The following is a 113572-nucleotide window of genomic DNA, read 5'->3' on the forward strand; positions in this document are numbered from 1 at the left end:
TCTGCTGCAACGTCGCACCGATATCCGCCGTCACCGTCGTCGTCATCGACTGCACCGACACCGGCGCGTCCCCGCCCACCGCCACCGACCCGACCCGCAGTCGCCGCGACCGGCGGCGCGGCGCCACCGGCCGGGGCGGCATCGCGGGAAGCCCCAGATCGATCCCCGCTGAGGTCATCACGTCACCCGCGGCTTCCGGAGGCCGTCTCGCGGGCCGCGCGCAGCGACTCCTTGAGGGAGCCCATCGTGGCCAGTACGGCGGTCGGCTCATAGCCGCAGTGGGCCATGCAGTTGTCGCAGCGCGGATCCTTGCCGCGGCCGTACTTCTCCCAGTCGGTCTCCTCGATGAGCTGACGGTAGGTGGGAACGTATCCGTCGGCCATCAGATAGCAGGGGCGCTGCCAGCCGAAGAGCGAATAGTTGGGAATGCCCCACGCGGTGCAGGGGAAATCCGCCTTGCCCTCCAGGAAGTCCAGGAAGAGCGGGCTGTGGTTGAAGCGCCAGCGCCGCCGGTTGCCGCCCGCGAAGGCCTTCTTGAACAGCTCCCGGGTCTGCTCGACGCCGAGGAAGTGTTCCTGGTCGGGCGCCTTCTCATAGGCGTAGGCGGGCGAGATCATCATCTCGTCCACCTTGAGCTCGTCGTTGAGGAAGTTGAGCACCTCGACGACGGTCTGCGGGGTGTCGGTATTGAAGAAGGTGGAATTGGTGGTCACCCGGAAGCCGCGCCGCTGCGCCTCCTTGATGGCCTCGACCGCCTCGTCGAACACCCCCTCCTTGGCGACCGACTCGTCGTGCCGCTCGCGCAGCCCGTCGATGTGCACCGCGAACGCGAAATAGGGGGAAGGCTTGAACTTGTGAATCTTCTTGCGCAGCAGCAGGGCATTGGTGCACAGGAAGACGTATTTCCGGCGCTCCACCAGCTGCCGTACGATTTCGTCGATCTGCGGGTGCATCAGGGGCTCACCGCCCGCGATGGACACCATCGGCGCACCGGACTCCAGCACCGCGCCCACCGCCTGGGCGACCGGCATCCGCTGCTTGAGCACGCCGGCGGGGTGCTGGATCTTTCCGCATCCCTCGCACTTCAGGTTGCAGGCGTACAACGGCTCGAGCTCGACAATCAGCGGAAACTTGTCACGACGCTTGATCACTTTCTGGTCGAAGAGATACGTCGCGACCCGGATGGTCTGTCGGAGCGGCATGGCCATCTAGCTCACCTCCTGGGAGCAGCGAAGAACGGTGCCAGGCAAAGAAAGCAGGAAGGATGGTGCGTAGTACGCGGAATGCAGATATTCCACCGCGCAGTGTTCCGATGCGGACAAGCTCATGTTCAGGAGCGTCCACGATCACTCGTACGGCCGCAACCGGGCGTGCCCCGGCCGCCACGGCGCCGCGGAGCGTCGCGGCGGACTCCATGTCCACCGCGATCGCGCCCGTGGCGTGCAGCCGGGCGCGCTCGGCGCCCCGTACGACATGGCCGGAGCCGACGAGCGGGCCCGTGTGGACGGTGCTGCGCCCGGGTCCGGCCCGCGCCAGACGGGTGAGCGCGCCGGCGAGGACCGCGGTGCCGGCGCACGGCGTGCGGCCCACGCCGTCCCGGGTCTCCTCGGCCACCACCAGGTCGCCCGGGTGCATCCCTGGGGCCAGGCCGGCGCAGAAGCCGGTGGCGATGACGGCGGCGCGGGCCGCGCCCCCGCCGTGCGCACCGCCCCCGGCGAGCGCGCGCGTCACCGCGCGCTCGGCGGCCTGCGGCCCCATGCCGGTGCGCAACACGGTCACCGGCCCGGCGGCCTCGCCGAAGTCGCCGCCGCGCAGGGCGAACCGCTCGATGCCGAGCGCACAGGCGATCAGCAGCGGCGCAGGGCCCTCGCCCTGGCCTGGGGAAGGGGCTGGGGCCGGGCCGGGGGCCATCAGGACCTCCGCGGTCGCGCCACGGCGGGCTCGCCGTTGACGTACCGTCCCAGCGCGGTGACCGGGAAGACCTGCCGGTACAGGTGGTAGTTGATGGAGAAGTCCCAGGGGAAGCCGGTGCCGGTGAAGTACGGCTCGTCCCAGGACCCGTCGTCTCCTTGCGTCTCGGCCAGCCAGGTGATCCCGCGCTCGACCGCCTTGTTCTCCCGCTCCCCCGCCGCCAGCAGGGCCATCAGCGCCCATGCGGTCTGCGAGGCGGTGGAGGCGCCCCGTCCCGCCCACTGCCGGTCGGGGTAGGAGCGCTGGTCCTCGCCCCAGCCGCCGTCCTCGTTCTGGACGCTCTCCAGCCAGCGGACGGCACGGCGGATCGCCGGGTGGGAGCCGGGGACCCTGGCGGCCACCAGCGCCGGGACGACGGAGCCGGTGCCGTAGACGTAGTTCGTCCCCCAGCGGCCGAACCAGGATCCGTCGGCCTCCTGCTCGGCCAGCAGCCAGGCCACACCGCGCCGGGCGGCCGGGTCCTGGGCCCTGCCCTCGAAGGCGAGCATTTCCACGACATGCGCGGTGACATCGGCCGACGGCGGGTCGATGACCTCCCCGAAGTCGCAGAACGGCAGCCGGTTGGGCAGCCGGCTGGTGTTGTCGACGTCGAAGGCGCCCCATGCGCCGTCACCGGACTGCATGCCGAGCGTCCAGCGCGTCCCGCGCCGCACCGCCGCCTCGACCCGCTCGGGGTCGGGGTGGCGCACCCGGCGCAGCGCCAGGATGACCTCGGCGGTGTCGTCGATGTCGGGGTAGTTGTCGTTGTGGAATTCGAACGCCCAGCCGCCGGAGGGCAGACCGGGGCGCCGCACCGACCAGTCGCCGGGCCGGGTGATCTGCTCGTCGAGCATCCAGTCCGCGGCCTTGATCAGCGCGGGGTGGTCCGGGGCCAGGCCGGCGTCGACGAGCGCGATGGTGGCCAGACAGGTGTCCCAGACCGGTGACTGGCAGGCCTCCACCATCCGGCTGCCGTCCTCGCGCCACACCGCGAAGCGGTCCAGGGAGTCAAGACCGGCGCGCATCACGGGGTGGTCGAGGTCGTAGCCGAGGAGGCGCAGGGCGATCAGCGAGTACACGGCGGGCGGCTGGATGCCGCCCCAGCAGCCGTCGTTCTCCTGCCGCTCGACGATCCAGCGCGCACAGGATCTCAGCGCGGCCCGGCGCAGCGGCCGGACCGCGACCTTGTGGTACGCGTGCAGCGCCCGGTCCAGGCGCTGGAAGACGCCGTCCCAGGAGGCGAGGGGGGCGGGTGCGGTGGGCGGGTTGGGCCGCCGGGGGTCGGTGTGGAGCTCGTCGAGGGCGAAGGGCGCGGGCCGTACGGGGCGCTTGGCCGAGACGACGGTGAGCGGCACGATGGTCTGCCGTGCCCAGCAGCCGAAGTCGTAGATGTTGAGCGGCAGCCACTTCGGAAAGTAGATGATCTCCGGCGGCAGCTCGGGCAGGTCCTCCCACTTCCACCAGCCGAAGAGCGCCAGCCAGATGCGGGTGAACACCCGGCTCTTCGCGATGCCGCCCCGCTCGCGCACCCAGGCGGAGGCGGCGGCCATGTGGGGGGCGTCGGGCAGGTCTCCGGCCAGTCGCAGGCCGACGTACGCCTCGATGGTGGTGGAGAGCTCCGGGGGGCCGCCGTGGAAGGTGGCCCAGGTGCCGTCCTCGCGCTGCTGGGAGCGGAGGTGGCGGGCGGCGGCTTCGAGCGTGGCCGGGTCCTGGATGCCGAGGAACTGGCGGAGCATCAGGTCTTCGGCGTCCATGGTGACGTTGGTCTCCAGGTCGCCCTTCCACCAGCCCTGTTCGTCCTGGCGGTCCAGCAGATGGCGGGTGGCCCGCGCCATCGCCTCCCGGGCAAGCGTCAAGGTCGCGGGTTCGACGGGCTCGGGCGGGTGGACGGTTGTCGCTGTCATGGCTTCCCCTTGCAGTGTGAGATCTCTGCCGTCGTGGGGCTTCCGTCGGCCGGCACCCCGGCTGGGTGCCGGCCGGCGACTGCGAGCTATATGCGGTCGATAGCGATCATCTCTCTCGTACGACGACGAAATCGGCGAGCGCGATGAGCTGCGCCCGGACCCGATCCTCCATCTCCACCTGGTCGAGCGCCGCGACAGCGGTGGCGTGCTGCCGACGGGCCTCCTGCGAGGTCCAGTCGCGGCCGCCGGCCTGCTCGATCAAGGCAGCGCGGGCGGCGAACTCCTCCTCGTCGAAGTCGGCGAACTCGGCCTCGGTCTTCTTCGCGTCGGCCGCGAGCAGCCGGGCGAGGCGCTCGGAGGCCTCGCCGCCCGCGTCGAGGGCGGCCACCACCGGCAGCGACTTCTTGCGCTGGCGCAGATCGCTCCAGGTCTGCTTGCCCGTGGCGTCGGGGTCGCCCCAGATGCCGAGCAGATCGTCGACGGCCTGGAAGGCGAGCCCGAGGTGGTAGCCGTACCGCTCCAGGGTGTCGGCGGTGCGGTCGTCGGCGCCGCCGAGGACCGCGCCGATGGAGGCGGCGCAGGCCAGCAGCGCGCCGGTCTTGTTGCCCTCCATCTCCAGGCACTCCGCGACGGTGACCCGCTCGCGGTGCTCATAGCTGATGTCCTGGGCCTGGCCGTCGATGAGCTTGCGGGTGGCGGAGGTGAGCCGGCGGGTGGCGCGCCCGGCCTCCACCGTGCCCAGTTCGAGCAGTATCTCGCCGGCCAGGGCGAACAGCGCGTCGCCGACGAGGATGGCCTGCGCCGGTCCGTGCACCTTCCAGACGGTGTCGCGGTGGCGGCGCTGCTCGTCGCCGTCCATCAGGTCGTCGTGCAGCAGGGAGAAGTTGTGCACCAGCTCCACCGCGACCGCGCCGGGCACCCCCACCTCGGGGGCCCGGCCCGCCACCTCGGCGGACAGCAGCGCGAGGGCGGGGCGGACGGCCTTGCCGCCGTCCCCCTCGGCCGGACGGCCCTCGGCGTCGATCCAGCCGAAGTGGTAGGCGGCCACGGTGTCCATGGGAGGAGCCAGCCGGTCCACGGCGGCGCGCAGCACCGGCGTGGCAAGCATGCGTCCGCGCGTCAGCAGCGCGATCACGCCTGCGGTGTCGACTGCTGGGATCGCCGGGGTCACGGTCTCTCCTTGGTTCTGGGTGGTGGTGCTCATGCCGCCTCCTTGGGGGTCCCCCGGCCGGAGGCGGGGGGCGGGTCGCGATGCGGGCGGCCTAGGTCGGACAGGGCCGTACGGGCGGCGGACAGCCCGCTGCGCACAGCGCCCTCCATGGTCGCGGGCCAGCCGGTGGCGGTCCACGCCCCGGCCAGGTACAGGCCGGGGGCGTTCGTGGGGGCGTCGGGGCGCAGCCGCCCGACGCCGGGGGTGGGGGCGAAGGTCGCGGTGCGCTCCCGGGTGACGAAGAAGTCGCGCACCGCGGCGCCGCGGGCGGCGGGCAGCAGCCGCTCCAGCTCGGGCAGATAGCGGGCGCGCAGCTCGGCGGCCGGGAGCTCGATCTCCTGGTGCGCGGCGGACTGGGACAGCGCCAGGTACTGGCTGTCCGCCACGCCGGGGAGCCTGGCCAGGCCCGAGGCGTCGGTGCGGTCGAAGACCCATTGGACGGGGGTGCCGATCGCGGCGAAGAAGGGGCGGCGCATGACTTTGCGATCGTAAACCACGTGGATGTTGAGGATCGGCGCGGTGCCGATGCGCAGCAGCCGGTCCGGGGCGTCCAGGGCGCCCTCGGGGAGCAGGGCATGTGCCTCGCGCTGCGGTACGGCCAGCACCACCGCGTCCGCCTCCAGCGGCGCGCCTCCTGCCGTGTGCACGCTCCAGCGGCCCTGGGCGGTACGGGTGACGGCGGTCACCTTGGCGCGCAGCTCGCAGGCCACGCCGGCGGTGTCCAGGGCCGCGCGGGCCAGGGTGTCGTGCAGCTCGCCGAGGGGGGAGCGGGCCCAGCCGATGTCGGCCGCGCCGGGGTGGGAGAGCAGCCCGGTCTTGAAGACCATGGCGGCCAGGCCGAGGGAGGCGTCGCGGGCGGTGGCGTTGAGCGTGGCGACCCCGACCAGGTCCCACAGCGCCTCCACGGCGCGCGGCGACTGTCCGTGGCGGCGCAGCCAGTCGGCGAAGTCCACCCCGTCCAGGGCCGGGTCGGCGGGGTCGAGCCGGCCCAGGGCGAGCGCGGCGCGCCCCACCTGGGCGCGCTCGGCCAGCGAGAGGTGCGGGTAGGTGGCGAGGCTCGCGGCCAGGTGCAGCGGTACGGGCAGGGCGGCGCGGCGCAGCCGGCCGAGCCGCCGCCCCGGGCGCCCGTCGGCGTCCAGGACGGGCACGTCGAGCCTGCCCTGCAGCGGGGCGAGCCGGGAGCCGCCGATCCGGTCGAGAAACCACCGGTAGGCGGTGCAGCAGCGCAGATACACATGCTGGCCGTTGTCGACGGTCAGCTCGCCGACGGGGGACGGGCGGCGGAAGGAGAAGGCGAGCCCGCCCAGTCGCGGGCGCCCCTCCAGCACCGTCACCCGCAGCCCGGCGTCGGCGAGCGCCAGCGCCGCCGTGGTGCCCGCGAGCCCGCCGCCGACGACGGCCACCGACCCCCGCGACCCGCCGCCGCCCGCGCCCGGACCGCCCACCCTCTTCCGCGACGGAGCGGCCGCCCCGAGGGGGCGGCCTGCCGTCTCCGCGCCCCGCGGGCCGGGGTCGGCCTGGGGGCGGGGTCGGGGGCCGGGGCCGGGGCGGGGACCGCGTGGGTGCGGGTCCGCCGGGAGGGTCATGACCGTCCCCCGGCGGTACGGCGGGCGGCGGCCCTGGCGTCGAGCCCGGCCAGGCCGCGGACGGCGACGTACACCTTCTCGCGGCCGGGGAGCGAGACCCGGCCGCGCAGGACGGCCTCCGGATCGCGGGCGATGCGCTCCAGGAGTCTGCGGTAGATGCCGGCCATGGCGGCCACGCAGGCGCCGCTGCGCCGGTCCAGCATCGGCAGCAGCTTGTAGCCCTCGGCGAACAGGGCCCTGGCCCGCCGGACCTCGAACTGCACCAGTCCGGTGAAGTCCGCGTCCTGCGGGGCGATCGAGGTGTGGATGCTCGTCGGGCAGCCGAACTTGGCGAGGTCGTCGGCGGGCAGATAGGTACGGCCGCCGGAGGCGTCCTCGCGGATGTCCCGGAGGATGTTGGTGAGCTGCAGGGCCAGGCCGAGCGTATCGGCGTACTCGGGGGCGCGCTCGATCTCGCGCGCGCTCGTCCCGGGGGCGCGCACGGTCCCGAAGACACCGAGGGAGAGCCGCCCGATGGCGCCCGCCACACAGCGGCAGTAGGCCCTGAGCTCGTCCCAGGTCTCATAGGTCTGGCCGGCCACGTCCATCAGCACGCCGTCGATCAGCTCGTCGAGCCCGCCCAGCGGGATCGGGAAACGGCGCGCGGCATGGGCGAGCGCCACGGCGACCGGGTCGGTGTCGTCCTCCTCGATCTCGCCGTTCCTGATGCGGTCGAGCACGACGCGGGTCTCGGCGAGCCGCGCCCGCTTGGCGTCGGCGTCCAGCCGCCCGTCCCCGATGTCGTCGACACGGCGCGAGAAGGCGTAGAGCGCCGACATCGCCCGGCGCTTCTCGGTGGGCAGCAGCCTGATGCCGTACGCGAAGTTACGGGCCTGCTGCCCGGTCACGGCCTCGCAGTACCGGTACGCCGCGAGCACTGGTGCGGACGCGTGCGGAGCTCCGGTCACGGTCCGGCTCACCCCTCTCTTCGCAGTGTCGCCCCCACCTCGCGCAGCAGGCTGAGCTTGGTGGGTCTGGGCGGTCCAGGCAGTACGTCGTATCCCGCGGCCGCGACCGCCCTCAGAGCGGCCCGTCCCCCTGCCACGAACCCGGCGAGCAACCACTTGAGCCTGCCGTGGACGCTACCCACGAGGGGGGCCCCTTCATTCAGCAGGGTTTCGGCACGGGCCGCCTCATGAGCGATCAGGGCGCGCACCGGGGCGCCGGCCGTGGGGGCGGCGAGATCGGCCTCGGTCACCCCGCAGCTCTTCATGTCCTCGGCGGGCAGATAGACGCGGTCGCGGCGGAGGTCCTCGGCGACGTCCTGCAGATGTTCGACGATCTGGAGCGCGGTGCAGATCGCGTCGGAGCGGCGGACCCGCTCGGGGCTGGTGGCGCCGGTCACGCCCAGCACCAGGCGGCCCACGGGGTTGGCGGACAGCTCGCAGTAGCCGAGCAGGTCCTCGTAGGTTTCGTACCGGCGCACCCGCTGGTCCTGCCGGTTCGCCTCGATCAGGCCGAGGAAGGGCTCGGGCGGCAGCCGGTGGCGGCGGACCGTGGGGCGCAGCGCGCGCAGCAGCGGATGGCGGGGGGCCGGGGAGACGCCGCCCGTACCGGACACACCTCCCGCGCCACCCGGCTCGTCGAAGACGCGCCGCAGGTCCTTCTCGAACGCGTCGAGCATCGCGAGCGGATCGCCGGCCCGGTCGCGGTCGAGGCCCAGCAGCTCCGCGTCATGGCCGCCGGGGGGAAGGTCGCCGTCGCCGATGTCGTCGACCAGGCGGGCGTAGCCGTAGATCGCCATGAGATCGGCCCGCCAGGCGCGGGGAAGGAAGAAGGGGGCGACGGGGAAGTTCTCGTGCGCGGCCTTGTCGAGTACGGCACGGGCGGCCTCGTGCCCGTCGAGGGGACCGCTGGACGTGCTATGGGACCCGCTGCGCTCGTCCTCCACGGTCACCGTGGACAGCCAGGCGTACGGGCAAGGACCAGGTCTCCGCCCGGGCCCGGGTGACCGGACCCTGTGGGAGAGCTGGAGATGGGCCGGGTAGCCAATGCCGTCACATCCCCCGTTCTACACCGGTTGCCAGGTTCGACACGATGCGGACACGCCGCGCCCGCCGCGTCAAGGGCGCTCGACACCGCACCCCACTCACAGGGGACAGCTGCACACATACGGCGTGCCCGGATGGGCACCGGTACAGCTTACGCCTCCCGGTGTACAAAGGCGCCGCGATGTACCCCGAGGCGGCCCTGGGTGATCTTCTAGGTGATCCCTCAGGGATCCCCGGGCCCCCTGGGACCCCTTAGGTCCCCTGGGCCGTGTCCTCCTCGTAGAACTCCTCGATGTCCAGCATCAGACAGAGGTTGCGCAGCTCGAACTCGAAGAAGGACTTCCCCTCCTGCAGGGCGAACGACATATGGCCGAGGGCCTCCATGGAGATCACCCCGTACAGCCGCACCCAGCAGCGGAGCATCACGGCGAGCGCGGCCGGGGGCATCTCGACGCCCTGGTCCTCGCTGAGCTCGACAAGCGCCCGCACGAGGCCGGGGTCGAGCTCCTCCTCCTTGGGGGCGGGGAAGCCGCGCACCCGCCACAGGTCCGAGATCAGGTCGGAGAACACCGAGCCGAAGACCCAGCCCATGTTCCGGTCGGGCTTGGTCTCCTCCCGGCCCAGGCCGGGGGCCCAGGGGCCGAGTATCAGCCCGAACTCATGGGGGTGCTTGATGGCCCAGACGCGCAGCGCTCTCGCCCCGCCGATCAGCCCGCGGCCGGGCTCCGACTCGGGGAGCCGCCCGATCACCCCGCGCATATAACGGGCCATCTCGGCGAAGATGTCCACGCGCAGCTGGAGGATCAGGGCGTCACGGCTGCTGAAATAGCGGTAGACGGCGGGCGCGGTCATGCCCATCTCACGGGCGATGGCCCGGATCGTCACGTTCTCCGGGCCCTCCTGAACCAGGAGCGTCCGGGCGACATCCTTGATCTCGCGGATGGTCGCGATGCGCAGCCGCTCGCGCCGTGAGTACGGTGCGACGTGCGCTTCCCCTGGCGACACGCGTCCCCCTCCCTGATACTCCGCCGCTCGACAAGAAACCCGGCGTTCAGGCACACGATACAGCGCCTCCGTTTAGTGAACGCCGCCCGCGTCAGTTCCCCGCGTTCACTGGCGAGAAAGGAACACCTCTCCGTCCACCACGTGGACCGCGTAGGCCTCCACGGGGTCCACCGCGGGCATCTCAAGCGCCTCGCCCGTGCGGAGGCAGAAGCTGCTGAAGTGCCAGGGGCAGACCACCGTCTCCCCCTCCAACTCGCCCTCCGACAAGGGAGCTTCCTCATGCGAGCAGCGGTCGCGCAGGGCGCGGACCGTACCCCCGACGTTCGCCAGGAGGACGCTGACGCCCTCCACTTCCACCGTCGTCATCTCGCCAGGCTGCACATCCGCCAGGCGCGCGACACGGATCCCGCCCCGCTCGTTCACGGTCTCGCTCATCGTGTGGCTCCTCTCCGTGGTGTTCGTCCGTCGCGTCGCCGTGGCGACGAAGGGAGGGCATGTTAGCCCCACTCGACAGATAGCGGAATGTCAGCTTCGGATACACCGGACGCATATTCGAAACGAAATCCCCGCCGCGACCGGATCTGCCTATAGGACGCCACGCCGGGGCGCGTACCCCGGCGCATCCACCGTAGACTGGCTACCCGCCAGTCAACATATCCACAGCCCCCCGGAGACGGTTGACAGGCACAGTCGGCGCCGCTCTATAGTAAACACTCGTAGCTGAGGTGAATTTGAGTTTTGGTCACCTCACGGCGGACCGGCGAAATAGGTGCCGATCGAACCTATTTCTATCGGGAGCCAATAAAGAAAGTTCACGGGGGGATACGTGTACGCACGGTCATTGAACGATCTGGTGGACGGCTGTCTTGCCGGGGATCAGGACTGCTGGAACCAGATCGTGGAGCGGTATGCGCCGCTGATCTGGGCGATCGCCCGCTCACACCGGCTGAGCCCGGCCGACTGCGGCGATGTGAGCCAGGCGACCTGGCTGCGCGTCGTTCAGCACCTGGACAAGCTCCGGTCGCCGGAGCGGCTGGCGCAGTGGATTTCCACCTCGGCTCGCCGGGAGAGCCTGAAGCACCTGGAGAAGTCGGGGCGCAGCGTTCCGGTCGGCGGCACCGAGGCGTTCGACCGTCCGGAGGTGACCGGGGAGCTGCCGGAGGACGTGACCCTGGCCCGCGAGCGCGATGACGAGGTCCTGACGGCGTTCTGCGCGCTGTCGCCCAAGTGCCAGGCGCTTTTGGGGCTGCTGGTGACCGACCCGCCCATGTCGTACGACCAGATCAGCGAGACGCTCGGCATGCCGCGGGGCTCGCTGGGCCCGGTGCGCGCCCGCTGCCTGGCCCATTTGAAAAAGCTGCTACAGGATCAGGGTCGCGTCCACAAGAGCGACACCGTGCTCGCCTCCCGTATCCGGGCGGCCGGTCTGCGGGCGTTCGCCGTGAGCCGGCGGTCTATGCAGGAGAAGCATGGGCCGTCCGGTTCTCGTGGGCCTGGTCCTTCCGGTCCACCGCCACGTCTTCCGAATCCCCGTCGGCATCACGAAGGCGAGACGCGTTTTCTCTGAAGAGTGATTGTGCGTTTTCCAGCACACTCTTGGGCACCGGACCGAGAGCATCGGACAGGCGATCCAGCAATTCCGCTTGCTCGTGATCCATGGCTCCGGCTCCTTCTCCCCCACCGGCGGGCGCGTCCTAAAGCCGCGCCCGTCGGTCACCGATAGATTCAGAGGTTCAATCTACAACAGGGGGTTCGGGTTCACCATTGTCCGTCAGGGCTTTTATGGCCCGGTCGAGTTGGCGTGCGTCACGCGTGGCGTACTGCGGAATCTCCGGCCGGGTCGCCCGGGCGAAGCCGGTGAGCACTTTTCCCGGTCCGACTTCGACAAAGGCCGTGGCACCGTCCGCCGCCAGCCGCTCCAGGGTCTCCGTCCAGCGGACCGAACCGGCGAGCTGGCGGCGCAGCCCGTCCACGGCCCCGTCCGCGCCTGACACATATCCGGCGGTCACATTGGCCACGACCGGAATGCGCGGCTCGTGGAAGGTGACCGCCTCCAGATCAGCCCGGAAGGCGGCCTCCACATCGCGCATCAGACTGCAGTGGAAGGGCGCGCCCACATCGAGGATCACCACCTTCTGTGCCCCGGCCTCCTTCGCCGCGGCCGCCGTGGCCCGGACGGCGGCCGCCGTACCGGAGATCACCAGCTGTCCGGGGTCGTTGTAGTTGGCCACCTCGACCACCCCGCCCTCCTCGGCCCCCACCGAGGCGCACAGCTTCTCCACGGCCGGGGCACCGAGCCCGATCACCGCCGCCATCGCGCCCGGCGTCCGTTCGTTGACCGCGGCCATGAGCTCGCCGCGCCGCCGGACCAGGCGCAGTGCGTCGCGCCAGTCGAGCACGCCCGCGCACACCAGCGCCGTGTACTCCCCCAGGCTGTGCCCGGCGACAAGCGCGGGCTCGACACCGCGTGAGCGCAGCACCTCCAGGGTGACAAGGCTGGTCAGAAAGACGGCGGGCTGGGTGACACGGGTGTCCCGCAGCTCCTCCGGCGGACCCTCCCAGCACAGCCGGGAGAGCGGGAATCCCAGCAGCTCATCCGCCGGCCGGTAGTAGCGGTCCAGCAGCTCCGGATGGCGCGCGACAAGGTCGTGTCCCATGCCGACGCGCTGGGAACCCTGGCCGGGAAAGAGAAAGGCGATCGCGCTCATGAGAACTCCTCATGTGATGGGCGAGGTATGACGCCGAGGCAAAGAGGCGGGGGCCGTGCGCGGTGTCCCGCACGGCCCCCGCGCTCTGTCAAGGAATGGTGAGAAAGCGCCCCTGATGAAAGGCGAGCGGGGGAATGTCCAGGAATTCCGGCCCCGCGTCGAGAGCGAACACCTCGGCGATGAAAAGGGTGTGGTCCCCCGCGGCGACCGTCTCCCTGACCCGGCATTCGAGATGCGCGAGCGTGCCGGCGAGGACCGGCGCGCCGCTTGCGCCCAGATGGTGCGGTATGCCGGCGAACGCCTCATGGCCCGACGGACGGCCGGAGGCCGCGAAGCGGGCGCCGAGCTCCGCCTGACCCCGGCTGAGGATGTTCACGGTGAACGCTCCGGCCGTCGCGACCACCGCGCCGGTACGGGAGCCGGCCCGCAGACAGATCATGATCAGCGGTGGGTCGAGGGACAGCGAGGCGAACGAGTTGACGGTGGTGCCGTGCGGACCGTCCTCGGCCCGCGCCGTCACGATCGTGACACCAGTGAGGAACTGGCCCATGACATGCCGGAATTGCTGCTGGGTGACGGATCGCAGTCGTGGCGAAGCCGAGGTGGTGGCCGATGCGGTCTCCATGGGTGTCACGCCCCCCTGTGTCGTCGGCTTGCGGGCTCAGGCCGGGGCCTCGGCTGTCCAGTCCACGACCGCGCCCGCGTAGATCCACTTGGTGCTCTCCACGCCGACCAGCATGATCCGGTCCCCGGGCTTGACCCTGCCCTTGCGCCATGCGTCGTCCAGGAAGAGCGGAACCGCGGCGCAGCCGACCGCCCCCATGGTGGAGAGGCTGTCGACGATCTTGCCGTCGAGGGCCTTCCACTCGGTGGTGTCCAGGCCCGCCTCCAGCAGCGAGTCGAGCATCCAGCCGACATTGCCCTCCGGCACCAGGCACAGATCGACCGTGTCCACGGCCAGACCGGCGCGGGCCAGCGTGGCGCTGATCGCCTCGGTCACCATCACGGGGGTGAAGTCGCCCGCGCCCACCACATCGACCTTCAGATCGACCAGCCGCTTGGCCTTCAGCTGCTCATGGATCGGGGCGTGGGTGCCGCCCCCGACCGAGTGGATGCCGGGCTTGCGCCCACCGCCGATGCACGCGGAGGCAGCGCCGCGCAGCCCGCCGGGCCCTTCCTGCGCCCGCAGCACCATGGCCCCCGCCCCGTCGCCGAACATGTACAGCGGCATGCGGTCGCGCATCCGGATGGCTTCGGGGTCCTTGCCGAGGAAGATCGGAGCGAGCACCGGTGAGATCGCCTCGCTGCCGATGACCAGCGCGGTGGTGTGCACCCCGGCGGCCAGGTACATCCGCGCGATGTCCAGGGCCTGCACCACACCCGCGCCGCCGGAGCGGATCTCCAAGGTCGCGCAGCGCTCCAGTCCCAGACGGTCCTGGACGAAGTTGACCAGCGGAGGCAGCGGGTAGTCCGGGGTGCCGGTGGCCAGGATGATCAGGTCGATCTCGGCGGGCTCGACCCCGGCCGAGTCCAGGGCCCGCACGGCGGCCTTGTAGGCCATGTCCGAGTTGTTCTCCCGGTGTTCGCCGGTCGCGGGGTCGATCATCCAGTAACGGCGCTCGATGGACAGGCCCTGGAGGACGTCTTCGGGCAGTGGGCCGGCGAGCCGGGCGATCTCACTGGTGGGTATGGGATCGCCCGGCTGGTAGCCGCCGGTTCCGACGATGTGGATCGCGGTCACCGTGGTCCCCTCACGCGGCCGCGGTGGCGGCGGAGGCCTCGACCTGGGCGACCACCAGATCGACCAGGTTGTCCACCGTGAACAGGCCCATGACCTGGGTGGCCTGGAGCCGACCGGACAGCTCGGCCACATCGATCTGCGGCATCACCCGCTTGAGCTGGGCCAGCCCGCGCTCGGTGATGATCTCGTTCTCGTCGCCGAACTCGTCGTCCGGGATGCCGCCCTGGACATACTCGGCGAGCTGAGCGGCCTGGATCTTGACGCCGATCGAGCGCTCCAGGCGGAAGAGGATGTCGAGCAGGTCGATCGACTCCGCCCCGAGCTCATCCAGCAGGGTGGCCTCGGGAACGACCTCCTCCGGCTCGGCGCCCACCGCCTCGACAACGGCCTTCTGGACGGCTTCGCTGATCTGGGTACGGTCCATGTCAGGGTCTCTCCTGTGTCAGTGACGATTGAGTGCTGTGACGGTTGAGGGCTGTGACGGTTGAGGGCCGTGACGGTTGAGGGCCATCGGCCGGCGCGGGGGATACGAGGCGGCCGGGCGCCGCTTCAACGGGGCGCCCCCGCTCTCACACCCCTACAGATCCGCCGCGGGCCGGCCTGGATACACCCGGCCGGGAAGCGGCCTAGTTGGGGCGTCCGAGGCCCAGCGCGGTCATCGCCCCGCCGTCCACGGTGACCAGCGAGCCGGTCATATAGCTCGACTCGGGGCCGGCCAGAAAGCACACCACGTCGGCGATCTCCTCGACCGATCCGAACCTGCGCTGCGGTATCTGCCGGCGGATCCCCTTGCCGGAGGCTCCCTCGGTGAGCCCCGCCACCAGCTCGGTGGGCGAGAAGCCGGGCAGCACGGCGTTCACCCGGATGCCGAAGCGGGCCGATTCCATGGCGCAGCAGCGGGTGAAGGCGTTGACCGCGCCCTTGGACGCCGCGTAGTTGGACTCCCCCACCCAGCCGCGCTCCCCCATCACCGAGGACACATTGACGATGACGCCCTCGCCCTTGGCCATGAAGTGCGGCAGAACCGCCTGGGTGCAGTTGAAGACGCCGCCGAAGTTGATCCGCATGACGTCCAGCCAGTCGCCGGGCGCCATGTTGTAGATGAGGGCGTCCTTGGCCACGCCGGCGTTGTTCACCAGCATGTGCAGATCGCCCAGTTCCTCGGTGACCCGGCCTACCACCGCCGCGGCCTCGGTGTGGTCGGACACATCGCCGCGGATCGCCAGGGCGGTGCCGCCGGCCTCCTCGATGGAGCGGACCACGTCCTTGGCCTCACCCTCGGAGGAGCGGTAGTTGATGGCGACCGAGGCCCCTTCCGCCGCCAGGCGGCGGCAGATCGCCGCGCCGATGCCGCGGGAACCGCCCGTCACCAGGGCGACCTGTCCTGAGAGCTTCACTGGCTCACTCCTTCGTCGTTGTCCGGGCCGGCAGGGCCACCGGTCCCGTGCGGGTCGCCCGGCGCGACCACCAGGGAGACATGACTGCCGCCGAGCGAGGAGCTGTTGACCACCGCGGGGGCTGCGGGCCGGGTGTCCCCCGACCACAGGGACAGCGCCAGGCACAGCGCGCCGCCGACCCCCATCGGCTCGCCCAGCACGGACTTGGGCGCATGGCTCGGCGGTGCGGTGTCGCCGCCGAACACCCGCTCCACGGCGGCGCTCTCAGCCCGGTCGGCGGCGGTCAGCCCAGCGGCCGACAGCCACACCCCGCCCACGTCCCGTGGGGTGAGACCGGCGTCGGCGAGCGCACGGCGCATGGCGAGCTCCACCCCGCGGCCGCGTGGGTCCCACAGCCGGGCCCGGCTGGCGTCGGAGGCCATGCCGTGGCCCAGGACCTCGCCGAGGACCGTGGCGCCGCGCGCCCGGGCCGCCGAGAGCCGCTCCATGACCAGGGCCACGCTGCCCTCGGCGAGGGTGAAACGGCCGTCGGCCGGTGCGCCGGGCGGGCGGGTGGAGGCCGCGCCGGTGGCCGTGTAGGCGCGGGCGACCTGCTCGGTGAGCGTGTCGGTGACGGTGCACACCAGCGCGTCCGCGTGTCCGGTGGCCAGCAGGTCCGCGGTGTACGCGACGGCGGCCGCGCCGGTGGCGTGGCCGACCGACAGGGTGGAGGTGGGGCCGCGCAGCCCGAGGTGGGTGGCCACCTGTCCGGCCGCCTGGTTGTAGACCGTGTTGGGGAAGACGCTCGGGTCGGCGGCCGCGGCGCCCTCCTCAAGCAGCGGAAGGACGAACTTCTCCATGGCCTCCATGGGGCCCGTGCCGGTGCCGAAGACCACCCCGACGCTGTCGTCGGAGGACAGCCCTGAGTCGGCCAGTGCCTTGGCGGTGGCCACGATGGAGAGCACCGCGAGCCGGTCCATCCGGCGGCGCTGGCGCCGGGTCAGGTACGGGGCGATCTCCTCGTCGCCCAGCGCCACTCGGCCGAGCCGCACTCCGCCTTCCAGGTGGCCGGTCTCCTGTCCGGCCCGCAGCGCCCGGCGCGCCGCCTGGATTCCGTCGCCGGCCGGCCCGAGCACCGACACGCCGGTGACCACCACTCGGTCCCAGTCGGGGACGGGCGGGGTGTGGGTGCCGGGGCGGGTGAGCACCAGGGCGGCGTTGGCCCCGGCGAAGGCGAAGTTGTTGGACAGCGCCGCGTCGGTGCGAAGCGCTCGCGCCGCACCGGGCACATAGTCGAGCGGGCACTCCGGGGCCGCCCGGGTGTATCCGGCGGTGGGCGGGGCCAGCTGCTCGTCCAGTGCGTGCGCGGTGACGATGGCCTCCACCGCCCCCGCCGCGCCGAGCAGATGCCCGATGACGGACTTGGTGCTGCTGACCGGGGTGTGCGCGGCGCTCTCGCCGAGCGCCCGGGCGATGGCGGCGGACTCCGCCGGGTCGTTCTTGGGCGTGCCGGTGCCATGGCCGTTGACATAGCCAATGTCCTCGGGCGCGACACCGGAGCGGCGCAGCGCCGAGCCGATCGCCCGGGCCGCTCCGGCGCCCTCCGGGTGTGGCGCGGTGACGTGATAGCCGTCGGCGGACAGGCCGTAGCCGGCCACTTCGGCCAGCGGGCGCAGTCCGTGCGCCGCGGCGAACTCGGTGGACACCAGCAGCACCATGCCGCTGCCCTCGCCCAGCGAGAGGCCCTGCCGGTCGGCCGAGTACGGCGCGGCGGGCTCGGGCGACAGCGACTCCAGGGCGTTGAACCCGGCGAAGACGACATCCGAGAAGGCGTCGGTGCCCCCCGTCAGCACCGCGTCCGCCCGGCCCGCTCGCACCAGGTCCGCGCCGAGCCCGATGGCGTTCGCCCCGGAGGCGCAGGCGGTGTTGACCGCGAGCACCGGGCCGCGCAGTCCGTAGGCCGCGGCCACCGACTCGGCGAGCGCCTGAGGCGTGGCCAGCAGCGGCAGCCCGGGGTCGGGGTCCGCGCCCCGGCGCGCCGCGTCCAGCCAGGCCCGTGCGGAGAGCAGCCCGGCGTTGCAGGTGCCCAGCACCAGCCCGAACCGGGTCGGCGCCACCGTCCCCTCGGGCAGCTCCGCCAGGACGGCAAGCGCCTCCTCGGCGGCGGCCAGGGCCAGGTCGAGCGCCCGCTCGCGGTGGCCCTTGGGCCTGCGATAGCCGCGCGGCGCGGTCCGCGCCCCCTCGACCTCGCCACCCAGCTTGGTGGCGAGCCCCCGCATGTCGATGTGCTGGACGGGCCGGATGGCGACCCGGCCGGCCCGCGCGCCCTCCCACAGGGCTGCCGCTCCCGCTCCCTGGGAGGTCAGCGCCCCGGTGCCCACCACGGCCACCGTGGTGACGCTCCTCGTCGCAGGTCCCCGTTCGTTCCGCCTGGCCACCGGCACCTCTCCTTCGTCTGCTGTGCGGCCGATGTCTGCTGCGCGGCCGACGCGGTCGTCGGCGCGGCTTCTCACCGGTCCTCCAGGGCGGTGAGTGCCAGGGCGACCTGCTGTCCTTCCAGGCCGCGCGCCAGCGCCAGCGCATGGCGCACCGGCAGTTCCCGGGCCTGCCCGGGGACCCAGTCCAGCCCCTGGCAGGCCGGGTCGGGCCGGTCGAGATTGAGCGTCGGGGGCACCGCGCCCCCGTCGATGGCCAGCGCGCACACGGCGGCGTTCAGCGCGCCGGCGGCGGCGACCAGATGGCCGGTCGCGGGTTTGACGCTGCTGGCCACGGGCCGGCGGTCCGGCGCGGTGAACGTCCGGCGCAGGGCGCGCGCCTCGCTGGCGTCGCCCAGCCGGGTGGCACAGCCGTGTGTGGCGATGTAGTCCACGTCCTCGGGCGGCGTCCGCGCCTCCTCCAGTGCGTGGTGCATCGCCGCGGCGAGCGGCGCGCCGTCCTCGGCGGGGGCGAGCAGCCGGGCGCTGTCCAGCGTGGAGCCGAAGCCGCGGATCTCGGCGTAGAGGTGGGCGCCGCGGCGGCGTGCCGCCTCGAGCTCTTCCAGCACCAGGAAGGCCGCTCCCTCGCCGAGCACGGAGCCCGACCGGTCCGCGTCATACGGCCGGAAGGCCTGGGCGCCGAGGTCGTTGCGGGTGCTGAGCACTCCCAGGCCGTCCATCTTGGAGGTCACCCACCAGGAGGCCGCGTCGTCGCAGCCGCCGGCGAGCGCCACCTGTGACTCGCCGCGCCGGATGGACCGGTAGGCGCGTCCGATCGCGGTGGCGCCAGCGTCCGCCGTCCCGTGGAAGTAGGCGTTCGGCCCCTTGAGGCCGTAGGCCGCCGAGAGGTGGTAGAGCGCGGCGGACTGGAGCCCTTCCACGTAGTACAGCGGGTAGAAGGCGGATGAGGCCCGCTCGCCCAGCAGGGCGAGGTCGGCGCGGCCGTCGGACCTGCGGGCGGCCAGGCTGCCGGTCAGCAGGTGCTCGGGGTTGGAGATTTCCTTGTTGCCGCCGACGAAGGCGGCGGCCCGCTCGGGGTCGTACTCGGCGAAGTCCAGGCCCGCGTCGTGGACGGCGAGGGCCGCGCCGGCGATGGCGAGCCGGTCGTTGCGGGTCGTGGTGCGCAGGGCGCGCCGGTGGGCGTAGTCGGTGGGCTGGAAGTCCTCGATCTCCGCGGCCAGCCGGGTGCGGAAGGAGGCCGGGTCGAAGCCCCGGATGGGCGCGATCGCGGTCCGTCCCTCCAGCAGCCCCCGCCAGGTCTCCCGGTGCCCCTTGCCGAGCGCGGTGAGCAGCCCGACGCCGGTGATCACAACGCGCTTCACGCCGGTGTCCCCTCGCTCGCGGGCGGGGCGTCCTGCGGGGTGCGCCGCGCCATGCGCAGGACGCGCACGGTGGTGACCGGGCGGCCGGCCACCCGCACGGTGCCGGTGCACAGCGCGGTCTCCCCGGTGACCTCGGCGATGTCGACGGTGGTCTCCATCCGGTCGCCGGGGGTGACGTAGTGGCGGAAGCGGATCCGCCGCGCCTCCGCGAGCCCCCATCGCTCCGGTCCCTCGCCGGCCGCCCCGAGCGCCACGGAGGCGACCTGGGCGAGCGTGTCGAGGATCAGCACTCCGGGCAGCACGGGAAACCGTGGGAAGTGGGTGTCGAGGACGGAAAGAGTGTGCGGGACGTTGGTGAAAGCCGTGGCCCGCAGCCCCGGGAACACCTCGACGATCTCGTCGAGCGCGGTCATGCGGCTGTCCTGCCTTCCTGTTCGGACCGTGTGCCGCCGTCGGGCCGCACGTCGCCCGGGCCGAGGACGAAGGACGCGTTGGTGCCGCCGAAGGCGAAGGCGTTCACCTGCGCGGCCCGCACCGGGCGGCGGCGTGCCACGTTCGGCACATAGTCGAGGTCGAGCTTGGGGTCGGGGTGGTCGAGGTTGACCGTGGGCGGCACCACGCCCTCGCGCAGCGCGCCGAGCGCGGCGATGAGGTTCACCCCCGCCGCGGCCGAGGTGAGGTGTCCGGTCATGGACTTGGGCGAGCTGACCGACAGCTCCCGGGCGTGCGAGCCGAACACCTTCTTGATGGCGGTGGTCTCGCTGATGTCGTTCCCGGGTGTGCCTGTGCCGTGGGCGGCCACATAGTCGACGGCGGACGGGTCGAGGCGCGATTCGGTGAGCGCGTCCTGCATGGCTCCGATGGCTCCGCCGCCGTCGGGCGGGGAGTCGGTGATGCGGTAGGCGTTGAGCGTGGAGCCATAGCCGAGGAGCTCGGCGTGGATCCGGGCGCCGCGCGCCCGGGCGCTCTCCCAGTCCTCCAGCACGGCGATGACGGCGCCCTCGCCCAGGACGAAGCCGGAGCGCTGGGCGTCGAAGGGGCGGGAGGCTCGCCGCGGGTCGTGGTTCCACCGGTCGGTCACGGCGCCCAGGAGGGAGAACCCCACCACGTCCATCCAGGTGGTCAGCGCGTCGAAGCCGCCGGCGAGCATCATCGCGCACTCGCCTTCCTGGATCCGGCGGAAGGCCTCACCGATGGCGTGGGCCGACCCGGCGCATGCGGTGCTCACGCTGATCAGCGGCCCCTGGCAGCCGCCGGCGCGGGCGACGGCCACCGCGCCCACGTTCTGATCGCGGAGCAGGACATCGCCGGGCGCCTGGCGGTAGAACTCCCGCTGCCCGGTGGACTCCAGCAGGTGGGACATGTCCACCAGCTCCTGCAGCTCGGGCCGGCCGACCGTGCCGCCGAGGGCCGCGCCGCGCCGGTAGGGATCGGTGTCCTGCCAGCCGTCTCCGGCGTCGCACAGCGCCTCGCGGGCCGCGGCGAGCGCGAACAGGGCGGCCCGGGACAGATGCCTGCGCTCGCGCGGGTCGGGCAGCGCCCGCTCCGGCACGAACCCCTTGACCTGACCGGCGATCCGGACCGGGAAGGTGCTCGCGTCGAAGGTCTCCAGGCGGCTCACGCCGCTGCGCCCGGCGGCGAGGGCGGACCAGGTGGCGGTCGCGTCCAGCCCGACGGGGGTGACCGCGCCGATGCCGGTGATCGCCACGCGCCTCATGCGGCGGCCTCCTTCAGCGCGCCACCGGTGATCCGGGCGCCGCGCGTCAGCCGGTCGTACATCCTCCGTACGTCCCGCGGATCCTCCAGGTCCTCGGTGGGGATGAGGGCGCACATGATGGCGTCGGCGCTCAGCACGGTGCGGCCGCCGGCCGTGACCGTGCCGCTGAGCACGGCGGTGTCGTCCCCGAACGACTCCACCCGGCCGGACATGACCAGGACGTCTCCGGGGCGCACCGCCCCCTGGAAGGAGACGGAGTCGGCGGACAGCAGCGCGGCCCGGCGGCGCAGCCCGGTGGACCCCATGATCAGCCAGGTCCCTGCCTGGCACAGGGCCTCCAGGACGAGGGGGGCCGGCATCTCGGGGCCACGCCCCTCGTCGCGCCAGAACTCCTCCTGGCGGGCGGTCAGCTTGCGGGCGGTGATCGCGCGATGGGGATCGAGGGTGTCGATGCGGTCGATCAGATGGAAGCGCATGGTGATCCTTCGTCAGTGGCCGGTCCGGCGCGTGGCCGGTGGGTCGGCGGCCGGCGGGAGCAGGAGAACCGCCTGCGCCAGCGCGTAGTCACCGGTGTGGGTCAGGGAGATCTCGGCCGACCAGCTGCCGGGCGCCCCGGCGGCCTCCGCGGCGGTGCCGTGCAGCCGCAGCCTGGGCCGGCCCAGGGGCTCGTTGACCACCTCGACATCGGTCCACCGCATGCGGGGGCCGAGGCCGGTGCCCAGCGCCTTCAAGGCGGCCTCCTTGGCGGCGAACCTGGCCGCCAGGCGGGCGTACCGATTGCGCTTGCCCGCGCAGTAGCGGATCTCCCTGGCGGTGAAGAGCTCCGTCTCGGCCGCGGGATTGTCCTCCAGCAGCGACCGGACGCGGGCGACCTCGACCAGGTCGACGCCGACGGCGACGCGCGGCCGCGCGGCCTCTGGCGTCCTGTGTTCCTCCACGAGCCCCGCTCCCCCTCCGCAGGCCGTGGCGGCCGTGTGCCGCCTTCCACCCCCACAGATCCGCGGGCGGGCGCGGGGGATACACCGCGACGGGGAAGAAACCCGCGGAAGAGGGACGGCCGAAGCGGGGCGAAGGGGAAGAGGCGGAGGAGGGCGCGGGACCGCTCAGGCGGTGGCGCTCCCGGGGGTGTGCCCGCCGTGGCCGACCGCCCGGTCCTCGAGGCGGAGCGTGTCGGTGACCATGCGCCCCAGCCGCTCGGCCAGGCCGTCCGGGCGGCGGCGCTGCAGATAGAGCGTGGCGAAGACGGGGCCGGCGAGCAGCGCGTGGACGAGGTCGACGTCCGGGGGCGCGCCGAGTTCGCCGCGGGCCACCGCCCGGTCCATCAGCTCGGCGACGACCGCCCGCTGGCTGGTGACAAAGCTCGCGTGGAAGCGGTCGGCGAGCCCGGAGGGGGCTCCCAGGTCGGCGAGCAGGCCGAGGACGGCCGAGGAGGCCGCCGGGTTGCCGAGCGTGGCGACGATGTCCTCGACCAGACAGGTGAGGTCACCGCGGAGGCTGCCGGTGTCGGGCGGTGGTGCCAGGTCGGAGCGGTGCACCGCGGCGGCGAACACCATCTCCTGTTTGGTGGTGTAGCGGCGGTAGATGGCCGCCTTTCCGATGCCGGCGTGATCGGCGACCGCGTCCACCGTCAGACCGGCGTATCCGTGGCGCGCCAGCAGTGCGCGGGTCGCGGCCAGGATCGCCTCGTCCACCCGTGTATCCCTCGGTCTTCCCATGGGGTCATGTTATGGTACCGGTAGTTCCGAAACTAATAGTTTCGAAAGGGGGGGCCGCCATGAGGACGCTCTGGGCGGGACGAAGCCTGGTCGCTCTGGGCATCGGGCACCTGGTGGGAATGGGGGCGCAGAACACGGGACACATGGACGACTGGTTCCGCGGGGACCTGTGGGGTCTGCCGCGCGAGCAGTTCGCCCACCCCAGCGGGGCCAACGGAGCGTTCTGGATCGTGCTCGCCAGCTTCGCCGTGCCACTGCTGCTGCTCGGCGTCCTGGTCTGCCATCTGGCCCGGCTCGATGTCGTGGTGCCGCAGTCCATCGGCTGGGGGCTGGCCGCCTGGAGCGTGGTGGGCGCCGCCATCCTGGAGCCGACCCCGCTGCTGCTGGGGCTGGTCCCCGCCGTGCTGCTGATCCGGGAGGCCCGCCGGGCCCCTGCCGCCTCGGCCGACGGGGCCGAGGTCGAGGAGAGGCCCGAGCGGGCGGCGCGGCTGTGAGGCCAGGGCAGGGGTGAGGCGGACCCGAGGCGTGTACGACCCGGCCGGGCCGGGCATGACGGAAGGTCATGCCCGGCCCGGCGGTGTTGTCAGGAACCGGCGGCCGCCGGCACATCGGGCTCCTTCGCCGCCGAAGGGGCCTTCGCCATGCGGCCCTGGCCCGTCCTCCCCGGCGCCTCGCTGAGCCCGAACCTGCGGTGCACCCGGCGCAGCGCGCCCGGGGCCCACCAGTTGGCCGAGCCCGCGAGCCGCATGAAGGCGGGCAGCAGCAGACCGCGGACGACCAGGGTGTCCACCACGAGGGCGACCGTCAGGCCGAGGCCGAGCATCTTCTGGAAGGTGATCTGCGCGGTGAACAGGCTCACCACCATCACCACGCCCAGCAGCAGCGCCGCCGCCGTCACCAGCCGGCCGGTCAGCTCCAGGCCGCGGGCAACGGCCGCGGTGTTGTCCCCGGTGCGCTCGTACTCCTCCTTGATGCGGGAGAGCATGAACACCTCGTAGTCCATCGAGAGCCCGAACATCAGGCAGAACATCAGAATGGGGGTGAGAGTGATCAAGGACCCGGTCACCGTCGCGTCCAGCGCCCCCGCCAGATGCCCCTCCTGGAAGATCCACACCATGGCGCCGAAGGTCGCGCTCAGACTCAGCGCGTTCAGGACCAGTGCCTTCAGCGGCAGCAGCAGACTGCCGGTGAACAAGAAGAGCAGCAGGAACGTGGAGAGCGTCATGAACCCCAGCACCATGGGCATCCGGTCGCCGAGCGCGTCCTTGGTGTCGACCAGTGCGGGGCCGCTGCCCGCCACCCTCACCGGCCAGGGGGAGTCGGCGCCGCGGATGTCGTGGACCAGCCGCTCACCGGCGGCGGAGAACGGCTCGACGGCCGGGGAGACCCGCAGATAGGTGGCGGACTTCGCGGCCAGCGCGGCGGTGCCGGGTCCGGCCGGGGCCACCCGCGCGCCGTGCGCGAACACACCGGCGGCCGAGGACACCGACTCCACGCCGTCGAGCTTCGAGATCCGCTCCGCGTACGCCCCGATCGCCGCGGTCTGCCGCTTCGGGTCCCCGATCCCGGTGGCCACGACCGCGATCACATCGGCCTCCCGGGAGCCGAAGTCCGCGCGGATGACATCCCCCACCTGGCGGCTCTGCGCCGTCTTCGGCAGCTGACGGTCGTCCGGCAGGCTGTATTCGGCGCCCAGGAACGGAAGTCCGAGGAACAGCAGGGCCGCGGTCGCCACCACGGCGACCGGCGCGGCGAAACGCATCACGAAGGTGGCCAGCCGATGCCACAGGCCGTGCTCCAGTTCGGCCCGCGGCCGGGGCGGGCGGCCGAGCAGACGCCGCACACCCTTCCTCAGGTCCAGGCTGTCGATCTTCGCGCCGAACAGGGCGAGCAGCATCGGCATCACGATGATGGCCGCCAGCGCGGCGAACAGCATCACACCGATACCCGCCACGGCGATCGAGCGCAGGAACAGCAGCGGGAAGAGCGCGAGGGCGGCCATGGAGAGCATGACCGTGACGGCGGAGAACACCACGGTGCGCCCGGCCGTGCGCACCGCGGCCACGATCGCCGCCGACCGCACCTCGTTGTCCGTCAGATCGCCGCCACGGTCCCTGATCTCCTCCCGGTACCGGGTCACGATGAACAGGCTGTAGTCGATGGCGATGCCCAGGCCGATGATGGTCGTCACGTTCAGCGCGAAGACCGACACATCGGTGAACAGCGTGATGGCCCGGAGCATGAGCAGCGTGCCGAGCAGCAGCGGAAGGACCATCAGCAGGGGCAGCAGCGCCGAGACGAGACTGCCGAACACCAGCAGCAGGATGACGAAGAGCACCGGAAAGGCGATGGCCTCCATCCTCTGGAGGTCCTTTTGGACCGTGTGGTCGGTGTCGAAGCCCATGGCGGTGCTGCCGCCGAGCTTCACCTCCAGCGCCCCCTGTCGGCCGGCGAACTCCTTGCGCAGCCCCTCGACACGGTCCGCGGCGGCGTTCTCCCCGCCGCCGATGTGCCCGATGACCATCGCGTACCGGGAGTCCTCGCTGCGCAGCCGCTGGTCTCTGCCCTGGCTCCAGTAGGAGGCTACCTGGGAGATCCCGGGCTCGGCCGCCAGCCGCCGGGTCAGGGCGGCACCGTCCTCGGCGGCCGGGTCCGCGTCGACCGAGCCTGGCGCCCGGACCAGCAGCACCAGATTGGAGTCCTTCACCCCGAAGTGCTCGTCCAAGGCCTGCTTCGCCAGGCTGGACTCCGACTTCGGGTCCTCGAACCCGCCGTTGACGAGCTTGCCGACGACGGGCCCGCCCAACGGGCCGGCGATCAGCATGAAGCCGAGGACCGCGATGAGGAACGCCCTGGGGCGCCGGACGATGGCCCGGGCCAAGCGATCGAGCATGGACTTTCTCCTTACCGAGTCTTCGTCAGTGCGTAGTCGTGGATGTCGGCCCAGATGAGCACGGGGCGCGGCATCGCTCCCCCGGCCCGCGGGCGCCTCGGCATCACCCGGCGGCGGGAGGCGTACGGGACGCCGTCGGCCTCCCGGTACTCGCTGGTGAGATGGCAGGCGTGCGCCCAACCGCGGCCGAAGACCTCGGCGGTGTACTCGTGCTCGGTGACCAGGCCGGTGGCCGGGTCGAGCCGGAAGCGCTGCTGCGGGCAGTGGGTGGCCAGGTGCTCGGGGAAGCGCGCCAGGAGGGCATCGGGGCCGTCGGCGCGCCAGCTCATGTCCTCGCGGCGCAGCAGGGCGGGAAAGGCGAGGTAGTTCCACAGGGCGTAGCCCAGAAAGTACATCATGTCCAACGAGTCCCAGCGCAGCAGGCGGCGACCGCCGGGGAACGGGGCGCGGGCGTCCATGCGCCGCGCGATCACCGCCCCGTCCCGCTCCAGCCGCACCTCGTGGCCTTCCAGCACCCCGTCGAGGGGGCCGTCGAAGCCGTGGAACCGGATGCGCTGCCTCGCCACCTCCGCGGTGACGCGCATCCGGTCGAACGTCCCGGCGCGGCCGCGCTTCCAGCGGAAGAGCAGGCCGCCGCAGGAGAGCTCCGCTTCGATCCGCTCGGCGGACGCCCAGCGGCCCGCCCCGCCGTACGCCGCGAGGGTGCGGCCGAGGACCGCCGCGTCGGCGGTCTCATGGGCGCCGGTCATGCCCTCGCCCCCTCGCGTGTGGCGGCGATCCGGCGCGGGGCGGTGGCCAGTGTCGCGGCGAGCCGGGCGAACCACAGGAGATAGCCGGCGGAGCCGGACCCGGGCCGGGGCACCACTCCGAAGCCCAGCATCAGCCCCAGGGCGTCGATCTCCTGCCAGCTCTCCACGATCCTGCCGTCCTCGATGCGGCAGATCACGATCTGCCCGAGGGAGAACGGCCGGCCGGTGGGCGGCAGTCCGCGGTAAGGGCCCAGATGGGTGCCGGTCATCCGGACCCGGCAGGCGACCCGGTCGCCCACCGGGATCAGGTCCTCGATGGTCGCCTCGGCATCGGGGAAGCCGGTCAGGATCCCGCGGATGAAGCGCTCGTAGCCCTTCGGGCCGCGCAGCGGCTCGGGCTCGGCGTGGGGCGGGGAGTGGCCACGGTAGTTCTCGTGGAAGATCTCCTGACAGATGTGCACGGCCTGTTCGTTGACGCACTCCGCGATCCAGCGCCGCAGCGGCAGGGCATTGGCCTCGAGCAGATCGGCGGAGGCCGGGGCAGCGCCCGACAGGGCGCCGCGGAAGGCGGGGGTGTGCCGGCGGTCGGTCCCCCGCCATGGCCACGGCTGGTCCTGCGGCACGCGGTGGTGGGCCCGGTGGTGCGCCGCCGCGATGGCCCAGCCCAGCGCGCGCAGGGCGCTCGTGGTGCCCAGCGGCGGCGCGGCGCCCAGGGCGATCAGGGTGCCGAGCGCGTCCATCTGCTGCCAGATCTCGGCGATCCGGCCGCCTGGCCCGTCCTCGACGCGGAAGATCAGCGTCTGTGAGAACTCCACCTCGCGCCCGGTGGCGGGGACGCCCAGCCAGGGCCCTCGGTGGGTCCCCCGGTGGGTGAGCCGGGCCACGACGCGGTCACCGGCGCCGAAGAAGTCCTCGACGTCGGTACGCAGGTCGGGGAACGCTCGGTGGAACAACACGAGATGGTCCCTGACTCCGGCCGCGCCGCGACCGTCCGGGCCGAGCCAGGGCGGATTGTGCAGCCGGGCGCCCCGGGCCACCAGCCGGTCGGCCAGCGCGTGCTGCCGGGCGCCCCCGCACTCATGGAGATAGGCCCATACGGTCTCCAGACCCGCCCCCAGGGCGGGTTCGGTGGCGAGTGTCATCGCGCTCCCCCTCCGTGCACCGGGCAACCCGCGGTGGCCGCGACGGCTTCGGGGTCCGCGACCGCAAGGGCACGGGGCGCGGCGGGCGGCGCCTTCTCGCGCAGCGCGACGGTGGCGATCACGCCCTGCTCCTGTCCCAGGGTGATGCCGGGGCGTGGGATCACGGGGTGGCCGGGCGCGAGCCGGATCCGTACCCGCTGCGCCATCATGGCCAGCACCAGCCTCATCTCCTGCAGCCCGAAGACGTCCCCGATGCATTTGCGGGGACCGCCGGAGAACGGCCACCAGGCATAGCGGTGCGGCCCCTGCTCGCCCAGCGGGATCCAGCGATCGGGGTCGAAGCCCTCGGGATTGGGCCAGAAGTCCGGGTGCCGATGGGTCACAAAGGAGGAGAGCAGCACCATCGAGCCCTTGGGGATGTCATAGCCGAGCACGGTGTCGTCCTCCAGCGGGGTGCGCGAGATGAGCGACACCGGGGGGTAGAGCCGCAGCGACTCACGCACCACCCGGTCGACATAGGGCAGCCGCGGCAGATCCTCGACTCCGGGGAGGCGGCCGCCCAGCACCTCGTCCACCTCGGCCTCCAGCCGCGCGGCGACCTCGGGGTGGCGGGAGAGCAGATACAGCGCCCAGGTCAGCCCGGAGGCGACGGTCTCATGGCCGCCGAACATGAAGGTCATGACCTCGTTGCGAACCTGCTCGACGGTCATGCCCGAGCCGTCGTCCTCGGTGGCGGTCATCAACGCCTCGAGCAGATCGTCGGGGTGCGGCCCCCGGTCGGCCCGCCGGTCCTCGATGACGCGGTAGATGATCCGGTCGAGCTGCTTCCTGGCCCTGGCGAACCTCAGATTGGCGGGGGTGGGCACGCCCTCGGGCAGGCTGACGAACTTCCCGAACTTCTTGTACGCCTCGCCGATGGCCACTTCGACGGCGTGTGCCATGACCTCGGAGTCCTGCCGCCAGTTCGCGCCGAACAGGGCGCCGCCCAGGACGCTCAGCGCCAGCCGGGTCATGTCGAGGGTGACATCCACCTCCCGGTGCGCCCGCGCCGCGGCCTCCCAGCGGTCCAGCAGCTCGGCGGTGGCCTCGGTCATCCCGGTGGCGAAGCTGGTGATCAGACGGCGGTGGAAGGCGGGCTGGCAGAGCCTGCGCTGGCGCTTCCACAGCTCGCCCTCGCTGCAGATGAGGCCGTCGCCCACCAGGGCCCGCCAGCGGTCGCTGACGAAGGGCGTCTTGGGGAAGTTGCGGTGCTTGTCCTGCAGGATCTCCTTGATCCCGTCGGGGTGGCCGACGAAGAACACCGGGAAGAGCGGGCCGATGCCCTCGAACCGCACGACATCGCCGTACTCCCGGCGCCCCCGCTGCAGGGCCCGCAGGATGTCGGACTGAAAGGCCCGTGCGCTGCCGAGGACCGGCTCGCCCTTGGGGCCTGGCGCTTGACGGGTCATCGGGATCCCTCCTCAACGGGCCGGAGCCACATCCACATGGGGTCCCGGGGGCGCAGGGAGATCGCCGGCTCCGGGAAGACCCGCTGGCCCTCCACCAGGTCCAGCCGGAACCGCTGCGCGACCATGGCGACCACCAGGGGCATCTGCAGCATCGCGAACGAGTCGCCGATGCACTTGCGCGGTCCCGCGCCGAACGGGAGGTACGCCATCCGGTGGCGGCCCTCGCTGTTCCCGGGGGTGAACCGCCCGGGTTCGAAGCCCTCCGGGTTGTCCCAGAACTCGGGGTGACGGTGGGTCACATAGGGGCAGACCACGACCCAGCGCCCGGCGGGCACGTGATAGCCACCGATTTCGTCGTCCCGCGCGGCACAGCGCATATAGACGAAGATCGGCGGATACAGGCGCATGGCCTCCTGGAGCACCATGGTCGTGTAGGTGAGCTTCGGCAGGTCGTCCACCGTCGGGACGCGCCCGGCCAGTGTCCGGTCCACCTCGTCCTGGACCCGGCGCCTGCTCTCGGGGTTGAGCGAGAGCAGATACCAGGTCCAGGTGAGGGCGGTGGAGACCGTCTCATGGCCGGCCACGAAGAAACCGCTCACCTCGTCCCTGATCTGCTCGTCGGTGAACGCCTCGCCCGAGCCGGGGTCCTTGGCGTCGATGAGCATGCTGACCAGGTCGTCCTCGCCGCCCTCCCGGCGACGCGCGACGATCATCGGATAGAGCACCGAATTGATCGTCCCGAGCGCCTCCCGGAAGCGCCCCCGGGCCCTGGACGGGATCCCCAGCGGGTCAACGGGGGAGGTCATCCGGCGGTGGGTGAAGCTCAGCGCTCCCTGGACGGCCGGCTCGATCCTGGCGATGGCGTCGGTGAGATCCGCCTTGAACAGCGCCCTGGCCAGGTTGGCCAGGCTCAGATGCATCATCTCCGACTTGATGTCCAGCGGCCGGCCCTGGCCGCGGCGCCGCTCCCAGTCGTCCAGCATCTCGGAGGTGGTGCGGGTGAAGGTCTCCCCGAAGCGGCGGAGGATGTCGCGGTGGAAAGCCGGCTGGGTGAGCCGCCGGGAGCGGAGCCAGGAGCCGCCCTCGGCGGCCACCAGCCCGTCCCCGACGATCGTGCTCAGACAGCCCTGCACCTTGCGCGGCCGCGGATAGTGCTTGTGGTGGTCGCGCAGCACATGCTGGACATGGTCCGGGTGGGCCAGCAGAGTGATCCTCAGCGGGCCGCGGAAGTTGACGATGTCGCCGTGGTGCCGGAACGCGTGCATGAAGGCCGACACATTGTCCCGCTGGATCTCACGGATGCTGCCGAGCACGGGGTGGCCCCGGGGGCCGGGCGGCACGAATACGGTGGTCATGGGGGGCTGCCTTTCACCTGTCCAGCGCCAACTGCGGCACGTCGTCGGGTTTGAAGGTGGGCACGTCCAGACCGGTGCCGAGGTGGCCGAGCACCTCACGGGCCGTGTTCATACCGGAGAGGACCACCCGGAAGGACGCCGGGCCCTCCTCGGTCCAGTGGCCGGAGAGAAACAGTCCGGGCACCGGCGTCTGGTGGGCGAGCCGCTTCCCTCCGATCTGGTGGGGGCTCAGCGCCCAGCCGTAGGTGGCGCCCTCGTGATTGCGCGTATAGCGTTCGATGGTCACGGGCGTGCCCGCCTGCAGGAACGTCAGATGGTCCCGCAGGCCGGGGATCACGGGCTCGAACTCGGCGAGCAGGGAGTCCGCGAACTGGTCCTTGTGCTGCTGCCACGGCTTGTCGCCGGGCAGCCGGTACGGCGCCACCGCGGTGCCGATCAGCAGATGCTCGCCCGGCGGAGCGAGCTCGGGATCGAGCATCGTCATCACGGACAGCGACATCCCGCCCGGACGGCCGCCCATCAGATCCCGCCAGGTCTCCTCGTGGTCCCAGTGGTTGTACTTGAAGGTCTCGTGCGCGACGCCGAGGGCGGGCACGTCCTGTGTGGTCGCCGCGTACACGACGCAGGCGGACATCGAGGGCCGGAGCCGCCGCAGCCGCCTGGCGTAGGGCGCGGGCAGATGCTCGGCGCCGACCAGGTGCTCGAACGTCTGGCGGGCGTCCGCGTTCGAGATGACCACCGGGGCGGTGCACACGTCCCCCTCCGCCGTGCGCACCCCCACCACCCGGCCGTCCCGCACCAGGATCCGCTCGACGGGGGTGCCGGTGAGGACCTGGCCCCCGTGCCGCTCGACCGCGGTGACAAAGGCGTCCACCAGATTCTGGAAGCTGCCCTTGCAGTAGTACGGGCCGTCGATGAGCACCCCGATGAACTGGGCGTAGGCGAAGAACGACAGCTGCGAGGGCGGTGCCCCCATATACGGCCACAGGGCCGAGCACATGGCCTTCAGCCGCGGGTCGCGCAGATACTCGTCCATGACCTGCGCGAGCGTCGCCGTCCGGTACTTCATCAGCGTCGGCAGCAGCTCTTCCAGCTGCCCGAGCGCCGACGGGTCGGTCACCCGCATCGGCGCCTGCGCCGTCTCCCAGAACATCTGGCGGCGCAGCTGGAAGAAGGCGCGGATGCCCTCCGCCTCGTCCGGGAAGAGCCGGATATGAGCCTCCATGAACTCCTCCAGGCCCGTGGGTGCGAAGACGCTCATCCCCGGGAACTCCGCCTGGTAGAGATGGTCGATGACCGTCAGCTCGCACCGGTCCTGGACGCCCAGCCACTCCAGCAGCCCGAGCACCATCTCGCCCTCGGCCAGCACCCGGATCGCCGAGTCGAAGGTCCTCCCGTCCCGGGTGAAGGCGTGTGCGAGCCCGCCCACCCCTTCGCCCTGCTCACAGACGAGGACCTTCAGCCCCGAACGCGCCAGGACGGCCGCGGCCGAGACGCCTCCGAGGCCACTGCCGACGACGATGGCGTCCCACTCGGCGCTTTTGATGTCGGGCCTGCTGGTGACGGGCTGGCTCATCTGACCCTTCCTCCGCTCGCTGTCCGCACTGCCCAACAGATCCGGCTCCGCGCCACGCGGATACATCCTTTGCGCGTGTATCCATGGGCGGCAGGCCGGGATCTGTAAGAGGAGGAAAGCTGTGTCCCGCGCCGGTTCAGGAATCCGCGCGCGTCCAGGAAGGGAGCCGATCGTATGGGAGACCAGCGCGAACACGACCGCGAGCGGGACAAGGGGAGCGCCGCCGCGGCGGCCGCCGTCTACTCCCGGCCCCTGCTCGCCGTGTACGACACGCTCATCCTGGGCGGGGTGTGCCGCGCCGTGTGGCGCTGCCCGCCCGAGGAGATGCTCGCCCTCTACGACCGGCATGTCTCCGACCGCCATCTGGACATCGGTCCGGGCACCGGCTACTTCCTCGACCGGTGCCGCTTCCCCACCCGCCTGCCGCAGATCACCCTGGTCGACCTCAACCCGACGGTGCTGGCGAGAGCACAGCGCCGGATCGCGCGCTACGGCCCCATGGCGCTGCGCCGCGATGTGCTGCGCCCGATGGAGCTGGAGGGGCGGCGGTTCACCTCAGCCGCGTTGAACTTCGTCCTGCACTGCCTGCCCTCGGGGGCGCCGGCGAAGTTCGCCGTCTTCGACCATCTGCTGCCCCATCTCGAGCCGGGGGCCCCGGTGTTCGGCAGCACCGTACTGGCCCGCGGAGTGCGCCATACCGCGGTCTCCCGGCTCCACCAGCGCGAGTGTGTCAGGCGCGGGGTGCTCAACAACTCCGAGGACTCGCTGGAGCTGCTGGACGACGCGCTCGGGTCCCGGTTCGGCCGCCATCACATCCGGGTGCGCGGCGCCGTCGCGCTCTTCGACGCCACAGCATGAGCGCCCGCGGCATGAGCGCCCACCGAATGAGCCCACCGCGTCAACCGGCAGACGCCGCAGGCCCTGCCGGACGGGTGTCCGGCAGGGCCTGCTGATGCGCGGAAGTCGGCTACTTGCCGGTCTCCTTCTCGTACGCCTTGATGACCTCGTCGGTCGGGCCGTCCATCAGCAGCTCGCCCTTCTCCAGCCACAGCACCCGGTCACAGGTGTCCCGGATCGACTTGTTGTTGTGGCTGACCAGGAAGACCGTGCCGGCGTCCTTGCGCAGCTCGCGGATGCGGGCCTCCGAGCGCTTCTGGAACTTGCGGTCGCCGGTGGCCAGCGCCTCGTCGATCATCAGCACATCGTGGTCCTTGGCGGCGGCGATCGAGAACCGCAGGCGGGCCGCCATACCGGAGGAGTAGGTGCGCATCGGCAGCGTGATGAAGTCGCCCTTCTCGTTGATGCCCGAGAAGTCGACGATGCCCTGGTAGCGCTCGCGGATCTGTTCCCGCGACATTCCCATGGCCAGTCCGCCGAGGATGACGTTCCGCTCGCCGGTCAGGTCGTTCATCAGCGCCGCGTTGACCCCGAGCAGCGACGGCTGGCCGTCGGTGTAGACCTTGCCGCGCTCGGTGGGCAGCAGCCCCGCGACGGCCTTGAGCAGCGTCGACTTGCCGGAGCCGTTGGAGCCGATCAGGCCGATCGACTCGCCGCGGTAGGCCACGAAGGTGACCCCGCGCACGGCGTGCACCTCGCGCATGCCCGGGGCGTTCTTGCGGCGGAGGATGCGGCTGAGGGCCGCGGTGGCGCTGCCGCGGCCACGGGGGCCGCCGTTGACGCGGTAGACGATGTGCACATCGTCGGCGATGACGGTCGGGATGCGGCCCGCGGCCGGGGCCGCCTGAGCGGCCTGGGGCGCCTGGGAGGTCTCCTGATCAAGGGTTTGCTCAGCCACGGCCGTACTGCTCCTCTGCCTTCCAGAAGTACACGAAGCCGCCGGCGCCGAAGACCACCGCCCAGCCCAGGGCCAGCGCCCACACATGCGGAGGCAGGTACCCCTGACCGTAGTCGTCGATCAGCGCGTACCGCATCAGGTCCATGTAGACGGCGGCCGGGTTCCCCAGCATGACGTCGGCGATCCAGCCGCTCGCCCCGGCCCGCGAGAGCGTGGGAGCCAGCGGGTACATCACACCGGACGCGTACATCCACGTCCGCAGGATGAACGGCAGCAGCTGCGCCAGGTCCGGGGTCTTGGCCCCGAGCCGGGCCATGATCAGCGAGAGACCGGTGTTGAAGACGAACTGCAGTGCGAGCACCGGGAGGATCAGCAGCCAGGCCAGGGCCGGGTAGTGCCCGAAGCCCACCAGCACGACGACCAGCACGATCATCGAGAACAGCAGCTGCTGGAGCTGCTGGAGCGAGAAGGAGATGGGAAGCGAGGCGCGCGGGAAGTGCAGGGCCCGCACCAGGCCCAGGTTCCCGGAGATCGCGCGCACACCCGACATCGCGGAGTTCTGAGTGAACGTGAAGACGAAGACACCCGTCACCAGGAACGGGATGTACATGTCGTGGTCCATGCCCCTGTTGCTCTTCAGGAGCAGGCCGAAGATGAAGAAGTAGACCGCCGCGTTCAGCAGCGGCGTCGCCACCTGCCACAGCTGGCCGAGCTTGGCCTGGCTGTACTGGGCGGTGAGCTTGGCCTGCGAAAAAGCCAGAATGAAATGGCGCCTGCCCCACATCTGCTTGATGTACTCGACAAGGCCCACCCGGGCGCCGCTCACCGACAGCCCGTATTTCGCCGCCAGCTCTGCCGGGGCCAGGCCGTCATCCGGCGACGGCGGGGCGCTGGCGACCGCACTGTTGTGCGTAGTCTCGCTCACAGTTGACACTTTCGTCCTCATCAGGGGTGCGCTGACGGGGGCCGCGCCCCGGGTCGCGCCCGATGCTCTCAGATACGAGCTTGTCAGATGACAGGCGGTCGGCCCAGTCGGGTCAGGCGCCATACCGTACGCCACTTCATGGGGCGGCGTGCACCACACGGTGTCTTCCAGCCTTCCCGGAACCCGCCCAACCAGGCACGGAGGGCGGCTTTCGAGGGTCGCCTGGCCAAGGTGAGCAGCAGCCAGACGCCGAGATAGACGGGGATGAGCGGGATCGGGAGATTGCGCCGCGCCAGCCAGACCCGGTTGCGGGCGACCATGCGGTGGTAGACGGCGTGCCTGCTCGGCGCGGTGGCCGGGTGGTGCAGCACCATGTCCGACCGGTAATCGATCATCCAGCCCGCGTTCAGGGCGCGCCAGGCGAGGTCGGTCTCCTCATGGGCGTAGAAGAAATCGTCCGGCAACCCGCCGACCTGCGCGAAGACCTTCGTACGGACCGCGTTGGCACCGCCGAGGAAGGTGGTCACCCGCGAGGACCGCATGGGGTCGGAGGCGCGCAGCCGGGGCACATGGCGGCGCTGTGTGGTGCCGGTCTCGGGATCGGCGATACGGAAGGAGATGATGCCGAGCTCGGGGTCGGCGGCGAAGGCCTGGCGGCACAGCTCGGCGGTGTTCGTATGGGGCAGCAGACCGTCGTCGTCGAGGAAGAGCAGCACGTCGACGTCGGTGCCGCCGGGGCCGAACGCCTCGATGCCGACGTTGCGCCCCGCCGGGATGCCCACGTTCTCCGGGAGCTCGACGGTGCGCACCCCGTCCGGGAGCTCGGGCAGCGGTGAGCCGTTGCCCACGACGACCACCTCGATCCGGTCGCCGTCCTGTTTGGCGACCGAGTCGAGCAGCGCGCGCAGCTCGTCGGGGCGGTTGCCCATCGTCAGGACGACCGCGCCGACCGTGAGTGTGTCCGTCATCACTTCAGCCTGCTCGACGCGAGGATGGACACCAGGTGAAGAAGAGTTTGCAGAAGGGCGATGCCGGCGAGTACGGCGACGCCGAGCCGGGAGAAGAACAGGTCGCCCCGGATCGAGTCCACCACCGCGAGGACCAGGATCAGCAGGGACGCCTCGATCCCGAGCACCAGCCGGTGGAACTTGAGCGCCGCGGCGGCCCTGCGGGCCATCGCCATGCCGGAGGAGCGCGGCTCGGACGCCGCCTCCTTGACCGGCGGCAGCCCGCCCTGGTGGCGGGCGACGCCGACGAGGTCCGTCTCGGCCTTGATCAGGATCGCGCCGAGGGCGGCCAGGGTGCCGAGGAAGGCCCACAGCCAGTCGATCCGCCCGCTGCCCCACAGATCGGCGGCGCGCAGGCCGAAGCCGACGAGGACCGCGGCGTCGGTCAGATAGGCGCCGACGCGGTCCAGATAGACCCCGCCGAGGGAGAACTGCTGCCGCCAGCGCGCGATCTCGCCGTCCACGCAGTCGAGCAGCAGGTAGAGCTGGACCATCAGCACACCGAGCACGGCGCCCGGGATCCCCGGCACCAGCAGGGCCGGGGCCGCGAGCACGCCGCAGACGGTCATCAGGTATGTGAGCTGGTTGGGCGTGACCCTGGTGTTGACCAGATGGCGGTCGACCCGCAGGGAGACCTCGCGCATGTAGAGGCGTCCCATCCAGTGCTCACCGCTCCGCCGGTCCTTCACCCCCGCGGGGTGGACGACCGGGCGGAGTTCAGCCACCGATGGTTTGACTGACTGCTTTGGCATAGTCGGCGTATGCGTCCCTGATCGCGTCGGAGGAGAGGTCAAGGTGCTCGAGGATCGTGTAGCGCCCGGGGCGGGTCTGCGGCGCGTACTCCACCGCCTTGACGAACTCGTCCTCACTGAATCCGATTTCGTTCGGCAGGACGGGCAGGCCGTGCCGCCGCAGTACGTCGACCATCAGCGCGGACTCCTCATGCGCGCCCCGCAGGTGCATCGCGAAGGCGGCGCCGAGGCCGACCTGCTCGCCGTGGAGCGCGGAGCGCTTGGGGAAGAGCAGGTCGAAGGCGTGGCTGATCTCATGGCAGGCGCCGGAGGACGGCCGGGTGTGACCGGCGATCGACATGGCGATACCGGACAGCACCAGGCCCTCGGACAGCACGGTGAGGAAGTCGTCGTCGCCGCAGCCGCCGGGGTGCCGGAGCACCGACTCGCCCGCCGTACGGGCCATGGCAGCCGCGAGGCCGTCGATCGGCTCGCCGGTCTCGCGGTGCGACAGCTCCCAGTCCGCGATCGCGGAGATGTTGGAGACGGCGTCGCCGATGCCGGAGCGGACGAAGCGCACCGGGGCGTCGCGGATCACATCGAGGTCGATGACCAGCGCGATCGGGGTCGGTACCCCGTATGAGCCACGGCCGGCGTCGTTGTCCAGGATCGACACCGGCGAGCAGATGCCGTCGTGCGAGAGGTTGGTCGCGACGGCGACCATCGGCAGCCCGATGCGCGCGGCGGCGTACTTGGCGGCGTCGATGATCTTCCCGCCGCCCAGGCCGACGACCGCGTCGTAGTGCCCGGACTTCATGGCGTCGGCCAGCTGGACGGCGCCGTCGATGGTGCCGTCGGCCAGCTCGAACCAGTCGGCGCCCGGCAGCACCGGGGACAGCCGGTCGCGCAGTACGGCGCCGGAGCCCCCGCTGATCGCGACCGCCAGCTTGCCGGAGGGCGAAATGCGCTGGTCGGCCAGCAGGCCCGCCAAGTCGTCCAGGGCCCCGGCGTTGATGTCGACGGAGACGGGAGACGGGATGAGGCGGGTCAGTACTGGCATGCGATCTCACGGCCCTTCGCCAGGTCGTCGTGGTTGTCGATCTCGACCCACTTGACGTCGCCGATCGGGGCCACGTCGACCTTGAAGCCGCGGTTCACCAGCTCCTGGTAGCCGTCCTCGTAGTACAGGTCGGGGTCGCGCTCGAAGGTGGTCTTCAGCGCGTCCGCCAGTTCGGCGGCGGCCTCGCCCTCGATGAGGGTGACGCCGATGTACTCGCCGGTGGCCTCGGACGGGTCCATGAGCTTGGTGATCTTCTGGACGCCCTTCTCGGGGTCCACGATGACCTTCATCTCCTCGTCGGCCAGCTTCTTGACCGTGTCCAGGGCGAGGATGATCTTCTGACCGTTGCCCCGGGCGGCGAGCAGGGTCTTCTCGACGGAGACCGGGTGCACGGTGTCGCCGTTGGCGAGGATCACAGTGTGCTGGATCGCGTCACGGGCGCACCACAGGGAGTAGGCGTTGTTCCACTCCTCGGCCTTGTCGTTGTCGATGAGGGTGAGCTTGAGGCCGTACTTCGCCTCCAGCGCCTCCTTGCGCTCGTACACGGCCTCCTTGCGGTAACCGACCACGATCGCGACCTCGGTCAGGCCCACCTCCGCGAAGTTGCCGAGGGTCAGGTCGAGGACGGTCGTATCGCCATCGACAGGCACCAGGGCCTTGGGGAGGGTGTCGGTGTAAGGGCGCAGACGCCGTCCGGCGCCGGCCGCCAGCACGAGGCCGATCATGCGGGTTCTCCTGTTTCGTCGTGTACAGCGGGTGCTCCGGAGGACACCCAGAAGCGGATGCTCTCGCTGAGCACAGCCAGCGCGAGAACCGCCGTGAGAGCGGTCAGCGCGATGGTGAAGCCTTGGTTCTGCTCGTACAGCAGGGCGGCGGCGACGGTGACCGCCAGGGTCCGCCCCTCGTGCCCGCCGATCGCCCGCACCAGCCAGTGCGGGGGCGCGCCGGTGCCGCCACGGATGCGGTACACCGTGTCGTAGTGATGGTAGGCGACCGCCGACACCAGCCCGAAAGCGGCGGGCAAGGCCCCGTTCACCCCCGAGTCAGCTGCCAGGACCAGAATGGTGCCGTATTCCGCGGCGCGGAAGACCGGCGGCACAAGCCAGTCGAGCGGACCCTTCAGCGGCCGGGCCACGGCCAGTCCCGAGGTGAGCGCGTAGCCCGCGGCCGCGGCGACCGCCCAGGGGCTGCCGAAGGGCGTGAGCGCCGCCACAGCGACCACGACGGCCGCCCCGAGCAGGGCGAGAGCGGGGGCGGCGAACGCCGGGAGCCGGCGCGCCACACCGCGGAGGGCCGCGGCGAAGCCCTGGGCCGGCGGGCCCGAGTCGGCGAGGTCCGCGAGGGCGAGCGCCGCGCGGTCGGTGCGCCGCGCCTTGCGCGTCAGCGACCGCAGCACCCGGCCGGCGGTGGTGTAGCAGGCGGCCAGCGCGCAGCCGATGAGCAGTACGGAGAAGGTGAGACGGGGCGTGGTGCACGCGGTGAGCACCGCGATCAGCGCCCAGCGCTCGCCGATCGGCAGCACGATCATCCGGCGCAGCCAGACCGTCCAGCCGACGCCGTCCAGGCGGTTGGAGAGGGCGGCGGTGGGGCTGGTGTTGCCGGTGGCGCCAGGATCCCCGACGTTTGCCTCATTGAAGGAGAAGTCGACGACGTGGCGGCAGGTCTGCAGCACCATGGCGCCGAGCGCGAGCGCCCAGACATCATCCCCCCCGCCGCGCGCGGCGCCCAGTGCGAGCCCCGCGTAGTACGCGTACTCCTTGGCCCGGTCGAACGTCGCGTCCAGCCAGGCGCCGAGCGTGGAGTACTGGAGGGAGTAGCGGGCGAGCTGGCCGTCGGTGCAGTCCAGGACGAAGGAGCCGATCAGCAGCAGCCCGGCCGCGATGAACCCGGGGCGGGTGCCGGTGGCCGCGCAGCCCGCCGCGATGAGGGCGGTCAGCAGGGAGGCGGTGGTGACCTGGTTGGGCGTGAGCCCGCGACGGGCGCACCAGCGGGCGATGTAGCGCGAGTAGGGGCTGATGAAGAAGGTGGTGAAGAAGCCGTCCCGCGCCTTGACGGCGCTGCGCAGCCGCACCTGCTCGTCGTCCACCGCCCGGGTGCGGGCCAGCGCCTCCGCGCGCCCCGCCGCGTTCGTGGGTACGTCGGCGACGAGCACCCCCAGCTCGGGCCGGTGCACGGCGACGTCGCCCGCGCCCAGGGCGTCGGCGAGGGCGTCGGGCAGCACGGCCGCGCCGTCCGGGGCCGGCGGGTGGATCTCCGCCCCGGGGGCCGCGGTGGCGCCCGCCACGGCGAGGGCGCCGCGCTCGGGCGCCGCCGCCCCGGGGGCGTACGCCTTCAGCGCGCGGATGAGCGCCGCGCGGGCCTCCGGCTGGGCGGTGAGGGCGCCGCGGACCGCGGCGGCCGGGAAGCGCGGATCGGTCAGGGCCAGGCGCAGAGCGTGGAGGTGGCCGACGAAGCGCGGGTCGACCAGGGCCACCCGCTCACGCGCCGGGGTGTCCGCGAGCTCCCTCGCGACCCCGGCGGCGTCGGCTGCCGTGCGCACGTCGAACCCCAGCGCCCGCAGGTCGTCCTCGAGGGACGAGCCCGCGACCGGGGGACCGGTGAGAATGGCGGTCGACAGACGAACTCACTCCTTGGCAGCTGGCGCGGTGGCCGCGCCGGACAGGGACCGGCCCAGGGCCGCCGTCCGGACAGCGGGCGTCGCACGCCCCGGGCCCCGCGAGGGGCGGGCGGCACGTCGGCAGAGGCTATCGGATAGAAGGAAGCGTCCGTTCACCGCACATTCATCACCCGATCGGGGGAACGACGGCTTCCGCTGCCGCGATCATCATGGTGGATGGCGGCGCTCCGGGACAAACGGCGGCCGCCCCGGCTGTGGATAAAGTGCGGTCATGACATGGCTGATCACAGGTGGTGCCGGATATATCGGGGCGCATGTCGTGCGGGTCATGGCGGAGGCCGGGGAGCGGGTCGCCGTGCTCGACGATCTGTCCAGCGGTGACGCCGAGCGGCTGCCGCAGGCCGTCCCTCTGGTACGGGGCTCCACGCTCGACCGTGAGCTGCTGGACCGCACCTTCGCCGACCTCGGCGTGCGGGGGGTGGTGCACCTGGCGGCGAAGAAGCAGGTCGGGGAGTCCGTCGAGCAGCCGTTGCGCTACTACCGCGAGAATGTGCACGGCCTGACGGTGCTGCTGGAGGCGGTGGTCGCGGCCGGGATCGGCAGCTTCCTCTTCTCCTCCTCCGCCGCCGTCTACGGGATGCCGGATGTGGAACTCGTCACCGAGGACACCCCCACTCGGCCGATCAACCCGTACGGAGAGACCAAGCTGGCCGGAGAGTGGCTGGTCAGAGCCACGGGCGCGGCCCATTCGATCTCCACGGCCAATCTGCGCTACTTCAATGTGGCGGGCGCCGCCCGCCCCGAGCTGGCCGACACCGGCGTGTTCAACATCATCCCGATGATGTTCGAGCGGATCACCGCGGGCGAGGCGCCCCGGATCTTCGGCGACGACTATCCGACGCCGGACGGCTCCTGTATCCGCGACTACATCCATGTCGAGGACCTGGCCTCCGCCCACCTCGCCGCGGCCCGCCGGCTGGCGGAGCGGCCGGGAGGGGGCGATCTGACGGTCAACATCGGCACCGGCCAGGGCGTCTCGGTGCGCGAGATGGCGCAGCTGATCGGCGAGGTCACCGGCCGCCCGGAGCTCACCCCGGTGGTCGAGGCGCGCCGCGCGGGCGACCCGGCCCGGGTCGTCGGCGCGACCGAGCTGATCGCCAAGGAGCTGGGCTGGAGTGCCCGGCACGGGGTGGAGGCGATGGTGCGCTCGGCCTGGGAGGGCTGGTGTCTGCACCACCCCGAGGCCGCCCGGCGGTAGGAGGGAGCGGCACGGCGGGCCCCGCTGCCCGACAGTAAGGGGCGCGGGATCTGCCGGCACGGGACACCGCGGGCCCCGCTGCCGGACGGCCTTCGGCCCGGCGCGGCTGACCGCGCCTGGGGGCGCCGCCGTAGTTCACTGGGCCGTAAGGCATGGCGCGCCCGGGCAGTGGCGGCGCGCGGGAGGAGGCCGTACATGGGCGCGGGCCATGACCACGGCGGCGGACTCGGCACTGCGGGCGCCGCGCACCAGTGGCGGCTGCGCGCCGCCCTCGGCATCACGCTCACCGTGACGGCCGTGGAGGTGGCCGGCGGGGTGCTCGCCGGTTCGCTCGCGCTGCTCGCCGACGCCGGCCACATGGTCACCGACGCCCTCGGGCTGGCCATGGCGCTGCTGGCGATCCACTTCGCGAACCGCCCGCCGAGCCCACGCCGCACCTACGGCTACGCACGGGCCGAGATCCTGGCCGCGCTGGCGAACTGCCTGCTGCTGCTCGGCGTCGGCGGCTACATCCTGTACGAGGCGGTGGCGCGGTTCATCACCCCGACCACCAGCCACGGCGGGCTGACGATCCTGTTCGGCGCCATCGGCCTGGCCGCGAACGCGGTGTCGCTGGCGGTACTCATGGGCGGACAGCGGGAGAGCCTCAACGTCCGCGGGGCGTTCCTGGAGGTGCTGGCGGACGCGCTGGGCTCGGTCGCGGTCCTCGTGTCGGCGGGGATCATCGTGACCACCGGCTGGCAGGCGGCCGATCCGATCGCCTCCCTGCTGATCGGCCTCATGATCGTGCCGCGGACGTTCCGGCTGCTGCGGGAGACGCTGAACGTGCTGCTCGAGGCGGCGCCGCGGGACGTGGACATGGATCAGGTACGGGCCCACATCCTCGCCCTCCCCGGCGTCGAGGGGCTGCATGATCTGCATGTATGGACCATCACCTCGGGCATGCCGGTACTCTCCGCACACGTGGTGGTCAGCAGACGGGCCCTGGACGCGGTCGGCCATGAACGGATGCTGCACGACCTGCAGGGCTGTCTGGGGGAGCACTTCGACGTGGGCCACTGCACATTCCAGCTGGAGCCAGGCGGACATGCTGAGCACGAAGCCAAACTTTGCCACTGACACACGGCACGGGTGCGGCAGACTTGAAGGTTCCGAGACGGACGATGAGGATGGCCATGCCAATGACACCTGCCAACGGCCGCACCACCACCGACTCCGCCAGGCCCACCGCGCCGGGCGCGCCGGCCGGCTCCACGGAGCCGATCATGCTGGAGCTGGTCGACGAGGACGGCAGGACCATCGGCACCGCGGAGAAGCTCTCCGCCCATCTCGCCCCCGGCCGGCTGCACCGGGCCTTCTCCGTCTTCCTCTTCGACGACAGAGGCCGGCTGCTGCTCCAGCGCAGGGCCCTGGGCAAGTACCACTCCCCCGGCGTCTGGTCGAACACCTGCTGCGGCCACCCCTACCCCGGCGAGCCGCCGTTCGTGGCCGCGGCCCGGCGTACGGGTGAGGAGCTGGGGGTGGCGCCCGCGCTGCTGCGCGAGGCCGGTACGGTGCGCTACAACCACCCGGATCCGGTGTCGGGCCTGGTGGAGCAGGAGTACAACCACCTGTTCGCGGGGCTGGTGCGGACCGCACCGTACCCCGATCCGCAGGAGATCGACGAGACCGCCTTCGTCACCCCCGAGGAGCTGGCCCGGCTGCTGGAGCGGAACCCCTTCTCGGCCTGGTTCATGACCGTGCTGGACGCGGCCCGGCCGGTGATCCGGGAGGTCACCGGAGCGGCGGCGGGCTGGTAGCGGAGGGCCCTTCCGGCGGATGTCGCGGCGCCGCGCGGACCCGTCAGAAGGGCCCTCGCCCGGCCCGGGCGGCCGCCAGCGGCAGCGCGGCCCAGACCACCTTGCCGCCGCTCGCCGTGTGCTGGACGTCGTAGACCCCGCCCTCCTCCTCGGTGATCGTCTGAACCAGTAACAGCCCGCGCCCGCCGGTCCGGCCCTGGTCGGCCATCAGCGCCTTGGGCCGGTAGGGGTGGTTGTCCTCGACCGCGACCCGCACCCAGTCCGGGCCGATGGACACCTCCACGGCGATCTCCGGGGAGAGCAGCGCCGCGTGCCGTACGGCATTGGTGACCAGTTCGGAGACGATCAGCAGGAGGTTCTGTACGAGGTCGTCGGGGGCGGGCACCCGCTGATGGGCCAGCAGGTCCCGCACCGCATGCCGGGCCTGTGGGACCGAGGTGTCGAGGGCGGGGGCGGTGAAGCGCCAGACGCCCTCGTAGGCGACCGGCCCGCGGGGCGGGGCCGCTCCCCGTTCAGGAGGGACGCTCCCGACGATCTCCATGTCCGATCCCCACCCATCGCCACAGCTCGACCCCGTCGTCATCGAGTGTGGGAATGTGTTGGTACGGACCGGCTAACTGAGCACAAGTCGCCGTCTATCGACGGCTTTTGACCGCGTGCGTATGCCAGAGTCACTCGCTCGACTGTTCCTGCCCGGCTTGCTTCCGTCGATGCCGACAGTCGCTTGAGCGGGCCGGATACCATCCGCGACATGGAGCCCTGCCTGCTGCATGACGTCACCGACGGCATAGCGACCGTCGTGATCCACAACCCCGCCAAGCACAACGCGCTGACCCCCGGCATGTGGCACGCGCTGCCCCCGCTGCTGGAGCGACTGGCCGCGGACCCGGCCGTACGGGCGCTGGTGCTCACCGGAGAGGGGGACACCTTCAGCACGGGCGCGGACATCGGCTCGCTGGGCCCGACGTACGAGGAGACGACGGCGCTGGCGCTGCCCGCCGAGGAGGCCCTGGCCGGCTTCCCCAAGCCGACGCTCGCCGCGGTGCGCGGCTACTGCGTGGGCGGCGGCTGCCAGTTGGCCGCCGCCTGCGATCTGCGGTTCGCGGAGCAGGGCTCCCGCTTCGGGGTCACCCCGGCCCGGCTCGGGGTCGTCTACGCGCCCTCGTCCACCCGGCGGCTGATGGACCTGGTCGGCCCGGCGACCGCCAAGTACCTGCTGCTCTCCGGCGAGCTGATCGGCACCGAGCGGGCGCTGCGGACGGGGCTGGTGGACGAGGTGCTGCCGCCGGGCGGGCTGGACGAGCGGGTGACGGAGTTCACGCGGGTGCTGCTGTCCCGGTCCGCGCTCACCCAGGCGGCGGTCAAGGAGTTCACGGGCGGGCCCGTCGGTCCGGAGCGATTGGAGTACTGGCGGGACCAGGTGAGCGGCAGCGGCGAGATCGGGGAGGGCGTCGCCGCCTTCCTCGAACGGCGCGCCCCGCGCTTTCGCTGGACGCCCCCGGCGCGCCCGGACCGCCGCCCCGCGGCCGCCGGCCCTCCGGCCCGGCCCAGTGCCGCCGCAAAAGCCCCGGAACACGGATCGCCGCCCGAACTGCTGACGGAGACCCGAGACACATACCCGTAAGTAACATATGGATATGACCTCACTTCCCGAGCGTGCCGCACGGCGCTGTCACACCGTCGTCAACCCCTTCCACTCGACCGTCTACTTCCAGCCCGACTACGGGCGGGAGCTCGAGCGGCTGGGGGTGGAGGACCGCGGCGCCGACTACTTCGTCAGCCGCGCGGCGGCGTTCGGCCGCGTCGGCGCCGGAACCGTCACCGCGACCTTCTTCAACTTCAAGCACGACCTGGTCGCCCGACACCTCCCCGCCGCCTGGGACGTGGTCTCCCCCGAGGCCGCGCTGGCGGCCCGGCTGCGCGCGGCCGACAGCGTGCTGCGGCGGCTGCTCGGCGACGACGCGGTGTCCTCGAAGGAGATGGCCGAGGCCGCGGAGCTGGCGCTGCGCGCCACCCAGGCGTGCTCGCGCGCCGCCCGCCCGCTGTACGCCGCGCACGCCGACCTCCCCGTCCCCGACGCCCCGCACCTGGCCTACTGGCACGCCGCCACGCTGCTGCGCGAGCACCGCGGCGACGGCCATCTGATGGCCCTCCTGGGCGCCGGGCTCGACCCGTTGGAGGCGCTGGCCAGCCATACGGCGAGCGGCAAGGGCATGTCCCCGAAGTGGATCCTGCGGACGAGGGGCTGGTCGAAGGAGGAGTGGACGGCCGCGCGTGAGCGGCTGCGGGAGCGCGGACTGCTGACCGCCGACGGGGAGCTGACGGCGGCGGGCACGGAGCTGCGCAAGGCCCTCGAGGACGAGACGGACCGGCTGGACCGGGCCCCGTACGAGCACCTGGGGGCGGCGGGCGTGGCGCGGCTGACGGAGCTGGCGGGCGCCTTCACCAACGCCGTGATCGCGGCGGGCGGTTTCCCCGCGGACCTCATCGGGAAGCGCTGAGCGGCATCCGCGAGCGCTGAGCGGAGGGGTTTGCCCAGGGCGCGGTGGGTACCCGGTCGCCGTGCGCGATCGGCCGCCTCCCCAGGGCGCCCAACCGCGCGCCGCGCACGCCGGCGAGTGCCCGTGTCCCGCGTTGCGTACGGCGCCCGGTGACGGCTGCCGGTCATGCCGATCCGAAGACCGACCGATAGGAGGTCCTCGTGTTCCGTGCGATCGCTGATGTGCTTCGCGCCATCGGATCGACCGTCGCCGCCGTGGTGACGCTTCCCTTCCGCGCTCTCGCCCGCCTCTTCGGCGGGGCGTCGCGGGCGGGCTCCCGCCGCCACAGGCACGTCTGAATTCACCCGCCCCGGCGCCGGAACGCGCCGGTCGCGCCCGCCTGTGTCAGCGCCACCTGCCACAATGCAGATCGCAGCGCAGACAGGGAAGCGGAGCGTGATCGTGACGACGTCCATCGAAGGCAGGATCGCCGAGGAACTCGGCGTACGGGAGCGGCAGGTGAGGGCCGCCGTCGAGCTGCTGGACGGCGGCTCCACCGTGCCCTTCATCGCGCGCTATCGCAAGGAAGCGACCGAAATGCTCGACGACGCGCAGCTGCGCGCCCTCGAGGAGCGGCTGCGCTATCTGCGGGAGCTGGAGGAGCGGCGGGCCGCGATCCTGGAGTCGGTCAGGTCCCAGGGCAAGCTCGATACGGCCCTGGAGGCGCAGATCCTGGCCGCGGACTCCAAGGCCCGGCTGGAGGACATCTACCTCCCCTTCAAGCCCAAGCGCCGTACGAAGGCGCAGATCGCGCGGGAGGCCGGGCTCGAGCCGCTGGCCGAGGGGCTGCTCGGCGACCCGTCCGTGGAGCCGCTGGCCGCCGCGGCCGCCTTCGTCGACGCGGAGAAGGGCGTCGCGGACCCGGCCGCCGCGCTGGAGGGCGCGCGGGCCATCCTCACCGAGCGGTTCAGCGAGGACGCGGACCTCATCGGCGAGCTGCGCGAGCGCATGTGGACGCGGGGCCGGGTGGCCACCAAGGTGCGCGAGGGCAAGGAGGAGGCGGGCGCGAAGTTCGCCGACTACTTCGACTTCGCGGAGCCGTTCACGGAGCTGCCCTCACACCGGGTGCTGGCGATGTTCCGCGGCGAGAAGGAGGAGATCCTCGAGCTCACCCTGGAGCCGGAGGAGCCCTCCGCGGAAGCCGGCCCCACCTCGTACGAGCGCAGCATCGCGCAGCGCTTCGGCATCGCCGACCGGGGCCGCCCGGCCGACAAGTGGCTGGCCGACACGGTGCGCTGGGCCTGGCGCACCCGGGTTCTGGTGCACCTCGGCATCGATCTGCGGCTGCGGCTGCGGCAGGCCGCGGAGGACGAGGCGGTGCGCGTCTTCGCCGCCAATCTGCGTGATCTCCTCCTGGCCGCCCCGGCCGGCACCCGCGCCACGATGGGCCTGGACCCCGGGTTCCGTACGGGGGTGAAGGTGGCCGTGGTCGACGCGACCGGCAAGGTGGCCGCGACCGACACGATCTACCCGCACGTCCCGCAGAACAAGTGGGACGAGTCGCTCGCCAAGCTGGCGCGGCTGGCGCGCGACCACGGCGTCGAGCTCGTGGCGATCGGCAACGGCACGGCGTCCCGCGAGACCGACAAGCTCGCGGGCGAGCTGTGCGGCAAACACCCCGAGCTGAAGCTCACGAAGGTGATGGTCTCCGAGGCCGGCGCCTCCGTGTACTCCGCCTCGGCCTTCGCCTCCCAGGAGCTGCCGGAGCTGGACGTCTCGCTGCGCGGCGCCGTGTCCATCGCGCGGCGGCTGCAGGACCCGCTCGCCGAGCTGGTCAAAATCGATCCGAAGTCGATCGGTGTCGGTCAGTACCAGCACGACCTGTCCGAGGTGAAGCTCTCCCGCTCGCTCGACGCGGTCGTCGAGGACTGTGTGAACGGCGTCGGGGTCGACGTCAACACCGCCTCAGCCCCGCTGCTCAGCCGGGTCTCGGGCATCGGCGGCGGGCTCGCGGAGAACATCGTCGCCCACCGGGACGCCCATGGCCCCTTCCGCAGCCGCAAGGCGCTCAAGGACGTGGCCCGGCTCGGCCCCAAGGCGTATGAGCAGTGCGCGGGCTTCCTGCGCATCCGCGGCGGCGACGACCCGCTGGACGCCTCCAGCGTGCACCCGGAGGCATATCCGGTGGTGCGCTCGATGGCCTCCTCGGCGGGCGACGAGGTGGCCTCGCTCATCGGCAACACGGCCGTGCTGCGCAGGCTCAGGCCGGAGGAGTTCGTGGACGACACCTTCGGTCTGCCCACGGTCACCGACATCCTCAAGGAGCTGGAGAAGCCCGGCCGCGACCCGCGGCCCGCGTTCAAGACGGCGACCTTCAAGGAGGGCGTCGAGAAGATCGGCGACCTGGCCGCCGGGATGATCCTGGAGGGCGTCGTCACCAATGTGGCCGCCTTCGGCGCGTTCGTGGACGTCGGTGTGCACCAGGACGGTCTGGTGCACGTCTCGGCGATGTCCAAGACGTTCGTCAAGGACCCTCGGGATGTGGTGAAGCCGGGGGACATCGTGCGGGTGAAGGTCCTGGACGTGGACATCCCGCGCAAGCGGATCTCGCTGACGCTGAGGCTGGACGACGAGGCGGGCTCGGGCTCGGGCTCGGGCGGCGGCCGGGACCGCAACCGGGACCGCTCCGCCCAGGAGGCCCGCGGCCGGCGCGGCGCCCCTCAGCAGCGCCAGGGCGGCGGCCGAGGGCAGCGCGGCGGGTCCGGCGGCCGTGACGCGGCCCCGGCCAACGGGGCGATGGCGGACGCGCTGCGGCGTGCGGGGCTGCTGGACCCCAAGAAGCGGTAGCGCCTTCCCGCGGGGTTCCGTGGTGACCGCTGTGTGCCGCCGCGCCCTGGGCGCGGCGGCACACAGCCGCCCTGGATCAGTGAAGGTCGGCCCGTCAGACCTCGGTGACCTGGCCGTCCGCGACCTGGAGGCGGCGGGTGGTGTGCACCGCGTCGAGCATCCGGCGGTCGTGGGTGACCAGCAGGAGCGTGCCGGTGTAGGAGGCCAGCGCGGACTCAAGCTGTTCGATGGCGGGCAGGTCCAGGTGGTTGGTGGGCTCGTCCAGGACCAGCAGGTTGACGCCGCGCGCCTGGAGCAGGGCGAGCGCCGAGCGGGTGCGTTCCCCCGGCGACAGGGTGGACGCGGACCGCAGCACATGGTCGGCCTTGAGGCCGAACTTCGCCAGCAGCGTGCGCACCTCCGCCGGCTGCAGCTCGGGCACCGCCGCGCCGAAGGCGTCCAGCAGCGATTCGCCGCCGAAGAACAGGGCGCGCGCCTGGTCGATCTCGCCGACCACCACGCCCGGCCCGAGCGCCGCCGCGCCCGCGTCCAGCGGGAGGCGGCCGAGGAGCGCGGCCAGCAGCGTGGACTTGCCGGAGCCGTTCGCCCCGGTGACCGCGACCCGGTCCGCCCAGTCGATCTGGAGGTCGACGGGGCCGAAGTGGAATTCACCGCGCCGCACCTGGGCGCCGCGGAGGGTCGCCACCACCGCGCCCGAGCGCGGCGCGGCGGCGATCTCCATCCGCAGCTCCCACTCCTTGCGCGGCTCCTCGACCACCTCAAGGCGCTCGATCATCCGGTCGGTCTGGCGGGCCTTGGCGGCCTGCTTCTCGGTGGACTCGACCCGGGCGTTGCGCCCGAGCTTGTCGCCGTCGGTGGCCTTGCGGCGGGCGTTCTTGACGCCCTTCTCCATCCAGGCGCGCTGGGTGCGTGCCCGCGCCTCCAGGCCGGCGCGGGTGTCCGCGTACTCCTCGTAGCGCTCGCGGGCGTGGCGGCGGGCGGTCTCGCGCTCCTCCAGATAGGCGGCGTAGCCACCGCCGTAGAGGTTCACCTGCTGCTGGGCGAGGTCGAGTTCGAGGACCTTGTCGACCGTACGGGCGAGGAATTCGCGGTCGTGGCTGACCAGTACCGTGCCGGCGCGCAGCCCCTGGACGAAGCTCTCCAGCCGCCGCAGCCCGTCCAGGTCCAGGTCGTTCGTCGGCTCGTCCAGCAGGAACACGTCATAGCGGCTGAGGAGCAGCGAGGCGAGCCCGGCGCGCGCCGCCTGGCCGCCCGACAGGGCGGTCATCGGCCGGTCCAGGGAGATGTCGAGCCCCAGCGAGGCCGCGACCTCGTCGGCGCGCTCGTCCAGGTCGGCGGCGCCGAGCCCGAGCCAGCGCTCCAGGGCGGTGGCGTAGGTGTCGTCGGCACCGGGCGCACCGTCGACCAGCGCCTGGGTGGCGGCGTCCAGCGCGGTCTGGGCGGCGGCCACGCCCGTACGCCGGGCCAGGAAGCCCCGTACGGTCTCCTCCGGCCGCCGCTCGGGCTCCTGCGGCAGATGGCCCACGGTCGCATGCGGCGGGCTGAGCCGCACGGCCCCGTGCTCGGGGTCGGTCAGCCCGGCCAGCAGCCGCAGCAGCGTGGACTTCCCGGCCCCGTTGGCGCCGACGAGACCGATCACCTCACCGGGCGCCACGACCAGGTCGAGGCCGGAGAAGAGGGTGCGGTCGCCGTGGCCCGCGGCGAGGTCTTTGGCGACGAGAGTGGCAGTCATTAGAGCGCCGATCCTAACCGGAGCGGAGCGGTGGCTGTCGCGCGGTTTTCGCTGGGTGCGCGGGTCAGCGGGGATCGGGGGCCACCGGGGCCACGAGGACGGTGCTGGAGGTGCGGGCGACCAGGAAGGCGTCCCCGCGCACGGCCCGTGCGTCCAGGGGGACGCGGTGGGTGCCGGGCTCCAGCCAGCCGCTGAACAGGGCCTGGGCGCGCGGGCGGCCGAGCCGGTCCAGGCGGTGGGCGAGGAGCCCCACCCGGCACGGGGCGACGACCTCCAGCAGCGCCTCGGCGCCCTCGGCCCGCAGCCCGGCCAGCCGTTGGTCGTGGACGGTGTGGCCGAGGGCCTGTTCGACGCGGGCTACGAGAAGGGGGACGATCGGGGCCGCGTCGGCGACGAAGACCGCGCCCGCGCCCGCCGCCGCGAAGGCGTCACGCACGGCGGCGCGCTCCTCGGGGCCGACCGTACGGCCGAAGGCCACGGCGTCGTACTCCCGCAGCTCGTCGGCGTGTGCCGTGACCGCGTCCCGGGTGATCTCGGCGCCGATGCCGATGGTGCGCAGCGCCGCGGCGAGTTTGGCGAGGAAGGCGGCGCGCTGCCCCACCAGCAGCACCCGGCGCCCCGCCGGGGCCTCGTGTGCCAGCAACTGGGCGCGGTACTGCTCGCCGCGGAAGCGGTAGGGGCCGAGGCCGGGGTAGCTGTCCGCGGTGTCGCCCGTCTGCCAGGCGAAGTCACGCCAGACGACGTCCGCTCCCTCGCGCTCGATGACCGCCGTGACCACACCGCACTCCAGGTCCTCGCACTCGGGACAGCCGTAGACGACGCGACGGCCCGCGGGCAGCGGCGACTCGGTCTCCAGCAGCAGACCGCGCACACGGGCGGTGAAGACGGTGGGACCGAGGTCGGCGGCGAGCGGCGAGATCACGTCCAGGTCGGCGAGGCTCGACAGCAGGGGTTCGCCATCGACGGTGAAGTCCAGGAAGTCGCGGTGCGTCCGGTACGCGCCCAGGGGCAGCACGCCGCCGGCGCGCATCGCCGGCGCCAGGCCGAAGGTCGCGTACTCGGGGGTCATGCGCCAAGTATTGCCCTGCCGCGGCACTGTCCCCGCGCAGCACGCCCCGGCGATAGCCTCCGGACATGACGAGCGATGCGATAGTCGTCGGCGCCGGGGTCATCGGCCTGACCAGTGCCGTCGTGCTGGCCGAGAGCGGTGCGCGAGTAGCGGTGTGGACCCGCGACCCGGTCGCGGACACCACGTCTGCGGTGGCGGGCGGGCTGTGGTGGCCGTACCGCGTCCAGCCGGAGGAGAAGGTGGGCGCCTGGTCCCTGCGTACGCTCGGCGTCCTGGCCGAACTGGCCGCCCGGCCGGAGGAGACCGGCGTCCGGATGGTCCACGGGACGCTGGCGGGCATGGGCCTCGGGGACCTCGGCCCCTGGGCCGCCGAGGTGCCGGGGCTGCGCCCGGCGCGCCCCGAGGAGTTGCCGAAGGGCTGGGACCACGGCCTGCGGGCACGGATCCCGTTGGTCGACATGTCGACCTATCTCGGCTATCTGCTGCGGCGGCTCGAGGCGGCGGGCGGCAGCGTCGAGCAGCGCGCCGTGACCACCTTGGACGAGGCCGCGCGGGAAGCGCCGGCCGTCGTCAACTGCACCGGACTCGGCGCCCGCGACCTGGTGCCGGACGCCGAGGTGCGCCCGGTGCAGGGCCAGTTGGTGACGGTGGAGAACCCGGGCGTCGACGAGTGGTTCGTGGCCGCCGACCCCGGCTCGGCGGACACGCTGTACGTACTGCCCCAGCCGTACGGGGTGGTCCTCGGCGGCACCGCCCGGGAGGACGTCTGGGATCTGACGCCCGACCCGGCGACGGCCGAGGCCATCGTGGCCCGCTGCGCCCACGCGGTCGGCGCGCGGCTGGCGGACGCGCGCGTCATCGGGCACCGGGTGGGGCTGCGCCCCGCCCGGTCGCGGGTGCGGCTGGAGGCGGACACCGCGGCGGGCGGTGGCGGACGTCCCTGGCTCGTGCACAACTACGGCCACGGCGGGGCGGGCGTCACCGTCGCCTGGGGGTGTGCGGAGGAAGCGGCCGGACTGGTCAGCAGCTGTTGACCGGCTGTCCCTCCGTCAGGTGGTAGGTGGCGCGGCCGTCGAGGAGCAGCGGCACCAGCGCGCGCAGCGACTGGCGCAGCGGTACGAAGGCGCCGTCCGCGCCGCCGTGCCGGGGCCGCACCGTGACGCCGTGCAGTGCGAGTTCGTCCTTGACCGCCGCGTACTGCCCGGCGTCCAGCAGATAGCCGCACGGCGGGTCGGCGAGGGTTTCCTCCGGGCCCGCCGGGTCGTTGTCGCCGCCGCCGAGGTAGACCGGGCCGCGGTCGGCGTAGCCGGTCAGCCGGGCGTGGGTGGTGGCGGCCTCGATGCTTCCGCGCCGCTTGTCGGTGAAGGCGAGGGCGCCGTCGAGCGCGGCGAGCTGGGAGCCCACCCGGCGCCGGTTGTTGACGGCGGGGTCGGCCTTCTCGGCGTCGGTGAGCGGGTCGACCCGCGTCTCGACGAGCAGGCCGACGGAGCTCTTGATCCCGGCGGTGTTGCGCAGGATCCGCTCCTGGCCGTCGCCCGCGACCTGTTTGACGGGGTCGCCGGTCTCCGGGTCGGTCCAGATGCCGTAGACGCCGGTGCTGAAGCCCGCCTGTTCGGCGTGCGGCCGGACGTATGCGTCGGAGAGCGTACGCGCCTCCTGGTGCACGGCGTCCGCGGTGTTGAGGTTGCGCGGCCACAGCGCCAGCAGGTCCTTCATGTAGTACGGGACGGTGGCCCCGTACTCGTGGAGGTCGTAGACGGTGTCGGGCCGCCAGTCGCGGAGGACGGCGGCTGCCGCGCGGGCCTCCGCGGTCGTGAGGGCGATGTGGTCGCGGTTGATGTCGACGCCCTGGGAGTTCTCCCGGGTGTCGGCGGCGCGGCCGTCGGGGTTGGCGGTCGGGATGACGAGGACGTTGGTGCGCTCCAGGAAGCGCCTGGTCCGCGCGTCCTTGGCGTAGGCGAGATCGCGGACGGTGGACAGGCAGGCCTCGCGGCCGGACGGCTCGTCGCCGTGCTGTGAGCAGATGAGCAGCAGCGAGTTGGCGTTCGCGGTGCGGGCCGGGGCGGCGGGCGCGCCGATCCGCACCAGGCGCAGCGGGCGGCCCTGCTCGGTGGTGCCGATGCGGTCGACGGCGACGCGCGCGCTCGCGGCGTCGACCGCGGCCAGGAAGCGCTCCTCCTCCGGCTCGGTGGTCCAGCGCGCGCCGTGGCTGGTCTCGAAGCCGGTGCGGGGCTCAGGGGTTCCGGCGTGGGCGGGCGCGGCGAGGAACGAGGTGGTCAGCAGCGCGACGGCGCCGAGGGCCGCGGCGCGGACCAGGGGGATGCGGGAGATCGCGGGTATCACGGAGTGGGGTCTCCTTGGGTGAGGGGTCGGCGGCTCGTTACCGGGGCAGCCGGGACATGGGGCGCGGCTCGGGGACGCCCTTGAGCGCGGGGGCATCGGGCGAGGCGGCGGCCTCGGCCGGGGTGCCCGCGGTGGCCCGGGCGAGCGCCGGGGCGCCGCCGGTCAGGGGCAGCCGGGCCTGGGTGCGGGCCAGGTCGACGGTGACCGTGGGCGTGGTGTCCGCCGGTTCGATCAGGCCCGCGTCCGTACCGGCGACGATGAGGGCCAGCCGGTGGCCCGCGGGGACGATGTGGTCCGTGGCGGCGAGGTCGAGGGTGAGGGTGTAGGGCTTGCCGGGGGTCAGCGGGCGGCCCTTCCCGTCGTCGGCCCAGTGGCCGAGGTCGGCCCAGCCGCGGCTGAGGACGGTGTAGCCGACGCTCGCCGTGTCCGCCTCGGTCCGCTTGAAGCAGCCGCTGTCGGCCGTCGTGCCGCTGCCCCAGCAGGTCCGGTCGGCGAGGGTGCGGATGCCTTCGGCGTCGCCGGTGTAGTTGCGGATGGTGTCCGGGCCGAGGTCCACCACGACCGCGGACAGGTGCGCGGAGGAGGTGGAGGGGGTCGCGGTGACCGTGACCGCGCCGGAGCCCGCGAGCCGCAGGTCCTCCTTCAGCGGCGCGGTGGTGAACCCGGCCTTGGCGGCGGTCGGCTGGTCGATCCGGGCGGCCCAGTCGGCCTCGCTCTGCCTCGGGTCGTCGGTGAACGTCTCGGTGGCGCCGGGGGCGGCCGGCTCGGTGCCGAGGACGCCGACGCCTGGCGTCTGTCCGGGGCGCGGCAGCAGGGTGGTCGGGCGGGTGCCGGCGGGCGGCCAGGAGCGGTCGGTGGCCCAGCGGTCGGGGGCGCGTTCGACGTCGGCCATGGGCTCGCGCTCGATGCCGTTGTCGATGCCGAGCAGGTAGTGGTCGAACCAGCGGTGCAGGGTGCTCACCCACTCCGCGCGGCGGAAGTCGAAGGGGTCGACGTGTCCGGTCTGCGAGAGCCAGATCTTGCGCTCCACGCCGGCGTCGGCGAGCGCGTTCCACCACTGGCCGAGGTGTTTGGTGCGGACGTTGAGGTCCTGCATCCCGTGGACGGCGAAGACGCTGGCCCGCACCTTGTTGGCGCCGGGGACGTAGTCGCGCCCGGTCCACAGGCCGGTCCAGTCGCCGTTGCGCGGGGCGCCGTCGATGAGCTCCCGCTGCACGGCGGTGCAGCGCGCGTGTGCGCCGTCGCTCTCGACGCCGTCCGAGAGGCCGTCGGGGCCGCTGTCGAAGAGCGGGGCGCCCTGGGCGAAGTAGTAGTCGTACCAGGAGGAGATGGCGCTGATGGGCACGATGGTCTTCAGGCCCTTGACGCCGGTGGCCGCGACGCCGTTGGCGACGGTCCCGTCGTAGCTCTTTCCGATCATGCCGGTGGCGCCGTTGGACCAGTCGGCCGTGACGGTGGCGGTGCCGGTGCGGGTGGTGTAGCCGGTGGCGCGGCCGTTCAGCCAGTCGACGACGGCCTTGGCGGACTGGATGTCGGAGCGGCCGCCGACGTCCACACAGCCGTCGGAGCGGTTGGTCCCGGCGAGGTCGACCAGGACGGTGGCGTAGCCGCGCGGCACGAAGTAGTTGTCGTAAAAGAGCGGGAAGAGGACGGGTTTGCCGGCCGCGTCATAGGTCTTCCGCTGGCTCTCGTTGCCGCGTCCGCAGCAGGAGTAGTACGGACTCGCATCCATGATCACGGGGATTCGGCGGCCCTGCTGGGCGGGTTCGGCGGGGCGCACGATATCGACGGCGACCCGGTCGGTCCTGCCGTCCGAGTCGCCGTCAAGTCCGGTGTCCACCCATACGGATTCGCGGATCGCCTTGTCGTATGAGTAGATCGGTCTGCTCTCCCGCACGGCGGCCTGGGCGGCCGGTGTGCCGAGGGGAGATATGAACGTCGCTGCGAGGGCCGCCAGGGCGGCGGCCGCGAGTGGTCGGAGCGCGATCCGTGGTCTCGCGCGGCGGGGCTTCCGCATACGTAGCAGCACGGGCGGACCGTAGCGCGAGTCAACTCCCGTGCAGAAGAGGGCACTCCGATGTCGTTGGGGCCGAGGTGGCCGCTGATGTCGACCGGATGTCGATCGTGTGTCGCCCTGGGTGATGGACAGGAGGGGGCCTCGGCGAGTACCTAGGGTCTGCAGTGATCGTTGTCCCCGACGAGTTGGAGGACCCGTGCGTCACAGACTCACCGTCCCGAGCGCGGCCGCCGCGTGCCTGCTGCTGGCGGTCCCGGCCTCGGCGGCCGACGCCACCCCGGGCGCGCCCGGCATCGGGGACTCGTACTACCCCGACTACGGCAACGGCGGGTACGACGTCTCCCACTACGACCTGCGGCTGACCTATCGGCCGGTCACCGACCGCCTGGAGGGCACGGCGACCGTCGTGGCCACCGCCACCCAGGACCTGTCCCGCTTCAACCTCGACTTCGCGCTCGAGGTGAGCGAGGTGCTGGTGGGCGGCAAGAAGGCCGCCTTCGCGGCGAAGGGCGACCACGAACTGGAGATCACCCCGGCCGCCCCGCTCGACTCGGGCCGCCCCTTCACCGTCGTCGTGCGCTACCGCGGCACGCCCTCCAAGGTGCAGGTGAAGGGCTACACGGCCTGGCTGCGCACCCCGGACGGCGGGGTCGCGGCGAACGAGCCGGAGGCGGCGTGGTGGTGGTTCCCGAGCAATGACCACCCCCTCGACAAGGCCACCTACGACGTGTCGGTCGCGGTGCCCGACGGAACACAGGCGATCAGCAACGGCACCCTCCAGTCGACCACTTCACGGCTGGGCTGGACGCGCTACAGCTGGCGCTCCAACCGGCCCCAGGCCAGCTATCTCGCCACCCTCGCCGTCGGCAGGTTCGACATCACCACCGACACCACCGAAAACGGCCTGCCGGTCATCAACGCCTACAGCAAGGACCTGGGCGACAACGCGGGCGCGGCGCGCGCCAGCGTCGAGCGCACGGCCGAGGTCGCGGACTGGCTCAGCGGGGTCTTCGGCCCCTATCCCTTCAGCGCGCTCGGCGGCTATGTGCCCAACGTGGGGACGAGCTACGCGCTGGAGACCCAGACCCGCCCGTTCTACAGCCCCCGGCAGTTCGCGGGCGGCTCGAACGTCTCGGTGGTGGTCCATGAGCTCGCCCACCAGTGGTACGGCGACAGCGTCTCGGTGAAGGACTGGCGGGACATCTGGGTCAACGAGGGCTTCGCGCGCTACGCGCAGTGGCTGTGGTCAGAGAAGGAGAGCGAGGGCACGGCGCAGGAGCTCGCGGACTACGTGTACGCGCAGCATCCGGCCGAGGACGCGTTCTGGACGGTCGAGCCCGGGGACCCGGGGCCGGAGAACCAGTTCCACGCGGCGGTCTACGACCGCGGGGCGATCGCGCTGCAGGCGCTGCGGAACGAGGTCGGCGACGACGACTTCTTCGCGATCCTCAAGGGGTGGCCCACCGAGCGGCGCTACGGCAACGGATCGGTGCGCGACTTCGAGACGTACGCCGAGAAGGTCTCGGGCCGTCCGCTCGGAAGCCTCTTCGACACCTGGCTGTTCACGGCGTCCAAGCCGGGGGCACCGGCCGCGCGGGCGAACGGCATCGGGGCGGGCGCGGCGGCGGACGCGGGTGCGGGCGCGGCGGCGCGGCCGAAGTCGTGGCGGGCGATCCACGCGACGGACACCGTCCACGGCACAGGGCGCCACTGACGCTCCCCGGTCAGCTCTCGGGGCGGGGCCCCTGCCGGGGTCTCGCCCCCGCGCTCAGCGCTGTGCCTTGTGCCGCGCCTCGCACCGCGCCTCATGCTCGCCTCATGCCTCGCCTCGCGGCGGGCCTCGTGGCGGGCCTCGCGGGCGAGGGGGAGGTAGCGCAGCCGCTCGGGCAGGAGCGGGACCACCACCCCGGCGGCGCGGCCGAACCGGCGCAGCGTGCGCTCCTGCGCCGCGCTCCACGGCAGCCCGGTCGCCCGCCGCGCGTCCGGCGGGATCAGGCCGACGGTCAGGAACGAGCGGGAAGCGGGCGAAGGGTGGGAGCAGCAGGGGCCAGACGGTGCGCAGCGCGAGCCGCAGCGGGCGCGGGCCGACGTCGGGCGGGGGCAGGGAGGCGTCGGGCGCGGTGAGCTCGCGGGCGACCGGAGTCGCCTCGAGGTCGTGGGCCAGGACGCCCCGGTAGTACGCCCAGAAGTCCTCGGCCGTGCTCGGCAGGTCACGGTCGTCCAAGCCCAGCACCCGGCCGAGCCGCAGCCACTCCGCGTACAGCCCCAGCTCCTCGTCCCGGGTGAACGGCAGGATGCCGCCGACGGGCGGCGGCTCGGGGCCGCCCGCCGCCGTACGGCTGTCCCCGGCGGTGGCCACACCTCCAGTGTGTGCCGCGCCATGAGGAGGCTTGCGGGAGGCTGCTACGGGGACACGGTGCCGCGGTACACGTAGTGGGCGCCCTCGGCGGGGCTGAGCTCCACCAGGGCCATCGGTTTGCCCTTCGGGTTCCCCCGCTCGTCGAAGGCGATCAGACCGCTGAGGCCGGGCAGCTCGGACCGCTTCCCGATCTGCAGCAGCATGTTCCGCACCCCCGCCGCGTCCACCGCCTCCCTCCCCTGCGGGGCCTCCGCCAGGCGGGCGGCCTTGCCCAGGCAGAGCACCGCGTCGTGCCCCATCATCGCCTGGCCGTTCTGCAGCTCCTGGTCGCCGCCGAATCCGGCGTCGTGGTACGCCTTCCGGAAGGCGGGGTAGGGGTTCTCACCGCGGCGCGGATAGATCTTCGCCACGGCGTCGGGGTGGGCGTAGGCGGTGTAGAGGACCTTGATGCGGCCGTGCTTCCAGCGGGTCAGCACGTCACCGGCGACCGCGAGCCCGTCCTTCGCCGTGGGGTCGAAGAAGACCCCTATCGCGCTGGAGCCGGAGAGCACCGTGAGATCGCACCGCCTGCCGGGCGCCGTCAGGGCCTGGAGGAAGGACTTCAACTCCCGTCCGCGGCCGGCGAAGTAGACGGCCTTGATCGACCGCTCCGGGAGGCAGATGGTCTCGGCGATCGAGGCGAGGGCGGTTTCGGTCGAGGTGCTGCCGGAGACGAAGGAATGCCCCTCCTCGGTCACCAGCTTCACCCCCTCGGCGCGCCGCGCCCGGTCGAAGTCCTGGTCAAGGGTCTCGTTGTACGAGTCGTCGTGCTTGATGTCCTTGACGACCTCGACCCGGAAGCGAGGGTCGCCGTCCTGCCGGCCCTTCAGGTATTTGGCGGCGATGGCGGTCTGGTCCCGGTTGGGCGAGGAGACCCGGAAGAACACCGGCTTCTCGGTGGACAGCCCGTCGGCCGCGACCGTCGCGCCGACCATCGGGATCTCCGCCTCGCGCAGCGCGTCCACCGCGGACTTCGTGGTCTCCAGGCTCTGTCCGAAGCCGGCGACCCCCACCAGCTGCTCCTCCTTCGACATGGTGATCAGCTGGTCCACCAGCGGCCGCCACTGCTCGCCGCCCTGTCCGCTGTTGGCGAGCAGCAGCTTGAGCTGCGGGGTGCGGCCGTGGCCGCTCTCGGCGTCGTTGAGCTCACGCTGCGCCAGATACGCGCCCTCGATCGCCTCCCGGACCACCTCGGGCCCGCGGTCGTTCGCGCGCGGCCCGTCCTTTCTGCTCGTCATGGACTCGGTGTAGGCGATCGCGACCCAGGGGTCGCCCGACTCCTCCACCCTGCGGTTCTCGGCGCGGATCTTCGCGCTGACCTCCTTGAGCTCGGGGCTGAAGACGTACGAGCCGTCGCTCACCCCGACGCACTCCCCGCCGGGCCCCCGCTTCCAGACCCCCTCGGCACACCGCGCCGGACCGGAGTCGCGGAGCCACCACAGGCCCGCGAGGGCGAGGCAGACGGCGGTGGCCAGGGCCACCACCGCCCACAGGCCCCGCCGGGACGGGGGTCTCGGTGGCACGTACACCCTGCCGCTCACCACGGTTTCCCTTCGTACTGCGCGGCCTTCGCCAGCAGCGTGCGGTCCCAGCTCACGCTCTCGGTATGCGCCGCCAGCGTCCTGAAGCGGGCGGCGATCTCCCCGTACAGCTCGGCGTACAGATCGCCCAGCGGATCGCGGTACGGGTCCCCGACCCGGTCGGTGGCGGGGGCCGGCCGTGGCTCGGGGCTGATCCAGCTCGCCGCCAGCAGACGGGTGACGGTGCGCAGCCGGCTGTCTATCTCGCCCTCGTTGAGGAAGTCGACAAGCGCCTCGTAGCGCTCCCAGGGCGGCCGGTGGGGGGCGTCGGGGCCGCCGAGCGGGCGCAGCGGTGCCCGGCGCAGCCGGCACAGCTCGACGCACCAGTCCTCCGCGGCGATCAGGCCGAAGCGCTCGTTCAAGTAGCCCGCCGCGGCGGGCAGATCGCCCAGGGCGAGCGCGTGATACGCGGCCAGCCCGGGCTTCCCCGCCTCCTGGGCCCGGTCGCGCAGCGCGGTGTGGGTGGCGTCCCAGCCGTCCGGGCCGGGCGCGCCCCGGGCGGGGCCCAGCGCGGCCAGTTTGCGCAGCAGTAACAGGCGCAGCACCGGGTGCAGGGTCTCGGTCCGCCCGTCGGCGGCCCGGTCGCCGGTGTCGATGTGCATGGAGCACAGCACATCCGCGCAGAAGTCGTCGAACTCCTTCTGCACCGCCGCGTTGGCCTCGCCCCACAGCTGTCCGGCGACGCCCGCGTGGGCCAGGTCGACCGAGGCGGCCGCGCGGGTGAGCGCCCGGACCAGCTCTCTGCTCGCGTCGATGGGCAGCAGCCGGTCCAGGAGGACGTCCACCAGTTCCCCGGACGGATCGAGGACCCTCCGCAGCCGCTCGTCCCACTCCGCGGTGGGGCCGGCGCCGAGCAGCGCCTCCAGCACCGCGGCGGTGGCGGCGGGCTGGCCCCGGGTCAGCTCGTACGCCGCCCAGCCGAGCCATTTGACGCCGCCGTCGACCCGCGGCGCCCGTACGTCGCGCCCGGCCGCCCGCAGCACCTCCTTCGCCTGCCGCTCGACTTCGAGCCGGCGCAGATCGCGCAGCTGTCCCACGCACAGCCCCCGGGCGACCTGGGCCGGCTGGAACTCCTCGCCGCCGTCCCAGCGCCCCGGATACGCGCCGGGCTGCGGCGCGCCGCCCCACGCGTGGTCCTCGAACACCCTCGGGTAACTGCCCGCGGCGGCCACGACGACCAGCGGGTCCGGGTCGTCGGCCTCCCGGCGCGCCTCCAGCAGGTGTTCCAGGAAGTCGCTGCCGAGGGTGGAGTCGACGTTGTCGAGCAGCACCAGACAGCGCGAGGTGCGCCGCCGGTCGCCGCCGCGGGTCCGGTAGGCCCGGCGCAGGTCGTCCAGGAAGGCCGCGAAGAGCACCGCCTCGGCCCGCTTGCGCTCCTCGTCCTCGCCGGCGCCGTAGCGCTGGTTGAGTTCGAGCAGGAAGGTGTCGTGGGACTGCTGCGGCGCGGTGCGGCGGACCCGGCGGAGTCGCCGGCGGGTGCGCAGCCGGGCCCAGCCGCGCTGCCACTCGGGCAGCAGCGGCAGGGCGGCGCCGACCAGCCCGGGCGCGCCGACGGCACTGGCCACGGCGTCCGCGAGCCGCCCCAGCACCTCCAGGCGGCGGCTCTCCGGGCCGGCCAGCGCGTCCGCCATGTCCCGTACGGCGGTGTCCCGGTCGATCCCGTCCACCTCGGCGGCCACGGCCATGACCAGCAGGCCGAACGAGGGGAAGTCCAGCTTGGGGAAGTCGGCCTTGCGCGCGTTGAGCCGGAAGACCAGACCGGTGAGCGCGTCGATCGGCTTGCCGCCCTTCTGGCCGAGGTCCGCCAGGTCGAGCCGGGCGACAGGCGCGCGCTCGGCCCAGCGCTCCAGATGGCGCAGCAGGGTGGTCTTGCCGCTGCCGCGCGGGCCGAGCAGCAGGGTGGCGTCGAGCTGGGAGCCGGGTGCGCGGGCCCGGCCGAGGCCGGGCCCGCGCCCGCCGTCACTCTCGCGTCTCAGCCGCGCTTCGACATAGGCCTCCACGGCCCGGTCCCGCTCGGACTCCCCCGCCCACTCGCGGCGCATGGCACTCCCCCGTCCCCCCGATGCCGCGTTCCCCCATGTGTCATCCTACGAAAGCGCCGATGCGACGGGGACACAAGACGTTCACCCGTTCGACGCAACTTCCTTTCCGGTGAGCGGGCGCAGCGTCAGGGTGTAGTCGTACGGCTGGTCGGCCTTGACCCGGTACTGCTCGCGGACCGGGTTGGGGGTGTCGCCGACGCCGGTGACCGCGTGGTCGGCGTGCAGGGTGTTCCAGCCCGCGTTGCGCTTGAGGAAGTGCGGGTAGGCGGCGCGGTCGAGCTCGTCGTACGCGGTGGCGCCCGCCTCCAGGTCGCCGGAGACCAGCAGCCCCCGGCCGCCGCCGTCGGTGAGCGAGGCCCAGCGGACGTCGTCGTGGTTGCCGTGGTCCTGGGGCTTGAGGTATTCGACGTACTGGTCCTGGACGGAGCTTGACCACACGCCCATGGGGGTGCCGTCCTTGCGGTCGTCGAAGTTCTCCACGGGGCCGCGGCCGTACCACCGGAAGGTGTCGTACCGCTGGGGCACCCGCAGTGTGAGGCCGATGCGCGGCAGATACGACAGCGTGCGGAACGCGCCGCGCGCCTCCACCCGGTGCCGGATGCCGATCCGGCCGGAGCCGTCGACCCGGTAGTCGACGGTCTGTTCGAACGACGCGCCGGTCACATCGGGCGCGGCGGCGGTGGAGCGGACGGTGACGGTGACCGTGCCGTCGTCCGCGGGGGTCACGTCCACCCCGTCCACCGTGGTGCGCAGCCGGTCGAGCCCGAGGGCGCGCCACCGCTTGCCCTCGGCGGTGCCCCAGTCGGAGCGTTCGTTGCTGATCGGGGCGCGCCAGGCGTCCAGCTCGGGGCCGGAGCGCAGCAGTTCGCGGCCACCGACGCGCATGGAGGTGAGGGTGCCGTCCTTCTTCCCGAAGGTGTAGCGGAAGCCCTCGCCGGTCACCTCCACGCTCTTCGCGCCGTCATCGGCCGTGGCCGGGCGGTGGGCGCCGGCGGGCGCCGCCGGTTCCGGCACCTTGTCTCCGCCCACCGCGAACTGGCCGAACGACACGACGTGTCCGGCCTTCGCCCAGTCGGTGTCCCGTGCGGTGACGGCCTGCACGGTGAGGTACCGCTCGTATCCACCGGGGTTCGCGGGCGGGGCGGGCAGCTGGAGGTCGGCGCTCTCGCCGGGGCCGACATCCAGCGGGCGGTCTCCGCTCGCGACGGTCTTCGCGCCCTCGGTCACCTTCCAGCGCAGCATGAGGTCGGCGGTGCCGGTGAAGGCGCGCTCGTTGGTGACCTTCACCCGCCCGGAGCGCGGGTCGGTGCCGGACGGGGCGGTGATCCGCAGGGGCGCCTGCACCCAGGCGAGCTGGGCGGTCTCCGGCTCGGGGGCGCGGTCGGCGGTGACCAGTCCGTCCACACCGGACTCGTACAGGCCGTAGGAGAGATAGTCGCCCTGGCGGGTGAAGTCGTCGAAGTCCAGGGCGATCAGCGCCTCGCCCTTGGGGTCCTCCCCCGCGGCGAGCTGCCCGGGGGTGAGCGCCGTGCCGTAGACGCGGACCTGGTCGACGGTGCCCTTGGCGGTGCGTCCGGCGTAGCCGTCCTCCATGGTGTCGGTGTTGCGGCCGACGCCGAGGTCGAAGCCGGTGTAGTCGATGCGGCCGGTCCAGGGGGTGTCGGCGAGCGGTTTGCCGTCCGCGTACAGGGTCAGCCGGCTGCCGTCGTAGGTGCCGGTGACGCGGTGCCAGGCGCCGGTCCAGCCGTTGGGGACGGGGGCGGTGACGGTGCGTGGCTTGCCCTCGCTGGTGAGGGTGAACTCAAGGGTGTCCCGGTCCTTCATCCGCAGGACGTACTGGTCGCCCTTGCTCACGATGGTGAAGTCACCGGTCCACTCCTCGGCCGGTTCGACCTGGGCGTCGAGGGTGACCGAGGTGCCCGTGAGATCGAGCCTGGGGTCGCGGTAGACCTCGACGAAGTCGTCCAGGCCGGACAGGTACAGCGCCTTGCCGCTCCTGCCCGCGACGACCCGGGGCTTGCCGGACAGACTGGCGGCGATGCGGTTGCCGGAGGAGTCGGGGGTGGTGATCAGCGGGCGGCGGATGTTCTGCTCGGCCCAGTCCCAGATGAAACCGCCCTGGGCGTTCGGGTAGGCGCGCATGACCTCCCAGAACTCCCGGAAGTTCCCCAGGCTGTTGCCCATGGCGTGGGCGTACTCGCCCATCACGATGGGCTTGGTGAACGTCTTGGCCTTGCTCTCCAGGGAGGCCGGGGTCGGATAGCGGGGCCCGGCGACATCGGCGAAGGGCGCGTCGCCGTCGGGGCGGTTGGACTGGTGGTAGAGCGGCCGGGTGGGCTCGTGGCTCCGGGTCCACTCCGCCATGGTGTAGTGGGCCTTGCCGAGCCCGGCCTCGTTGCCGGTGTCCCACATGATGACGCTGGGGTGGTTCTTGTCCCGCTCGACCATGCCCTGGTGGCGGTCGAGGAACGCCTTCTGCCACTCGGGCCGCTCGGCCAGGCAGTTGTCGGGGCAGTTCTCGTGGCTGTGGGTCTCCACCTCCATCTCGTCGTCGATGAGGATGCCCTCGCGGTCGGCGAGCTCGTAGAGGTAGGGGTCCGACGGGTAGTGGGAGGTGCGGAGCGCGTTGACGTTCAGCCGCTTCATCAGCCGGATGTCCTGCTCCATGCGGGCGCGGGTGGCGTGCCGCCCGGTGGTGGGATCGGTCTCGGCCCGGTTGACGCCGCGGATCAGGATGCGCTTGCCGTTCAGCTTGAGCTGCTTGTCCTTGACCTCGATCTCGCGGAATCCGACGTTCTGGCTCACGGTCTGCACCGCCTTCCCGGCGGGGTCGCGCAGGGTCAGCTCCAGCCGGTAGAGGTTCGGCGCCTCGTCCGACCACTTGGCGGGGTCGGCTATGCGGGCGGTCAGCTCGGCCCTGCCGTCGGTCTCCCCGGCGGTCAGCCGCCGCACCTCATGGCCCTTGGGGTCATAGAGCACCCCGGTGACCTGGTGCGGACCGCTCTTGTCGCCGTCCGCGCGCGCGATCTCGACCTCGGCCCGCAGGGTCGCGTCGCGGTAGGCGTCGTCGAGGTCGGTGGTGACGTACGCGTCCTCCATGCGGGTCCTGGGCGTGGAGTACAGCGTCACGGAGCGGAAGATGCCCGCGTAGCGCCACTGGTCGTAGTCCTCGAGGTAGGAGCCGGCGCTCCAGCGGTGCACCTGGACGGCGACGCGGTTGGTGCCGGGGTGCAGATAGTCGGTCACATCGAACTCGGCGGGCACATAGCCGCCCTGGTCATAGCCGACGTAGCGGCCGTTGATCCACAGGAACCAGCCCGAGGTCACCCCGTCGAAGCGGATCACCTGCCTCCGGCCGTCCCAGCTCTCGGGCACCTGGAAGTCGCGGAGGTACGCGCCGGTGGGGTTGGTGTCGCGGGGAACCTTCGGCGGAGCGTCGGGGACCACCTCGCTCTGGACGTTCCGGAAGAGGGGATGGTCGAGGTCGTCGGTCTGCCAGGTGTGCGGGACCTGGACGCTCTTCCAGGCGGAGTCCGAGGCGGAGTCCGAGGCGGAGGTGGCGGATGGGCGGTAGCCCTGCTTCCAGAAGCCCTGGGGCGCGTCCTGGGGACGGTCGGCGATGGCGAACCGCCAGGTGCCGTCCAGGCTGCGCTGCCACTTCTTCCGGTCCGGCCCGTCCGGCCGCAGCAGGGTGTGCGGGGGTTCCTGCCCCTCGCCCGTCATCTCCGGGTCTTCCAGATAGGTGTGCACATCGGCCGGGAACTTGCCCGCGTCCGGCGCTCTGCCCAGGGCCGTGTCGGCCGTGGTGAGGCTCAGCCCGGCCGCGGTGGCCATCGCCAGCGCCGCGCCGAGCAGCCTGCCGAGGCCCCGTCTGGTGTGTTTGCTGTGCCCAGTGCTCACTCCGACCCCACTTCACAGATTCGGAAGAAAACCAACACAGTTGAACAGCACCGCACGCTATGCAGTGACTCCCGCGACGTCAACAGGTGCGGGGGAAGGGGCGGCAGCAGGAGGGGCTTCACACCGATGGTGAGACAGCAATACTGGTGAACCCGACCGATGAACCGACCGACGGACCCGATCTGCAGCAGGGCGGAGAGCGAGGCACGGCGCATGGCGACCCCCGACACGGCCACCACCGGCACCGAGGAACCGACGCTCACCGTCGACGAGTTGGCCGCCCGCGCCGGGGTGACGGTCCGTACGGTGCGCTTCTACGGCACCCGCGGGCTGCTGCCGCCGCCCGTGCTCGGCCCGCGCCGGGTCGGCCACTACGGCCCCGAACACCTCTCCCGCCTCGCGCTGATCGAGGAACTTCAGCACCACGGCATGACCCTGTCCGCCATCGAGCGCTATCTGCGGCAGCTGCCGCCCGACCTCAGCGCGGACGACCTGGCCATCCACCGCGCCCTGGTGGCCTCCTGGGCTCCGGACGCGCCGGAGGAGGCGTCCCGGGAGCAGCTGGCCCGGCGGGCCGGGCGTCCGCTCTCGGAGGAGGACATCGACCGGCTGGCCGCGCTGAACGTGCTGGAGCGCACCGATGACCCGGACGTCTTCCGTATCGACCCCGGGGTGCTGCACCTGGGTATGCGGCTGCTGGAGGTGCCGATCGCGCTGGAGACCATCCTGGCGGCCCATACGGTCGTCCTCGAACACACCCGGTCCGCGGCCCGCGAACTGAGCAGGCTCTTCCGGGACGAGGTGTGGGGGCCGGACCGCGAGGGCGGGTCCGGCCCGTCCGGCGCCGAGCGGGTGAAGGCCAAGAAGTCGCTGTCGGCCCATATGCAGCCGCTGGTGGTGCAGGCGCTGGTGATCGCCTTCCAGCGGTCGATGAAGAGCGAGCTGCGCGGCTGGTACGGGCAGGACGAGCCGGAGCCTCCCGTCAGTCCCTGAACGTCTCGCCCTTCCCGGCCTTGTCCAGCAGCAGCTCCGGGGGCGCGAAGCGGTCGCCGTAGCGGTCCCTCAGCTCGCGGGCGCGCGCGACGAAACCGGGCAGCCCGCCCTCGTAGCCGTTGATGTACTGCAGCACCCCGCCGGTCCAGCCGGGGAAGCCGATGCCGAGGATCGAGCCGATGTTCGCGTCGGCGACCGAGGTCAGCACGCCCTCCTCCAGGAGCCGGACCGTGTCGAGCGCCTCGGAGAAGAGCATCCGCTCCTTCATGTCCTCGAACGGCACCGCGACCTCGGGCCTGGTGAAGTGGGCGCGCAGACCGGGCCACAGTCCGGTCCGCTCACCGGTGGCCTCGTCGTACCCGTAGAACCCGGCACCCCCGGCGCGGCCCGGACGCCCGAACTCCTCGACCATCCGGTCGATGACCTGGTCGGCGGGGTGCGGCCGCCAGCTGCCGCCCGCCTCCTCCACGGCCCGCCGGGTCTCCTCGCGGATCTTGCGCGGCAGGGTCAGGGTCAGCTCGTCCATCAGCGCCAGCACCTTGGCGGGGTAGCCGGCCTGGGCGGCGGCCTGCTCGACGGACGCCGGGTCGACGCCCTCCCCCACCATCGCCACGCCCTCGTTCATGAACTGGCTGATGACGCGCGAGGTGAAGAAGCCGCGCGAGTCGTTGACCACGATCGGGGTCTTGCGGATCTGCCGCACCAGGTCGAAGGCGCGGGCCAGGGCCTCCTCGCCGGTGCGCTCGCCCTTGATGATCTCCACCAGCGGCATCTTGTCGACGGGCGAGAAGAAGTGCAGCCCGATGAAGTCGCCGGGGCGCTGGACGCCCTCCGCGAGCAGGGTGATGGGGAGGGTGGAGGTGTTGGAGCACAACAGAGCGTCGGGCGCGACGATGCCCTCGATCTCCTGGAAGACCTTGTGCTTGAGCGCCGGGTCCTCGAAGACCGCCTCGATGACCGCGTCACAGCCGGCCAGCTCTCCGGGGTCGGCGGTGGGCGTGATGCGGGCGAGCAGCGCGTCCCGCTCGGCCTGCGTCGTACGGCCCTTGGCGAGGGCTTTGTCGAGCAGCCCCTCGGCATGGGCCTTGCCCTTGGCGGCGGCCTCCTGCGACACGTCCTTCAGGACGACGTCGATGCCCGCCCTGGCGCAGGAGTAGGCGATGCCCGCGCCCATCATCCCGGCGCCCAGCACGCCCACCCTGGCCACCTGGCGCGGTGAGACCCCCTGGGGCCGGCCGGCGCCCGAGTTGACCGCCTGCAGATCGAAGAAGAACGCCTGAATCATGTTCTTGGCGGTCTGGCCGGTGACCAGGTCGACGAAGTACCGGGCCTCGATGATCTGCGCGGTCTCGAAGTCGACCTGGGCCCCCTCGACGGCCGCGGCCAGGATGTTGCGGGGCGCCGGGTAGGGGGCGCCGTTCAGCTGCTTGCGCAGAGAGGCGGGGTAGGCGGGCAGGTCGGCGGCGAACTTCGGATGCGCGGGCGTGCCGCCGGGGATCTTGTACCCCTTGACGTCCCAGGGCTGCTGCGATTCGGGGTGGGCGTCGATGAAGGCGCGGGCCTTGGCCAGCATCTCCTCCGGGGAGTCCGCCACCTCGTGCACCAGGCCCGCCTCCAGCGCCCGCCGCGGCGCGTACTGCCGGCCCTCGAGCAGGACCGTGAGCAGCGCGTCGGCGATGCCGAGCAGCCGGACCGTACGGGCGACGCCGCCACCGGCCGGGAGCAGGCCCAAGGTGACCTCGGGGCAGCCGATCCTGGAGCCGGGGGCGTCGAGGGCGACGCGGTGGTGGCAGGCGAGGGCGATCTCGAACCCGCCGCCGAGGGCGGAGCCGTTGATCGCGGCGACGACCGGCTTGCCGAGGGTTTCGATGCGGCGCAGTCCTCGCTTGATCTCCATGCTCGTGTCGTACGCCCGCTGGGCGTCGTCCGGCCCGAGCCTGATCATGTCCTTGAGGTCGCCGCCCGCGAAGAAGGTCTTCTTGGCGGAGGTGACGACGATGCCGCGGATCGAGTCCCGCTCGGCCTCCAGGCGGTCGGCGACCGCGGTGAGGGAGGAGACGAAGGCGGCGTTCATGGTGTTGGCCGACTGGTGGGGGTCGTCCAGGACGAGGGTCACGATGCCGTCGTCGCCGCCCTCCCAGCGGATGGCGGACGCGGCGGTGGGGCTGCTCATGGTTCTTCGGTCTCCCTGGGAAGTCGTGGGGTGCGGGCCGGTCGCTCAGACGCGCTCGACGACCGTCGCGATGCCCATGCCGCCGCCGACGCACAGCGTGGCCAGCCCGTAGCGCTGCCCGCGCCGCTCCAGTTCGTCGACGAGCGTGCCCAGGATCATCGCCCCGGTCGCGCCGAGCGGATGCCCCATGGCGATCGCTCCACCATTGACGTTGATCTTGTCCATGTGGAGCCCCATGTCCTTGGCGAAACGCAGCACGACGGCGGCGAAGGCCTCGTTGATCTCGACCAGGTCGATGTCGTCGATCGTCAGCCCGGCCTTGGCGAGGGCCTTGCGGGTGGCGGGCGCGGGCCCGGTCAGCATGATGGTCGGGTCTGCCCCGGAGACGGCGGCGGAGACGATACGGGCGCGGGGCGTGAGGCCGTAGCGCTCGCCGACCTCGGCGCTGCCGATGGCGACGAGGGCCGCGCCGTCCACGATGCCGGAGGAGTTTCCGGCGTGGTGGACATGGTCGATGGCCTCGATCCAGTGGTACTTCTGCAGCGCGACGGCGTCGAACCCGCCCGCCGCGCCGATCGTGGCGAAGGACGGCTTCAGCGCTGCCAGGGATTCGGGCGTCGTCCCGGGGCGGATGTGCTCATCGCGGTCCAGGACGGTGAGGCCCGAGCGGTCGCGGACCGGGACGACGGAGCGGTCGAAGCGGCCCTCCTTCCACGCGAGCGCGGCGCGCTCCTGGGAGAGCGAGGCGAACGAGTCGACGTCATGGCGGGTGAAGCCCTCGACGGTGGCGATGAGGTCGGCGCCGATGCCCTGGGGGACGAAGCCGGTCTCGTAGTTGGTCATCGGATCGGCGAACCAGGCCCCGCCGTCGGAGCCCATCTTGACCCGTGACATCGACTCGACGCCGCCCGCCAGCACCAGGTCCTCCCAGCCGGAGCGGACCTTGGCCGCCGCCAGATTGACGGCTTCGAGGCCCGAGGCACAGAAGCGGTTCTCCTGGACGCCCGCGACCGTCTCGGGGAGGCCGGCCGCGATCGCCGCGATCTTCGCGATGTCGGAGCCCTGGTCCCCGAGGGGGCTGACGACACCGAGCACGACGTCGTCGATCGCCGCCGGGTCAAGACCGGGCAGCCGCCGCTGGATCTCGTGGATGAGGCCCACGACGAGATCCACCGGCTTGGTGCCGTGCAGGGCCCCGTCGGCCTTGCCGCGCCCGCGCGGGGTGCGGATGGCCTCGTACACATACGCTTCGGTGCTCACGTCAGCAGCCTTTCGGGGATGTCGGACAGGCAGGGGGACCGCGTCACGAGGGGCGCTCCCTCGGGAAGAGCGGCACGCCCCAGTCGCGGGCCACCTCGGCGCCGTCCGCCCCCGGCCGGGCGGGCGGGCGGCGCACCGCGCCCGGGGTGGCGGAGAACCGCGGGGCGGGGGCGGGCTGGGTGATGCCGCCGTGGTCGACGAAGGTGGCGCGGGCGGCCAGCTGCGGATGGCCGGGGGCCTCGCGGAGGGAGAGGACGGGGGCGACACAGGCGTCGGACGAGGCGAAGACGGCCGTCCACTCCTCGCGGGTGCGCTGCTTGAAACGGGCGGCGATCAGGGCGCGCAGCTCATCCCAGCGGTCGAAGTCGCGGCGGCCGGGAGCCTGGTCCGCGATCCCGAGGAGCTCGATGAACTCGGCGTAGAACTTGGGTTCGAGGGCGCCGACGGCCATATAGCCGCCGTCCGCGGTCTCATAGGTGCCGTAGAAGGGGGAGCCGCCGTCGAGGAGGTTGGCACCGCGCCGGTCCTGCCAGCCACCCGCCGCCATCATGCCGTGGATGACGGCGGTCAGATGGGCCGTGCCGTCCACGATCGCGGCGTCCACGACCTGGCCGTCACCGGAGCCGCGGGCGTGCTGGAGGGCGGCGAGGACGCCGATCACCAGATAGAGCGCGCCGCCCGCGTAGTCCCCGAGGAGATTGGCGGGGATGGCGGGCGGGCCCTCCGGCGCGCCGATCATGCCGAGCGCGCCGGTGACCGCGATATAGCCGATGTCATGGCCGGCGGTCTCGGCGAGCGGGCCCTCCTGGCCCCAGCCGGTCATCCGGCCGTAGACCAGCCGGGGGTTGCGGGCCAGACAGGCGTCGGGCCCCACGCCCAGGCGCTCGGCGACGCCCGGGCGGTATCCCTCGATGAGGATGTCGGCGCGCTCCACGAGGTCGAGCACGGCTGCTCGGCCCGGCTCGGCCTTCAGATCGAGCAGCACCGAGCGCTTGTTCCGGTTGGCCAGGTCGTACGCCGGGTCGACCTTCAGCCCGCCCGGGCCGCCGGGCCGGTCGACGCGGACGACGTCGGCGCCGAGGTCGGCGAGGACCATGGCGGCGAAGGGGCCCGGCCCGATCCCCGCGAGCTCCACCACGCGCACCCCTGCCAGCGGGCCGTGCTCTGTCGCCGCCATGCCGTCCCCAAACCGTATGACACCACTGCTGTAACACCGCTGATGCTAAGAACGCGCCCGGCATTCCACAAGCCCCCACGGCGAGCCTGTGGATAACCGGACGGGCGCTCAAAACCCCTGTCTCACCAGGCATTTGGCGCAACGGCGCCGGACGGGGCGCGGGCCGCCCAGCCCCTCAGCCGGTCCTCTCCACGCTAACGGCAGACGCCGACAACGGCCGCTCCGGCACGAGGTGGTCATCGGGTGCTCCCGGATCGGTGAGCCGGCCGAGCCGCTGGGGGACATTGCCGCCGACCAGCACGATCACCAGCAGGGTGAGCCCGAAGGTGAGCACCGCCAGCGCCCGTCCGAGTGACATGCCCTCCGCCAGGTGGGCGCCCAGCACCGGCGCCACCGCGCCGCCGAGCGCCCCGGTGTTGTAGACGAAGCCGAGTGACGCGGCCCGGTTCTCGGTCGGGAAGTGGCTCGCGATGTACTTGGGCAGGATCCCGGAGATCCCCTGGCTGAGGGCGAGCAGGAAAAAGAGCAGCACCCCGAGCCCGACCAGGCTGTTCTGCACCGCGAACACCGGGAAGACGAAGGCCAGCGAGGCCAGGAGGGTCAGGGCGTACGCACGCCGGGTGCCCAGCCAGTCGCCCATGAACCCGGCGAGCCAGCAGCCGGCCATGGTCCCGAACCCGGCGTAGAACATCATGTCCGTGACCTCGCCCGGATCGTAGCCGAGCTCCTTCTTCAGGTAGGTGGGCAGCAGCGCCTGGATGGGCCAGCTGTAGAGGAACGCGCAGAACACGGTGCACATCAGCGCCACGTACAGCAGCCAGCGCCGCCGGCCGCCGAGCTGCGCGGCGAAGGCGACCAGACAGGCCGCGGCCACCAGCGCCAGCGGCCACACCATTCCCTCGCCCACCGGGGTGAAGACACAGAACAGCGAAACGCTCGCGGCCACGGCCAGCGCCGTGTTCAGCGAGGCCCTGCGGCGCCCGGAGAACAGCGGCCGGAACGGGTTCGGGCGCGGCCCGCCACCGGTCGCCTCGCTCCAGTCCTCGCTCTCGGGGAGCGCGCGCCGCACCCACAGGGCCACGAACACGGGGAGCACCCCGATCCAGAACAGCCAGCGCCAGCCCCAGTGGGGCACCACCCACTTGTAGAGCTCGGCGGCGATGATCGAGCCGCCGGCGAACCCGGAGATCAGAAAGCCGGAGGCGCGGTTGCGCAGCCGGGCCGGCCAGCTCTCCAGGGCGTAGGTGGCGCTCGCGCTGTACTCCCCCGCCATCCCCATGCCGATCAGCAGCCGGGCGGTGAACAGGCTGAAGTAGTCCCATGCGAAGCCGCAGGCGAAGGTCCCCAGCGAGTAGAGCAGAATGCTGACGATCATGGCGAGTTTGCGCCCGTAGCGGTCGCCCAGCGCACCGAGCACCGCGCCGCCGAGCCAGCGGGTGATGAACGCCCCGGAGACCAGGGAGGCGGCCGAGGCGTCGCTCAGGTCGAACTCGTCGGCTATCTCCGTCAGGACCAGCGTGATCAGGACGAAGTCGAAGCCGTCGAGCAGATAGCCGATCCAGGCGGCGAACATCGCCTTCCACTGCCGGGGGGAGACTTCCCGGTACCAGGGCAGGGGTGCGGTCACGGCAAGAGCCCTCCGTTTTCGAGGAGTTGGCGGACGGACTTCACGGCGGCGTCGCCCAGCGGCACCTGGGGAGGGGCGGTGGCCGGGCAGTCGATGACGCCCAGCAGGTGCAGGGCGGCCTTGAAGGCGCCGAGCGCGGAGGAGCTGCCGCCCATCGCGGCCGGGTCGCCGACGTCGGTGATGGCGAAGAGGGCGGCCAGCCGGTCCTGCTCGGCCGCCGCCCGCTCCCAGCGGCCCGCCCGCGCATGCTCGTACAGCCGTACGTAGCCCATGGGGTCGACGTTCCCCAGCCCCGGGACGACGCCGTGCACCCCCGCCAGCAGGGCGCCGTCCACGGCCAGCTCGGAGCCGGTGAGCACCGAGAAGGAGGTGTGCAGCCCGCGCCGGCGCACCTCGACCAGGAGGCGGCGCAGCGCGCCGTCGTCGCCGCTGCTGTCCTTGAGCCCGGCCAGCGTGCCCTCGGCGGCGAGCGCGAGGACGGTGGCCGGGGCGAGCTTGGTGTGCACGGAGGCCGGGATGTCGTACGCGAAGAGCGGCAGACCCGCGCCGCCGCGGATGCGCCGGAAGTGGTCGGCGATCTCGACCGGGTGGGTGCGGGTGTAGAAGGGGGCGGTGGCGACGAGTCCGTCCACGCCCGACGCCGCCGCCGTAAGGGCGTGGTCGAGCACCCGTTCGGTGGTCATGTCGATCACCCCGGCGAGCACCGGTACCCGGCCGGCCGCGGCCTCAATCACGGTCTCCAGGACGGCGCGCCGTCTACGGTCACTCAGATAGGCGGCCTCGCCGCTGGACCCGAGGACGAACAGGCCGCTGACCCCGGCGCCGATCAGCCGCTCGGCGAGCGCGGCGAGGGAACGGGTGTCGACCTCGCCGGTGGGGGTGAGCGGGGTGCACAGGGGTGGGACGACACCGGTGAGCGGAGTCGGCAGACTCATCGAGACCTGGCTTTCTGACGATCGCATGGACATTTCAGTCATTCAGGACGTCGGACGTCCTATGTCTGCGCTGAATCTGACGGAGCGCCAACACGGTGTCAAGCCCCCGGACGCGTCGGGGCCGGCATCGGCGCCGGCATCGGCGTCGGTCCCGCGCACCGCCCGAGCGCCCCGTCCGAATCCCGCCAGCACCGGACCGCCCCGGCGACCAGCATGGACGCCATGAGCGAGAACTACGAGATCCGGGCCATCGCGCCCGAGGTGCTGAAGCAGCTGCGGATCAGCGACGACGCGGGCAACCCGCCGCGCATGGTGGTGGACGAGGAAGGCGGCAATCCGCTGCGCTGCTGCCTGGGCCGCAGCCGGCCGGGCGAGACGATCGCGCTCGTCTCGTACGCCCCGCTGCGCCGCTGGGCGCTCGAGACGGGCGCCACGCCCGGCCCGTACAGCGAGACGGGCCCGGTCTTCATCCACACCGAGGACTGCGGCGGCTGGCCGGGCGGCGGCTATCCGGACGCCATGCGGGGCGAACGGAGGGTGCTGCGGGCGTACTCCGCCGAGGGCGCCATTCTCAGCGGCCTGCTGCTGGACGGCGGGGACCTGACGATCGAGGAGGGGCTGGCGGAGGTCTACCGGAATCCGGAGGTGGCCGCGGTGCACATACGCGCCGTGGAGTTCGGCTGCTTCCACGCGGAGACGCGGCGGACGGCCGGCTGAGCGGCGGCGCGCGCGTACGGGGGTCGCGCGCGCATGACGTACTGGTGGGCGCTGCTCACGCGCCCGCCAGCGCCCGGCGGCACAGCGCGTCGGCCCGCCGCGTGGTCTCCGGCAGTCGGTAGTCGCGGGCCAGGTGCAGCGCGTACGCGCAGGCGTCGGCGAGGGTCACCCGGTGGCCGACGGAGACGAAGACCGGCTTCACGCCGTCCTGGGTGCGCAGCGCGCGCCCCACCACCTCCGCCCCGTCCAGCAGCGGTGACCACTGCCCGCGGCGCGGGCCGGGGGCGTCGTGGGTGAAGGTGAAGGGGTTCTTGGCCACACCGATGGTGGGCAGCCCGGTGAGCACTCCCAGATGGCTGGCCAGCCCGAAGCGGCGCGGGTGGGCGAGGCCGTAGCCGTCGCAGACCACCACGTCGGGGCGGTGGCCGAGGCGGTCCAGGGTGCCCAGGGCGTCGAGGACGGCCGGGATCTCACGGAACGCCAACAGGCCGGGCACATACGGGAAGGAGACCCGGCCGACCGCCGTGGCCTCCCCCACGGCCGCGAGGCCGCGCGGGTCGAGCGCCACGGCGGCCGCCGCTACCACACCCCGCTCGTCGTCGTACGCGACGTCCACGCCCACGACGGCGCCCGCGCCGCTGCCCGGCGCGGGCAGGTCGCCGCCCACCAGGACGGAGCCGCGCAGCCGCTCCTGGACGGCGGCCGCCTCGGCCTCGGTCGTGGGCCAGCCGGGCGGGAGCTCGTAAGTGGGCCCGGCGGCGGGCCCGGAGTCGAATGCGCTGGTCATGGTGTGCCCCACGCTACTAGCCTCGCGATCATGTTCGTATTGGAGCTGACCTACACCGCGCCCCTCGAACGCGTCGACGCCGCGCTCCCCGACCATGTGGCCTGGCTGGAGGGGCTGTACGCCTCAGGCGACATCATCGCCTCCGGCCGCAAGATCCCGCGGGACGGCGGGATCATCCTGGCGGTCGGCGACGACCGCGCCAGGATCGAGCGGCTGGTGGCGACCGACCCGTTCTCGGTCGCGGGTCTGTGCGAGTACCGGATCACCGAGTTCCTGGCCACGAAGACCTCTCCCGAGCTCGCGGCCCACCGCCGGCAGCCGCCGTCCTGACCCACCTCCCGGCCGGGCCTACCTCTCAGCCGGCTCCAGCCGGGCGACGCGGCCCTGCTCGCCCGACGCCCAGCAGCCCAGGTCCGGGGCGCAGTCGACGGTGTCGTACGAGCCCTGGTCCACCGTGCGCCAGGTGCGGCCGCCGTCGGTCGTCACATCCGTGCCCGTCGGACCGACCGCGAGAGCGGTGCGGCGGCTGTGCGGCAGCCAGGTGACGCCCGAGCGGTACGCGGGCGGCGGCGCGTCGGCCACCGTCCAGACCGCCCCGCCGTCCGCCGTGACGGCGGCCGCCTTCGGGGACGGCTGCCCGGCCCGGTAGTCGCCGCCGACGGCCAGGCCGGTGCGGGCGTCACGGAAGGCGAGCGCGAAGACGCCGCGCGCCGGGTCGCCCGCCGGGAGCGGGGCGTCGGCCACCGTCCAGGTGCGGCCGCGGTCGGCGGAGTGGAACACGCGCGCGGCGGCCGCGCCCCCGGTGGCGAACCACGCGTCCCGGCGCCCGGCGCTGACCAGGCACTGCCCGCCGGCCGCGAACGCCGCCTCGCCCGGCTGCGCGGCGGGCATCCCGTCCGAGGGCAGCACGCGCCAGCTGCGGCCACCGTCACCCGTCGCCAGAACGCGGTACTTGCCGTCGACCGGGTCGCTGAGCGCGATGCCGTTGCGCGCGTCGAAGAAGGTCAGACAGTCGTAGAAGGCGCCCGGATCGGTGTTGCGGAAGCTCTCCGTCCAGGTCGCGCCGGCGTCGTCCGTACGGAAGACCCGGGACGCCTCGCCCTCACCGATCGCCAGCACCACCGCGCGCCGCGCGTCGAACGCCTCGATGTCCCGGAACTCCAGCCCCTCCGCGCCCGGGGGCGACACATTGCGCCAACTGCGCCCGCCGTCGTGCGTGCGCAGCACGGTCCCCTTCGAGCCCGCCACCCACGCCGTCGTACGGCTGACGGCGGCGAGCCCGCGGAACCGGGCGTCGCTGCCGCTGTCCTTCAGCCGCCATGTCACGCCCGACAGGCTCTCCTCGCGCCCTTGTTGGGCCCGCGCCGGCGCGGCGGCGACGGCCGACACGAGCGCCGCGCCGCACAGCCCGGCCGCTGCCGCGCGTCTCAGCGTCCCCGAGAGCCCCTTGATCCTCTTGAGCCCCTTGGTGGTCCTCTTGTCACTCATGGCGCCGGAAGCTAGCCCATTGGTGGGACACCGTCCACGGACGAGTGGCGCCGGACGCCGAATCGCGGGACCGGTTGGGCCTTCCTATGGTGGGGGCGGGGGGAGCGAGGAGGCGCAGCGCATGACAAACCCCGTGTTCCACCCCCCGTCAGACGGGTTGTCGGATCCCACGAGCCGGGCCGGGGGCTGAGGCGGCCATGGACGTCGAACGCTCGAAGCCGTATGTGGGAGCCATGGTCACGATCCACTACGAAGCAGAGCGATGTCTCCACGCGGGCGAATGCGTCCGGGCGCTGCCCCAGGTATTCGACCCCGGGCGGCAGCCGTGGATCCAGCCCGACGGCGCCCCCGCCGATGTCGTCGCCGAGATCGTCCGGCGGTGCACATCCGGCGCCCTCCGCTACCGGATGGCCAACGGCCACACCGAGACCCCCGCCCGCCCCACCGCCATCGTCCGTACGGCCTCGGGCCAGATCCTCGTCCGCGGCGACCTCCGGGTCGAGACCGCGACGGGCCCCCGCCAGGAGACCCGCGCGACGCTGTGCGGCTGCGGGACGAGTGCGAACGCCCCGTACTGCGACGGATCCGGCCCCTGCGGGAGCCGGCCCTAGCCGCGCCCTAGCCGTTGTCCCAGCCGTCTGCCCCGCTACGACCGGACGCCGGGGGCCGGCCGTCCGCCTTGGTGGCCTCGGCCGACTCGGTGGGCTTTGGCGACTTGCTCGGCTCCGCGGCGGGGGACTCGGTCGACGTCGCGGTCGGCTCGGGGGTCGCGGTCGCGGTCTGGTCCTGGCTCTGGGTCGGCTTGGGGGTGGCGCTCTGCGTCCGCGTCGGGGTCGGCTTCGTGGCGGGAGCCCGGGTGGGGGTCTTCGCCGGGGTCTTCCCGCCGCTTGACTTCGTGGACGGCGCCGCGGACGCCGGCGTGCTCTTCGGCGCGCCGGACGTACCGGGGGCGGACGACGCCGACGAGGGCGGCGTGGACGAGGACGACGACCGCTCCTGGGACCGGTCGGCGGCGTCGCCGGAGTTCTGGGTGGAGGGATGGGCGGAGGCGTCGCCCGAGGCCCCGTGTCCCGCCGCGCCCGGCCGTGCGGACTCCTCCGGCGACGAGGTCACTCCCGAGGACGACTCGGACGAGTGCCCGGAGGCCGCCGTGCGCTGCTCCGGTCCGGACGAGTCGCCGCCCGTGAACACCAGGCCGGCCGCGACCGCCGCCCCCGCGAGGGCCAGCGCACCGGCCCCTGCGACGGCCGCGACCGGTCGGCCGACCCGGGGCGCCCGGCGGCGCGCCCGGTGGCGCGGGGGGCCGGCCTCGGACGTCCGGGCCGGGAGCTCCAGCGTCTCGGCCGCCGGGCCCGCGTGGGCACCACCCGACGGCAGGGACGACAGGGCGGCCACCGCGCCGCCCGCGCGGGCCAGCGGCACCAGGTAATCGGCGGTCCCCCGGCTCAGGAGAACCATCAGGGCCGGACCCACCAGCGCGGACAGCCGGGCGTCGGCCGCCATCAGCAGCTCCACCCGCGCCCGGCAGTCCGCACAGCCGGCCACATGGACCGCGACCTGCTCCGCCTGGGTGGGCGAGTCCGCGCCCCGTACGTGCTCAGGCAGCCGCTCCCAGCACCACTCGCAGGCCGGGTCGGCCGGGCTGCCCGGCTGGGCCCGCAGGAAGTGCTGGCGCATACCGTCCCGGGCCCGCTCCAACGCGGCGGCCGGGCCCGCGCCCGCCTCCGCCCGGCGGCCCGCCTCGGCCACCGGCGGCTGCCGCTCCGCTTCCGCCTGCCACAGCGCCTTCACCCACCGCTGCGGCAGATCCTCGATGACGCGCGCGAGCAGGTCGACGTAGGAGACGCGCTGCGCGCGGTCCCGGCTTGCGGCGGACATGGCAAGGTCACGCACGGTGGCCTTGAGGGCTGCCGGGACGTCACCGACGGCCGCGCCGGACCGCAACCGCCGCCACACCAGAAAGTACGCCTCGGCGACGGCGTCCTCGGCCGGCCACGGGGCGCCGGTGAGGGTGCGTGCGTAGGCGACGAGGTGTGGGTGGTGGTCTTGGTGGAGCCGGATGTAGGTATCCGCGTCCAGCGATGCGGGACCTTCGGTCATGGTGGAACAACCCCTGGAGTGATGCCTCGCCGCAGCCGCGGTTTTGTAACAGCTCAGCACGGCACCTGAGACTTTGCGTGGATTCCGCAAGCCTAAATGTCGCATCTCCACCCGAAAACATGGTCGTGACACACGTCACGTCCACCGCGGGTGCACTGGGGTCATGGCCCGTACGTCTTAAAGGCGTAGAGAGAGGCAAGGACCCGCACCGATCGCAAGGAGCAGGCGTTGTGACCACCACCGTCATTGATCAAGCCGTCCAGGCGCGCCTCATCGCATCGACTCCCGAAGCACGCGCCATCCCCGCATGCCTGCGCTACGAACGCGAGGACCCGTTCGCCGTGCGCGTCTCCTTCCCGCCCGCCGCGTCCCTGGACGGGGAGGCGGTGGAGTGGACCTTCGGGCGTGAGCTGCTGACGGCCGGGCTGCGGGGCCCGGCGGGCAGCGGCGATGTGCAGGTGTGGCCGTGCGGCCCGCAGCGGACCGTCCTGGAGTTCCACGCCCCGGAGGGCATGGCCATGGTCCAGTTCGACACCGACGATCTCCAGTCCTTCCTCGACCGCTCGTACGCCCTGGTGCCCGAGGGCAGCGAGAGCGCGCGGCTGGACCTCGACCACGACCTGGCCGTGCTGCTGCGGGAGGCCTGAGGGGGCAGGGCGACCGACGGTGCCCGTCGCGCCCGGCGCCGAGGCCGGGCCGCCCCCTCTGCCGGGCACTCCGCTCCCCCGCCGCCCGTTCCCCCGCCTTGCTCCGCCTTCTGCGCCCTCGGCGGCATGCGTCATCGCTTCTCAGCCGGCCGCCGCCAGCGTGCCCGACAGCGTCACTCCGGTGACCGCGACCGCCACCCCCGACCGCACCTGACCGATCGCCCTCTCCAGGACGGGCCCCACCTGGCCGCTGCGCCGCGCCAGCTCGCCGATCCGCGCCTTGTGCGCCCTGGCGTCCGCGGCCGTCACCACCGTCCGCAGCTCCCCCGCCGCGGCGAGTGCGACGAGCGCCGCGTCCCCGGCGGAGACCTCCGACACGCTCTGCCCGCCGCGCAGCAGCCGCACCGCGTCCTCCCGCGCCCCCGCCACCACATCCGGCCGCTCCAGCTCGTACTCCTTGGCCGGCAGCAGCCCCAGCACCCGCCTGCCCCTGGCCCGCACATAGCCGGCCGTCACGAGCTGGTCGCGGACCGCGCGCTCGGTCAGCCGTGCGTGGTGCCTCACCCAGGTCTGCCAGGTGCGCGGCCGGGACTCGAAGATCAGTTCGAGCAGCGCGTCGAGTGCCGGATCCCCGGTCCTGGCGTCGTCGACCGGCCGCGCGACACCGTCCTCGTCGGTCAGCATCCCGCGCTGCGCGAGCTCGGTGAGGGCTCCGGCCCGCACCAGATACGGCAGATGATCGGGGTCGGCGGGCCGTCCGGTCCGGGGATCCCAGGCCAGGAGATAGAGCTTGGCGGCGAGTGACAGGGAACCGTTGGGCACGGGAGCCTCCATGGATCTGCGACCGTGTACCCCCAAGTGGTCACTTCACCACGACCCTGCTCACGCGCGCGCCCGGAGGCGCCCGCTTCGCGAGAAACCGTACGCGGCGACGGCTGTCGCCGCACCCACCGGCGTGACGACGACGCGCACCCCCCTTGCGCGCGCGTAGCCGACACGGCCGGGCACGGTCCCCTTGACACGCGGTGCCTCCGGGCGAGCGCCGCTTCCCGGTGGCTGCTCCCCCTGGGCGCTACTCCTGGTAGAGCTTGACGACCGCGGTCGTCGTGGTCCGCTGGAAGTCGGCCACCGGGGCCTGGTCATAGCCGCCCATCTCGCCCCACTGGACGATGGTCACGGTCCGCCCGTCGCGGCCCACCCCGAAGAGGTGGATGCCCGGCTCCGAGTCCGGGTACGAGGTGTGGACGCCGTAGACGTGGGCCCCGTCCTCGGCCTTGACCGCTCCGTAGTCCCGCCAGGAGGCGGTGCCCCCCGAGTGGTCCCGCTCCCAGTCGGCGGCGCAGTTCCGGATCTTCTTCTCGGCGGCCGCGGCCAGCTTGCGGGCGGCGTCCACGGTCCCGGTCCTGACGACGACCTGGCTCGCGCTCGTGTCGTACTCGGTCCAGAACGTCCGGTGGGTGGCGCCCGCCGAGGGCAGCGTGTTCTCGACGCAGAACGGGCCGTTCTCCGGCAGCCCCTTCGTGACGTCGCTCGCGTACCAGTCCGACTTCGGGTGCGGCGGCAGTTCCTTGGGCACCAGGTGAGCCGGAACCGCCTGAACGCTCGCCTGGGCCGGCCCGGCCCCTACGACGGCCACGGCGGCCGCGGTGACCACGGTGGCCGTGGCGAGGGTGCCGAGGCCGGCGCGGAGGGAGCGCTTGTGCTTGTGCCTGTGCATGAGGTGTTTCCCGTCTCTTCGGCCCGCGTGTGTGCGGACCGGATCTGCGCGGCCCGCGTCTGTGCGGCCCGAGTCTGTGATACGCCACGGCAGTCGCGGCGGCTGGTTTCCAGCGTGGGCTCCGTCGTGGCGCGGCCGCTACAGGTGACGTGGCATTCGGGACGCTGGAACGCCTGCACGTACTCTGACTTGGGGGAATAACAACAGCCTGGAACGCGGTCGCGGGACGGTGGAACCTGAGCGCGGGTGGCGGTGTATGGATTCGTGGGGGGTGGTTCAGGTGAGCAACGGGGAAGAGACCACGGAGTTCGCGGAGAGTCTGCGCGGGCTGAAGGACCGTTCGGGCCAAAGCTACGGCGCGCTGGCCGCGCGACTGCACGTCAGCACGTCGACGTTGCACCGCTATTGCAACGGCGACGCGGTGCCGGCGGAGTACGCGGCGGTGGAGCGCTTCGCGCGGCTGTGCGGAGCCTCGCCGGAGGAGCTGATCGCGTTGCACCGCCGGTGGATCCTGGCGGACGCGGCGAGACGTGCGGCCTCCGGCCGGGGCGGCACCCAGCGGACACCGGCGCCGGACGGCCCGCCCGGCCGCGCCACGGCCAGGCGCGGCCCAGCCACGCCGACAGTCGGCAAGCCCCATGCGGCTGGACAGACCGCCGATCCTCCCGCCCGAGCGGCGAAGGCAGCCGGAGCGCACGAGGCGGAAGGGCGAAACACCGACGCCCCCGACACAGGGCCCGACACCACCAGGCCCGGCCCAGCCGCCCCAGCAGCCGGCACACCCAAGGCGGCCGGCCAGACCCCCGGCCCTCCCGCCCAGGCGGCCGAGGCCGCCCAAGCCCACGAGGCGGGGCGGGACGCCGACTCGCACCGCCACCCGGCGGGGGCCGTCCGCGCCGCCGACCCGGCGGGGCGGAGCGACAGAGCGCAGGACGCGGCAGGGCTCACCGCCGACCGTCACGACGCGGTGGGGCAGACAGCCGCCGAAGGCGGCGGGGAGGAGCGGCGGTCGGCAGCCGGCACCCGGGGCGAACCACACGGAGCCGAGCGTCAGGGAGCGGATGACGGCCCGGCGGACGGCTCGCCGAGCCCCGCCGGGCCACGGAGCCCTTCCTCCACGGCCCGGGCGGATCACCGCTCGCCCGCGCCCATGTCGCTGGACGGCGAGCGGTCGGCGGCGGAGGCGCGCGGGTCCGCCGGCCCGGACGCCGACCCGGACGCCAGCCCGCCCAGCGGGCCCTCCACGCCCGCAGGCTCCCCCGCCGCCGCGCCCCGCGACGGCGGTCGGCCAATCGCTGACGGGGGAGCCCCGGGCCCCGCGGGGTCGGGTGGATCGCGGACCGGTCGGCAGGCCGGGCGCGCGGCGGGGGCCGCGGGAAGGGGCAGGGGCTCGGCGGGGCGCGGACGGTTGCGTTCCGTACCGGCGGTGGACGGCGCCGGGAGGCGGCCGGTCGGGCTCGGCGCCTGGCGTAGCCGGCCGTGGGGGATGGTGCTCGGGGCGGCCGCGGCGGCCGTTCTCGCCTTCACCGCCGTGGAGGTGCGGTCGTCCACGGGGGGCGAGCAGGAGGAGGCCGCCACGTCCCCCTCGTCTCCCTCGTCCGCCAGGCCCTCCGCGACGGCGTCCGGTATCGCGCCGTCGGCCCGGCCCACCGCGCGGGGCGAGCTCAAGAAGGACGACACGGCGGACGGTCGTGGGTCGGCTTCACCCAGGGGCGGCGAGCGGCGCGGCGGCGCGTCCGCCTCCGCGTCGCCCGCGCAGAGCGGATCCAGCGGCGGCGGCTCGGGCGGCGGCCAGGACGACAAGCCGGGCAGCGGCACCCCGCTCACCGTCAGCACCCGCTCCCACGTCTGGGAGAACCGCTGCGATCACCGCTATCTCATCGACCGTCCCCCGTCGCAGGTCGCCCCACCGCCCGTCGAGCAGGACGCCGCGACCTGGGCGTCCGCCCACGGCGCGGTGCACGGCGGCACGACGAACGTCGAGATGACGGTGAAAGGCCGCTCCGAGTCGGCCGTCGTGCTGCAGGCCCTGCACGTCCGGGTGGTGGGGCGGCGCACCCCGCTGGCCTGGTCCTCCTTCGCGATGGACAACGGCTGCGGCGGCTCCCTGACCCCCCGCGCCTTCTCCGTCGACCTGGACGCCGCCCGCCCCCTGGCCGTCCCGACGGACGGCAACGACGCCGGCGAGCCGATCCCCGCCGTCCGCTTCCCGTATCGCGTGTCCGACACGGACCCGGAGGTGCTGTTGGTCAACGCCCGCACGTCCGGCTGCGACTGCAGCTGGTATCTGGAGCTCGACTGGACCAGTGGCGACCGCGAGGGGACGATACGGATCGACGACCAGGGCGCGCCGTTCCGCACGAGTGGCGTCAAGGGGCGCCCGGAGTACGGCTATCAGTTCGAGCAACAGGGCTGGCGCCGGAATGGCTAGGCGTCATGCTCATGGGTCCCCGCCCGCACGCGCTCGCCGGTCCTTATTCCTGCGCGGTCGCCAGGAACAGCGCGGCATCGCGGACATCCGGGTGCGGGTGGCGGCGCAGCGCGCGCAGCCGGGCCCGCCAGGGCTCCGCCCATTGCGTACGAACGCCGGCCACGTCGGTGAGGGTGACGGCGAACAGCCCGGAGGCGAGTGCTCCGTCATCGCCCAGTTCCCGTGCGGCCCGCAGCAGGGCCTCGCTCCGGCCGGGCCGCGCGGCGGCGTGCAGCCGCTGGTGCAGGGAATCGGCGGTACGGGCCGCGAGTGCGGGCCGGGCGGCGTGCAGACGGGCCAGCCGGGCGAGCGCGGCGGTGAGCACTCCGGGCTCGGCGTCCAGGTCGACGGCGTTGACGAGCACATGGGCGGCGTCCGCGACGAAGGGTTCGTAGCCCGCGAGGAGTTCGGCCGCCGCGGTGGCCACGGGTCGCATCGTGCCCTGCCGCATCCGGCTCTGCCAGGCCAGTCTCCCGCTGATGCGCCCGATGCGGCGGCGGGCCGGGCGGTCCCGGTCCGGTTCGGCGTCGGGCGCCTGTGGATGGGCGTCGGCGGCGGCGAGGGCCGCGAGGACCCAGGCCAGGGGGTTGTCCTCGGGCATGCCGTCGGGGACGGCGGCCATCAGGTCGATCAGCGCGTCGGCGGCGGACTGCCAACAGGCCCGGTCGTCCAGGTCGGTGACGGCGGCCACCAGCACCGCCGCCGCGTCCGGCGCCCAGGGGGACCAGGTGGCGAGCGCGGCGTGGCCCGCCCGGGCGACCTCGGGGTCGTCGGTGTCGCACACGTCCCGTACGAGGCGGGCGTAGCGGGCCCGGTGGACTTCGGGCAGATCCAGCGGGCGGGTGCGCAGCACGGCCCACCGCAGTTCACGCCGCCCTCGGGCGGCGGCCGACAGCAGCTCCCAGACGGATTCGTGGCCGAGCAGCCCGGTCGCGAAGGCCACGCAGGCCGCCCGCACATCGTGGTGCTGGCCCGGCGCGTCGTACGCGTCGGCGAGCAGCACGGCGGCGTCGGGGCCCGGCAGCCGGGTGGCGGCCAGCCGTGCGGCCTCCTTCCGACTGGTGACCTTCGCGGGCACGGCAGCGCCCGCGGCGGCCGCGCGCTCCCCCGGCGCGAGCACCCCGCGCAGCAGCCCCTCCAGCCGAGACGGCGCCACGTACTGGGACGCCCTCGTGCCCGCGTAGACCGCCACCCGGGCCCGATCGCCACCCGCGTGGGCGAGCAGCAGGGGAAGGTGGTCCCCCGGGCGGTCGGTCCAGGCCAGGGCGGCGAGGGCCGCCTCCGCCAGGGCCACGTCGTCGGAGTCGGTCCAGGCCAGGGCGGCCTCGGAGCCGTGGTCCGGGATGCGCGCGGCGGCGGCGATCGCCGCCGTGCGCCGGTCGGTGCGCAGCGAGCCGTCGGCGGCGGTGCGGGCGAGGATGCGGGCCGCGGCGGCGCGCTGGCGGGGCAGCCAGCGGACGGAGCCGTGGTCGACCGGGGGCGTCCAGTGGCTGCCGGGCGTCAGAAAGCGGCCGTAGGGAGGGGTGTCGTCCAGCACGAGGTCGAGCAGGTCGGTCCGGCGGCGCGTCAGCACCGCGAGGACGGGCGGCAGCACGGCCGCGGAGGGCTCGAGCGCGAGCAGTTCGGCGACCCGCTCGTCGCGCCGCGCGGGGTCGTCCAGCCACAGCCCCACGGCCGTGCGGACCGTCGTGTTGCTGCCGAACTGGATCGCCTGTCGCAGCAGTCCCTGCAGCTCGGGCATGGCGTGTGCGCGCCGCCCGAGCGAGCGGGCGAGGGCGAAGGTCAGCTCGTGGTCGACCCGGTCGGCGCCCGCCTCCAGCCATGGCCGCAGCGCCTCGAAGACCGCCTGTTCCTGGCCGCGCCGCAGGGTGCGGTCGAGCCGGCCCAGGTCGGTGGGGCCGACGTTCCCCGCGAGCCGGGTGACGGTGCGCAGCGCCCAGCCGATCAGCTCCCGCCGGCCGGTGGCCGTGTGTTCCCGCAGGAGGGCGACGGCCAGGAGGCGCAGGGCCTGCCGGGTCTCGGGCGAGGAGTCGCGTGCCTCGATGGCGTCGGTGGCGATCCGGTCGAGGTGTTCCGCGGCCGCGTCGAGGAAGAGGGAGGGATGCGTTCCGGCCAGGGCGCGCAGCGCGGCCGACCGCACCGGGTCCTGCTCGTTGCGCAGCCGCTCCAGCAGGGCCAGCAGCGAGGTGATCGCGTCCGGGTCGCCGGAGCGGGCGGTGTTGCGCACGAGGAGCGGGTAGGCCAGCGCGCGGTCCTCGGCCGAGGAGCGGCGGGCGGCCCGCAGCAGCTCCTCGCGCGCCTCCTCGACAGGCAGATACGCGACCGACTCCAGCACCGTGGCCCAGTGCGCGCCGCGCTCACGCGCCCGTGCGGCCATCCGGCGCGCCTCCGCCTCCCGGCGCGGCCGGGGCAGCACGTCGAGCAGGGCGGGCTCCACATCGGCGCGGGTCAGGTCGCGCTCGGCGACGGCCGCGTCGAAGAAGTCGGGGCGGCGGGCGGGCGGCAGCGCGGCCAGCAGCCGGGACAGGGCCTCGGCGTCGTGGCCCAGCGCCCGCGCCAGGTCGACCAGTTCGGGCGGGTTCGCGCGGACCAGGCGCCGCAGTACGGCCCGCTCCAGGCCCCGCCCGCGCAGCACCGCGGCGTGTTCGGGCGCCAGCAGGAGCCGTATCGTACGGCCGGGCTCGGCGGCGGCCAGCGTGCCCAGCCGATGCCGCACGGGCAGCGGCAGGGCGCTGTGGCACAGCCGCTCCAGCAGCCCGAGGACCCGCTCCGGCTCGGTGCGCGCCGCGAGCGCGACGCACGGGGCGTGGCGGAGCCACCAGTCCTGGCGCAGCGCCTCGGGGAGTGCGGCCAGCTGCCGCTCGGCCTCGTCGAGGACCGCGGCGGGATGGCGGGGGGCGAGGGCGCGCCAGCTGTTGACGGCGTGGAAGAGGTCCGGGAGCAGCCGGGCGACGGTCTCGGGCCCGCAGGCGGGCAGCAGCCGGGCCGCCTCGGCGTCGCCCCATCGCTCCCGCAGGGGCTCGACGAGGCGGTCGGCGAGCGTGGTGCGCCGCCCGGCGACGACGGTACGGGCCAGCCGGCGCCGTATGGCGGCGGGGGCGTCCTCGAAGGCCGCCTCCAGGGCGGCGTCCGTGAGCTGTCCGCGGCGCGCGGCCTTGAGGGCGTGGCCGCGTACGAGGGGGTCGGGATCGGCCAGCCGCTGTTCCAGATAGCCGGTCCGGCCGCAGACCGCGGCGGCCGTTGCGGCCAGCGCCCGCTCGTACCCGCCGCGCTCCGACAGCTCTTCGAGCAGCCCCGCCAGTTGGCCGTGGGCGCTCGCCGCCCTCGCTCGCAGCGCCAGCTGCCGCATCCGGCTCGGGTAGGGCAGCGGGTCGAGGGCGGCGAGCAGTTCGTCGGCGAGGGCGCGCGGGGTGAGCGCGGCTTGCGGATCACGGACCATGGCAGGGATTGTGCATGCCGGGCGGCCGGCCGGGGACGTCGCCCCCGCGTCCCCCGTCGCTCCGGTATACGCGGCACCGTCCAGGCCGGACACATGGCACGCCGTGCGAGGCCGGGAGGCGCCACTTAGGCTCGGAATGTACGGGTTCATGTGCACTGCCTCGGGCGTGCGCACCGTCCCACCGAGCCCGGAGGCATCCCATGCCGGAGCTGTTCATCGGTGGCCAGTGGACCGCCGCTCTCGACGGACAAGTGAGGGAGATCCACTCCCCCGCGGACGGCACGCTGGTCGGCACGGTCGACGAGGCCGGCCCCAAGGACGCCTCCGCCGCGGTGGAGGCCGCCCGGGACGCGTTCGACCGCGGCCCGTGGCCCCGCCTGCCCGCCGCGGAGCGGGGCGAGCTGCTGCTGCGCGTCGCCGACCTGCTGCGGCGCGACAAGGCCGAGCTGGCCCGCGCCGAGTCGATGGACACCGGGAAGCGGCTGGTCGAGAGCGAGTACGACCTCGACGATGCCGCCGCCTGCTTCCGCTGGTTCGGCGGCCTGGCCGCGGCCGACGGGGCGGACCGGGTCGTGGACGCGGGCCGCCCGGAGATCGACAGCAGGGTCGTGCACGAGCCGGTCGGCGTCTGCTGCCTGATCGCCCCCTGGAACTACCCGCTGCTGCAGAGCGGTTGGAAGGTCGCCCCCGCGCTCGCCGCCGGCGACACCTTCGTCCTCAAGCCCAGCGAGCTGACCCCGCACTCCGCGATCGGCCTGATGCGGCTGCTGGCGGAGGCCGGGCTGCCGGCGGGCGCCGGCAATCTCGTCCTGGGCACCGGGTCGACGGTGGGCGCGCCGCTGACCACGGACGAGCGGGTGGACATGGTGTCGTTCACCGGCGGTGTGCCCACCGGGCGGTGGATCATGGCCGCCGCCGCGCCCACGGTCAAGAGGCTCGCCCTGGAGCTCGGCGGCAAGAACCCCACTGTGGTCTTCGCCGACGCCGAGTTCGACGCCGCCGTCGACCACACCCTGACCGCCATCTTTCTCCACTCAGGACAGGTCTGTTCGGCCGGTGCCCGGCTCCTCGTCCAGCAGGAGCTGCACGACGCGTTCGTCGACGAGATCGTCCACCGTGCCCGCAGGATCCGGCTCGGCGGCCCGTTCGACGAGAACGCCCGTGCCGGCCCGCTGATCTCCGCCGGGCACCGCGAGAAGGTCGCGATGTATGTGGCGGCCGGACTGGACGAGGGCGCGGTGCTGCGCTGCGGCGGGACGCCGCCGGCCGACCCGATGCTGGAGGGCGGCTACTTCTACCTGCCGACCGTGCTGGACGACTGCACCCCCGACATGTCCGTCGTCCAGGAGGAGTCGTTCGGCCCGGTGCTGACGGTCGAGCGGTTCCGCGACGAGGACGAAGCGCTCGCGCTGGCGAATGACACCGTCTTCGGCCTGGCCGCGGCGGTGTGGACGCAGGACGCCGCCCGGGCCCACCGGATGGCCTCGCGGCTGCGCGCCGGGACGGTGTGGGTCAACGACTTCCACCCCTGTGTGCCGCAGGCCGAGTGGGGTGGAATGAAGCAGTCGGGCACGGGGCGGGAGTTGGGCCGGACGGGGCTGGCCGAATACCAGGAGACCAAGCACATCTGGCGCAACACGGCCCCGAGCCCACGGCGCTGGTTCGGGTAGCGGTCGTACGGATTGACGGCCGGGCGAAGCGGGTTAATCTCGCGATTCAAGCACTTCAAAGGTTGCTCGATTACGGGGGGAATGGCTGTGCAATCGCCTCATGGCATCTGGGAGGCCGCTGACCTGGCGGAGCGTCGGCTCGCCGGGGTGGCGCTCAATCCGTCCGCTCCGGAGGAGGTCCTGTTACGGCTGCTCGCCGACGACTCACCGGCCGTACGGATGGTGCTGTGCCGGGACCGGGTCCTGCCCGACGCCGTGGTCGAGGCCGCGCTCAGGCACCCCGACACCTACACCCGCAGCTTCTTCGCGCGCAATCCCCACGTGGATCCCGCCCAGCGGGTACGGCTGATAGACGATCCGGAGTGGTTCGTCCGCGTCCATCTCGCCGAGGCGCCCCGAATGTCGCTTGAAGTGCCCATCAGACCACTACCCGACTGGGCGGTCGTGCGCATGATCAGCACATACGACAACGAAGCCCTCGGGGGCACGTTCTACCGCCAGATCTCCATCGGGCTGTGGCGGTCCATGCCGACTCATCCCGTCGCCAAGGTCCGCTGTTGGGGAGTCCAGTCGTGGGATCGCCTGTCCGCCGACACGCGGACCGCACTGCTGGCAGACCCCGATGAGGAGGTCCGGGAACGCGCGCTGATGCATGCGGAATGGGATGATCCGGCGACGTCGGATCTCACCTTCCTCGAGGGCGCGCTCCACAGACGCGGCTACTCGCTGATGCGCAGGGGCCTCAGCAGGGCTGTCGTGGACAGCGCCCTCGCCGATCCGGACGGGACGAACCGGATGTTGATCGCTCCCAACCCCGGTCTGCCCGCCGATGTGGTGGTCCGCCTTGCCGCCGATCCGGACCCGAAGGTGCGCGAGGCGGTCGCGGGCCGCCCGGACCTCGGGCCGGCCGAGCGCCGCGCGCTCGCCGTGGACCCCGATCCGACGGTGCGGCTGGCCGTGTCCGCACACCCCGCGCTGAGCGAGGAGGAACGGGCCGCCATCGACTACGAGGTCCCCGTCGACGACTGCTTCCACTACATGCCGGAGCCCTACATTCTCCGGGACCCCGAGGACGTGCGCCGGGACGCGCTGTCCGGCCACCCGATGCTGCGGCGGAAGGCGGCCGTCGACCACAGGCTGCCGCCCGACCTCGTGGCGCGGCTGGCCGGGGACGACGATCTCGGCGTACGCGTCCTGCTGGCCCAGAACCATCCGGACGCCCCGGCGCGGCTCCTGCTGCGCGGCTTCCTGGAGTACACCGGCCACAACCGCCAAAGCCTCACCGCCCGCCCGAACTTCCCGACCACCGGACTGGCCGTCTACGCCGACCACGAGGACCCCGAGGTCCGAGCCCTGGCCGCCCGCGACCCCGAGACCGCCCCGGCGACCGTGGAACGGCTCAGCCGCGACCCCGACCCCGCCGTACGGACCGCGATGGCGCGCCACCCGAGGCTCCCGCATCCCCGGCTGAAGGAACTCCTCGATGACGAGGAGCTGGCCCACCCCGCCGCCGCGAACCCGGCACTGCCCCAGGAGACGATCCGTCAGCTGCTCAGCGGTCGACAGTGACGACGATCTTGCCGACCTGGGCGCCCGCCTCCATGTACCGGTGCGCTTCGACGATCTCGTCCAGGGCGAAGACGCGGTCCACGACGGGGCGGAAGGCACCGGTGCGCAGGCCGGAGGAGACGAACGCCTCGGCGCGGCGCAGCCGCTCCGGGTGCGCGGTCAGCTCGCGGGTGACGGTGTACGTGCGCATGTTGAGCGCGGGCATGCCGAGTTCGAACCCGGGATAGGGAGTCGCCTCGCCGCTCAGCGCCCCGTACAGAAAGAGCGTGCCGCCGGGGGCGACCGCCCTGGCCAGGTCCACCACGCCCGGGCCGGCGACGGCGTCGAAGACGAACTCGGCGCCCCGCCCTCCGGTGAGGCCACGGACGCGATCAGCGACGTCCTCCTCGTCGGTGACGATCACTTCGGCCGCCCCCGCCTTGAGCAGCGCGTCCTTCTTGGCACCGGTGCGCGTGGTGGCGATGGGTACCGCTCCGACGCGCTGGGCGATCTGGATCGCGGCCAGGCCCACGCTGCTGGAGGCCGCGGTCAGCACGACCGTGTCGCCCGCGCGCATCCCGCCGACGTCCACGAGCGCCCCATAAGCCGTCAGATACGGCATCCACACCGCGGCGCCCTCCACCGCGTCGAGCGCGTCGGGGCGGTGCACCACCGCGGCCGCGGGGACGATCGCGCGCTCGGCGTAGACGCCGTAGTCGTTCATCGAGAACGCGGGCACCACGCTGACCGCCTGGCCGACCTCGAACCCCGTCACCTGCGCGCCGACAGCCTCGACCACGCCCGCGGCCTCGGCGCCGAGCCGGGCGGGGAACTCCTTGACGGGCTCGATGTAGTGGCCGCCGCGGAAGAGCGCTTCGGCGCGGTTGAGACCGATCGCGTCCACGCGGATCAACAGCTCTCCCGGGCCGGGGTCGCCGACCTCCACGTCGTCCAGCCGCAGCACCTCGGGCCCGCCATGCTCATGGAACCGCACTGTTCTGGCCACCGCACATCCCCGTTCCGATCGACGACGGCGGCGCGAGGCCGCGCCGCCGTGCCCCAACCCAAACGGAAAGTACGACGGCTGTCAAATTTTGACGGCTATCGAAGCTCGATGGCCGTGCCGGGGCTACGTCCGCCCACCGTAGAAACACAGACGGCCGTCGATCCGGAGCGGGCGCCCCGGCGGAAGTGGCGACTCCAACCGCCCGTCCACCGGAATGCCCGACCAATCGATGCTCAATGGTTCGCCACCCGGCCCGGTTCGCGTTCGGGCGTTCAGGTCGTACTCGGCAATGCGCTGCCCGGGCCGGTGAATCTGCAGAAACGTCTGCTTCGCGCCCGCGTCCTCGCCCTCGTCCTCGTCCTCGTCCGAATCCTCCTCGCCCTCGTCCCATTCCTCCTCGTCCCACTCCTCTTCGTCCCCGTGATTCGGCGGCGCGAGAAGGTCCGTGAACTTCTCATCGATGTGAGCACGCGCCTCAGCGACAGAGCTGAACAGCAGAAATCCGGTGTCCCAGTCGTTGTTGGAAATCCAGAATCCCCAACGCAGCAAGGCGAATCCATGACGCCCGTGGCTCATCCCGCTCCGCGGCGGCCGACGGCCGGGCGCCTCGAGGGCCGCTCGCGCCGCCTGGACCGCCTGAGTCGCGAGGGGGCCGCTTACGCCGGCCTTGTCGTACTTCCCCATACCGCCCAGCAAAGTGCCGTCTTCATCATCGAAATCACACGCCACCGTGAACAACACGGCATGCCGCAGGGCGAACGTCGCGGCCGTCGAACGCAGGACGGCAAGGGTGGCGGCGGCCTCCTCGTCTCCGGAGGCCGACACTTCCCCGGCCTCGTCGAAACAGCGCCCCACATCGGCCAGCAATCCGGGAATCTCCCGCTCGCCGTCAGAATGCCTGAGGTAATACTCACAGGTGGCGAGCAGGCTGTTCGCGCGCAGCAATGCGGCGTTCGGATTTCCCGCAGTCATGGGGCGGCAGCCTACCGGCCGGGGGAAATGGCACGGCTAGCGCCACTGAGGGGCCGCCCCGGCGGCGCCGGGCGCCGCGGCTTCGATCCGGCCCCGGATCTCGCGCATGACGGTGACGATCCGCCGCTCGTGCTCCTCGGTCAGCCTGGCCGTCGGCACCGAGCAGCTGATCGCGTCGATGGCGGGCGAGTCGTACCGCAGGGCGAATCCGAAGCCCGCGATGCCCACCACACCCTCCTCCCGGTCGATCGCATAGCCCCGCTCCCGCGCCTGTGCCAGGTCCGCGACCAGCGAGGCGCGGTCCGTGTGGGTGTTGGGCGTCAGCTGTTCCCAGGGGCCGTCGGGCAGGGGCAGCTCGCGCTCGTCCCGCTCGGCGAGGAGGGCCTTGCCGAGCGCGCCGGCGTAGGCCGGGAGCCTGCGGCCGACCCGGCTGAAGGGGCGCAGGTACTCGTGCGACTCGCGGGTGGCAAGGTAGATGACGTCGCCGCCGTCGAGCCGGGCGAAGTGGATGGTCTCGCCGAGGGCGTCGGACGCCTCGTCGAGGTAGGGCCGCGCGGTGCGTACGCGCGGATCGCTGTCGAGGTAGTTGGTGCCGGTCAGCAGGGCACGGATGCCGATGCCGTAGAGCGAGCCGGTGGCGTCGGTGCGCACCCAGCCGCGGTCGATCAGCGTCTGCAGCAGCGCGTACATGCTGCTGCGCGGCACCCCGAGCTCATCGGCCAGCTCACGCAGCCGGGCCGGGCGGTCACCGCGCGCGGCGAGCAGCTCCAGCAGCTCCACGGTGCGGGCCGCGGACTTCACTTCGCGTACGCCGCCGGTATCGGACATGGGTCAGATCGTAAACGGCGCACCACTCGCGGACGAACGGGCGGCGGCGGACGGCCCACGCGCCGAAACCGGTCGAAGCCCGACGCGCGTTGTCGCTTATCGCATTACGGATGCGCCGACCGGGATGAGGCGGGACACTCTCAGTCCGAGGAACGGGACCGTACCGAGTCACGGGACCAGCGGAGGATGTTCATGCACTCACCGCAGGACGCGAGCGAGGCGGTCGGCCTGATGTGGGACCTGGTCAGCGCCCTGGAGAACGGGGAGCGGGACTATGTCGACTGTGGGGCCGAGCTCGTACAGCTCACCTTTGTGCAACAGCCGTACATGATGCGGGAGGCACTGGCCGAGTTCGAGCGGCAAGTGGCGCTCGATCCGGCCCCCGCGGGGGCGGTGTCGGAGATCGTGGAGACCGTCCGGGACGTCATCGGCAGCCCTGACGAAACCTTTTGACGGGCTTTCGACTGGGACTTTCGACCGGAATTTTCGAACCTGACCGCCTCTCTTGACGTTGAACCGATTCAACGCTTCCATCGTGGGCGCGCCCGCGATGGGAGCGCTCCCGAGGAGGTTCCCGGGCCGGTACCCGCACCCGCCCACAGAGAGGACGGCCCATGCCGCCGATCACACCCCCCACCAGGAGCACCGGGGCCACCAGGAGCACCGGGGCCACCAGACCCACCAGGCCCACCGGGAGAACCTCCGCCCGCGCGGCCGCACGCACGGCACGCGCGGTGCTTCTGCTTGTCATGACCACGTCCTTGCTGGTCTGGGGCCTGAGCCTGGGCGGCACCCGGGCGCACGCCGCCCAGACACCCGCCGCCCAGGCACCCGCCGCCACGGCCCTGGGCAACGGCTCGGTGACCGATCCGAACATCTCCTACGTCGGCCGCTGGGATGTGAGCTCGGGCACCGCCGCCGTGCCCAACTGGACCGGCGGCTACCTCCAGACGGCGTTCACCGGGACGACCGTGAAGGTCAAGGCCCGCGACGCGGTGAACTTCTACGCCAGCGTCGACGGCGGCGCCGATGTCTTCTACGCGGGCGTCAGGGGCACCGTCAACCTCACCCCGCAGCCCCTCCCCCAGGGCAACCACACCCTCCGGATCTCCTACCGCTCGGGCGACACCGTCTTCCAGGGCCTCGTGCTGGACTCGGGCGCGGGCACGATCAGCCCGCAAGTGCCCCCGAAGCTGATCGAGTTCGTCGGGGACTCCATCACCGCCGGCGCCCTGACCGACCGGCTCGCGCTCGACTCGTACGGCTGGAAGACCGGCGAGAAGCTGGGGATGCGGCACACCCAGATCGCCCGCTCGGGCTACTGCCTGGTCGGCAAGGACGGCTGCACGGGGCTGGCCACCCAGTTCTTCAAGACCGCCTCCACCGGCGACCAGAACTGGGACTTCTCCCGCTACCAGGCGAGCGCGGTCGTCATCAACCTCGGCACCAACGACGTCGGGCACAGCGTCACGGGCGCCGAGTTCCAGTCGGCGTACACCAACCTCCTGCGCGACATCCGCGCCAAGTACCCGAACGCGGCCCTCTTCGCGCTCCAGACCCTCAAGAAGCGCTATGTGACCGAGACCAAGGCCGCCGTCAGCGCCCGCACCAGCGCCGGGGACACCAAGGTCACTTACGTCGACACCACGGGCTGGCTCACCGACGGCACGGACTACGAGGACGGCAACGGGCACCCCAACGAGTCCGGCCACACCAAGTTCGCCAACCGCCTCGCACCGGTGATCTCCTCGAAGCTGGGCACCACCGCCGCCCAACCCGCCGCCGCCACCCGGGCCACCACCACCGCCGCCAAGTCCGCGGCCGTCGCCCCCGGGGCCCCGGGCGACCCGAACATCAAGTTCTCCGGCCGCTGGGACACCAAGAGCTCCGCCACCGCCTACACCCCCTACTGGGCCGGCGCGTACTTCCGCACCGGTTTCACCGGGCGCACCGTCAAGCTCAAGCAGCGCAACGCGATCGACCTGTGGGCCAGTATCGACGGCGGTCCGGCCGTCTTCTTCGACGAGGCCAAGGGAACGGTGAACCTGACCCCGACCCCGCTGTCCGCCGGAAACCACACCCTGCAGGTCAACTACCAGGTGGTCGCGGGCTCCTACCACGGTGACGCGGTCTTCCAGGGGCTGACCCTGGACAGCGGGGCCACCACCTTCACGCCACCCACTCCGAAGAAACTGATCGAATTCGTCGGCGACTCGATCACGGTCGGCACCACGACCTCCCAGAACGCGCGCACCGCGTACGGCTGGCTGATCGGCGAGCGCCTGGGCGCCGACCACACCCAGATCGCCCAGGGCGGCGCCGCGCTGGTGGACACGGCGGACGACCGTATGAGCCTGGAGCAGCAGTTCACCAAGCTGAATCCGAACGCGGCCACACCCGACTGGGACTTCTCCCGCTACCAGGCGAACGCGGTGGTCATCAACCTCGGCACCAACGACGTGGGCCGCGGCGTGACCTCGGCTCAGTTCCAGGCCGCGTACTCCAGCCTGCTGCGCAAGGTCCGCACCGCCTACCCGAACGCCTGGATCTTCGCTCTGGAGACCTTCCGCGGCCGTTTCGTCCCCGAGACCCAGGCGGCCGTGACCGCCGCCGTCAGCGGCGGCGACAGCAAGGTCTCCTTCGTCGACACCACGGGCTGGCTGGCCTCCGACGAGCTCTCCGACTCCGTCCACCCGAACGACAAGGGCCACCGCACCATCGCCGACCACCTGGCGCCCATCATCTCCGCCAAGCTCGGCTAGCGGCCTCGTACGCACCACACCCCGCGGGTCTCCGGTCGCCGACCGGGGGCCCGCGTGCGCCTTATCCCAGGGTCCACCGGACCTCAAAGCGGCGCGCCGAAGTGTTCGCCGATTCGGCGCGTTCCCGCCGCAGCCACCCCGCCCTCGTGCTCTTTGATCAGTAATGACCGCTGCAATGCTGCTGCATAATGCCCCACTCAAGCGGGAATAGAGAGAAAGCGATCTAGAATTCCGATACCGGCGAGATGACCGGAACACCTTCTTGACCTGCCCTTACCAGGGGAAAGACACTCATAAGCACTCATGTGGGCCTGCGAACCGATTTCGCGGGAGTGTGACGGGGGGACCATTGGAGAAAAAACACCGCTCCGGGGATAACTGGCTGATCTCGACCCGTATGGCCATCGGCGCCGTCGAGCGGCCGACGCTCGCGGCGGAGGTCAAGGCGGAAGCCGAAGCGAAGAAGTGAAGGTCGGGCACGCGCGGTTTGAGCCCCGCACCGACGACATCCGTACATCACCAGGTATCCCCTGTGAAGGAGCACGACGATGGCCACTCCCCTGACCGCCGACCGCCTCCTGAAGGCACTGCGCGACGAGGGACTGGAAGTCCACGAAGTCCGCAGCTGGCGCACCCACAACCGCAACTCCAAGGGCCCGTGGGGCCCGGTGAACGGGGTGATGATCCACCACACCGTCACCAAGGGCACGGACTCCTCGGTGGCGCTGTGCTACGACGGCCACTCGGCCCTGCCCGGACCGCTGTGCCACGGCGTCATCGACAAGTCGGGCGCGGTCCACCTGGTCGGCAACGGCCGCGCGAACCACGCCGGCCTCGGAGACGGCGATGTGCTCAACGCTGTCATCAACGAGACGGCGCTGCCCCGCGACAACGAGGCCGACACGGACGGCAACCGCCACTTCTACGGCTTCGAGTGCATCAACCTCGGCGATGGCGAGGACCCCTGGCCGGAGGCGCAGAAGCTGGCCATCGAGAAGGTGTCCGCGGCCATCTGCCGGGCTCACGGCTGGAGCCAGCGGTCGGTGATCGGCCACTTGGAGTGGCAGCCGGGCAAGGTGGACCCGCGCGGCTTCTCGATGGACACCATGCGCTCCCGTATCGCCAAGCGCCTGGGGGCCACGCCGGACGGCCCCGCCCCGCAGCAGCCCAAGCCGCCCGCGACGTATGAGCCCTTCCCGGGCTCGGCGTTCTTCCAGAACGGCCGCGAGAGCAGGATCATCACGGCGATGGGCAAGCGTCTGGTCGCCGAGGGCTGCGGCAGATACGAGGAGGGGCCGGGCCCAAAGTGGACCGAGGCGGACCGCAAGTCGTACGCGGCCTGGCAGCGCAAGCTGGGGTACTCCGGCGAGGACGCGAACGGCATCCCGGGCCGTAAGAGCTGGGACAAGCTGCGGGTCCCGAACGTGTAGCCCCCCGATTTGTAGTGAGTATGAGACAGCGACACGCCGACGTTACGGCGTGTCGCTGTCTCATACTCACTACAAACTCATGACTCTCCCCGGGCCACCGGGGCGACGGACAGCAGCGGCCGGTAGTGGCCCGCCGGATAGGGCTCCCCGACGGGCTCGCCCGCGACCTCGATCCAGGCGTGTGCCTCGAACGGGCTGGTGCGCACGCCGGTGCACCAGGTGGGCCACACGCCCCGGCTTCGGCACAGCAGGGCTGCCGCGATGGACCGCTGCAGACAGGCCTGGCCCGCACAGCGCAGGCTCACCGCCACCACGGCCCGCCGGGCGGCGAGCGCCTGTTCGGCGGTGGCGGGCCGGGCGCCACGGCGCAGCGACTCCAGCACCGCGCGGACCCGGGCCGGCTTGGCGCGCGCCAGCAGCCGGGCCGCGACCACGGCGAGCCAGGGCGCCACCCGCCGGTGGAGCGGCAGCCGGTCCCGGTCGGCCAGGGCCATGGGGGCGCTCATCGGGCCTCGTCGAGCAGGCGTGCGGCGCGCAGCTGGGCCACCAGCCGGGAGACGTCGCGCCTGGCCGCGTCGGAGTCGAGGCGGTGGCGGGCGGCCAGTTCGTCGGCGGCCTGGTCGTCCGTACGGCCGTCCAGCAGGGTCTTCAGCACGAACACCCCGGTGGGGTTGAGCTGCCAGTAGCGGCCGGTGCGCTGGTGGAGCAGCACGGCTCCGTCATCGGTCTCGGCCATGGACACGTCCTGACGCAGATTCAGGGACATCATCGCTTCCCGGGAAGTTTCGCAAGAGGTTGAGGTTGCCGTGCCGCGCGGGCCCAGGTCTCACAGCCCAGAAGCTTTTCGGTGGTGATGTCCCTGGAGATGTCGGCATGCGGGGTCAGCAGGTAGTCGCGGAGGGCCCCCGGGGACACCAGACCCATGTCGGCCAGGGCGGAGTCGGAGAACACCTCCAGCAGCGCGGAGAGGTTGCGCTGCCGCCCGGCCCGTACGTCGGCGCTGAAGTCACCCTTGGTGGTGCGGGCCAGCACCACGTCCGGGACCAGCCCCCGCATGGACTCGGCCAGCAGCGGCTTGTAGCGCCAGGGTGTGACGCGCTCGTGCAGCCGCACCGCCAGCGCCGCCTCCACCACCCGGTCGTCCAGATACGGCTGGTGCAGGGCCACCCCCGCCCCGGCGAACAGCCGGGACACCTGCCGGTACGCCGGGGCGGTGATCCGCAGCGCGGTGAGGTACTGGTGCTGGCCCCGGTCCTCGGCGTACGGGGCGGCGTGTTCGGCGGTGGCGCGCAGCGCCTCGCGCGCGGCGGCCACCGCGTCGTCGGTCGCCCACGCCGGGGCGCGCAGCGGTGTCAGGCCCCAGCCCAGCGCGGGGGCTCTGCGCGGCGGGGCCGGGCTGGTCAGCCGCTCGGCCTGGGTCAGCCACCACTGGGCGGGGCGCTCCGCCCTTACCAGCCGGGCGAGGACCGCGGCGAGCGGCCAGCGGCTGAGCGCGCGGTGTCCGCGCAGGTGGCGGATCGCGGTCAGGGGGTGGCGGCGGGCCAGCCGGTGCAGATAGCCGGGGAACGCGCTGAAGAGCTCGTCGGCTCCGTGCCCGGCCAGATGGAGGCGGGACCCGTGCTCGGCGAGCAGCCGGGCGGTGTGCCGCACGCGGGCCAGGGTGCGCGAGAACAGATACGGCCGTTCGGGGTCGGCCAGGGCCCAGGGGTCGGTGAAGATCGGTGGCAGCTCGTCCTGGGCCACCACCAGATGGTGTGCGTCGGGCAGCGAGCGTGCGGCCCGCGTGGCGAAGTGGGCGTCGTCGTTGCCCGCCTCGGCCTCGGCCCAGCGGAAGGTCAGCAGCTCGGGGGTGTGGCGCGCGGCCAGGAAACTCAGTGAGGTCGAGTCCATGCCGCCGGACAGATCCGCGCTGAGCCCGCCCCCGTCCCGCCGCCGCCCGTCCACCGCCGTGATCAGCGCGGCCCGCAGCTCCGCCGCGCCCGCCTCCAGGCCGAGTTCGGGATCGGGGGCCCGCCACCACCGCGCCTCGCGCGCCCGGCCGCCCGGCTCAAGCAGCAGACAGTGGTCGTGCGCCACCGTGGACACGCCCGCCCATACGCTCCGGTCGGCGAGCGGTGGCGGCAGCATGCCACCGCATACGACACGGGCGGCCAGCGCGCCCTCGTCGATTCCGCCCCCGGTCATCGCCGCGAGCACATCGGCCCGGTCGGCGGCGATCGGCACCTCGCCCAGCCGGGTGTGGAACACCTGGCGCAGGCCGGTCACACTCCCCTGTACGCGTGTCGTGGCGTCGACGGCGGCCACCAGATGGAAGCTGCCCGGCAGGGCCCGTGCCACGGCGTCCACATCGGCCGGCGTACGGACCCGTCGGCACAGCTCCTCGAGCCGGCCGGTGGTGACCGGGCAGAACCCGATCACCACCAGTCGCACGGGCCCGGTCGCCACCTGACGGATCTCATCCGGCTCCCACCGCCCCACCAGCCAGGGTCGGCCTGACGGGTGCGGTATCGAATCAGGGGCCTCAAAGGGATACGCATCAAACAAGAGCTCTGTATCCGGCACGTCCGGAAGGACGACAAACCCGGCGCTCATCTCAAACGGTCCGGAGGGTTACCCTCACCCCCAGCCCTGCTCACCGAGCACGTCCTCGTACCGGTGGCCGAACCCCAGCGTGTCCTCCGAGAACTCACCCACGGCCACCAGGGCCGGCGGCTCGTAGCTCTCGACGGTCTCATCCGATCTCGCCTGCATCTCCATGGGTTTTCCTCCAGAGATAGGTCCAGTGAATCGACCCCGAGGTCGCCCACTGATTACCCTCCCGTCGAGAAACCATGCGACTCACCCGCCCCAGTTGCCACCATTCGGCAGCTTCCTGACGCATCGGCTCAGACCCGTGTCGGCAGCGACCCTCCGTTGTAGGCGATGGCGTCGGCGAACGTCGCGAAGGGGTCGTAAGCGCCACCACGGCGGTCCGCGTACGCCCGGTGCAGATTGAGCACGATGCGCTCGGCGTCGGGCAGTTCGGCGAACTCACCGAGCGAGCAGGCCCGCGCCGCCTCCAGCGGCGTCAGCCCGTCGCGCAGGCCCGCCTCGGCGGTCTCCAGCACCAACCGGTAGTAGCGCCGGTGGGTGTCCAGCACCTCGGGCAGCGTGTTCGCGTCGATGAGCGGGCCGTGTCCGGGGACGACATGCTCGGGCTCGAACGCCGCGATCCAGTCGAGCGAGCGCAGCGCGCCCTCCACGGAGCCCATGAACACCAGCGGGTTGACCTGGTGGAAGAGCAGATCCCCGGCGAACAGAACACGCTCCTCGGGAAGCCATGCGACGGCGTCCCCCGGGGTGTGCGCGGCATATCCGGGGTGGTGCAGCTCGATGCGCCGCTCCCCCACGTGCAGCGTCAGCGCCGTACGGAAGGTCACCCCGGGCGGCCGCCGGGTCACCCCGCCCCAGTCCGGGACCGGATGCCAGGCGGGCGGACACCCGTCGATCACGGTGTCGGCCAGGATCCCCTGGCGCGTCGCCTCATGCGCGATGATCACGGTCGTCTCGGGCAGCAGGCTGTTGCCGTGGGTGTGGTCGCCGTGCAGATGGGTGTTGACCGCGTACCGCACCGGCGCACCGCCCGTGGCCTGATCCACCGCGCGCAGGAAGTTGCGGACGCGGCGCTCGGTGGCGCAGGTGTCGACGAGGACGACCCCGTCGTCCGTGGCCACGACGCCCGCGTTGTTGACCCACCACGAGCCGTCGGGCTGCACCCAGGCGTGCACCCCGTCGGCGAGGGGATGCAGGGTGCCGGTCTCCTCGGTCATCGGTGCGCGGCGAACCGTACGAACTGGGTCCAGCCGTCACGGCTGACGGCGAAGGGGGGACGCGTCACGTCCTTGGAGTCCCGTACATGGATGGCCCCCTCTGTGATGGCAACCTCGACGCAGTCGTCGCCCTGCGTGCCGCTGTAACTGGACTTGAACCAGGTGAGTTCCGTCCTGCTCATAGCTCTCCTCGCAGTCGCTTCAACAGGCCCCGCGAGTCTTGGGGGTTCAGGGCCTGCGAGCGCAGTGTGTCATAGCGCTGGTACAGGAGGCTCACCTCCTTCTGGCCAGCGATCAGCCGTCCGGTCTGCTGCCCCTCGGAGTAGGCGAGCCGCCGTCCCTCCGGGGCTCTTCCACGATGAAGCCGAACGGAACGCTCGGCCGCTCGCGCAGCGTCTTCTGCCGCGCCAGCCGGGCCGTGACCTGCGCTTCCATTTGCGCGTCTGTCAGCAGCGGGATGCTGTTGTCGAACACCGCCCGCACATACGCCTCCGACTGCAACAACCCCGGCACCAGCCTGCACTGATACGTGCACAGGCTCACCGCAGTGCGCTCCAGCCGCGCCCACCGCCGGAACCACGCCGCGAGCCCCGGCTCGCCCCGCGTCAGATGCGGCGCAGACTTCCGCAGCGCGCCCGTGTTCCCCAGCGCCTCCTCCCCTCTCTCCACAAACGACTCGTCCGGCATCCGCCGCCCCAGCTCCACCGACTCCACCGTGTGCTTCGAGAACCGAACCAGCTCCGCGAACTCAACCCGGCTGAGCCCCGCGTGCTCGCGCAGGGCCTGGACGACGGCCCCGACGGTCCGCAAACTGTCCTCGGCCGGAGCGGCGGTCTGGGGCCACAGCCACGCGTCAGGCCGTACCGTCCGCCGGGAGCGCCGCGACGCTCCGGCTCCTGCCGCCGCTCACCGCGAGGTACAGCAAGCCGGAGACGGCGACCCCGATGAACCAGCTGTACGGCCCGAGCGTCGCGCTGTAGTCAGCCGGGCCGTAGACCGGGAGGAGGCTGGAGAAGACCGCGCCGACGGCGGCTGCGGCGAAGGCGCGGATGTTCCAGCCGCCCTGGAAGCGGAACTCGCCGTTCTCCCGGTAGAGGGCCGCGACGTCGATCCGCGACTTCCGGATCAGGTAGTAGTCCACGACGATCACGCCGAAGATCGGGCCCATGGTCGAGCCGATGGCGTTGACGAAGCTCGGCGCGTTGTCCCACGGGTGCAGCGGGTAGAGCAGGAGCGCGATGACGGCGGCGAGGAGGCCACCGCGCCGGAAGTCGATGTACTTCGGGGCGAGGTTGGCGAAGTCGAAGGCCGGGCTGACGAAGTTGGCGACGACGTTGATGCCCAGCGTGGCGACCGCGAAGGTCAGGGCGGCGAGCAGGACGAGAAAGACGCTGTCGAACTTGGCGGAGATCTCGGCCGGTTCCAGGATCACCTGGCCGTACACCTTGCTGGCCGCGGCCGTGGTCAGAGCGGCGACGAACGAGAAGAGGATGAGGTTGACCGGCAGCCCCCAGACATTCCCCTTGCGCAGCGTCTTCTCGTCGGGCACGAATCGCGCGAAGTCGCCGAAGTTGAGGAACAGCGCGGCGAAGTAGGTGACCCAGGTCGCCGCGATCGCCGCGATCGCGGCCAACGAGCCTGGGGTCACGCTCAGGCCCGTCGAGCTCTTGGCGAGCGTGGCGAGTTTGTCGGCCGGCATGTCGACCGAGAAGGACAAGGCGCCGGCCTTGACCGACAGCGCGACGGCGAGGACCAGCATCATCAGCCAGACGACCGGCCCGGCGAAGTCCTGGAAGCGGCGCACCGTCTCCATTCCCTTGCTGATGATCAGCAGCTGGGCGGCCCAGACCCCCAGAAAGCACACCACCTCCAGGCCGCTGTGCCCCAGCAGGTGGGTCGTCTCATGGAGGTGTCTGGGGCCGCTGTAGCGGGTGAGGAACGCGACGATCGCGCCGGCCGCCGCGCTGGTCTGCGCCCCGTACCAGAAGGTGGCGACCACGGCCCGTACCAGCGCCGGGACGTTCGCGCCGAAGGTGCCGAACGACGCCCGGGCGAGCACCGGATACGGCACGCCGGTCCGCACCCCCGCCTTGCCGATCAGCGTCATCAGCCAGTAGATCACCAGCGAGCCGGCACCGATCCCGATGATGAACTTGAAGGTGCCGCCCGCGACGAGGAACAGGCTGGCAGCCAGGAAGTAGCCGTACAGGCTGTGCACGTCCGAGGTCCAGACGTTGAAGACGCTGAACGCTCCCCACTTCCGTTCGGAGGCCGGAGCCAGGTCGTCGTTGTAGAGCCGGGGCGAGTGCTCCGACCCCGGGGTCGAGGTCGAGGTGGATGCCGTGTCCTTCGTCGTCGTCACGCTTGCTCCTTGCCGAGTCGACGTGCGAGGCACCTCTACGCTGCCGCGCCGCAGACAAGGTGCACAGATGACGTACAGGGAAGGGGCGGTGCTTTTCGTCCCTGTTCCGGGGACGTGACGGACACGTCAACACGTTGAAAGTCGCATTTCAGTAGACGGAAATAGTGATGACCGCGGTCTGTGTCAGCCGAGACCGGCGTCGCGGGCCAGGAGGGCCGCCTGGAGGCGGTTGGTGACCTCGAGCGCGGTCAGGATGCGGCTGACGTGGGCTTTGACCGTGCTCTCGCGCATGCCGAGGTCGGTCGCGATATCGGCGTTGGTGCAGCCACGGGCGAGGAGTGCCAACACCTGGTGTTCGCGCGGGGTGAGTTGTTCGAGCCGGGTGCGGGCGGCGGCGGCCCGGGGCTGGTTGGCCTGGTGGTAGTGGTCGATGAGGCGGCGGGCCGCGGTGGGGTGGAGCATGGCCGATCCGGTGGCGACGAGGTGGACGGCGCGCAGGATCTCGGCGGGGTCGGCGTCTTTGAGGAGGAAGCCGTCGGCTCCGGCGGCCAGGGCGTTGTAGACGTACTCGTCGAGGTCGAAGGTGGTCAGGGTGATGACCTTCGGAGGGTGGGGCAGGGCGCGCAGGCGGGCGGTGGCGGTGATGCCGTCCATGCGGGGCATGCGTACGTCGACCAGGGCGACGTCGATGCGGTGAGCGGTGGCGAGTTCGATGGCGTGCAGGCCGTCCGATGCCTGGGCGACGACGTCGACGCCTTCGTCGCCGTCCAGGAGGTCGGCCAGCCCCAGGCGGACCAGGGCGTCATCGTCGACGATCATGGCGCGAATCATGTCCGGGGGCCGTTCTGGTCGGTGTGTGCGGGACGGTCGGTGTGTGCGGGGTGGGGGATGCGGGCGGCCAGGCGCCACGTACCGGCGCCGTGGGGGCCGACGTCCAAGTGTCCGCCAAGCGCGCTGACCCGCTCGCGCAGGCCCACCAGTCCGAAGCCGGAGGGGGCGGTGTGCGGGGCCGGGGCGCCGGGGGCGTTGGTGACCTCAACGAGGGTGGCGGGCGGGCCGTAGTCGAGGCGGATGCTCACCGGCGCGCCCGCGGCGTGTTTGCGGGCGTTGGTCAGCCCTTCCTGGAGCAGGCGGTAGACGGCCAGGCGGTGGGCGGCGGGAGCCTGTTCGGGCCGCCCCTGGACGTCCGTGTCGACCTGTTGGCCGGCCGTGCGTGCCTGCTCGATCAGTTCGTGCACATCGCGCAGCACGGGTGCGGGTGCGGCATCGGCGGGGGTGGTGTGGGGGTGGCGCAGGGTGCCGAGGACATCGCGCAGATCGGCCAGGGCCTGGGTGGAGGCGGTGCGCAGCAGGGCGAGGCGGTCGGCCACCGGGGCGGGCAGTGTGTCCGCCTTGGTGGTCAGGACCCCGGTGTGCAGAGCGATGAGGCTCAGGCGGTGGGCCAGTACGTCGTGCATCTCGGCGGCGATCCGGGAGCGTTCCGCGGCGCGGGCGGACTCCTCCCGTAGCTCCCGCTCGATGCGCAGATGCTCGACCTGGGCGTTCAACGCCCCCACCAGGCGGCGGCGGTTGCCCATCCACAGCCCGCCCACCACGGCCAGCAGCAGGAACAGGCTGGCTCCGTACTGCTGCGGCCGCCACAGCGAGGCCGCGGCAGGCGCCACCGCGCCTACGGCCAGGACGGCGGCGCCGCAGCCCACGGCCACCGCGGCGCGGCGGTGGGCGGCCAGGTCGAACAGGGTGAGCAGCAGCAGCGGCAGCATGGGCCACCCCCACACCCCCGTCGCCGCGGTGGCCAGAAGCGGGGCGACGAGCCAGTGGCTCCGGCGCGCCAGCAGGGCCGATCCGCAGAGCACCGCGGCCGCGGTGCATGGTGTCACGTACCGGCCGCCGGCGAGCACGGCGCCGTTCTGGACGGCGCCGGCGGTCAGCAGCAGCACTAGGCCGTAGCGCCCGTACGCGGTCCACGGGTTTCTCTGACTCACCCCGGAATCGTAGGCAGGCGGTTGACGGGCGCTCCTCCGACGATCTTCCACGTCGACCCCCTACTTTCGTCGGGGTACACCGTCGCACAACGACGGATTCACCGGCGAAGGCCGGTTTCTAGCGTCGCTGCCATGGACGACCGGACCACCCCACACGACCGTGTTCTCGCGCAGCGCCACGCCGAAGGCTGGATGTTTCTGCTCGAAGCGGCCCGCGACGCGCGCACCACCGGTGCCGTCGCACCCAGCGGCAAGGCGCTGGCCCGCGCGCTGACCGACCCGGTGGGCGCGCGGACCCCGCGCCCACTGAACATCCTGGAGGCCGGGGCCGGAACCGGAGCGGTCACCCGCGCCCTGATCCCCCGGCTGCCGCCGGGCAGCCGCCTGGACATCGCCGAGGTCAACCCGCGCTTCGCCGCCCGGCTGCGCCACCTCGCCGCCACGCATCCGCAGGTCGCCGCGGACGGGAAGCAGGTCCGCGTGCACACGACCCGTGTCGAGGACCTGGACACCGACCGGCGCTACGACGTGATCGTCTCCGGCCTGCCCTTCGCCAACTTCGCCCGCGCCAGGTGGAGACGATCATGGATCGGTATCTGGAGCTGCTGCTCCCCGGAGCCACCCTGACCTACTTCGCCTACCTGGGCACCCGGGAGGCCCGTGCCCTGCTGGCCACCCGCGCCCAGGCGCGCAGGCACCGGGCCGTGGAGCGGGTACTGGCCGCGTACCAGCGCCGGTACGCCACCGGCTGCCGGACGGTGTGGGCCAACCTTCCTCCCGCCCGGGTCTGGCAGCTCAGGCGCCCCGCCCCGGCGACCCCGGGCCCGCGCCGTGCGGCCACGGCCGGAGCGGGCCGGTGAACACCCTGACCACCGCCCTCGGCCAGGTGCCCGCCGCCGGTGTCTACGCGATCGTGGGCGCGGCCGTCCTGGCCGAATCCGTACTGCTGCTCGGGGCGTTCATTCCCACCCTCACCCTGCTGCTGGCGGCCGGCGCGCTGGCGCGCTCCGGGCAGTTGGCCCTTCCTCCGCTGATCGCGATCTCCGCGTGCGCCGTGGTGGCGGGCGACTTCCTCGCACACCGCACCGGACGTGTCCTCGGCCACCGCCTGCGCGGCGGCCGCCTCGGCCGCCGCCTTCCCGCCGCGGCATGGCGGCGTGCCGAGACGCTGATGGCGCGCCACGGTGGACACGCCGTCCTCCTCGCCCGCTTCCTCCCGGTGCTGCGCACCCTGACCCCCCACCTCGCGGGCGCCGCCCGGCTGCCCTACCGCCGTATCGCCCCCTACAGCGTCGTGGCCGCGCCGCTGTGGGCCACCGCCGAGGCAGGCACCGGATACGCGGCCGCCGCTTCCGCCCAGCGCGTCCTGGCGCTCGGCGCTCCCGCGCTCGCCGCGGCCGTGACCGTGGCGGTGGGCACGGTCGTGCTGATACGGAGACGGGCTGGGCGAGTTCAGCCCCTCATGCCTTCAAAGTCATAGCACCATAGCGATATTGGTCTTAGACCCCATGACTTACAGGGCATAGCGTCGAGGTGTTCGCAACGGAGATCGCAATGAGGAGGATCCACCATGGCCACCAACACGCGGCGGGCGACGCTCATCAAAACCTTCGCCGTATCGCTGGCCGCCGCATTGGTCGGCGTCGGCGCTGTGGGCAGCGCCGACGCCGATGTTCCGGACAAGGGCCGAGTCGAGGTCCTCGAACTGGAGGTTCAGAACGATCAGTACGCGGACACTGACCTCGGCCCGGCCGGGCCGAGCTTGGGTGACATGTACGTCTACTCCGGCACCGCGATGAAGGACGGTCGCGGGGTCGGGCGTGGGGGCGGGTCGTGCCAGGTCATTCACATCAAGGGTGAAGAACTGACCACACAGTGCGTGATCACGATAGAACTTGAGCGTGGCTCTCTGACGATGCAGTCGCTCTGGGTGAGCGGAACAAGTTCGCTCGACATGGCCATCACCGGCGGTACGGGCGACTTCAGCAACGCGAGGGGCACCGCTCGCTACTGGGACATCGCAACACCGAAGGAGCGGGTGCGGGCCGAAATCCTGCTCTGACGCACGGAGCGCGCCTGACCGTGGATCAGCGTTTGTCCCGGGGCGCGCCTGCGGTCCAGTCCCAATTGGTGATCGTGGTGCGCAGCAGCCGGACAGCGGTTGGCAGGTGACTGTCGGCGCCCCAGTAGAGGGTGACCGTGCGGCGGCAGTCGGGGCTGTCGACGGGGATCCACGCGACGGGGGCGCGCGTGGCGCTGCGGCGGGCGAAGGCGGGGGCGAGACCGATGCCGAGTCCGGCGCTGATCAGGTCGGCGATGGCGCTGTGTTCGTCGCTTTCGCAGACGATCTTCGGGGTGAGGTCTCGTGCGGCGAAGAGCCGGTCGAGCAGCCGGCGTAGCCAGTGCCCCCTGCGGGCGGTGACGAAGGGCTGGTCGGCGAGTTCGTCGATGGTCACCGACGTGCGGCCGGCCAGCGGGTGATCGAGTGGCACACCCACCCCGACCTCCTCGTCGAACAGTCGCACCGCCTCCAGGCCCTCGGCATGGATCGGCTGCGAGGCGATGCACAGATCGACTTCCTGGGCGCGCAGGCGGCGGGCCATGTCCTCGGGCGGCGACCAGTGGAGTTCGATCTCGACAGCGGGGTGGGCCTGCTTGTAGTCCGCCAGCGGCCCGGTGAGGGTGAGGAAGGTTTCCGACGCCAGTCTCACGGCGCCCAAGCCCCCGCCGGCGGCCTCGGCGACGGCGCGTCGCCCCGCGTCGAGCTCGCCGAGGGCACGTTCGACGTGGTCGCGGAAGAGCCGGCCCGCGTCGTTCAGCCGGAGCCGTTTGCTCCGGTCGAACAGCGGTGCGCCCAGCTCGCTCTCCAACCGGGCGATGGTGCGGCTCAGCGACGGCTGGGCGATGTGAAGCTCCTCGGCCGCCCGGCTGAGGTGCTCCAGTCGGGCCACCACCAGGAACTGCCTGAGCGAGTTCAGCTCCATCACGCCCCCTCGAAGCATAGTGTCACAGCAATGCTGATCTTGGACAAGATAGCCGAGGAGTCATGAGAAGGGGGTGATCACCCTTGAGCGTCTACGCCACCGCAGCTACACCACCGCGGCTACGCCACCGCGCGGTCGAGCGAGTCCAGCAACCATGAATGCGCCTCTCCCACCGTGACGTCCTCGCCGGTGATGTCGCCGACGAGCTCCCAGTAACGGCGCAGCCCCGGGCTTCGGTCGACCGCCGCGGTGCGCAGCAGGGCGCGCCGGAACGCCGGGCTGTCCCGCGTGCCCCGTGTTGTCGCGTGTGCCTCGACGAACCGGTCGAGCAACGGCCCGGGGCCCGGCCGCTCGCCCGCCCGTACGCATGGACGGGCGAGCTCGCACGTTTCCCCGATCCCCCCGTCCAGCAGGGCGTGCTGGTAGGCGATGAACTCTTCGCCGGTCCGTGTGCGGGCCCAGATCTGCTGCCGGAGCCGGTGGTCGTCGACGATCGCGACCAGCGTGGCGTAGGCGACCACCTGCTCGGGAGTGGGGTCCTTTGGCGGCTCGGGGACGCTGACCGAGAGGAACATGCCGACGCCGTCATCGGGCGACGCGGGCAGGGCGGGCAGGGCGACGCGGCTCCAGAACACCTCGAGCAGGTGCTGCGCCGCGCGGCCGTCCGCGACCGCGGCCAGCAGTTCCAGCCTCGCGGCCCGCTCGGCCGGCGCCGCCTGCTCGACCGCCCGGAGTGAGGCCCGGCGCCAGCCCAGCGCGGCCAGCTCCGCATCGATCTTCGCGCGTTCCCGCGCGGCGGCTTCGGCGAGGGACCGCCGGCCGCCGAGCACGGCGTCGATCGCCGTCAGCCCGAGTCCGAGCGCCCGTAGCCGGCGCAGCAGCGTCACCCGCTCGACCGCGTCCGCGTGGAAGCGGCGGTGTCCGCCGGTGCTGCGGAACGACTCGACGAAGCCCTCGTCGCAGTAGAAGCGGATCGTACGGACGGACACGCCGGTCAGCCGCGCGAGCTCGCCGATGGACAAGGTGTCCGCGCGCACTTGAACCTCCACCCGGGTGGAGTTCCTACCCTACGCCGCATGACACAGCCTCATATCGACCAACTTGCCGCGGGCCTGCTCGCACAGACCGCGGCGTTCGCGGACGCCGTGGACGGCGCCGACTGGGACGCCTCCGTACCGACATGCCCGCAGTGGCGGCTCCGCGTCCTCGTCGGACACCTCGGGCAGGCACCGCGCTGGGCCGCGGGCATCGTTCGCGGCGGCTCCCCCGGCGCCATCCCCGATCCGCATGACGCCGTGCCCCCGCGGGAGTGGCGGACATGGCTGCGGGCGGGCGCCTCGGAGCTGGTCGAGGCGGTACGGGCGGCCGGTCCCGAGACACCGGTGTGGACGCTCCTCGGACCGGGACCGGCCTCGTTCTGGCTGCGGCAGGCGGCACACGACACGTCGGTGCACGCAGTCGATGCCGCGCTGCTCGCCGGTGTGCCGTACGCCCTCGAACCCGGCCTGGCGGCCGACGCGGTGACCCAGTACCTGGAACTGCTGTCCTCGCCGGCCGCCACGGCGTTGAAGCCCGCGGTGGCCGCGTTGCGCGGTGCGGGCTCGATCGGGCTGCGACCCGTCGAGCGGTCCATCGAGGGGTGGGTGATCACGCGCACGCCGACGGGGGTGTCATGGCGGCGGGGCCCGGCGGGCCCGGCGGACGTCACCGTGGCGGGTGCGGTGGAAGACCTGCTGCTGGTGCTGGCGCGACGGCTGCCGCCGCGGCGCGTGGCGATCGACGGTGACGGGCGGCTCTTCGACCACTGGCTGGCGCATTCCGCGCTGTAGGCGTGCCGCGGCGGGAGCGTGAGGCCGGCAGGCCCGGCGCGCCCTATGCGCTGTGCACGATCTTGATCAGGTTGCCGCAGGTGTCGTCCAGGCCCGCGGCAGTCAGGCGCCCCGCCCTCGGCCCCGAGCTGCCACCCCCACCCTCCACGACCCGGGAGACTGAGCGGCGGCGGGCGCCGGGACGGGCGCCCTGCCGGTGGACAGCGACTGAGCGGCACCATTGCGGAGGAACACCAAGCCATGCCCGAGAACGTGGACGCGCCCGTCATCCTGAGCAACGAGCCCGGGAGTTTCGCCCGGAGTGTGCTGGCCGAGCGCCACCCGGCGCTCATCGCGAGGGTGCGCGACGCCTTCCCGTACGGCCCCCAGCAGCACCGGGCGCTCGACGCCCTGCTCACGGAGTGCACCGAGGGCGTGATCAGCCCGCTCGGCGCTGGTGCGCCGGACCACGACCAGTGGGCGGAGTGGGGGCGGGGCCACGTCGGCCGCTCCTGGTTCGACGTGCCGTTCCTGTGGGCGGAGAGCTACTTCTACCGGAAACTGCTTGAAGCGGTCGGATACTTCGGGGCGGGCCCATGGCAGGGCATCGATCCGTTCCGGACCTTCAAGCAGGCCGAGCTGGACACCGAGGAGGCAGAAGCCGAGCTGAAGGCGCTGGACCGGCTGGCGCCGAGGCCCGTCGGCGAGCAGGCACAGGCGCTTGTGCACGGAGCCCTGTGGGGCAACCGCGCGGACCTCGGCTTCAGCATGACCCCCGGCAGCCGCACAACAACCGGCGCCGACAGTCCACTCGTCGCGGACGACTCCGCGGCACTGTGGTCGCTGCTGCCCGCCGGAGGGCCGAACACGGTGTGCCTGGTCGCGGACAACGCGGGCCGCGAGCTCGTCCCCGACCTGCTCCTCATCGACCACCTGCTGCGCCACCAGCACGCCGAACTCGTCACCCTCCACGTCAAGCCGTACCCGTACTACGTCTCGGACGCCACGACCGCCGACGTGATCGACTGCCTGCGCCATCTGAAGCAGGCGGACGGTGTCGCCGGCGTGGCCGGCAAGCGGCTGTGGGAGGCCGTACGGCGGGGGCGGCTCGCCGTTCGCACCCATGCCTTCTTCTGCGCACCGCTGCCGTACGCGGCCATGCCCGACGACCTGAGCCAGGAGTTCGCAGCCGCCACCGTGACGCTCATGAAGGGCGACCTGAACTACCGGCGCCTCGTCGGCGACCAGCTCTGGCCCGCGACCACGCCGTTCGCGGAGCGCACCGCGTACTTCCCCGGCCCCGTGGCAGCCCTGCGCACGCTGAAGTCCGACGTGATCGTCGGGCTCGACGAGCGCACGGAGGCGGCGCTCGTCGCCGCGCACGACCAGCGGTGGCGCACGAGCGGCAGCCACGCGCTCATTCAGGTGCGTGGCTGACTGACATGCGTCGATGAGTGACAGAGGACGCGGGTCGTGACGGTGAAGCCACGGCCCGCCTCATCGCTCGTCAGCCGATGGGTTCCGGCATGGGGTGCACGTCGTAGGCGAGGCGGATGGTGTCGCCGGTGGCGGGGTCGCCCAGTTCCACGCGCCAGGCGTCGGCGAACTGGTCGACCCCCGGGGCCATGGGGATGGTGCCGGAGATGAGGACGGTGCCCGGGTTGAGGGCGTCGCGGGAGCGCAGGACGTCGATCCAGTAGGCGGGGGTGAGGAGTTCGGCGAGGGTGCCGTGCTGGATCTCGGTCTCGGTGCCGTCGCGGGTGACCCAGGCGCGCAGGGTGAGGTCATCCAGGCGTGGCTCGACGTCGGCGAGCCGCCAGGCGCGGCGGGCGAGGACGTCGGGGCCGGCGTTCTTGCTCCAGGCCACGCCGTGCACCTCGAGGTCGCGGTCGGTGTGGTCGCAGGCGGCCGTGAGCAGCAGCTCGCCGTCGCCGGCCACGACGAGCGCCCACTCGGCCTCGCCGGAGGTGCGCCGGTGCTGGACGGAGACGCGGTCGATCTGCTGGGCGAGGTAGGGGGCGACGGGGTAGAGGGTCGGCGTCACGGAGGGGGTGGGTACGCCGAGCTCGGCGAGTTCGGCGATGTGCGCGGCGACATCGTCCTGGCTGCGCCCGGCGTACCCGGCGTTGAGCACCTGGACGATGTCGATCTCGCGTGTCGAGCCGTCCGGCAGTTCGAAGGTCAGCTGGGCCATGAGGGCGCTCCCGGAGTTCTGGTGACGGTCCGCGGTTGGTGGATTTCTCCGCGGTTAACTTCTCGCGCAGGGCTTGCGCATACGACCTGTATACAAGAAGTATGCCGGAAGGTCGATGTCCCCCGAGCAAGGATGGGAACCATGCACGACACCCCCAAGGGCGATCCGACGGCGTCCGAAAGGCGCTCCGGCGTCCGCCGGGCCTTCGTCGCGAGCCTGACCGGCACAGCCCTGGAGTGGTACGACTTCGCCGTCTACTCCGCCGCGGCGGCCCTGGTCTTCGGCGATCTCTTCTTCCCCTCGGAGGACCCGCTCACCGGCACCCTGCTGGCCTTCTCCACCTACGCGGTCGGCTACGTCTCGCGCCCGCTGGGCGGATTCGTCTTCGGCCGTCTCGGCGATGTGATCGGCCGCAAGAAGGTGCTGATCGCCACACTGGTCCTGATCGGCGCGGCCACCTTCCTGATCGGCGTCCTGCCCACGTACTCCACGACCGGGGTCGCCGCCCCGATCGCGCTGGTCGTGCTGCGGTTCGCGCAGGGCGTGGGCGTCGGCGGCGAGTGGGGCGGCGCGGTGCTGCTGTCCAGCGAGTTCGGGGACCCGCGCCGCCGGGGCTTCTACGCCTCCGCCGCGCAGGTGGGCCCGCCGGCGGGCAACCTCCTGGCCAACGGCGTCCTGGCCGCACTCGGCGCGCTGCTGACCGAGGCGCAGTTCGAGGCATGGGGCTGGCGGGTGGCCTTCCTGCTCTCCGGCGTCCTCGTCGCCTTCGGCCTGTGGATCAGGGCGAAGCTGGAGGAGACCCCGGTCTTCAAGGCGATGGAGGCCGAGCAGTCCCGGCCCGAGGCGCCGATCCGCGAGGTCTTCACCACCCAGCCCCGCGCCCTGCTCGCCGCGATCCTCTGCCGCGTCGGCCCCGACGTGCTGTACGCCATGTTCACCGTCTTCGTCCTGACGTACGCCACCGGGGAACTGGGCATGTCGCGCGGTTCCGCCCTCGCGGCCGTCCTCATCGGCTCCTCGCTGCAGGTCTTCCTGATGCCACTGGCCGGTGCCGTCTCCGACCGGATCAACCGTCGCGTGCTGTACGGCTGTGCCGCGGTGGCCGCCGGTGTGTGGCCGTTCCTGTTCTTCCCGATGGTCGGCGGCGGCAGCTGGATCCCGCTGGCGCTCGGTGTCGTGGTGG

At 72.4% G+C, this 113572-nt stretch carries 96 protein-coding genes and 4 pseudogenes (1 of these 100 cut by a window edge); 29 read left to right on the forward strand and 71 right to left on the reverse strand.

Features of this window, described 5'->3' with window-relative positions; all coding sequences use genetic code 11:
- From ACFZDL_RS38740 to ACFZDL_RS38785, 10 genes are all read right to left on the reverse strand, one after another.
- Positions 1 to 178, reverse strand: a 178-nt coding sequence (locus ACFZDL_RS38740; RefSeq protein ID WP_391193670.1) for a flavodoxin-dependent (E)-4-hydroxy-3-methylbut-2-enyl-diphosphate synthase, incomplete at its 3' end; no start/stop codon positions are given.
- Between the two features lie 4 nt (positions 179 to 182).
- Positions 183 to 1208, reverse strand: coding sequence for an adenosyl-hopene transferase HpnH (gene hpnH / locus ACFZDL_RS38745; protein WP_043486461.1), 1026 nt, complete (start codon positions 1206 to 1208; stop codon positions 183 to 185).
- Positions 1135 to 1911 (reverse strand): 1-hydroxy-2-methyl-2-butenyl 4-diphosphate reductase, encoded by a 777-nt coding sequence (locus ACFZDL_RS38750; RefSeq protein WP_353595178.1) that lies wholly within the window; start codon positions 1909 to 1911, stop codon positions 1135 to 1137. The genes hpnH and ACFZDL_RS38750 overlap by 74 nt, the downstream gene beginning before the upstream one ends.
- The gene (shc, locus tag ACFZDL_RS38755; RefSeq protein ID WP_353595179.1) at positions 1911 to 3854 is read right to left on the reverse strand and encodes a squalene--hopene cyclase; all 1944 of its coding nucleotides are present in this window, start codon (positions 3852 to 3854) and stop codon (positions 1911 to 1913) included. The genes ACFZDL_RS38750 and shc overlap by 1 nt, the downstream gene beginning before the upstream one ends.
- Before the next feature lie 106 nt (positions 3855 to 3960).
- Positions 3961 to 5058: a polyprenyl synthetase family protein gene (locus ACFZDL_RS38760; RefSeq protein WP_353595180.1), complete on the reverse strand. Its 1098-nt coding sequence runs from the start codon at positions 5056 to 5058 to the stop codon at positions 3961 to 3963.
- Positions 5055 to 6650 (reverse strand): hydroxysqualene dehydroxylase HpnE, encoded by a 1596-nt coding sequence (gene hpnE / locus ACFZDL_RS38765; protein ID WP_353595181.1) that lies wholly within the window; start codon positions 6648 to 6650, stop codon positions 5055 to 5057. The genes ACFZDL_RS38760 and hpnE overlap by 4 nt, the downstream gene beginning before the upstream one ends.
- The gene (hpnD, locus tag ACFZDL_RS38770; protein ID WP_353595182.1) at positions 6647 to 7609 is read right to left on the reverse strand and encodes a presqualene diphosphate synthase HpnD; all 963 of its coding nucleotides are present in this window, start codon (positions 7607 to 7609) and stop codon (positions 6647 to 6649) included. Before hpnD ends, hpnE begins: the two co-directional genes overlap by 4 nt.
- Positions 7606 to 8580 carry a squalene synthase HpnC gene (gene hpnC, locus ACFZDL_RS38775; RefSeq protein WP_353595283.1) on the reverse strand — a complete coding sequence of 325 codons (975 nt, stop codon included), beginning with the start codon at positions 8578 to 8580 and terminating at the stop codon, positions 7606 to 7608. The genes hpnD and hpnC overlap by 4 nt, the downstream gene beginning before the upstream one ends.
- Before the next feature lie 352 nt (positions 8581 to 8932).
- Positions 8933 to 9685, reverse strand: a complete 753-nt coding sequence (locus tag ACFZDL_RS38780; RefSeq protein WP_353595183.1) for a TetR/AcrR family transcriptional regulator — start codon at positions 9683 to 9685, stop codon at positions 8933 to 8935.
- Between the two features lie 105 nt (positions 9686 to 9790).
- Positions 9791 to 10120, reverse strand: coding sequence for a non-heme iron oxygenase ferredoxin subunit (locus tag ACFZDL_RS38785; protein ID WP_353595184.1), 330 nt, complete (start codon positions 10118 to 10120; stop codon positions 9791 to 9793).
- Between the two features lie 406 nt (positions 10121 to 10526).
- Between ACFZDL_RS38785 and ACFZDL_RS38790 the strand changes: the two genes are divergently transcribed.
- Positions 10527 to 11252, forward strand: coding sequence for a sigma-70 family RNA polymerase sigma factor (locus ACFZDL_RS38790; RefSeq protein WP_353595185.1), 726 nt, complete (start codon positions 10527 to 10529; stop codon positions 11250 to 11252).
- A 166-nt stretch (positions 11253 to 11418) separates the two neighbouring features.
- Here the strand turns inward: ACFZDL_RS38790 and fabD are convergent, their stop codons facing one another.
- The 12 genes from fabD to ACFZDL_RS38850 form a co-directional block, all read right to left on the reverse strand.
- Complete coding sequence (gene fabD, locus ACFZDL_RS38795) at positions 11419 to 12393, reverse strand: ACP S-malonyltransferase (RefSeq protein ID WP_353595186.1); 975 nt, start codon at positions 12391 to 12393, stop codon at positions 11419 to 11421.
- 88 nt (positions 12394 to 12481) lie between these two features.
- Complete coding sequence (locus tag ACFZDL_RS38800) at positions 12482 to 13018, reverse strand: flavin reductase family protein (RefSeq protein ID WP_353595187.1); 537 nt, start codon at positions 13016 to 13018, stop codon at positions 12482 to 12484.
- A gap of 36 nt (positions 13019 to 13054) precedes the next feature.
- Complete coding sequence (locus ACFZDL_RS38805) at positions 13055 to 14134, reverse strand: 3-oxoacyl-[acyl-carrier-protein] synthase III C-terminal domain-containing protein (protein WP_353595188.1); 1080 nt, start codon at positions 14132 to 14134, stop codon at positions 13055 to 13057.
- Between the two features lie 10 nt (positions 14135 to 14144).
- On the reverse strand, positions 14145 to 14558 hold the full coding sequence (locus ACFZDL_RS38810) for an acyl carrier protein (RefSeq protein WP_014175195.1): 414 nt from the start codon (positions 14556 to 14558) through the stop codon (positions 14145 to 14147).
- A 202-nt stretch (positions 14559 to 14760) separates the two neighbouring features.
- Positions 14761 to 15531 (reverse strand): 3-oxoacyl-ACP reductase family protein, encoded by a 771-nt coding sequence (locus ACFZDL_RS38815; protein ID WP_353595189.1) that lies wholly within the window; start codon positions 15529 to 15531, stop codon positions 14761 to 14763.
- The gene (locus ACFZDL_RS38820) at positions 15528 to 17948 is read right to left on the reverse strand and encodes a beta-ketoacyl-[acyl-carrier-protein] synthase family protein (protein WP_353595190.1); all 2421 of its coding nucleotides are present in this window, start codon (positions 17946 to 17948) and stop codon (positions 15528 to 15530) included. Before ACFZDL_RS38820 ends, ACFZDL_RS38815 begins: the two co-directional genes overlap by 4 nt.
- Before the next feature lie 71 nt (positions 17949 to 18019).
- Positions 18020 to 19306, reverse strand: coding sequence for a beta-ketoacyl-[acyl-carrier-protein] synthase family protein (locus tag ACFZDL_RS38825; protein WP_353595192.1), 1287 nt, complete (start codon positions 19304 to 19306; stop codon positions 18020 to 18022).
- Entirely contained in the window at positions 19303 to 19719 is a 417-nt protein-coding gene (locus tag ACFZDL_RS38830) for a FabA/FabZ family ACP-dehydratase (RefSeq protein ID WP_353595193.1), read from the reverse strand. The genes ACFZDL_RS38825 and ACFZDL_RS38830 overlap by 4 nt, the downstream gene beginning before the upstream one ends.
- On the reverse strand, positions 19716 to 21023 hold the full coding sequence (locus ACFZDL_RS38835; protein ID WP_353595194.1) for a beta-ketoacyl-[acyl-carrier-protein] synthase family protein: 1308 nt from the start codon (positions 21021 to 21023) through the stop codon (positions 19716 to 19718). The genes ACFZDL_RS38830 and ACFZDL_RS38835 overlap by 4 nt, the downstream gene beginning before the upstream one ends.
- Complete coding sequence (locus ACFZDL_RS38840) at positions 21020 to 21499, reverse strand: hotdog domain-containing protein (RefSeq protein WP_353595195.1); 480 nt, start codon at positions 21497 to 21499, stop codon at positions 21020 to 21022. The genes ACFZDL_RS38835 and ACFZDL_RS38840 overlap by 4 nt, the downstream gene beginning before the upstream one ends.
- 12 nt (positions 21500 to 21511) lie before the next feature.
- Positions 21512 to 21961, reverse strand: a complete 450-nt coding sequence (gene acpS / locus ACFZDL_RS38845) for a holo-ACP synthase (protein WP_353595196.1) — start codon at positions 21959 to 21961, stop codon at positions 21512 to 21514.
- Between the two features lie 165 nt (positions 21962 to 22126).
- Complete coding sequence (locus tag ACFZDL_RS38850; protein ID WP_391193621.1) at positions 22127 to 22738, reverse strand: TetR/AcrR family transcriptional regulator C-terminal ligand-binding domain-containing protein; 612 nt, start codon at positions 22736 to 22738, stop codon at positions 22127 to 22129.
- Between the two features lie 59 nt (positions 22739 to 22797).
- Between ACFZDL_RS38850 and ACFZDL_RS38855 the strand changes: the two genes are divergently transcribed.
- Complete coding sequence (locus tag ACFZDL_RS38855; protein ID WP_353595198.1) at positions 22798 to 23232, forward strand: DUF6463 family protein; 435 nt, start codon at positions 22798 to 22800, stop codon at positions 23230 to 23232.
- 89 nt (positions 23233 to 23321) lie between these two features.
- On the opposite strand, the gene ACFZDL_RS38860 is transcribed toward ACFZDL_RS38855, so the two are convergent.
- Genes ACFZDL_RS38860 through ACFZDL_RS38885 form a run of 6 tightly spaced genes read right to left on the reverse strand, consistent with a single transcriptional unit; the run spans position 23322 to position 31901 of the window.
- On the reverse strand, positions 23322 to 25631 hold the full coding sequence (locus tag ACFZDL_RS38860; RefSeq protein ID WP_353595199.1) for an MMPL family transporter: 2310 nt from the start codon (positions 25629 to 25631) through the stop codon (positions 23322 to 23324).
- Between the two features lie 11 nt (positions 25632 to 25642).
- On the reverse strand, positions 25643 to 26380 hold the full coding sequence (locus tag ACFZDL_RS38865; RefSeq protein WP_353595201.1) for a hypothetical protein: 738 nt from the start codon (positions 26378 to 26380) through the stop codon (positions 25643 to 25645).
- Complete coding sequence (locus ACFZDL_RS38870) at positions 26377 to 27522, reverse strand: ester cyclase (RefSeq protein WP_353595202.1); 1146 nt, start codon at positions 27520 to 27522, stop codon at positions 26377 to 26379. The genes ACFZDL_RS38865 and ACFZDL_RS38870 overlap by 4 nt, the downstream gene beginning before the upstream one ends.
- Complete coding sequence (locus ACFZDL_RS38875; protein ID WP_353595203.1) at positions 27519 to 28970, reverse strand: cytochrome P450; 1452 nt, start codon at positions 28968 to 28970, stop codon at positions 27519 to 27521. The genes ACFZDL_RS38870 and ACFZDL_RS38875 overlap by 4 nt, the downstream gene beginning before the upstream one ends.
- Positions 28967 to 30325 carry a cytochrome P450 gene (locus ACFZDL_RS38880; RefSeq protein ID WP_353595204.1) on the reverse strand — a complete coding sequence of 453 codons (1359 nt, stop codon included), beginning with the start codon at positions 30323 to 30325 and terminating at the stop codon, positions 28967 to 28969. Before ACFZDL_RS38880 ends, ACFZDL_RS38875 begins: the two co-directional genes overlap by 4 nt.
- 13 nt (positions 30326 to 30338) lie before the next feature.
- Positions 30339 to 31901, reverse strand: coding sequence for an NAD(P)/FAD-dependent oxidoreductase (locus ACFZDL_RS38885; RefSeq protein ID WP_353595205.1), 1563 nt, complete (start codon positions 31899 to 31901; stop codon positions 30339 to 30341).
- Between the two features lie 174 nt (positions 31902 to 32075).
- On the opposite strand from ACFZDL_RS38885, the gene ACFZDL_RS38890 reads away from it, so the two are divergent.
- Positions 32076 to 32759: a class I SAM-dependent methyltransferase gene (locus tag ACFZDL_RS38890; protein ID WP_353595207.1), complete on the forward strand. Its 684-nt coding sequence runs from the start codon at positions 32076 to 32078 to the stop codon at positions 32757 to 32759.
- Positions 32760 to 32868: 109 nt separating this feature from the next.
- Here ACFZDL_RS38890 and ACFZDL_RS38895 read toward each other — a convergent pair whose 3' ends face one another.
- From ACFZDL_RS38895 to ACFZDL_RS38925, 7 genes are all read right to left on the reverse strand, one after another.
- Positions 32869 to 33696: an ATP-binding cassette domain-containing protein gene (locus ACFZDL_RS38895; protein ID WP_391193626.1), complete on the reverse strand. Its 828-nt coding sequence runs from the start codon at positions 33694 to 33696 to the stop codon at positions 32869 to 32871.
- Positions 33689 to 34621: an ABC transporter permease gene (locus ACFZDL_RS38900; RefSeq protein ID WP_353595209.1), complete on the reverse strand. Its 933-nt coding sequence runs from the start codon at positions 34619 to 34621 to the stop codon at positions 33689 to 33691. Before ACFZDL_RS38900 ends, ACFZDL_RS38895 begins: the two co-directional genes overlap by 8 nt.
- 83 nt (positions 34622 to 34704) lie before the next feature.
- Positions 34705 to 35589 carry a glycosyltransferase gene (locus tag ACFZDL_RS38905; protein WP_353595211.1) on the reverse strand — a complete coding sequence of 295 codons (885 nt, stop codon included), beginning with the start codon at positions 35587 to 35589 and terminating at the stop codon, positions 34705 to 34707.
- A complete protein-coding gene (locus tag ACFZDL_RS38910) occupies positions 35589 to 36380 on the reverse strand; it encodes a CDP-alcohol phosphatidyltransferase family protein (RefSeq protein WP_353595213.1) in 792 nt (263 codons plus the stop codon). The genes ACFZDL_RS38905 and ACFZDL_RS38910 overlap by 1 nt, the downstream gene beginning before the upstream one ends.
- The gene (locus ACFZDL_RS38915; protein WP_353595214.1) at positions 36346 to 37419 is read right to left on the reverse strand and encodes an iron-containing alcohol dehydrogenase family protein; all 1074 of its coding nucleotides are present in this window, start codon (positions 37417 to 37419) and stop codon (positions 36346 to 36348) included. Before ACFZDL_RS38915 ends, ACFZDL_RS38910 begins: the two co-directional genes overlap by 35 nt.
- Positions 37407 to 38144, reverse strand: coding sequence for a phosphocholine cytidylyltransferase family protein (locus ACFZDL_RS38920; RefSeq protein WP_353595216.1), 738 nt, complete (start codon positions 38142 to 38144; stop codon positions 37407 to 37409). The genes ACFZDL_RS38915 and ACFZDL_RS38920 overlap by 13 nt, the downstream gene beginning before the upstream one ends.
- The gene (locus ACFZDL_RS38925; protein ID WP_353595285.1) at positions 38141 to 40036 is read right to left on the reverse strand and encodes a DUF5941 domain-containing protein; all 1896 of its coding nucleotides are present in this window, start codon (positions 40034 to 40036) and stop codon (positions 38141 to 38143) included. The genes ACFZDL_RS38920 and ACFZDL_RS38925 overlap by 4 nt, the downstream gene beginning before the upstream one ends.
- A gap of 271 nt (positions 40037 to 40307) precedes the next feature.
- Between ACFZDL_RS38925 and galE the strand changes: the two genes are divergently transcribed.
- The 3 genes from galE (at position 40308) to idi (ending at position 43093) form a co-directional block, all read left to right on the forward strand.
- Positions 40308 to 41294, forward strand: a complete 987-nt coding sequence (gene galE / locus ACFZDL_RS38930; RefSeq protein WP_353595218.1) for a UDP-glucose 4-epimerase GalE — start codon at positions 40308 to 40310, stop codon at positions 41292 to 41294.
- Positions 41295 to 41489: 195 nt separating this feature from the next.
- Complete coding sequence (locus ACFZDL_RS38935; protein ID WP_353595219.1) at positions 41490 to 42413, forward strand: cation diffusion facilitator family transporter; 924 nt, start codon at positions 41490 to 41492, stop codon at positions 42411 to 42413.
- Positions 42414 to 42469: 56 nt separating this feature from the next.
- Positions 42470 to 43093, forward strand: a complete 624-nt coding sequence (idi, locus tag ACFZDL_RS38940; RefSeq protein ID WP_353595220.1) for an isopentenyl-diphosphate Delta-isomerase — start codon at positions 42470 to 42472, stop codon at positions 43091 to 43093.
- A 43-nt stretch (positions 43094 to 43136) separates the two neighbouring features.
- On the opposite strand, the gene ACFZDL_RS38945 is transcribed toward idi, so the two are convergent.
- On the reverse strand, positions 43137 to 43634 hold the full coding sequence (locus ACFZDL_RS38945; RefSeq protein WP_353595221.1) for an ATP-binding protein: 498 nt from the start codon (positions 43632 to 43634) through the stop codon (positions 43137 to 43139).
- A 210-nt stretch (positions 43635 to 43844) separates the two neighbouring features.
- Between ACFZDL_RS38945 and ACFZDL_RS38950 the strand changes: the two are divergent.
- From ACFZDL_RS38950 to ACFZDL_RS38965, 4 genes and pseudogenes are all read left to right on the forward strand, one after another.
- Positions 43845 to 44588 (forward strand): annotated as a pseudogene (locus tag ACFZDL_RS38950) (enoyl-CoA hydratase/isomerase family protein); the annotation flags it as partial.
- A gap of 142 nt (positions 44589 to 44730) precedes the next feature.
- A complete protein-coding gene (locus ACFZDL_RS38955; protein ID WP_353595222.1) occupies positions 44731 to 45594 on the forward strand; it encodes a hypothetical protein in 864 nt (287 codons plus the stop codon).
- Between the two features lie 200 nt (positions 45595 to 45794).
- Entirely contained in the window at positions 45795 to 45932 is a 138-nt protein-coding gene (locus tag ACFZDL_RS38960) for an LPFR motif small protein (RefSeq protein ID WP_353595223.1), read from the forward strand.
- 64 nt (positions 45933 to 45996) lie between these two features.
- Positions 45997 to 48420: a Tex family protein gene (locus ACFZDL_RS38965; RefSeq protein WP_353595224.1), complete on the forward strand. Its 2424-nt coding sequence runs from the start codon at positions 45997 to 45999 to the stop codon at positions 48418 to 48420.
- A 94-nt stretch (positions 48421 to 48514) separates the two neighbouring features.
- Here ACFZDL_RS38965 and ACFZDL_RS38970 read toward each other — a convergent pair whose 3' ends face one another.
- Positions 48515 to 50152, reverse strand: coding sequence for an ABC-F family ATP-binding cassette domain-containing protein (locus ACFZDL_RS38970; protein ID WP_353595225.1), 1638 nt, complete (start codon positions 50150 to 50152; stop codon positions 48515 to 48517).
- 64 nt (positions 50153 to 50216) lie between these two features.
- Entirely contained in the window at positions 50217 to 51221 is a 1005-nt protein-coding gene (locus ACFZDL_RS38975; RefSeq protein WP_353595226.1) for an oxidoreductase, read from the reverse strand.
- A 65-nt stretch (positions 51222 to 51286) separates the two neighbouring features.
- Between ACFZDL_RS38975 and ACFZDL_RS38980 the strand changes: the two genes are divergently transcribed.
- The gene (locus tag ACFZDL_RS38980) at positions 51287 to 52255 is read left to right on the forward strand and encodes an FAD-dependent oxidoreductase (protein ID WP_353595227.1); all 969 of its coding nucleotides are present in this window, start codon (positions 51287 to 51289) and stop codon (positions 52253 to 52255) included.
- Here ACFZDL_RS38980 and ACFZDL_RS38985 read toward each other — a convergent pair.
- Together ACFZDL_RS38985 and ACFZDL_RS38990 are read right to left on the reverse strand one after the other, a co-directional pair.
- Complete coding sequence (locus ACFZDL_RS38985) at positions 52242 to 53564, reverse strand: M14 family zinc carboxypeptidase (protein ID WP_391193634.1); 1323 nt, start codon at positions 53562 to 53564, stop codon at positions 52242 to 52244. The two genes, ACFZDL_RS38980 and ACFZDL_RS38985, sit on opposite strands and share 14 nt — an antisense overlap.
- Before the next feature lie 37 nt (positions 53565 to 53601).
- On the reverse strand, positions 53602 to 55581 hold the full coding sequence (locus ACFZDL_RS38990; protein WP_353595287.1) for a Xaa-Pro dipeptidyl-peptidase: 1980 nt from the start codon (positions 55579 to 55581) through the stop codon (positions 53602 to 53604).
- A gap of 196 nt (positions 55582 to 55777) precedes the next feature.
- Here ACFZDL_RS38990 and ACFZDL_RS38995 point away from each other — a divergent pair, with 196 nt between their 5' ends.
- A complete protein-coding gene (locus tag ACFZDL_RS38995; protein WP_353595228.1) occupies positions 55778 to 57295 on the forward strand; it encodes a M1 family metallopeptidase in 1518 nt (505 codons plus the stop codon).
- Between the two features lie 107 nt (positions 57296 to 57402).
- Here the strand turns inward: ACFZDL_RS38995 and ACFZDL_RS39000 are convergent.
- The 4 genes and pseudogenes from ACFZDL_RS39000 to ACFZDL_RS39015 form a co-directional block, all read right to left on the reverse strand.
- A pseudogene (locus ACFZDL_RS39000) lies at positions 57403 to 57871 on the reverse strand (oxygenase MpaB family protein); the annotation flags it as partial.
- Positions 57872 to 57984: 113 nt separating this feature from the next.
- Positions 57985 to 59520, reverse strand: coding sequence for an ABC transporter substrate-binding protein (locus tag ACFZDL_RS39005; protein ID WP_353595229.1), 1536 nt, complete (start codon positions 59518 to 59520; stop codon positions 57985 to 57987).
- Positions 59517 to 61601, reverse strand: a complete 2085-nt coding sequence (locus tag ACFZDL_RS39010; RefSeq protein ID WP_353595230.1) for an ATP-binding protein — start codon at positions 61599 to 61601, stop codon at positions 59517 to 59519. The genes ACFZDL_RS39005 and ACFZDL_RS39010 overlap by 4 nt, the downstream gene beginning before the upstream one ends.
- An 81-nt stretch (positions 61602 to 61682) precedes the next feature.
- Positions 61683 to 65501, reverse strand: coding sequence for a glycoside hydrolase family 2 TIM barrel-domain containing protein (locus ACFZDL_RS39015; protein ID WP_353595231.1), 3819 nt, complete (start codon positions 65499 to 65501; stop codon positions 61683 to 61685).
- Positions 65502 to 65714: 213 nt separating this feature from the next.
- On the opposite strand from ACFZDL_RS39015, the gene ACFZDL_RS39020 reads away from it, so the two are divergent.
- Positions 65715 to 66494, forward strand: a complete 780-nt coding sequence (locus ACFZDL_RS39020) for a MerR family transcriptional regulator (RefSeq protein WP_353595288.1) — start codon at positions 65715 to 65717, stop codon at positions 66492 to 66494.
- On the opposite strand, the gene ACFZDL_RS39025 is transcribed toward ACFZDL_RS39020, so the two are convergent.
- The 5 genes from ACFZDL_RS39025 to ACFZDL_RS39045 form a co-directional block, all read right to left on the reverse strand.
- Positions 66484 to 68667 carry a 3-hydroxyacyl-CoA dehydrogenase NAD-binding domain-containing protein gene (locus ACFZDL_RS39025; protein ID WP_353595232.1) on the reverse strand — a complete coding sequence of 728 codons (2184 nt, stop codon included), beginning with the start codon at positions 68665 to 68667 and terminating at the stop codon, positions 66484 to 66486. The genes ACFZDL_RS39020 and ACFZDL_RS39025 overlap by 11 nt on opposite strands.
- A 45-nt stretch (positions 68668 to 68712) precedes the next feature.
- Positions 68713 to 69927 carry an acetyl-CoA C-acetyltransferase gene (locus tag ACFZDL_RS39030; RefSeq protein WP_353595233.1) on the reverse strand — a complete coding sequence of 405 codons (1215 nt, stop codon included), beginning with the start codon at positions 69925 to 69927 and terminating at the stop codon, positions 68713 to 68715.
- A 43-nt stretch (positions 69928 to 69970) separates the two neighbouring features.
- Entirely contained in the window at positions 69971 to 71104 is a 1134-nt protein-coding gene (locus ACFZDL_RS39035; protein ID WP_353595234.1) for a CaiB/BaiF CoA-transferase family protein, read from the reverse strand.
- Positions 71105 to 71279: 175 nt separating this feature from the next.
- Positions 71280 to 72677 (reverse strand): sialate:H+ symport family MFS transporter, encoded by a 1398-nt coding sequence (locus ACFZDL_RS39040; protein ID WP_391193676.1) that lies wholly within the window; start codon positions 72675 to 72677, stop codon positions 71280 to 71282.
- A 50-nt stretch (positions 72678 to 72727) separates the two neighbouring features.
- Complete coding sequence (locus ACFZDL_RS39045; protein ID WP_353595236.1) at positions 72728 to 73666, reverse strand: dihydrodipicolinate synthase family protein; 939 nt, start codon at positions 73664 to 73666, stop codon at positions 72728 to 72730.
- Positions 73667 to 73888: 222 nt separating this feature from the next.
- On the opposite strand from ACFZDL_RS39045, the gene ACFZDL_RS39050 reads away from it, so the two are divergent.
- Positions 73889 to 74383 carry a DUF1203 domain-containing protein gene (locus tag ACFZDL_RS39050; RefSeq protein ID WP_353595237.1) on the forward strand — a complete coding sequence of 165 codons (495 nt, stop codon included), beginning with the start codon at positions 73889 to 73891 and terminating at the stop codon, positions 74381 to 74383.
- Between the two features lie 55 nt (positions 74384 to 74438).
- On the opposite strand, the gene ACFZDL_RS39055 is transcribed toward ACFZDL_RS39050, so the two are convergent.
- Entirely contained in the window at positions 74439 to 75170 is a 732-nt protein-coding gene (locus tag ACFZDL_RS39055) for an endonuclease V (RefSeq protein WP_353595238.1), read from the reverse strand.
- 30 nt (positions 75171 to 75200) lie between these two features.
- On the opposite strand from ACFZDL_RS39055, the gene ACFZDL_RS39060 reads away from it, so the two are divergent.
- Positions 75201 to 75500 carry a YciI family protein gene (locus ACFZDL_RS39060; protein WP_353595239.1) on the forward strand — a complete coding sequence of 100 codons (300 nt, stop codon included), beginning with the start codon at positions 75201 to 75203 and terminating at the stop codon, positions 75498 to 75500.
- An 18-nt stretch (positions 75501 to 75518) separates the two neighbouring features.
- On the opposite strand, the gene ACFZDL_RS39065 is transcribed toward ACFZDL_RS39060, so the two are convergent.
- On the reverse strand, positions 75519 to 76658 hold the full coding sequence (locus tag ACFZDL_RS39065) for an oxidoreductase (RefSeq protein WP_353595240.1): 1140 nt from the start codon (positions 76656 to 76658) through the stop codon (positions 75519 to 75521).
- 197 nt (positions 76659 to 76855) lie between these two features.
- Between ACFZDL_RS39065 and ACFZDL_RS39070 the strand changes: the two genes are divergently transcribed.
- On the forward strand, positions 76856 to 77269 hold the full coding sequence (locus ACFZDL_RS39070; protein WP_353595241.1) for a (4Fe-4S)-binding protein: 414 nt from the start codon (positions 76856 to 76858) through the stop codon (positions 77267 to 77269).
- 7 nt (positions 77270 to 77276) lie between these two features.
- Here ACFZDL_RS39070 and ACFZDL_RS39075 read toward each other — a convergent pair whose 3' ends face one another.
- Positions 77277 to 78758, reverse strand: a complete 1482-nt coding sequence (locus ACFZDL_RS39075; RefSeq protein ID WP_353595242.1) for a zf-HC2 domain-containing protein — start codon at positions 78756 to 78758, stop codon at positions 77277 to 77279.
- Between the two features lie 230 nt (positions 78759 to 78988).
- On the opposite strand from ACFZDL_RS39075, the gene ACFZDL_RS39080 reads away from it, so the two are divergent.
- Complete coding sequence (locus tag ACFZDL_RS39080; RefSeq protein ID WP_353595243.1) at positions 78989 to 79405, forward strand: SsgA family sporulation/cell division regulator; 417 nt, start codon at positions 78989 to 78991, stop codon at positions 79403 to 79405.
- A gap of 141 nt (positions 79406 to 79546) precedes the next feature.
- On the opposite strand, the gene ACFZDL_RS39085 is transcribed toward ACFZDL_RS39080, so the two are convergent.
- Complete coding sequence (locus tag ACFZDL_RS39085; protein WP_353595244.1) at positions 79547 to 80227, reverse strand: GPP34 family phosphoprotein; 681 nt, start codon at positions 80225 to 80227, stop codon at positions 79547 to 79549.
- Positions 80228 to 80477: 250 nt separating this feature from the next.
- Complete coding sequence (locus ACFZDL_RS39090; RefSeq protein WP_353595245.1) at positions 80478 to 81122, reverse strand: hypothetical protein; 645 nt, start codon at positions 81120 to 81122, stop codon at positions 80478 to 80480.
- A gap of 280 nt (positions 81123 to 81402) precedes the next feature.
- Here ACFZDL_RS39090 and ACFZDL_RS39095 point away from each other — a divergent pair, with 280 nt between their 5' ends.
- Positions 81403 to 83553, forward strand: a complete 2151-nt coding sequence (locus ACFZDL_RS39095; RefSeq protein WP_353595246.1) for a helix-turn-helix domain-containing protein — start codon at positions 81403 to 81405, stop codon at positions 83551 to 83553.
- 43 nt (positions 83554 to 83596) lie between these two features.
- Here the strand turns inward: ACFZDL_RS39095 and ACFZDL_RS39100 are convergent, their stop codons facing one another.
- Positions 83597 to 87031, reverse strand: coding sequence for a hypothetical protein (locus ACFZDL_RS39100; protein WP_353595247.1), 3435 nt, complete (start codon positions 87029 to 87031; stop codon positions 83597 to 83599).
- Between the two features lie 200 nt (positions 87032 to 87231).
- On the opposite strand from ACFZDL_RS39100, the gene ACFZDL_RS39105 reads away from it, so the two are divergent.
- Together ACFZDL_RS39105 and ACFZDL_RS39110 are read left to right on the forward strand one after the other, a co-directional pair.
- Positions 87232 to 88701 carry an aldehyde dehydrogenase family protein gene (locus tag ACFZDL_RS39105; RefSeq protein ID WP_353595248.1) on the forward strand — a complete coding sequence of 490 codons (1470 nt, stop codon included), beginning with the start codon at positions 87232 to 87234 and terminating at the stop codon, positions 88699 to 88701.
- A gap of 87 nt (positions 88702 to 88788) precedes the next feature.
- Entirely contained in the window at positions 88789 to 90270 is a 1482-nt protein-coding gene (locus ACFZDL_RS39110) for a hypothetical protein (protein ID WP_353595249.1), read from the forward strand.
- Here ACFZDL_RS39110 and ACFZDL_RS39115 read toward each other — a convergent pair.
- The 3 genes from ACFZDL_RS39115 to ACFZDL_RS39125 form a co-directional block, all read right to left on the reverse strand.
- Positions 90254 to 91255, reverse strand: a complete 1002-nt coding sequence (locus tag ACFZDL_RS39115; RefSeq protein WP_353595250.1) for a zinc-dependent alcohol dehydrogenase family protein — start codon at positions 91253 to 91255, stop codon at positions 90254 to 90256. The genes ACFZDL_RS39110 and ACFZDL_RS39115 overlap by 17 nt on opposite strands.
- Positions 91256 to 91378: 123 nt before the next feature.
- Positions 91379 to 92227, reverse strand: coding sequence for a hypothetical protein (locus ACFZDL_RS39120; protein WP_353595251.1), 849 nt, complete (start codon positions 92225 to 92227; stop codon positions 91379 to 91381).
- Between the two features lie 36 nt (positions 92228 to 92263).
- A complete protein-coding gene (locus tag ACFZDL_RS39125) occupies positions 92264 to 93055 on the reverse strand; it encodes an IclR family transcriptional regulator (RefSeq protein ID WP_353595252.1) in 792 nt (263 codons plus the stop codon).
- A gap of 192 nt (positions 93056 to 93247) precedes the next feature.
- Between ACFZDL_RS39125 and ACFZDL_RS39130 the strand changes: the two genes are divergently transcribed.
- The 3 genes from ACFZDL_RS39130 (at position 93248) to ACFZDL_RS39140 (ending at position 97247) form a co-directional block, all read left to right on the forward strand.
- Positions 93248 to 93508 carry a hypothetical protein gene (locus ACFZDL_RS39130; RefSeq protein WP_353595253.1) on the forward strand — a complete coding sequence of 87 codons (261 nt, stop codon included), beginning with the start codon at positions 93248 to 93250 and terminating at the stop codon, positions 93506 to 93508.
- Between the two features lie 296 nt (positions 93509 to 93804).
- Positions 93805 to 95817 (forward strand): GDSL-type esterase/lipase family protein, encoded by a 2013-nt coding sequence (locus ACFZDL_RS39135; protein WP_353595254.1) that lies wholly within the window; start codon positions 93805 to 93807, stop codon positions 95815 to 95817.
- Between the two features lie 548 nt (positions 95818 to 96365).
- A complete protein-coding gene (locus tag ACFZDL_RS39140) occupies positions 96366 to 97247 on the forward strand; it encodes a peptidoglycan-binding protein (RefSeq protein ID WP_353595255.1) in 882 nt (293 codons plus the stop codon).
- 77 nt (positions 97248 to 97324) lie between these two features.
- Here ACFZDL_RS39140 and ACFZDL_RS39145 read toward each other — a convergent pair whose 3' ends face one another.
- The 10 genes and pseudogenes from ACFZDL_RS39145 to ACFZDL_RS39190 form a co-directional block, all read right to left on the reverse strand.
- Entirely contained in the window at positions 97325 to 97753 is a 429-nt protein-coding gene (locus ACFZDL_RS39145) for a lasso peptide biosynthesis B2 protein (protein WP_353595256.1), read from the reverse strand.
- The gene (locus ACFZDL_RS39150; protein ID WP_353595257.1) at positions 97750 to 98016 is read right to left on the reverse strand and encodes a lasso peptide biosynthesis PqqD family chaperone; all 267 of its coding nucleotides are present in this window, start codon (positions 98014 to 98016) and stop codon (positions 97750 to 97752) included. Before ACFZDL_RS39150 ends, ACFZDL_RS39145 begins: the two co-directional genes overlap by 4 nt.
- Positions 98013 to 99692, reverse strand: coding sequence for an asparagine synthase-related protein (locus ACFZDL_RS39155; protein ID WP_353595258.1), 1680 nt, complete (start codon positions 99690 to 99692; stop codon positions 98013 to 98015). The genes ACFZDL_RS39150 and ACFZDL_RS39155 overlap by 4 nt, the downstream gene beginning before the upstream one ends.
- Before the next feature lie 171 nt (positions 99693 to 99863).
- The gene (locus ACFZDL_RS39160; protein ID WP_014175268.1) at positions 99864 to 100004 is read right to left on the reverse strand and encodes a lasso RiPP family leader peptide-containing protein; all 141 of its coding nucleotides are present in this window, start codon (positions 100002 to 100004) and stop codon (positions 99864 to 99866) included.
- A 128-nt stretch (positions 100005 to 100132) separates the two neighbouring features.
- A complete protein-coding gene (locus tag ACFZDL_RS39165; RefSeq protein WP_353595259.1) occupies positions 100133 to 101056 on the reverse strand; it encodes an MBL fold metallo-hydrolase in 924 nt (307 codons plus the stop codon).
- Positions 101053 to 101238, reverse strand: coding sequence for a DUF397 domain-containing protein (locus ACFZDL_RS39170; RefSeq protein ID WP_353595260.1), 186 nt, complete (start codon positions 101236 to 101238; stop codon positions 101053 to 101055). The genes ACFZDL_RS39165 and ACFZDL_RS39170 overlap by 4 nt, the downstream gene beginning before the upstream one ends.
- Positions 101235 to 101902 (reverse strand): annotated as a pseudogene (locus tag ACFZDL_RS39175) (Scr1 family TA system antitoxin-like transcriptional regulator). Before ACFZDL_RS39175 ends, ACFZDL_RS39170 begins: the two are co-directional and overlap by 4 nt.
- Positions 101903 to 101909: 7 nt before the next feature.
- Positions 101910 to 103418 carry a cytosine permease gene (locus ACFZDL_RS39180; protein ID WP_353595261.1) on the reverse strand — a complete coding sequence of 503 codons (1509 nt, stop codon included), beginning with the start codon at positions 103416 to 103418 and terminating at the stop codon, positions 101910 to 101912.
- A 183-nt stretch (positions 103419 to 103601) separates the two neighbouring features.
- Entirely contained in the window at positions 103602 to 104249 is a 648-nt protein-coding gene (locus ACFZDL_RS39185) for a response regulator transcription factor (RefSeq protein WP_353595262.1), read from the reverse strand.
- Complete coding sequence (locus ACFZDL_RS39190) at positions 104246 to 105403, reverse strand: histidine kinase (RefSeq protein WP_391193652.1); 1158 nt, start codon at positions 105401 to 105403, stop codon at positions 104246 to 104248. The genes ACFZDL_RS39185 and ACFZDL_RS39190 overlap by 4 nt, the downstream gene beginning before the upstream one ends.
- Before the next feature lie 132 nt (positions 105404 to 105535).
- Here ACFZDL_RS39190 and ACFZDL_RS39195 point away from each other — a divergent pair.
- From ACFZDL_RS39195 to ACFZDL_RS39205, 3 genes and pseudogenes are all read left to right on the forward strand, one after another.
- Positions 105536 to 106263, forward strand: a pseudogene (locus ACFZDL_RS39195) (class I SAM-dependent methyltransferase).
- Entirely contained in the window at positions 106260 to 106883 is a 624-nt protein-coding gene (locus ACFZDL_RS39200) for a VTT domain-containing protein (protein WP_353595263.1), read from the forward strand. The pseudogene ACFZDL_RS39195 and the gene ACFZDL_RS39200 overlap by 4 nt, the downstream one beginning before the upstream one ends.
- Positions 106884 to 106973: 90 nt before the next feature.
- On the forward strand, positions 106974 to 107465 hold the full coding sequence (locus tag ACFZDL_RS39205; RefSeq protein WP_353595264.1) for a hypothetical protein: 492 nt from the start codon (positions 106974 to 106976) through the stop codon (positions 107463 to 107465).
- A gap of 25 nt (positions 107466 to 107490) precedes the next feature.
- Here ACFZDL_RS39205 and ACFZDL_RS39210 read toward each other — a convergent pair whose 3' ends face one another.
- Positions 107491 to 108387 (reverse strand): LysR family transcriptional regulator, encoded by an 897-nt coding sequence (locus ACFZDL_RS39210; protein ID WP_353595265.1) that lies wholly within the window; start codon positions 108385 to 108387, stop codon positions 107491 to 107493.
- A gap of 119 nt (positions 108388 to 108506) precedes the next feature.
- Positions 108507 to 109424 (reverse strand): MerR family transcriptional regulator, encoded by a 918-nt coding sequence (locus ACFZDL_RS39215; protein ID WP_353595266.1) that lies wholly within the window; start codon positions 109422 to 109424, stop codon positions 108507 to 108509.
- Between the two features lie 39 nt (positions 109425 to 109463).
- Here ACFZDL_RS39215 and ACFZDL_RS39220 point away from each other — a divergent pair, with 39 nt between their 5' ends.
- Positions 109464 to 110216 carry a maleylpyruvate isomerase family mycothiol-dependent enzyme gene (locus ACFZDL_RS39220; RefSeq protein ID WP_353595267.1) on the forward strand — a complete coding sequence of 251 codons (753 nt, stop codon included), beginning with the start codon at positions 109464 to 109466 and terminating at the stop codon, positions 110214 to 110216.
- A 240-nt stretch (positions 110217 to 110456) separates the two neighbouring features.
- Positions 110457 to 111632, forward strand: coding sequence for a damage-control phosphatase ARMT1 family protein (locus tag ACFZDL_RS39225; RefSeq protein WP_353595268.1), 1176 nt, complete (start codon positions 110457 to 110459; stop codon positions 111630 to 111632).
- A 70-nt stretch (positions 111633 to 111702) separates the two neighbouring features.
- Here ACFZDL_RS39225 and ACFZDL_RS39230 read toward each other — a convergent pair whose 3' ends face one another.
- On the reverse strand, positions 111703 to 112389 hold the full coding sequence (locus tag ACFZDL_RS39230; protein WP_353595269.1) for a DUF2848 domain-containing protein: 687 nt from the start codon (positions 112387 to 112389) through the stop codon (positions 111703 to 111705).
- 141 nt (positions 112390 to 112530) lie between these two features.
- Between ACFZDL_RS39230 and ACFZDL_RS39235 the strand changes: the two genes are divergently transcribed.
- Positions 112531 to 113572: the 5' portion of an MFS transporter gene (locus ACFZDL_RS39235; protein WP_353595270.1), read on the forward strand. 314 nt of this gene lie beyond the right edge of the window; the window shows 1042 of its 1356 coding nt (coding positions 1-1042); its start codon is at positions 112531 to 112533; its stop codon lies off the right edge, out of view.

Source organism: Streptomyces sp. NPDC007917 (genome assembly GCF_042959105.1).
Lineage (GTDB): Bacteria > Actinomycetota > Actinomycetes > Streptomycetales > Streptomycetaceae > Streptomyces.

Bases quoted from the DNA above. Each gene is read 5' to 3' on its own strand.
- ACFZDL_RS39165 (WP_353595259.1), bottom strand. From the start codon at position 101,056: ATGACCGAGGAGACCGGCACCCTGCATCCCCTCGCCGACGGGGTGCAC.
- ACFZDL_RS38835 (WP_353595194.1), bottom strand. From the start codon at position 21,023: ATGAGGCGCGTGGCGATCACCGGCATCGGCGCGGTCACCCCCGTCGGG.
- ACFZDL_RS38760 (WP_353595180.1), bottom strand. From the start codon at position 5,058: ATGAGCACCACCACCCAGAACCAAGGAGAGACCGTGACCCCGGCGATC.
- ACFZDL_RS38855 (WP_353595198.1), top strand. From the start codon at position 22,798: ATGAGGACGCTCTGGGCGGGACGAAGCCTGGTCGCTCTGGGCATCGGG.
- ACFZDL_RS39150 (WP_353595257.1), bottom strand. From the start codon at position 98,016: ATGATGTCCCTGAATCTGCGTCAGGACGTGTCCATGGCCGAGACCGAT.
- ACFZDL_RS39120 (WP_353595251.1), bottom strand. From the start codon at position 92,227: ATGACTGCGGGAAATCCGAACGCCGCATTGCTGCGCGCGAACAGCCTG.
- ACFZDL_RS39035 (WP_353595234.1), bottom strand. From the start codon at position 71,104: ATGGCGGCGACAGAGCACGGCCCGCTGGCAGGGGTGCGCGTGGTGGAG.
- ACFZDL_RS39070 (WP_353595241.1), top strand. From the start codon at position 76,856: ATGGACGTCGAACGCTCGAAGCCGTATGTGGGAGCCATGGTCACGATC.
- ACFZDL_RS39225 (WP_353595268.1), top strand. From the start codon at position 110,457: ATGCCCGAGAACGTGGACGCGCCCGTCATCCTGAGCAACGAGCCCGGG.
- ACFZDL_RS39025 (WP_353595232.1), bottom strand. From the start codon at position 68,667: ATGAGCAGCCCCACCGCCGCGTCCGCCATCCGCTGGGAGGGCGGCGAC.
- ACFZDL_RS39230 (WP_353595269.1), bottom strand. From the start codon at position 112,389: ATGGCCCAGCTGACCTTCGAACTGCCGGACGGCTCGACACGCGAGATC.
- ACFZDL_RS39065 (WP_353595240.1), bottom strand. From the start codon at position 76,658: ATGAGTGACAAGAGGACCACCAAGGGGCTCAAGAGGATCAAGGGGCTC.
- ACFZDL_RS39075 (WP_353595242.1), bottom strand. From the start codon at position 78,758: ATGACCGAAGGTCCCGCATCGCTGGACGCGGATACCTACATCCGGCTC.
- ACFZDL_RS39055 (WP_353595238.1), bottom strand. From the start codon at position 75,170: ATGACCAGCGCATTCGACTCCGGGCCCGCCGCCGGGCCCACTTACGAG.
- ACFZDL_RS38840 (WP_353595195.1), bottom strand. From the start codon at position 21,499: ATGCGCTTCCATCTGATCGACCGCATCGACACCCTCGATCCCCATCGC.
- ACFZDL_RS39060 (WP_353595239.1), top strand. From the start codon at position 75,201: ATGTTCGTATTGGAGCTGACCTACACCGCGCCCCTCGAACGCGTCGAC.
- ACFZDL_RS39145 (WP_353595256.1), bottom strand. From the start codon at position 97,753: ATGAGCGCCCCCATGGCCCTGGCCGACCGGGACCGGCTGCCGCTCCAC.
- ACFZDL_RS38915 (WP_353595214.1), bottom strand. From the start codon at position 37,419: ATGCCAGTACTGACCCGCCTCATCCCGTCTCCCGTCTCCGTCGACATC.
- shc (WP_353595179.1), bottom strand. From the start codon at position 3,854: ATGACAGCGACAACCGTCCACCCGCCCGAGCCCGTCGAACCCGCGACC.
- ACFZDL_RS39160 (WP_014175268.1), bottom strand. From the start codon at position 100,004: ATGGAGATGCAGGCGAGATCGGATGAGACCGTCGAGAGCTACGAGCCG.
- ACFZDL_RS39050 (WP_353595237.1), top strand. From the start codon at position 73,889: ATGAGCGAGAACTACGAGATCCGGGCCATCGCGCCCGAGGTGCTGAAG.
- ACFZDL_RS38865 (WP_353595201.1), bottom strand. From the start codon at position 26,380: ATGACCGGCGCCCATGAGACCGCCGACGCGGCGGTCCTCGGCCGCACC.
- ACFZDL_RS39020 (WP_353595288.1), top strand. From the start codon at position 65,715: ATGGCGACCCCCGACACGGCCACCACCGGCACCGAGGAACCGACGCTC.
- ACFZDL_RS38945 (WP_353595221.1), bottom strand. From the start codon at position 43,634: ATGGAGATCGTCGGGAGCGTCCCTCCTGAACGGGGAGCGGCCCCGCCC.
- ACFZDL_RS39125 (WP_353595252.1), bottom strand. From the start codon at position 93,055: ATGTCCGATACCGGCGGCGTACGCGAAGTGAAGTCCGCGGCCCGCACC.
- ACFZDL_RS39140 (WP_353595255.1), top strand. From the start codon at position 96,366: ATGGCCACTCCCCTGACCGCCGACCGCCTCCTGAAGGCACTGCGCGAC.
- ACFZDL_RS38970 (WP_353595225.1), bottom strand. From the start codon at position 50,152: ATGACTGCCACTCTCGTCGCCAAAGACCTCGCCGCGGGCCACGGCGAC.
- galE (WP_353595218.1), top strand. From the start codon at position 40,308: ATGACATGGCTGATCACAGGTGGTGCCGGATATATCGGGGCGCATGTC.
- ACFZDL_RS38990 (WP_353595287.1), bottom strand. From the start codon at position 55,581: ATGCGGAAGCCCCGCCGCGCGAGACCACGGATCGCGCTCCGACCACTC.
- idi (WP_353595220.1), top strand. From the start codon at position 42,470: ATGCCAATGACACCTGCCAACGGCCGCACCACCACCGACTCCGCCAGG.
- ACFZDL_RS39210 (WP_353595265.1), bottom strand. From the start codon at position 108,387: ATGGAGCTGAACTCGCTCAGGCAGTTCCTGGTGGTGGCCCGACTGGAG.
- ACFZDL_RS38920 (WP_353595216.1), bottom strand. From the start codon at position 38,144: ATGATCGGCCTCGTGCTGGCGGCCGGCGCCGGACGGCGTCTGCGCCCT.
- ACFZDL_RS38800 (WP_353595187.1), bottom strand. From the start codon at position 13,018: ATGGAGACCGCATCGGCCACCACCTCGGCTTCGCCACGACTGCGATCC.
- ACFZDL_RS39170 (WP_353595260.1), bottom strand. From the start codon at position 101,238: ATGAGCAGGACGGAACTCACCTGGTTCAAGTCCAGTTACAGCGGCACG.
- ACFZDL_RS39185 (WP_353595262.1), bottom strand. From the start codon at position 104,249: ATGATTCGCGCCATGATCGTCGACGATGACGCCCTGGTCCGCCTGGGG.
- fabD (WP_353595186.1), bottom strand. From the start codon at position 12,393: ATGAGCGCGATCGCCTTTCTCTTTCCCGGCCAGGGTTCCCAGCGCGTC.
- ACFZDL_RS38910 (WP_353595213.1), bottom strand. From the start codon at position 36,380: ATGCCAAAGCAGTCAGTCAAACCATCGGTGGCTGAACTCCGCCCGGTC.
- ACFZDL_RS39135 (WP_353595254.1), top strand. From the start codon at position 93,805: ATGACCACGTCCTTGCTGGTCTGGGGCCTGAGCCTGGGCGGCACCCGG.
- ACFZDL_RS38980 (WP_353595227.1), top strand. From the start codon at position 51,287: ATGACGAGCGATGCGATAGTCGTCGGCGCCGGGGTCATCGGCCTGACC.
- ACFZDL_RS38965 (WP_353595224.1), top strand. From the start codon at position 45,997: ATGCAGATCGCAGCGCAGACAGGGAAGCGGAGCGTGATCGTGACGACG.
- ACFZDL_RS38750 (WP_353595178.1), bottom strand. From the start codon at position 1,911: ATGGCCCCCGGCCCGGCCCCAGCCCCTTCCCCAGGCCAGGGCGAGGGC.
- ACFZDL_RS39040 (WP_391193676.1), bottom strand. From the start codon at position 72,677: ATGTTCGCCGCCTGGATCGGCTATCTGCTCGACGGCTTCGACTTCGTC.
- ACFZDL_RS38785 (WP_353595184.1), bottom strand. From the start codon at position 10,120: ATGAGCGAGACCGTGAACGAGCGGGGCGGGATCCGTGTCGCGCGCCTG.
- ACFZDL_RS38810 (WP_014175195.1), bottom strand. From the start codon at position 14,558: ATGGACCGTACCCAGATCAGCGAAGCCGTCCAGAAGGCCGTTGTCGAG.
- ACFZDL_RS38890 (WP_353595207.1), top strand. From the start codon at position 32,076: ATGGGAGACCAGCGCGAACACGACCGCGAGCGGGACAAGGGGAGCGCC.
- ACFZDL_RS38830 (WP_353595193.1), bottom strand. From the start codon at position 19,719: ATGACCGCGCTCGACGAGATCGTCGAGGTGTTCCCGGGGCTGCGGGCC.
- ACFZDL_RS39130 (WP_353595253.1), top strand. From the start codon at position 93,248: ATGCACTCACCGCAGGACGCGAGCGAGGCGGTCGGCCTGATGTGGGAC.
- ACFZDL_RS38880 (WP_353595204.1), bottom strand. From the start codon at position 30,325: ATGACCACCGTATTCGTGCCGCCCGGCCCCCGGGGCCACCCCGTGCTC.
- ACFZDL_RS38975 (WP_353595226.1), bottom strand. From the start codon at position 51,221: ATGACCCCCGAGTACGCGACCTTCGGCCTGGCGCCGGCGATGCGCGCC.
- ACFZDL_RS38905 (WP_353595211.1), bottom strand. From the start codon at position 35,589: ATGACGGACACACTCACGGTCGGCGCGGTCGTCCTGACGATGGGCAAC.
- ACFZDL_RS38955 (WP_353595222.1), top strand. From the start codon at position 44,731: ATGACCTCACTTCCCGAGCGTGCCGCACGGCGCTGTCACACCGTCGTC.
- ACFZDL_RS38870 (WP_353595202.1), bottom strand. From the start codon at position 27,522: ATGACACTCGCCACCGAACCCGCCCTGGGGGCGGGTCTGGAGACCGTA.
- hpnH (WP_043486461.1), bottom strand. From the start codon at position 1,208: ATGGCCATGCCGCTCCGACAGACCATCCGGGTCGCGACGTATCTCTTC.
- ACFZDL_RS39100 (WP_353595247.1), bottom strand. From the start codon at position 87,031: ATGGTCCGTGATCCGCAAGCCGCGCTCACCCCGCGCGCCCTCGCCGAC.
- hpnE (WP_353595181.1), bottom strand. From the start codon at position 6,650: ATGACCCTCCCGGCGGACCCGCACCCACGCGGTCCCCGCCCCGGCCCC.
- ACFZDL_RS38875 (WP_353595203.1), bottom strand. From the start codon at position 28,970: ATGACCCGTCAAGCGCCAGGCCCCAAGGGCGAGCCGGTCCTCGGCAGC.
- ACFZDL_RS39205 (WP_353595264.1), top strand. From the start codon at position 106,974: ATGGCCACCAACACGCGGCGGGCGACGCTCATCAAAACCTTCGCCGTA.
- ACFZDL_RS38850 (WP_391193621.1), bottom strand. From the start codon at position 22,738: ATGGGAAGACCGAGGGATACACGGGTGGACGAGGCGATCCTGGCCGCG.
- ACFZDL_RS38935 (WP_353595219.1), top strand. From the start codon at position 41,490: ATGGGCGCGGGCCATGACCACGGCGGCGGACTCGGCACTGCGGGCGCC.
- ACFZDL_RS39010 (WP_353595230.1), bottom strand. From the start codon at position 61,601: ATGCGCCGCGAGTGGGCGGGGGAGTCCGAGCGGGACCGGGCCGTGGAG.
- ACFZDL_RS38885 (WP_353595205.1), bottom strand. From the start codon at position 31,901: ATGAGCCAGCCCGTCACCAGCAGGCCCGACATCAAAAGCGCCGAGTGG.
- ACFZDL_RS39105 (WP_353595248.1), top strand. From the start codon at position 87,232: ATGCCGGAGCTGTTCATCGGTGGCCAGTGGACCGCCGCTCTCGACGGA.
- ACFZDL_RS39220 (WP_353595267.1), top strand. From the start codon at position 109,464: ATGACACAGCCTCATATCGACCAACTTGCCGCGGGCCTGCTCGCACAG.
- ACFZDL_RS39090 (WP_353595245.1), bottom strand. From the start codon at position 81,122: ATGCACAGGCACAAGCACAAGCGCTCCCTCCGCGCCGGCCTCGGCACC.
- ACFZDL_RS39045 (WP_353595236.1), bottom strand. From the start codon at position 73,666: ATGAGTCTGCCGACTCCGCTCACCGGTGTCGTCCCACCCCTGTGCACC.
- ACFZDL_RS38860 (WP_353595199.1), bottom strand. From the start codon at position 25,631: ATGCTCGATCGCTTGGCCCGGGCCATCGTCCGGCGCCCCAGGGCGTTC.